Genomic DNA, 111872 nt, shown 5'->3' with positions numbered 1-111872 from the left:
GGAGGTCCGAAGCCGTTGATGACGACATTCGCGCCCTCGGCCGCGAAGGCTCGTGCGATGCCGAGCCCTATCCCGCTGGTGGAGCCTGTGACGACGATGGTTCTGGACATAGGCGAATCTCCCCAGGTGTTGCGTTCTTGTGCGCCGCAATCCAGTGCAGGTTATGCGCAAATCGCCGAGGCTGGCAATCGGGAAGCAAAGGCTGAGCTTTCCCGTTGACAGCCTCCCATGCCTCCTGCTCAAACCGTGACCCGAGGAAGACGAACGGCATAGGGGAGGGATGTGCATGGCGGGTTATGTTCTGGCGATCGATCAGGGGACGACCTCGACGCGGGCGATCGTCTTCGACAAGGACATGAAGGTCGCCGGTTCCGGTCAGAAGGAATTCACTCAGATATTCCCGAAATCCGGATGGGTGGAGCACGATCCGGAGGAGATCTGGGAGAGCGTCCTCACCACGGTCAGCCAGGCGCTGAAGAAGGCCAGCATCAAGGCTTCCGATCTGGCGGCGATCGGCATCACCAACCAACGCGAAACGGTCGTGGTCTGGGAGCGGGAAACCGGCAAGCCGATCCATAACGCCATCGTGTGGCAGGACCGGCGCACGGCGAGCTATTGCGAGAAGCTGAAGCGGCAGGGTCTCGAAAAGCTATTCATAAAGAAGACCGGCCTTTTGCTCGACCCCTATTTTTCGGGCACCAAGCTTTCCTGGATGCTGGCGAACGTCAAGGGCGCGCGGGTGAGGGCGGCCAAGGGCGAGCTCTGCTTTGGCACGGTCGATAGTTTCCTCATCTGGCGGCTCACGGGCGGCAAGAGCTTCGTCACCGATGCCACGAACGCCTCGCGCACGCTGATCTACAACATTGCTGAAAACCAGTGGGACGAGGAGCTTCTGGAGGTGCTGCGCGTTCCCGCCGCCATGCTGCCGGAGGTGAAGGATTGCGCCGACGATTTCGGGGTGACCGAGGAAAAGCTGTTCGGCGCGGCGATCCCGATCCTCGGGGTTGCGGGCGATCAGCAGGCGGCCACCATCGGCCAGGCCTGTTTCGAGCCGGGCATGCTGAAATCCACCTATGGCACAGGCTGCTTTGCGGTGCTCAACACCGGCAAGGACATGGTGCGCTCCAAGAACCGGCTGCTGACGACCATCGCCTATCGTCTGAACGGCAAGACGACCTATGCGCTGGAGGGCTCGATCTTCATCGCGGGCGCGGCGGTGCAATGGCTTCGCGACGGATTGAAGATCATCGAAAAGGCCAGTCATACCGGGGAGTTGGCGCAAAAAGCCGATCCTCAGCAGGAAGTCTATCTGGTGCCCGCCTTTACCGGCATGGGTGCGCCGCACTGGGATGCGGAGGCGCGAGGCGCGATCTACGGGCTGACCCGCGCCACGGGGCCTGCGGAACTCGCGCGCGCCGCGCTGGAAGCCGTCTGCTACCAGACGCGCGATCTGCTGGATGCCATGCACAAGGACTGGAAGAACGGAGAGAGCAGCACGGTTCTCCGCGTCGATGGCGGCATGGTCGCCTCCGACTGGACGATGCAGAGGCTTTCCGATCTGCTGGACGCGCCGGTGGACCGGCCGACAATATTGGAGACCACCGCGCTCGGCGCCGCCTGGCTCGCCGGCTCGAAGGCCGGTGTGTGGCCCGATCAGAAGGCCTTTGCGAAAAGCTGGGCGCGCGAGCGCCGCTTCGAGCCGCAGATGGACGAGAAGACCCGTTCGACGAAAATCCGCGGCTGGAAGGATGCGGTGAGAAGAACGCTTAGCGACGGGTGAGGGCAGAGGGGAAAACTCACTGCGGAATCTGCAAGCTCAACCTTACTCAATCACTTCCCGCGGATAGACGCCCCAGAGATTGTCCTGTTCGACAAAGCCGCTCATGCGTCGCGTCGTCAGCGAAACCTCGCACCAGTTGCCGTTGCAGTGCTCGAGATCGAGCAGCACGCGCGGGCTGAGCCGGGCGACGATCCTGGCTTTCGCGGAAGGAGCAGAGCGAAGCGCGACCGGCTGATCGAGCCAGGGGCCGACCACGGCGGTGCGCCGGCCGGAGAGAAGCGGCGCATACATCCAGCCGGTGACGCCGTCCTGATCGCGCACACGACGCCAGTTTCCGTATTCCTCGGTGATTTCCAGCGGCAGGCCGCGCACCGAATAGACCCAGGAGGTGGCATAATCCGTCGAGGGGCCGATACGCATGCGGGCTGTCTGGGCCTTCAGGGAAACGAAGCGGGGAACGGGAAAACCGGTCTCCCGGCCCTTTCTCCAGCTCTCGCTGCCGGTCGGCATGGCCTGCAGCGGCTGGCCGCCGGCAATAGGAAGAAGAAAGGCGAGCGCCGCAAGCGCCGTCGTGAAGGTCGTCTTGAATTTCATTCGGAACCGATGTCGTCGAAAGGATGAGGGCGCATCCAAAGTCCGGCGAGGTTACCGGAGGGTTAATTTCCTCCGGCAACCGCGACAAGCTTCCGTCACGAGCGTGTGATGTTCCGTCAGGCTCAGCCGTTCACCGGTGCGTTCATGGCCCATGAAACGCCGAAGGGATCGCGAAGCTGGCCGTAGCGATCACCCCAGAACATCACCTGCAGGTCGAGGGTGACTTCCATTCCGGCATCGACGGCGCGCTTCCACCAGGCATCGATATCGTCGCTGGCGAGCGGCAGAAGTACGGTGAAGGCCTGTGGCTTTTCGTGCGGATAGCCGTGATCGGGATAGGCGTCGCTCAGCATCAGCGAGCTGCCGTTGATATAAACGTGGGCATGCATGGTCCGGCCCTGCTCGTCCGGCGGATGGTAGCCCGCCATCTCGGCTCCGAAGGCCTTTTTATAGAACTCGGCGGCCTTCATGGCGCCGTCAACCTGCAGATAGGCGACGAGCCCGCCCTTGACGGGCTGAGGCGCAACGGTTTCGTTTTTCGGTTTTGCGGTTTCCATGGAAATTCCCTCCTTGATTGGCATGGTCGATCCGGCCGATGGCCGGACTTTCCAAGGACGTAGAAGGGAAGGGGATGCCGACAACGGCGGGAGAATTTTTAAGAGTGGATTGACTGGATCTCACACGTCCCACCCGACCCGTCGAAGATCGACCACGCCATCTACGACGCGGACGACACGAACCGCATCGCCGTCGGTCGCGTAGAGGACGAGCCATCGTTCCACGACGAGCATGCGGGCCGTCTCGGCGATATCCGGACGAGCAGGCCCCATTTCAGGATGGTCCGCGAGCCTTGAAATGCGGTTTTCGATCTGCTCGATAATCTTGTCTGCGGTGGAAAGGCCACTGTTCTTGGCTATCCAGTACCAGATATCCAACACGTCTTCGCGGGCGCGGCTCGAGTAGACGATCGCTTTCGTCATGAATCAGGACTTGCCGGCAAGCCTTTGGCGGCCTTCCTTTTTAACGGCACCAATATCCAGCGGACGATAATCGCCGCTTGCGACGCCGTCTTCCCAGGCCTTTTTCAGGCGCTGCAGATCGTCCCCTTCGTGGTCTTTCTCTTCGAGGAGCCGCAAGGCCTGCTGCACGACTTCGCTCGATGACCGGTAACGTCCCGATGCCACTTTGGATTTGACAAACTCGGCAAGATCATCCGTCAGCGAAACATTGATGTTCATCGGTAGSTCCTTCACGCTCATGATGGAGGCGGGGAAGAGGTTTTGCAAGGGTTCCGACGGTCAGAGCTGCTCGGCGAATTCCTTCACGAGCGCCTCATAGTCTTCGAAGGGCGGGAATTTTTCGTAAGAGTGGGCTGCCGGCGTCGTCGCCCAGGAAAGCTTTTCAGAAGTATAGGTTTCGATGAAGGGCGAGAACCAGCTTGCGTCGTCCAGCATGGTGGGCCTCAGGTTGACGAACCAGTCGATGCCCTCCGGTCTCGTGAAGAGCCAGCTCTTGCAGCGGGGGCAGTGGTAGTGGTGGAGGTCCTCACCGTGCAGGCCRCCGATCACAGGTTCGCCCTGGATGACCTCGAAACCATCGGAAGGAATGGCCGCGGAGCATGAGTAGGCGCTGGCGCTCATCTTCTGGCAGCCGTTGCAGTGACAGGCCATGGTGAGGATCGGCGGGGCGCTGATCCTCAGCCGGACCTGTCCGCAGCGGCATCCGCCTTCCATCGGGAGAGCAGGTTTAGGCATCTGAAATCCTCCATTCGGGGCGCTGCGTGGTTTGCTCAGGGACGAGCCGGTATTTCCAGGCCGCGCTGAACGGCCGGGCGGGCAAGGCCGCGCTCCAGCCATTCCGGCACGCGCTTCAGCTCATCATACTGGATGAGTTCGCCGGCGCCGTAAAAGCCGATCAGGTTGCGTACCCAGCCGAGCATGGAGATATCGGCGATGGTGTATTCGTCGCCCACGATCCAGTCGCGGCCTTCCAGCCGGCTCTCGATCACCCGGATGAGGCGCGCCGATTCCTTTGCGTAGCGGTCGCGCGGGCGCTTGTCCTCGATGTCTTTGCCGGCGAACTTGTGGAAGAAGCCGAGCTGGCCGAACATCGGGCCGATGCCGCCCATCTGGAACATTACCCACTGGATCGCCTCATAGCGCCTGGCCGCGTCGGCCGGCAGCAGCTTGCCGGTCTTCTCCGCGAGATAGATCAGGATCGCGCCGGATTCGAAGAGGCCGAGTGGTTTACCGCCGGGGCCATCGGGGTCGATGATCGCGGGGATCTTGCCGTTCGGGTTGAGGGAGAGGAATTCCGGCGTCCAGGTCTCGTCGGCGCCGATATTGATGGCGTGCGGCTCGTAAGGAAGGCCGATTTCCTCCAGCATGATGGAGACCTTCACGCCGTTCGGCGTCGGCAGYGAATAGAGCTGCAGGATATCCGGGTTCTTCGCGGGCCAGCGGGCGGTGATCGGGAAGGCGGAGAGATCGGCCATAAGGGAGGCTCCTTGGGTGGGGATACGCCCGGCGCAATATAGACAAGCCGATCCCGACCACCAGACCTTGAGTGTTGAGATTTTTTGATGCGCATTGTCGGCGGGCGGGATACTCCTTCGTCTTCAACAGGAGAAGGAGAGAAAGCATGCTTTACGCCATCCTTTGCTACGCCAACGAGGAAACCGTCTTTGCATGGTCCAAGGAGGAGGAAGAGGCGGTCATGGGAAAACTCTATGCCGTGCAGGAGCCGCTTGCGAAGGCCGGAAAGCTCGGTCCGACCGGCCGGCTGATGCCGACGACGGCCGCCACCACTGTGCGCAAGGGCAAGGACGAACCGCTGGTGCTCGACGGCCCCTTCGCAGAAACCAAGGAAGTGCTGCTCGGCTTCTACACGGTCGATGTCGAAAACCTCGACGAAGCCGTCGCCTTTTCCAAGGAACTTTCCAAGGTCAATCCGGGCTCGACTTCCTACGAGATCCGGCCCTTCTACGTCTTCCATCCCGGAGCAGTCAAAACATGACGGACATCGCCTGGATCGACCTCGCACTCACCGCCGCAAGACCGCAGGCACTCGGCGCGCTCCTGCGCTACTTCCGCGATCTCGACACCGCCGAGGAGGCCTTTCAGGAGGCTTGCCTCCGGGCGATCCGGACCTGGCCGGAAAAGGGACCGCCGCGCGATCCCGCCGCGTGGCTGATCTTCGTCGGGCGCAATAGCGGCATCGATGCGGTGAGGAAGCGGTCCAGGAACGATCCGCTGCCGGAGGAGGAGGTGCTTTCCGACCTCTCGGACGCGGAAGTGGACATGGCCGACCGGCTCGACAATTCCAATTACCGGGACGACATCCTGCGGCTGATGTTCATCTGTTGCCATCCGGACCTGCCGAACACCCAGCAGATCGCGCTGGCGCTCAGGATCGTCTCGGGCCTCAGCGTGCCGCAGATCGCCCGCGCCTTCCTCGTCAGCGAGGCGGCGATGGAGCAGCGCATCACCCGCGCCAAGGGCCGTGTCGCCAAGGCGGGCGTGCCGTTCGAAACGCCGAGCGCGGCAGAGCGGGCGACAAGGCTCTCGACCGTCGGCGCGATGATCTATCTCGTCTTCAACGAGGGCTATTCCGCGGGCATCACCAACCCAGACAACGCGGCTTTCTGCGAGGAGGCGATCAGGCTGGCGCGGCTGCTCTTGCGCATCTTCCCCGGCGAGCCGGAGATCATGGGACTGCTGGCGCTCATGCTGCTGCAGCACTCGCGAGCACCGGCGCGTTTCGACAGGCAGGGTCAGATCGTGCTTCTGGAGGATCAGGATCGAAACCTCTGGAACCGGAAACTCATCGACGAGGCGCTGGCGCTGCTCGACAAGGCGATCCGCCACCGCCAACCGGGACCCTACCAGATCCAGGCAGCGGTCTCCGCGCTGCATGCCCGCGCTGCAAGGGCGGAAGATACGGATTGGGAAGAGATAACCCTGCTTTACGGCATGCTGGAGCACATCCAGCCTTCGCCGGTCGTAACGCTCAACAAGGCCGTCGCGATCTCCAAGCTCAAGGGGCCGGAAGCGGCGCTGGAACTCATCGCGCCGCTCGCCGAAAAACTCGACGGCTATTTCTACTTTCACGGCGTCCGGGGAGGACTGCTGATGCAGCTCAGCCGCAACGCCCAGGCCCGCGAAGCCTTCGACCGGGCGATCGCGCTTGCCAATTCGCCGGCCGAATGCGCCCATATCCGCCAGCAGATCGACAAGCTAGGTGCCGCCGTCGCGCCGGCGTGAATGGAAGGGGCCGAAGCCCCTTCGCGCGTCAGCTCGTGCTCGAGAGTTTCATCAACAGGATACCGGACACGATGAGCCCGCCGGCCAGCAAGCGCATGGGCGTCGCCGCTTCGCCGAGAACGGCAATGCCGACCACGAAGGCGCCCACCGCGCCGATGCCGGTCCAGACCGTATAGGCGGTGCCGAGCGGCAAGCTCTTCATCGAGACGGACAGAAGAGCAAAGCTCGCGATCATCGCGATGATGGTGATGACGGTGGGGGTCAGGAGGGTGAAGCCCTCCGAACGTTTCATCGAGTAGGCCCAGCCGATTTCGAGCAGACCCGCGATGAAGAGATAAAGCCAAGCCATGACTGGCCTCCTTTGCTGGAGCGCCAGGCCGTCCTGGTCGTTTGTGTTCGGGAAAAGAGGCCGTCCTCTTTCCGTTCATATATAGAGATTTTGCGGAAGGGGTTCAAGGTTGCCTCAATGTCCGGGGTGGATGGCGTCGTTGAGGTACATGCAGGTCAGCATGGTGAAGATATAGGCCTGAACGACCGCCATCAGCGTTTCCAGCGCCGTTATCGCCACCGCCATGAGGAGCGGCAGCGCCGCGCCGAAGAGGCCGACCGCGCCGAGGCCGGACAGGCTGGCGACGAAGCCGGCGAAGACCTTGAGCGTGATGTGGCCTGCCAGCATGACCGCGAAAAGACGGATCGAGTGGCTGAAGGGGCGCGAGATATAGGACAGGATCTCGATCGGAACGATGATGGGCGCCAGAACCCATGGAACGCCGGAGGGCATGAAAAGGCGGAAGAAGCCGAAGCCGTGCCGAACCAGGCCATAGACTGTCACCGTAAGGAAGACGAGCATGGCGAGTGCGAAGGTGACGATGAGATGGCTCGTGACCGTGAAGGCATAGGGAAACAGGCCGATCAGGTTCGCGACGAGCACGAACATGAAGAGCGAGAACACCAGCGGGAAGAAGCGCATTCCCTGCTCGCCGGCATTGTCGCGCAAGGTCTTCGCGGTGAATTCGAAGAGGGTCTCGACCGCCGCCTGGAAGCGTCCCGGCACGAGCTGGCGGCGTGCGGTTCCGATCAGCAGGAAGGCGCTCGCGAGGCACACGGTCAAGGCCATATAGGCGGCGGAATTGGTGAAGGCGATTGCCTGGCCGCCGATCTCTCCAAAAGTGACGATCGGCTTGATTTCGAATTGTTCAATGGGACCCGCCATTCCGGCCCTCCTTAATGGGCCGGGCCGTCCCGGAAAAGTCATCGAAGGCGCGGGTCGTCCCGCGCGGGAAAAGCGCCTTAAAGCATCGAGGGTCCAAGTCAAGTCCGATGGGTTATGTCGGCTTCCTGGTGGATCGGAGTAATCGGAAAAAATTTCGAGCCAGTGTCGGATCGGGATATTGCCACACGTCCTAGGTTCAGCATCTGAGAGATGTTTTTGAGAAAAACGAGGAGAGGACAATGACCGCCAAGACCGCCGCCCATTCGCTGCAGCTCGTTCGCGAACTGAATGCGCCCGCCGACAAGCTCTACAAGGCCTGGACGACACCCGAGCACATGGGCGAATGGTTCTGCCCGAAGCCCTGGAAGGTGACGGAAGCGAAGCTCGATGTCCGTCCGGGCGGATCGAACTACATCCTGATGGAAGGGCCGAATGGGGAGAAGGCTCCCAATCACGGCATCTACCTGGAGATCGTCCCGAACAGGAAGATCGTCTTCACCGATGCGTTCACGAGCGCCTGGGTGCCTTCGGAAAAGCCGTTCATGACCGGCATCATCGAATTCGAGGATCTCGGCAACGGCCGCACGAAATATACCGCGACGGCCGTACACTGGACGGAGGAAGACAAAAAGGCTCACGAGGAAATGGGTTTTCACGAGGGCTGGGGCATCGTCGCCGACCAGCTGGAGGAAGTCGCAAAGACTTTCTGAAAGATCGAGTCATCGCAAAGGTTTGCGGGGACAGCCTACAAATCCGATTCAAGGCCCTGCCGCCGCCGGTGGCGGGGCTTTTTTCCGAGCCTAGGGTCTCCGCCCGATCCATCCCATCGAACATTTCGTTCGAAAGTTTCGCATTTGTGCATCACCCGCCCAATATCTATCTGAGCGGCATCAAAACGAAGGGATGCGCTTTCATGGAACTCGGCCTTTACACCTTTGCTGACGTCGATCCGAACCCGCCGGGCGGCAAGGGGGCGGCGGCGGCGCGGCGGCTTCAGAACCTGCTCGAGGAAATCGAGCTTGCCGATCAGGTGGGCCTCGACGTCTTCGGGCTGGGCGAGCATCACCGGCCCGACTATGCGGTCTCCTCGCCGTCGACCGTGCTGGCGGCTGCTGCGGTAAAGACGAAGAACATCCGGCTTACCAGCGCGGTCTCGGTGCTGAGCTCCGACGATCCGGTGCGCGTCTTCCAGCAGTTTTCGACCGTCGACCTGCTTTCCGGCGGGCGGGCGGAGATCATGGCGGGGCGGGGCTCCTTCATCGAATCCTTCCCGCTCTTCGGCTACGATCTCGGCGATTACGACCAGCTGTTCGCCGAAAAGCTCGACCTGCTCCTGGCGATCCGCGAGGACGAGCATGTGACCTGGGAGGGTGAGATTCGCCCGCCGATCCATGGCCGCGGCGTTTATCCCCGCCCGTTGCAGGAGCGGCTCCCGGTCTGGGTGGCGGTGGGCGGCACGCCGCAATCGGTGGCAAGGGCCGGCGCGCTCGGCCTGCCGGTGGCGCTGGCGATCATCGGCGGGGAATATCCGCGTTTCGCATCCCTCTTCCAGCTTTACCGCGAGGCGGCGCGGCGCGCCGGGCAGGACCTTTCGAAACTTAAGACGAGCATCAACGTGCACGGCTTCATCGCCGATACGACGCAGGAGGCGGCCGACCGGTTCTACGGGCCGCAGGCGGAGGTGATGAATCGCATCGGCCGCGAACGCGGCTGGGGGCCGACGAACCGGGCGCATTACGACCAGGCGCGCGGGCCGACCGGCAATCTCTTCGTCGGCGATCCGGAACTGGTGGCGGAAAAGATCGTGGCGGCCCACAGGGTGTTCGGCAACGACCGCTTCCTCCTGCAGATGGCGATCGGGCTTATGCCGCATGGGGAGATCATGCGCGGCATCGAGCTTTACGGCACCAAGGTTGCGCCTCTGGTCAGAAAGGAATTGACGGGATCGAGCGATGGCGCGAAACCGGCTGCCTGAAAGAGAACAGAAAAGACAGGTCGCATCACATGGTTATTTCCAGCGAAGACGAACTCGCGAAGCTCAAGGAGATCGGCCGCATCTGCGCGCGGACGATGGAACTGATGGCGAAGGCGCTGGAGCCCGGCATCACCACGCGCGAGCTGGACGATATCGGCCGCAAGGCGCTGGAGGATGCCGGAGCCCAGTCCGCGCCTGAAACCTGCTACAAGTTTCCCGCCGCCACCTGCATCAGCGTCAACGAGGAAGTGGCCCACGGCATCGCGGGGGATCGCGTCATCAAGCCGGGCGACCTCGTCAATATCGACGTCTCGGCGGTGAAGGACGGTTTCTTTTCCGATACCGGCGCATCCTATGCGGTGCCGCCGGTCAAGAAGGAGATCGAGAAGCTTTGCCGCGACGGGCGCCGGGCGCTGTGGACCGGCCTGCAGCAGGTGAAGGCCGGCAAGCCGCTTGCCGGCATCGGCAATTCCATCGGCGCTTTTGCGAAGAAGAACCGCTATACGCTGATCACCAATCTTTCGAGCCATGGCATCGGCCGCTCGCTTCACGAGGAGCCGAAGGAGGTCGCGACCTGGCACGATCCGGACGAGACGCGCGTGATGGAGGAGGGGCTGGTGTTCACCGTGGAGCCCTTCCTGTCGCTCGGAGCGGAATGGGCCGAGGACGGTAACAATGGCGATCCCTGGACGCTCTACAGCGATCCGCGGGCGCCGACCGTGCAATACGAGCATACGATCGTCGCGACGCGCAACGGGCCGCTCATCCTGACGCTTGCGAATTGACGCGGCTTGCCGCCGCTTGCTCGTCGGAGACAGCCGCAAGCCGGCGGTAGAAGGCTTCCGCGCGTTCGGCATGGAGGTGCTGGATGCGGTTGCGCGTCTGCACCCGCGCAGCGCTTTCCAGCAATTGCGCGAAGGCTGCATTGCCCACGTGATCGGCTTTCCGCAATTGCCCGATCAGCGGATCGACCAGCACTTCCGAAAGGGTTAGGTCACGGTTCATGGCTTTCGCCTCCTCGCCCTCATAGCGATTGGAATATCRTGAGCCTCATTCGTGACGGCAGCAAGACAATTCCCTCGTTGCAGTGCATCAAATCGTCGCGAATCCGGCCGGCCAAGGCGATGCACGGGTTTTGCCGCGGGTATTCGCCCGGACGCTCACGAACCGCTCACTCATCAGTGCTTTTCATCGCTGCAATGACAATTCCTGAATTGTAGACAAGGCGCGGGGCTGCGATAACGCGTGCATGCTCCAGACGAATATCGCCCATTCGGTCCGCCCGCTGTGGATCGGCCTTGCCGGCTCCATTGCCATGGCGGCGRCCATGGGTTTCGGCCGCTTCTTCTACACGCCGATCCTGCCGGGAATGATGGCCGGCCTGCCGCTTTCGGCAGCCGATGCGGGACTGATCGCCGCCGGCAATTTCGCGGGCTATCTCGCCGGAGCGATCCTGGCGGCGCAGGGCTGGGCGGCCGGGCGGGAGAGGGCGGTCGCACTCCTCAGCGTCATGGCGACGGCCATCCTGCTTGCGGCGATGGCGGCGACGGGCTCCGTCCTCGCCTTCATCGTCATCCGTTTCCTCGCAGGCATTGCGAGCGCCTTCGCCATGCTCTTCACCTCATCGATCGTGCTGCCCCATGCCGCCGGCCGAGATGCCGTGGGCGCCCTGCATTTCGGCGGGGTGGGTGTGGGCATGGCGCTCTCTTCGGCGCTCGTTCTCGTCGTCAATGCGCTCGCCGGCGACGGCGCGCATGGCTGGCAGGCGAACTGGATCGCCGGGGCTGTCATCGTCCTTGCGGCCTTTCCGTTCGTCTACAGCCTGCTCCCGAAGCCGGTGGACGGGGCGGCCTCGGGCGTCGAGCCGCCGCTCCAATGGCGAACGCCGTTCGTGCTGCTCACCGCATCCTACAGCCTCGTCGGCTTCGGCTACGTCATCACCGCGACCTTCCTCGTCACCATCGTTCGCATGGGGTCGGCCGGGCCGATCGTGGAATTCCTCGCCTGGTTCCTGACCGGCATCGCTGCCGCCGTATCGCTCGCGCTGTGGCGCCCGGCCGCCGATCGCTTCGGGCTTGGAAGCGCCTATGTCGCGGCGATCTGCGTTCAGGCGGTCGGCGTGCTGTGTTCGGTGATCCTGCCGCCGCTCGCCGGAGCGCTTACCGGCGGACTGCTGCTCGGCGTCACCTTCATGGTCATCACCGCCTATGGATTGCAGATCGCGCGGAAGCTTTCGCCGGAGAGCCCGCGCCGGGCGATCGCGCTGGTCACCGCCGGCTTCGGCACGGGGCAGATCCTTGGGCCGCTGGTGGCGGGCTGGGCGGCGGAGGCGAGCGGCAGCTTCACCCTGCCGACGGTGCTCGCGGCTGCCGCGCTCGTCGTGGCGGCGGCACTGGCGCTGCCGGTCATGCGGCAGGCCTGATCCCGAGGCTCCCAATTACAATCATGTAACAAAGGCTTGCGGCCATTGCCGCTATCTTGGAACTGCCGTAGTTTCGGGCGCATAAAGTGTTTCGACACAATTTCTGCCTCGAACTCAGGAAAGCCGAAGCTCCGTGTTCCACTCCTTCTTCCCGCGTCCAAAGCTGTTCTTCACATCCGCTGTGATATGGACTGCCATCTGTATCTTCGTCTGGTACACGGTCGGTCCGCGAATAGGCGCCGCGCTCGGCATGCCGCCGCTGGCGCCCGGCCAGACAGCGCCGCTTGGCCTCGCCTACTTCTTCAGCCCCGACAATCTCTGGTTCTATCTCTATTTCACGATCTTCGTGCTGATCTTCGGCTTAGCCTGGAAGGCGATCGACAGGAATCACCCATGGTCGAACTGGTCGATCTGGGGCTCGGCCTTCATCATCTTCATCGCCTATTTCGTGGTGCAGATTTCGGTGGCGTTGAACAACTGGCGCGGGCCGTTCTTCGATCTTTTTCAGCGAGCGCTGGAGAAACAGCCAGGAATTACCGCCTGGCAGTTCTACGAGCTGCAGCTTCGCTTTCTCGAAATCGGCATGACCGCCGTTGCGATGAACATCATCACGGCTTTCTTCACCAGCCACTACGTATTTCGCTGGCGAACGGCGATGAACGATTTCTATCTGTCCCATTGGGACAAGCTGCGGCATATCGAGGGCGCCTCCCAGCGTATCCAGGAAGATACGATGCGCTTCGCCACCATCATCGAGAGCCTCGGTGTGTACCTGGTCAATTCGGTCATGACATTGGTTGTGTTCCTGCCGATCCTGTTCCAGCTGTCGGGCTATGTCACGGAGCTGCCGATCCTCGGTGCCATACCGCATTCGCTGTTCTGGTTGGCGCTTCTCTGGTCGGTTTTCGGCACTGCGCTGCTGGCGTTGGTCGGCATCAAGCTGCCGGGCTTGCAATTCCGCAACCAGCGTGTCGAGGCGGCGTTTCGAAAGGAGCTCGTCTATGGCGAGGATCATGCCGATCGCGCACAGCCGCCAACCATGCGGGAGCTGTTCGCCAATGTGCGGCGCAACTATTTCCGCATGTATTGGCATTACACCTATTTCAACTTCGCCCGTTACACGTTCGGTCAGCTCGATGGGCAGATTTTGACCTTCATGCTTATCCCGACGATTGTGGCAGGCAAGATCACCATGGGTGCCTGGCAGCAGATCGCCACGGCTTTCGGGCAGGTCAGCGACAGCTTCCAGTATCTGGTCAGTTCCTGGTCGACGATCATCGAGCTGCTTTCCATCCGCAAGCGTCTCGTAGCTTTCGAGGCGGCGATCGATGACGAGCCGCTGCCGGAAATCGACCAGCGCTATCTCGCTCGCGAGGAAATGGATGGTGAGCTTGCGGCCAACCGGCCTTACTGAGCGGGCATTCAAGACAGCACTTTTGGCCGCGCCGGATTGTCAGTCCGGCGCGGTTTTTTTGAATACGCATCGTGCTTTCCGAAAATCGATTCCGATTTTCGGACCGAGGCTTGCGGGATGGGGCAGGCGGGGCATTTCGATGGTAGTTGGGTATTCAGGCTTTCCGCCTGCCCCGACCGTGTCCATGATTTCAGAGGGTTTCCGAGCCCTCATCCATCGCTTTCACGACCATCACCGGAAACCGAGCCCTTGAACCCAGAGGAGGATGCCGGCTCGCGAACCCGGTTCCCATCCGATGACGCAATCAGATTAGGCGAAACGGAGAGGGCGGGGACGAACGGGGAAGGTGCGGAGACCTAAGTGGCTGAATTCGGGAGAGGATATTTTTCGGAGCGGTGAAGTTCTTCCCCGGTTTCGAACCCCTCCCGGCCTGCCGGCCACCCTCCCCACAAGGGGGAGGGAGATATGCCGTGCTGGCATCATCTCACAGCCACCGCTGTTCCGTGAAGACCGGTCGTGAAATGGGCGGAGGGTAGGAGGCGGTTCCGCGTGTTTCCCTCCCCCTTGTGGGGAGGGTGGCCGGCAGGCCGGGAGGGGATCAAAGCCCCGATGCCTCACCCGTCCTCTTCCGCTCGCGGATCGCGTCGATGGCCTGCGAATAGGTCACGCAGGAAACGTCCTCCATGCCGCAGACTTCCTCCGCCAGCCGTTCCATGGCGCGCCAGTATGCGCCGCCGTTCATTTCCACGAAATGGAGGCCGATCTGCAGGGGAATGCGCTCGCCCTTGTATTGCTTGTCGAAAGCGGCGCGAAAGGCGGAATAGGCGCGGTCCTCGAATTCGGCCGAGCGGCTTAGGTCGTTGATGCCGCCCGAATGGCGGATGAAAAGATTGTAGTCCATGGCGATGATCGGGCGCTGTGACGGGCCCTCCGGGATCAGGGGCAGGCCGAAACGCATGACGCCGTTCTTTTCGCTCGGCATCAGCGGTCCCTTGGTGACCAGGCTTGCATCGTAGCGGAAGCCCGCCTTCGTCTCCGCCTCGGCGAGCGCCGGGCTCACGGAAAGATAGGGCGCGCGGAAGCCCTGAATGCTGCTGCGGATGAAATCCCGCCAGCCTTCCGGCTCCTCGTTCGCCGCGCCGACATCCTTCCAGGCGCCGGCAAGCGTGTTCGAGAAATTGGAAAACTCCTGCGCCCAGTCGGCGGCACTCCAATCCTTGCCGTCGAAATGGCCGCAGGTGTGGCTGGCAATGTCATGGCCTTCCAGATGCGCCTGCCAGACATGGCCGAGGCGCACGCGCGCCTCCTCGGCGTCCTTGGCAAAGCCGATATTGGAGCGGCCGGGCTTTTGGTGCGGCCCCTGATAGCTCTTCGCCCGCGTCCGCTCGATGACCAGCGAGCAGGAGAGGAAATAGGTGAAACGCGCGTTCGCGCGCTTGGCGAAATCGCGGCTGCGCTGCCACAGCGCATTGTCGCCCGCGCCATCGAAGGAGATCATGACGAGCTGCTTCGGCTTGTCGGAGGCTTCCGCTACTGAGGCCGGGAGAAGGGAAAGGGCGAGCGGAAGGGCGGCGAGGAAAGAACGCATAATCACCAGAATCGATTGTTCCAAAGCGGCACTTCATGGGGCCGGAATGCGGCGAAGCTTTGAAGAAGCTGCGCAAGGGCGGGATTTTCTGCTACCCGCCGTTGAACAAAATGTCAGAAGCGGATGGAGAGGGGGGACTTACATGTGCGGGAAAATAAGCTAGAAGGCGCTTTTCCCCGTGACGGGTGGGTTCTATAGGCCGAAGGGCCGGAGACAGGAATGGCGCACGACAACGACAGCTTTATCCGCGAGGTGAACGAGGAACTGCGTTCCGACCAGGTGAGAAACGCCTGGAAGCGCTATGGGACGATCGTGATCGGCATCGCGGCGCTCATCGTGCTCGGAACCGCGGGCATGCGCGGCTACGAATACTGGGAAACGCACAATTCCTCGCAATCCGGCGACCGCTTCATCGCCGCCCTCAGGCTCGCCTCGGAAGGCAAGAACGACGAGGCGCTTTCCGCCCTCGGATCGATCGCCGAGAACGGCACGGGCTCCTATCCGGTGCTGGCGAAGCTGCGCGCGGCTTCCGTGCAGGCAGACAAGGGCGATACGGCGGCGGCCGTCACGAGTTTCTCCGAAATCGGCAAGGACAGCAGCGCGCCCGCCGCGATCCGCGATCTCGCCCGCCTGCGCGCCGGCTGGCTGCTGATCGATACCGGCACCTATGACCAGGTTTCGGCCGAAGTCGAGGTGATGACCGGGGAAACCAACGCGCTGCGCAACTCCGCCCGCGAGGCGTTGGGGCTTGCCGCCTTCAAGGCCGGCGATTTCGCCCGCGCCAAGCAGTGGTTCGAGGCGATCGGCAACGACGCCACCGCGCCGCGCAATGTGGCGAGCCGCGCGCAGATCATGCTCGACAATATCGCCGCTTCCGGCAAGGCGCCCTAACTCTTTTCAAGAGTCAGGGCTTTAAGGAAAACAGGATGAGCTTCACCGTCGCCATCGTCGGACGCCCGAATGTCGGCAAGTCCACGCTCTTCAACCGGCTGGTCGGAAAGAAGCTGGCGCTGGTGGACGACACGCCGGGGGTTACCCGCGACCGCCGACCGGGCGATGCCAAGCTCATCGACCTGCGCTTCCGCATCGTCGATACGGCTGGTCTGGAAGAGGCGGGGCCGGACACGCTCGAAGGGCGCATGCGCGCTCAAACGGAAGCCGCGATCGAGGAGGCGGACCTCACCCTTTTCGTCGTCGACGCCAAGATGGGGCTGATGCCGCTCGACAAGACATTCGGCGAACTTCTGCGCCGCAGCGGCAAGCCGGTGGTGCTGGTCGCCAACAAGTCCGAGGCGCGGGGCTCGGATGCCGGCTTCTACGACGCCTTCACGCTGGGCCTGGGCGAGCCGGTGCCGATCTCGGCGGAGCACGGCGAGGGCATGATCGACCTGCGCGACGCGATCGTTGAGGCGATTGGCGAGGAAAAGGCGTTTCCGGAGCCCGAGGAAGAGGCCGAGACGAACGTGGACGTTCCGGCCTCTGCCGTCGGCGGCGAAGAAGAGGAAGAAGACGCCGAACCCGCCTATGACGAGACGAAGCCCCTGCGTGTGGCCATCGTCGGGCGTCCGAATGCGGGCAAATCGACCCTCATCAACCGCTTTCTCGGCGAAGACCGGCTGCTGACCGGGCCGGAGGCGGGGATTACCCGCGACAGCATTTCGGTGGAATGGGACTGGCGCGGCCGCACGATCAAGATGTTCGATACGGCCGGCATGCGCCGCAAGGCGCGCGTGGTCGAGAAACTCGAAAAGCTTTCGGTCGCCGATACGCTGCGCGCCATCCGTTTCGCCGAAACCGTGGTCATCATTTTCGACGCGACCATTCCCTTCGAGAAGCAGGACCTGCAGATCGTCGATCTGGTGCTGCGCGAGGGCCGCGCCGCCGTGCTCGCCTTCAACAAGTGGGATCTGGTGGAAAACCCGCAGGCGGTGCTGGCCGACCTGCGCGAGAAGACCGAGCGGCTTCTGCCGCAGGCGCGCGGCATCCGCGCCGTGCCGATTTCCGGCCAGACCGGCTATGGGCTCGACAAGCTGATGCAGAACATCATCGAGACCGACCGGGTGTGGAACAAGCGCATCTCGACCGCCAAGCTCAACCGCTGGCTGGAGGGAGTGCAGGTGCAGCATCCGCCGCCGGCGGTTTCCGGCCGCCGTCTGAGGCTGAAATACATGACCCAGGTGAAGGCGCGTCCGCCGGCCTTTATGATTTCCTGCACGCGCCCCGAGGCGCTGCCGGAATCCTATGTGCGCTACCTGACGAACGGCCTTCGCGCCGATTTCCAGATGCCGGGCGTGCCGATCCGCATCCATTTCAAGGCAAGCGAGAACCCGTTCGAGGGGCGGAAGAAGCGGCGGTAACCGCGGACTGCGCCTGTCCTGTGCGCCGCCGCGTTGCCACGGCACCAGCGGGAGCGGGAAGGGCGATCAAGTCGCCATGGCAGGTGGTGGTCGTCGTGGTGATCGTTACGCAGTGAGTCGCTTGCCACCAGGGCTTGCATTCCCGGAATTTTCATGATCGAGTGCGACAATAGTTCGCGGGTCGCAGGAGGGCGTCCCGCGTCTTGGTCCTTGGGAGGAATATTCATGATCACTGTCGGTCTTCTGACATCCGTCTGTCTTGCCGCTGGCGGTATTGCATTTTTCGCCTGGCGCGACAGCCGGAGCGGTTGAACCGCAGCGACTGATCCATTCGGTGGTTCTTCCCGTTCAGCCCTGACTTGGCCGGGGCTTCATGCCGCGGAGGGACGTGCGCCCGGAGCGGGCGGCGTCAGGGTGGGCCGGCGATCCCGCGCGGCCATGATATTGGCAAGGAATTGCCGTGAGGCGGCTTCCCAGGAGAACTTGTGGGCGAGCCTGCGGGCATCCTCCCGCGAGCAATCGAGCGCGGCAAGGCAGGCCTTGCCCAGGTCCTCGTGAAGGGCGCCGGCGCCGGAGTCTTCCTCGATGATGTCGATCGGCCCGGTGACGGGATAGGCGGCCACGGGCACACCGCTCGCCAGCGCTTCCAGGATGGTATTGCCGAACGTATCGGTCTTCGAAGGAAAGACGAAGACATCGGCCTGGGCATAGGCGCGCGCGAGATCCTCGCCGGTCTTCATGCCGGTGAAGAGCACGTCCGGGTAGCGGCTTTGAAGCTCGGCGCGGGCAGGGCCGTCGCCGACCACCACTTTCGAGCCGGGGAGATCGAGGCCGAGGAATGCAGGCAGGYTCTTCTCGACCGCGACGCGACCGACCGTCATGAAGACGGGGCGCGRCAGGCCGAAGGGCCGCTCCTCGCGCTCCATAGGGCGGAACTGCGTCTGATCTATGCCGCGGCTCCAGCGCAGCAGGTTCTTCAATCCCAATTTCGAAAGCTCGCGCTCGAGGCTCGCGGTCGCCACCATGCAGCCGTTGCCGGCATTGTGGAACCAGCGGACGAAGGCGTGCAGGAAACGGATCGGCACGGGAAAGCGCGCTGCGACATATTCGGGGAAGCGGGTGTGATAGCTGGTGGAAAAGGGCACCTGGTTCTTCAGACACCAGCGGCGGGCGAGCAGGCCGAGCGGGCCTTCCGTCGCGATGTGGACAGCGGTGGGCCGGGATGCCTCGATCGCATTCGCCACCTGGCGGAAGGTCGCGAGCGAAAGCCGGATTTCGGGATAGGTCGGGCAGGGGACGCTCGCGAATTTCTGCGGCGTCACCATGGCGACATCGACGCCCATGCGGGCGAGCTCGCGATTGGTGTTCTCGATGGAGCGCACCACGCCGTTCACCTGGGGGTACCAAGCATCCGTCACGATGGTGATCTTCGTCATGGAACGGCCAGCCCGTGATTTGCCGGCCACGACTCACTCGGTTCCGGCGGTTCTGGCGCCTCTATCGGAGAAGATTGTTACAGCCTGATGTCAGGCCCGGCGGCCTCGGATTGCGCGCCTCACCGAATGGTGGGATCATCGGGTGCCATGGGAGAGGAGGTGGAGATGATCTCGTCCACGGTCGAGCTTCGCAATGTCGCCGGTACCGAGGCGGCCCTGGGCTGGGCTGGAAGCCATACGCTGGTGGTCGACAGGCCCGAGGGGAAGGCGGGCGGCCAGGGCCTCGGCTTCAACGGAGCGCAATTGCTGGCGCTCGCGATCGGTGGCTGCTTCTGCAACGACCTGAGGTATGCCGGGCATGAAATGGGGATCGCGATCGACGAGATCGCCGTGCAGGTTACGCTGCAGCTCGACGGTTTCCCGCTGGTGGCAGTCGGCGCCGATCTTGCGGTGGTCTGCAAGGCCGCGGATGGAAGCGATACGGCAGCGCTGATCGAACGCGCCCGCAGCGTCTGCACCGTAGCGAATTCCGTGGCGAGGGGATTTCCGGTTACCTTCCGGATCGGGTAGACCGCGCGTCTTCTTCCGCTTTTTCCTTTTCCGCGATATCGCTTTCGATACCGAGGATGAGCTTTCGCAGCAGGCCCGCGAGCTGCTCGCGCTCCTTGGCATCGAGGGACCGAAGAAACCCGGCCTCGCTTGCCATGTCCGCGCGGAAAGCCTGCTCGGCGCGTGCCGCGCCGGCTTCCGTCAAAGCCACCAGCATGCTGCGTCCATCGCGCGGTGATTTCTCGCGCCGGATCAGGCCCGCCTTTTCCAGCCGGTCGAGCCGGTGAGTGAGGCCGCCGGAGGAGATCATCAGCGAGGAATATATCTCCGTCGGGGTGAGCCGGTAGGGCGGGCCGGAACGGCGGAGYGTCGCGATCACGTCGAATTCCCCGCGATCGAGCCCGAACCCGGCGAAGGTGGYCTCGATGCTCGGCCGCACCATGTTTCCCAGCCGAAAGGCGCGTCCCAGGATGGCCATCGGCTCGGTGTCGAGATCGGGCAATTCCCGCGCCCATTGCCGGCGCCGGCGATCGACATGATCCAGCTCGATCCCATCTTCTTTGTGCTCAGTACCGTCCGTCATGCTGCCTCGCGGAGATTCCCTAGGATTCCTTAGGGGAAACATACACGCTGATCTCTGGCGAGCCAATATATCTTGACGTGAAGATAAATATCTTGACGTGAAGATAATTCGGGAGCATATATCTTCTCGCGAAGATAAATTGCCGTTCGGGAGAAGGAGGCAAGCCGATGTTCAAAGTGTTACGTCATAAGGAACCGCAACCCGGCCAGAGCCGCACGGTTCGCTTCGAAGGGCATGATTTCGGCGCGCAGGTTTCGTTTTTCCTGGTCGATGCCGATCCGGGCCGAGGGTCGGCCTTGCATGTGCATCCCTATTCGGAGACTTGGATCGTCAGAAAAGGCGAGGCCGAATTCACCGTGGGAGACGACAGGACGCGGGGCTATCCCGGCGACATCGTCGTGGCTGCCGCCAATGTTCCCCATCGTTTCGAAAACGTCGGGACCGACCGGCTCGAACTCGTCTGCATTCACCCTCACGACAGGATCGTGCAGGAGCTCGTGTAATACCGGAACTTATCAGCGCAAGATATTGAGAGGAGAATCGAAATGCCGAAAATGATCTTTCTGAACCTGCCGGTGAAAGACATCGCCGCGTCCACCCGCTTCTACGAGGCGATCGGCTGCCGGAAGAACGAGGAGTTCAGCGACGCGAATTCAGCGTCGATGATATGGTCCGACACGATCACCTTCCAGCTGCTTGCGGTCGATTATTTCAAGACCTTCACGACCAAGCCGCTTGCAAATTCACGCGAGACTGTGGGGATGCTGATCGCGCTTTCGCGAGACAGCCGCGAGGAGGTCGATGCCATAGCCGAGGCCGCGGCATCCGCCGGCGGCGAGGCCGATCCCCGCGAGCCGCAGGACATGGGCTTCATGTATCTTCGCAGCTTCGAGGACCCGGACGGCCATGTCTTCGAGGCGGCATGGATGGATATGAGCGGGGCCGGGGCGAGCGAGTAGCCGCGGCCGCTCCGGATCAGCCCGGCAGCAATGCCGGGTTGATGAGAGCGCCGTGGTGGCCGACGACGACGGCCGCCACCGCCGCTCCGTAAGCCGCGGCATCCTCCGGGGAAGCGCCGCGCACCAGCCGCGACAGGAAGCCGCCGTTGAAGCTGTCGCCGGCGCTGGTGGTATCCACGACATTCGGAACGCCGACCGCCGGCACATGGCTCGTGCCACCTCCGCCGAAGCTCAGCGTCGCCCCTTCGGCGCCGTTCTTCACCACCACATTTTCCACGCCGAGCGCATGATAGCGGGCGATCGTTTCGGAGATGCTCGCGTCGCCGAAATGGGCGGTTTCGTCGTCGAAGCTTGGCAGGACGAGATTTGCGGCGCGGGCGCCGGCCTCGATCGTCCTCAGCATGTAATCCTTATTGGGCCAGAGGCGCGGGCGGATATTCGGGTCGAAGACGACACGCTTTCCAGCAGCGCGGGCGCGGCGCAGCTCGGCCAGCAGGGTTTCCACCGCTTGCGGCGCCAGGATGCCGAGCGTGATGCCCGAGAAATAGAGGATGTCGGCCGCTTCCAGCGAGCGGCGCAGGTGATCGGCATCGTCGGCGAGTTTCTTCGCGGCCGCCGTATCGCGCCAGTAGCTGAAGGTGCGCTCGCCGTTCTTGAGCGTGATGAGATAGAGGCCGGGCGTCCTGCCTTCGATCTTGCGGATCGCCTCGGTGCCGATGCCGCCCGCCTTCATGAAGGCCAGCATTTCCGAGGAGAGGGGGTCATCACCGAGCGCGGTGAAATAATCCACCGACCATTCGACGGGGAGGCAGGCGCGGGCATACCATGCGGTGTTGAAGGTATCGCCGGCAAAGCCCTTGCGCAGCAGGCCTTCACCCGCCTGCGACAGCTCCACCATGCATTCGCCGATCGATAGAAAACGCCCGCCCAAAGTCCTGTTCCTCCGCTCACGTCTTTCAGCCGCAATAGGCCGAAGTTCGACACAAGGCAAGGGAGGATGCGGGTTGCCGGCCTTGCATCATGCCTCTGCTTTTGAATTGTCTTTCGTTCGTGAAACACTAGGTTGGAACCTGACCCGATACCAGCAGGAGGTTTGACCACATGGCGACGGAAGCAGGCAGGCAAGTCGATGCGGATTGGTGGCGCGGCGCGGTCATCTATCAGGTCTATCCACGCTCCTTCCAGGATACGACCGGAGACGGCATCGGCGACATCAAGGGCATTACCGCCCGGCTGCCCCACATCGCCTCGCTCGGTGTCGATGCGATCTGGCTTTCGCCGTTCTTCACCTCGCCCATGGCGGATATGGGCTACGACGTTTCCGACTATTGCAATGTCGATCCGATGTTCGGGACGCTTGCCGATTTCGACGAGATGATGGCGGAAGCCCACCGGCACGGTCTCAAGGTCATCATCGACCAGGTGATCTCCCACACCTCCGATCGCCACCCCTGGTTCATCGAAAGCCGCTCGAGCCGCACCAATCCGAAGGCGGACTGGTATGTCTGGGCCGATCCGAAACCGGACGGGACGGTGCCGAACAACTGGCTTTCGATCTTCGGCGGGCCGGGCTGGGAATGGGACGGCGTGCGCAAGCAGTATTACATGCACAATTTCCTGATCTCGCAGCCCGACCTCAACTTCCACAATCCGGAAGTCCAGAACGCCATGCTGGACACGGTAAAATTCTGGCTGGATCGGGGCGTGGACGGATTCCGGCTCGATACCGTGAACTATTACTTCCACGACAAGCAGCTCAGGAACAACCCGCCGATGGTCTACGACGCGGCGACTGCGGGGCTGGAGAGCGACACCAATCCCTATTCGATGCAGAACCACCTTTATGACAAGAGCCAGCCGGAGAACATCGAGTTCCTGAAGAGGCTGCGGGCGCTGCTCGACAGTTATGGCGGGCGCACCACGGTGGGCGAGGTGGGCGACGGACCGCGTTCGCTGACGACGCTCGCCATCTACACCAGCGGCAACGACAAGCTGCACATGTGCTATACCTTCGACCTGCTGGGGCCGGCGTTTTCTGCCGCCTATATCCGGCGCGTCATGTCGACGGTGCATGACATCGTCACCAATGGCTGGGTGTGCTGGGCCTTCTCCAACCACGACGTGGTTCGCCACGTGACGCGGTTTGCGAAATCTCCGGAGGAGCGCGACCGCGTCGCCAAGCTTTCCATCACGCTGCTTTCGGTGCTGCGCGGCTCGATCTGCCTCTACCAGGGAGAGGAACTGGGGCTTGCCGAGGCCGAGCTCGCCTTCGAGGACTTGCGCGACCCCTATGGCATCCGCTTCTGGCCGGCGTTCAAGGGACGCGACGGATGCCGCACGCCCATGCCCTGGGAAAGCAACGAGCCGCATGCGGGCTTCACCCCCGGCTCGAAGACTTGGCTTCCGGTGCCGCAGGATCATGCCGCCCGCGCGGTGGACACCCAAGAGGYGCGGGACGAATCCGTTCTCCACCACTATCRCCGGGCGCTGGCCTTCCGGAAGGCGCATCCACCGCTGATCGACGGCGACATGACCTTCCTCGATACCCATGGCCAGGACCTACTGGCCTTCGTGCGCGAAAAGGGCGGCGAAAAGCTGCTCTTCGTCTTCAATCTGACCCGCGAGCGGCAGGAGTTCCGCCTGCCGGAACGGGTGGCGGATTGCCTGCCGGTGCCGCTGCCGGATTTCCTCTCATTGCTCGAAAAGGGCGTGGTGAAGCTCGACGCGCTCGACGTGTTCTGCGCGAGGGTGTGAGGGGCTAGGCGATTCGCAGGCTCGTGCCGTAAAGCCTAAGCCCGAGGCGGGCGGCGACGCGCTGCGAGGAGACGTTGTCGCGGTCCGTGCTGTAGAAAAGCGTGCGGGAACGAAGCGAAGGCAGCCGTGACCAGCCGGCGGTCGCCGCCGCGGCGTGGCCTTGCCCCCTGAATGCCTTGACCGTTACCAGGCCGAGTTCCGCGCCGACTTCCGATAACCGTGCGGCGAACGCGATGGATGCGATTTCACCGCCGACCATGGCGGCGCACCAGGGCTGCCAGAGATCATCCACTCCATGGAAGCCAAGCTCACGCAGGCCTTCGGGCATCCCGGTCGCGGACAGGGACCGGGCAAGCTCGCGGCCTTCCTCGCTGTCGCTGCCTAGCAGCCRGTCGCCGGTCTCGTAGGGCAATCCATTCGGCAGTTCGTAGATGAGACCGAAATTGTGGGTGATCGGGCCGTGGTCGCCCAATATGGACAGATAGCGTTCGAGGTGCTTCGGCTTTGCCGGATGGAGGAATGGCGGCTCCTCGGCGGCCAGACTCTCCAGTTCGGCGACGATATCGCTGGGTAAATCGGCATGTGAGCCGAAAATGTTGCCCTCCGGGCATCCGGAGAGCCAGAACCGTGGCCCAGGCGAATTGTCCGGATCGTTTTCGCRCTCGATGCGTCCGTTCGCCTTCAATCGGAAAAGCGTGCGATAGTCGGTCTTCAGCCATTCGATTCCAAGCATGGCTTCAGGGTTAAGCCTATTCCCGGCGAGTGTCGAGCGGTTCTGCCGCCTCAAATTTTTCTAATGGCTCCGGCGAGATATCATCGTTTGTGAGCATGGAAACGGCAACGTAGACGAGGCGCATGGGGCGGGACTTTCGCTTCGGCGATACCGAGGACAGACAAGGAAGAGCATAGGATGAAAAGAGAGACAAAATTCCAATCCGGGGCTGTGACGGCGGCCCTGTTGTCCTTCACCGTCGCGGCATTCGGCGGCTCCGGTCATGCCCTTGCGGCAAGCGAGGCGGACCGAATTGCCGCCATCGTGGACAAGGCCATCGAGCCGGCGATGAAGGAGCACGACGTTCCCGGCATGGCGGTCGCCGTCACGATCGATGGCCGGCGCTATTTCAGGAATTACGGGCTTGCCTCGAAAGAGGGGAACGTGCCGGTGACGGAAAACACCCTGTTCGAGCTGGGTTCGGTCAGCAAGACCTTTACCGCGACGCTCGGCGCCTATGCGCAGGTGACCGGAAAGCTGTCGCTGGAGGATCATCCGGGCAAATACATTCCGGAGCTTGCCGGAAGTGAGATCGACAAGGCGACGCTGCTTCACCTCGCCACCTATACGGCCGGCGGGTTGCCGCTGCAGTTCCCCGACGAGGTGGGAACCGACAGGCAGATGCTCGCCTATTTCAAGGGCTGGAAGCCGAAGGCGGGGCCGGGGAATGAGCGCCGCTATTCCAATCCGAGCATCGGCTTTTTTGGGCATATCACCGGCATCGCCATGGGACGCGATTTCCGGGAGGCGATGGAAGCGGAGCTCTTCCCTAAGCTCGGCCTCAGCCACAGCTATATCAAGGTTCCGAGCGCGGCGATGAAGGATTATGCCTGGGGTTACAACAAGGCGGGCAAGCCGGTGCGGGTCAATCCCGGCATGTTCGCCGCGGAGGCCTACGGCGTGAAATCCTCGACGTCTGACATGGTGCGCTTCGTGGAGGCGAATATCGATCCGGGCAAGCTCGACGGTGCCGTCGCCCGGGCCGTGGAAGGCACGCATCTCGGCTATTTCAAGGTCGGTGAAATGGTGCAGGGGCTCGGCTGGGAAAAATATCCCTACCCGGTGACATTGGAGCGCCTGCTTGCCGGCAATGCCCAGACCATGGCCATGGACGCCCATTCCGCAAAGGCCTTGACGCCGCCGCAGCAGCCGGTGCCCGCAACGCTCTACAACAAGACAGGTTCGACCGGCGGCTTCGGCGCTTACGTCGCCTTCGTGTCGGAAGAGAAGATCGGCATCGTCATGCTGGCTAACCGGAACCTTCCGATACCGGCGCGCATCAAGGCTGCGCATGCCATACTGGAAGGGCTTGCCGGGAAGACGGAGTAGCGGCGGCGGAACGATCGCCCTGCCTATCCGTTCCACGGGGCACGGGAGCGCCGGCAGGCGGCGCTCCTTTCGAAGCGGTGAGGAAGAGGCTGAACGGGAGGGCCATGATGACCGACGATTTCCACGTCTTCATTCAGAAACGCAAGGAAGCGGCGCGCGCCTATGTCAACGGCGATGCCGGGCCGCTGGAAGAGATCGCCGCCACGGATTTCCAAGCGAGTTTCTTTCATCCGCGCGGCCCCGTCGTCGAAGGCGCCGAGCAGGTGCTGGCGCGCTATGTCGAGGATGCGGCGAACTTCAGCACGGGCAGCGAAAGCGATCTGGAGATCATCCACATGGGCCATGACGGCAAGATCGGTTACTGGGTGGGCTACCAGAACGCCACGGCGCGGCTGAAAGGCCAGGCAGAGCCCGTGCCGATGCGGCTGCGCGTGACGGAGATCTTCCGCCGGGCCGACGGTCAGTGGCAGCTCGTCCACCGCCATGCCGACATGGCGGAGAAATCCTGATCTGCCCCTATCTGCCGTATTTACGGGCGCCGGCCACGCAGAGGATGACCGCCACGGTGACGGCGAGCATCATGGGCGTGACGGTCTCATTCAGCAGGGTCGCCGCCAGCGCCAACCCGAAGAAGGGTTGCAATAGCTGCAGCTGGCCGACCGTGGCGATGCCGCCCTGCGCCAACCCGCGATACCAGAACACGAAGCCGATCAGCATGCTGAAGAGCGAGACATAGGCAAGGCCAAGCAGGGCGGGCGCCTGGATGCCTGCAAAGCTTGCGGGCATGGTGAAGATGGTTATGAGGACCATCAGCGGCAGGGAGAGCACGAGCGCCCAGGAAATGACCTGCCATCCGCCGAGCGTGCGCGAAAGCTTGGCGCCTTCCGCATAGCCGAGGCCGCAGACGATGATCGCGGCCAGCATCAGCGCATCGCCCAGCGGCGCGGCGGTGAGGCCCTGCGCGAGTGYAAAACCGACGACCAATGCGCTTCCCAATATGGAAAACAACCAAAAGGCCGGCTTCGGCCGCTCGCCGCCGCGGATGACGCCGAAAATGGCGGTCGCAAGGGGAAGCAGGCCGACGAAGACGATGGAATGGGCCGTGGTCACATGCTGCAGCGCCAGTGCCGTCAGCAGGGGAAAGCCGACCACGACGCCCAGGGCGACGACGGCCAACGACAGGATATCGCGCGGGGAGGGGCGCTTTTCCCTGAAGACGAGCAGCAGCGCAAGCGCGAGAATGCCGGCGATCGCCGCCCGCGTGACCGTGAGGAAGACCGGATCGAACTGCATGACCGCCACGCGCGTGGCGGGAAGCGATCCGCTGAAGATCACCACGCCGATAAAACCGTTGAGCCATCCGGCTGCCGTTCTGTCCATATTGCACTCCGTTATTGCAGAGCCTTTATCCGCTAGAGGCCGTGGTCTTGCCAGCCACAGTCTGATACAGTTTTGACGAACTGTTATGGTGAAGGTGGCAATACAGATGAGCGAAGGCACGCGGGTCGAACTGGTGATGACGACGATCAGGCAGCGCATCGCGGGGCGCAGCCTGACGCCCGGCGCGAAGCTGCCGTCGCTGCGGCAGCTTGCCGGAACGCTGAAGGTTTCCACCTCCACCGCGGTCGAAGCGTATGAGCGTCTGGTCGCCGAGGGAGCGATCGTTTCCCGGCCTGGTTCCGGTTTCTACGTTGCGAACCAGGCGGCGCCGTTCTCGCTCTCCGAAGCGGGGCCAAAGCTCGACCGCGCCGTCGATCCGTTCTGGATATCCCGGCAATCTCTGGAAGCCGCCGACGGCGATCTCAAGCCGGGCTGCGGATGGCTGCCGCCCTCGTGGTTTCCGGAGGAAAGCATGCGCCGGGGGCTAAGAACCCTTTCCCGAACCGAGAGCGCTTCCCTTGCCGACTATGGCACGCCTCTGGGATTGCCGCCGCTTCGCAAACTCATTGCCCGGCGCATGGCGGAACGGGGGATGGAAGCGTCCCCCGATCAGATCCTGCTGACGGAATCCGGCACCCAGGCGATAGACCTGTTGTGCCGCCTGCTCCTCGAGCCCGGCGATACGGTGCTGGTGGACGATCCGTGCTATTTCAATTTCCAGGCCTTGCTGCGGGCGCACCGCGCCAATGTCGTCGGGGTTCCCTACACGCCTTCGGGGCCGGATATCGAGGCCTTCGCGCGGATTATTGGAGAGCACCGGCCCCGCATCTACATCACGAATTCGGCGATCCACAACCCGACTGGAGCGGTGCTTTCACCCGTCGTGGCGCACAGGCTTCTCAAGCTTGCGSACCAGTTCGATCTCACGATCATCGAAGACGATATATTCGCCGATTTCGAGCATACGCCGGCGCCCAGGCTGGCGGCCTTCGACGGGCTGGAGCGCGTCATCCATATCGGCAGCTTTTCCAAGACCTTGTCCGCCTCGGCACGATGCGGCTTCGTGGCGGCCAAGCCGGAATGGATCGAAGGCCTGACGGACCTCAAGATCGCGACGACCTTCGGCGGCGGGAGGCTCAACGCGGAACTCGTGTTCAACGTGTTGAGCGACGGCAGCTATCGCAAGCATGTCGAAATTCTCCGCAGCCGCCTTTCGCAGGCCATGTTCGAGGTTTCGGCAAGATTGAAGAACCTGGGGATCGTTCCCTGGCTGGAGCCGCAGGCGGGCATGTTCCTCTGGTGCCGGCTGCCGGATGAGGCCGATGCGGCGGACGTGGCGCGCACAGCCCTGGAAAGGCATGTCGTGCTGGCGCCGGGAAATGCCTTCAGCCTCTCTCAATCGGCAAAAAGCTTCATGCGCTTCAACGTTTCGCAGTCGCTCGATCCACGCGTCTTCGAGGTGCTTCGCTACTGCATCAACGGCCACGCCATGGTGTTCGAGCCGCTGGGATAATGGTGGCTTCTCTCTTCCCGAATATGGATCGAGCGCAGCCGCATGAGCGAGTGCCACTGGCAATCAAGCACAATCGCTTCCATTCCGAAAGCGATTGCGGCAGCACTGAGTGCCGGACGAGTATTGTAATCGATTGCAAATTCGCGAAGGAGTCTGCGTGTCCGACGCAAACTTTAACCTGCTCGGTAATGCCGTCGACCTCGGCGTCTACAAATATTATCTCCAGCAGGATGGCGACGATTGGAAGCTGGTCGGCACCGGCGCGGTCGATCCGGGTCCTGACCCCGTCGACCCGCCGAGAGATCTGTCCGAGAGCGCCAAGACCGTCATCGGCCTGCATGCGGCGGATGCCAATGTCTTCTCCGCCGAGACCGGCACGCTGCGCATCGGCTCGTTCGACTATGGCCTCGACAACGGCATGACCGCCCATGGCAATGCCTATGGCTCGGTACAGGGCCGCATCGGCGCCACGATCGGCATCAACCACAAGCTCGAGAACGGCGGCGTCTTCCAGCCCTATATGCGGTTCGCCGTGGCGCAGGAGTTCGTCGATTCGAACAAGCTGACGATCAACACCGTCGGCTTCGACAACGCCTTCGATGGGACGCGCGGCGAAGTGGGCGCGGGCTTTGCCTACCAGATCAGCGATGCCCTGCAGGTCCATGYCGATATCGACTTCTCAGCCGGCAAGGATATCGACCGCAACTGGGGCGGCAATCTCGGATTGAGCTACAGGTTCTGAGGCAAAGTGGGCCTGGCAAGTGCCGATCTGACTTGCCCCTCACCCTAGCCCTCTCCCCGTTTCGACGGGGAGAGGGGACTTGCCTCATGCGGCGTTCGCGGAATGAGGGAAACGGTGCGGCATATCCCTTCTCCCCGCATGCGGGGAGAAGGTGGCGGCAGCCGGATGAGGGGCATCCACGTCAGGAGAAGTGCAGCTCGCGCTCGCCCTGTTCGTCGCGGATGCAGGTCTGCAGGCCGATCTTGTTCAGGATGTTGAGGAAGGGCTTCGGCGGCAGTTCCTCGACATTCGCCATCTTCTTCACGTCCCATTCGCCGGTAGCGACGAGCATGGCGGCGGCGACCGGCGGAACGCCGGCCGTGTAGGAAATGCCCTGGGAGCCTACTTCGTTATAGGCTTCCTTGTGGTCGGCGACGTTATAGATGAAGACCTCGCGCTCCTTGCCGTCCTTGATGCCCTTCACGAAATCGCCGATGCAGGTCTTGCCCTCATATTCGGGGGCGAGAGAAGCGGGATCGGGCAGGCAGGCCTTGACGACCTTGAGCGGCACGACTTCCGAGCCGTCCGCCAGCTTGACCGGCTGCTCGGAGAGGAGGCCGATATTCTTCAGCACGGTGAAGACATTGATGTAGTGATCGCCGAAGCCCATCCAGAAGCGCACATCGGCGCCATCCATGTTCTTGGCCAGCGAATGCACTTCATCGTGACCGCAAAGATAGGCGCGCCGGGTGCCGACGACCGGCAGGTCGTAATCCTTGCCGATCTCGAACATCTTGTTGACGTTCCATTCGCCGTTCTGCCACGAATAGACGACGCCGGTGAACTCGCGGAAGTTGATTTCCGGATCGAAGTTGGTGGCGAAATACTTGCCGTGGCTGCCGGCATTGATGTCGACGATATCGACGTCCGTTACCTTGTCGAGATACTCGTCCTTGGCGAGGCGGGCATAGGCATTGACGACGCCCGGATCGAAGCCGGCGCCGAGGATGGCGGTGATGCCCTTTTCCTCGCATTCGGCGGCGCGCTTCCACTCATAGTTACCGTACCACGGCGGGGTCTCGCAGATCTTGTTCGGCTCTTCGTGGATCGCCGTGTCGATATAGGCGACGTCGGTATCCATGCAGGCGCGCAGCACGGACATGTTGAGGAAGGCCGTGCCGACATTGATGACGATCTCGCAGCCGGTCTTCTTGATGAGCGCCTTGGTGGCCTCGATGTCGAGCGCGTCGAGCGCATGGGCTTCGAGCACGCCGGGCTGCTTCATCGCCTTCTTTTCATGCACGCTTGCGATGATCGCATCGCACTTCGCCTTGGTGCGCGAGGCGATATGGATGTCGCCGAGGACATCGTTGTTCTGGGCGCATTTGTGCGCGACCACCTGGGCGACGCCGCCGGCGCCGATGATGAGCACGTTCTTCTTCATGATGGGGACCAACTCCTTATGTCCAATCGTCAGAAGCCTCTTTACGAGAGGCTTTGTTCGTAGTCCGCGTAATCGAATTCACGGACCGTTCTGAGGCTGCCATCCAGTTCCCGGATGGCGATTGCCGGCATTTTCACGCCGTTAAACCAGTTTTTCTTGACCATCGTGTAACCGGCCGCATCCTGTATGGAGATGCGGTCGCCGACCTTCAGTTCTTCCGGGAAATCGAATTCCCCGAAGATGTCCCCGGCAAGACAGGACTTGCCGCAGACCATGTAACGATGTGGTCCCTGGTTGGGGGAGACCTTTGCGTTTTCACGATAGATCAGAAGATCCAGCATGTGCGCTTCGATGGACGAATCCACCACGACAAGATCCTTGCCGTTGTAGAGCTTGTCGAGAACGGTGACTTCCAGCGTGGTCGACCTGGTGATCGAGGCCTCGCCGGGCTCGAGATAGACCTGCACGCCRTATTTTTCCGAAAAGGCTTTCAGYCGGTCGCAGAAGGCATCGAGTGGATAGCCTTCGCCGGTGAAATGGATGCCGCCGCCGAGGCTCACCCATTCAGCCCTCTTGAGAAGCGGCCCGAATTTCTCTTCGATCTGGCCGAGCATGCGGTCGAACAGCGCGAAATCGCTGTTCTCGCAGTTGTTGTGGATCATGAATCCGCTGATCCTGTCCATGACCTTCTCGACCTTGGCGAGATCCCATTCGCCGAGCCGGGAGAAGGGGCGGGCGGGGTCGGCAAGGTCGAAGCTCGAGGAGCTTACCTGCGGGTTGAGGCGCAGGCCCCGCACGATGCCGGAGGCCTTGACCGCAAAGCGCTCGAGCTGGGCGATCGAATTGAAGATGATCTTGTCGGCGTGGGAAATGACCTCGTCGATCTCGTAATCCGCATAGGCAACCGAGTAGGCGTGGGTTTCCTTGCCGAAGCGTTCGTGGCCGAGGCGCACCTCGTTCAGCGACGAGGACGTGGTACCGTCCATGTAGTCGCGCATGAAATCGAAGACCGACCAGGTGGCGAAGCATTTCAGCGCCAGCAGCGCCTTGGCGCCCGATCTCTCACGGACATAGGCGATCTTCTCCATGTTGCGGAGCAGCTTTGCTTTGTCGATCAGGTAGTAGGGCGTTTGCAGCATCTCGTCGGCCTTCACGTTTCACGCGTGGGTTTCGATAGGATGCGGGGGTATTGCCCCACCCGGCCGTCATCTTCAAGGCCCAAGGGGGAGGTTTCGGGAGATTGGGCGGGTTTGGCTGCTTGGAGGCGATGTGTTCAAGAGCTGAGGAGCTGCATTGAAACATCCTATGGGATATATTATTCTTATCGAAATGAAGCGCGTGGTGCTCGATACGAATGTTTTGGCTGCTGCGTTTCGCAGTCGAACCGGTGCGTCTTTCGTCATCTTGCAGCAGATAGCCCTGAAACGGATTGTTCCGTTGGCAACGACGGCACTGTTCTTGGAATACGAAGCAGTGCTGAAGAGGGCAGAGCAGGTCGCGGTTCATCGTCTTCCGATGTCGAGGATCGATGACGCGCTTGAAGATATAGCTGCGTTATCGGAGGCAGTCGATCTATATTATAGATGGAGGCCGCAGCTTTCCGATCCGGAGGACGAACTGGTACTGGAAGCGGCGGTYAATGGTCGAGCCGATGCTTTGGTGACGCACAATATCCGAGATTTCGAGCCGGCGGCAAAACGTCTGCACGTTTGCGTTCTAAGGCCTGGAGAGCTATTGGAGCATCTGAAGACATGAGCAAGAACACTTATCCCCTGAAGCTTCCAGCCTCCATCAAGGAGGCTGYGGCCCGATTGGCGAAGGAARACGGCGTGTCGCTCAACCAATGGATCGCCTCGGCTGTGGCTCAGAAGGTGGGCGTCGTCGAGACTGCCGCCGAATTTCTGAAGCGGCGAGCGAATGGAGCAACGGGCGACCGGCTTCTCGAAATACTCGAGCAGGTTCCCGACAATCCGCCCATGGAAGGCGATGAGCTACCCGAGGGCTGGATGAAGGCGAAGGGCTATCGGAAGTAGTCCGCTCAAATCAGTTCGAAGCGATCGACATCCACCATGCCCCTGTCGGAAATCTTGAGGTGCGGGATCACGGGGAGCGGCAGGAAGGCGACCTGGAGGAAGGGTTCTTCGAGAGTCGTTCCAAGGGCATAGGCCGCCTTTCTCAAGTGATGCAGCGTATCGCGCACCACCTCATGAGGTTCGAGGCTCATGAGGCCGGCGACGGGAAGCGCGATCTCGCCCGTCACTTTTCCATCTTCCACCACTACGAAGCCGCCCTTGATTTCGCCAAGCCGGTTTGCGGCGAGCGCCATATCGTCCTCGTTGACGCCGACAACGCAGATATTGTGGCTGTCATGGCCGACGGTGGAGGCGATCGCGCCCTTCTTCAGCCCGAAGCCTTGAACGAAGCCGTTGGCATGATTGCCGTTCTTCCCGTGCCGCTCGATGACGGCGACCTTGATGATGTCGCGGGAAAGATCGATGCCAGTCTGGTTGCCGGAGGAGGGTAGGCGGTAGCGGCGATGCTCGGTAATGATCTTGCCGGGCATGACGCCGATCACCGGCGTTTCGCCCTCCGTCGCAGGCACGCCGAAATGCATGGCCTGGACGGGCCGAGCCTTGACGCTGTCGAGCCCGACCGGGGCGACCGGCTTGCGGGTGGCGAAGAGTTCGTCCGTCACCTTGCGGCCGGCGGAGAAGACGATTTCCGCCCGGCAGTTTTTGAGAGTGTCCACGACGACGAGATCGGCCCGCCAACCGGGGGCGACGAGGCCGCGGTCGCGCAAACCGAAGGCGCGGGCCGCGGAAATGGAGGCGGCGCGGTAGACGGCGAGCGGTTCGACGCCGTTCGCGATCGCGGTACGGATCATGTAGTCGAGATGGCCCTGTTCGGCGATGTCGAGCGGATTGCGGTCGTCGGTGCAGAGTGCGATAAAGGGCGATAGCCGCTCGGTGATGATCGGCATCAGGGCGTGGAGATCCTTCGATACGGAGCCCTCGCGCACCAGGATATGCATGCCCTTGCGGATCTTTTCGAGCGCTTCTTCCGCCGTCGTGCATTCATGCTCGGTGCGGATGCCGGCGGCGAGATAGCCGTTCAGGTGGTTGCCGCTGAGAAGCGGGGCGTGGCCGTCGATATGGTCGCCATAGAAGGCGTCGAGCTTGGCGAGGCAGACCGGGTCCTTGTGGATGACGCCGGGGAAATTCATGAACTCGGCAAGGCCGATGACCTTCGGATGATCGCGGTAGGGCAGGAGCTTTTCGATGGGCAGATCGGCGCCCGCCGTCTCCAGATGCGTTGCCGGCACGCAGGAGGAAAGCTGGACGCGGATGTCCATGATGGTTTCGAGCGAGGAATCGAGGAAGAATTCGATGCCCTCCGTGCCGAGCACATTGGCGATCTCATGCGGATCGCAGATCACCGTCGTGACGCCATAGGGGAGCACGCAGCGGTCGAATTCATGCGGGGTGACGAGCGAGCTTTCGATATGCAGATGCGTGTCGATGAAGCCCGGCACGACGATCCTGCCGGATATGTCGATCTCGGTCTTGCCGGAATAGCTGCCGCAGGTGCCGACAATGCATTCGCCCGAGATGGCGATGTCGGAAGCGACGAGTTCGCCGGTGACGAGATCGAAGAACTTGCCACCCTTCAGGACGATATCCGCCGGTTTGCGGCCGGTGCCCTGGTCTATGAGGGTTTCAAGTCGGGTATTCATGGCGTCTTTCCTGTTTTCGATTCTCCGCAGTCTAGGAAGGAAAGGACCGGAGTTGAAGATCAGCGATCGCTGATTTCCGAAGCCGGCGGCAACGGGCTTCAAGAATAATCAGAAGTTGCATCGGCGCATCTTCTCCACACCGCAGGACTTCGCTATGGCTTTTGGAAATTGGGCGCAGGGGGAAACTTTTATGAAAAATCTGGCCGCACTTGCCTTGGCGGTGCTTGTCTTGACCGGCTGCAACACAAGAAAGGACGCTATGGTGGCGCTCCATACGGACGCTCATGGAAAATTGAGCCGTGTCGTTATGGTGAGATCGACGGGCGACAAGACGGCGGACGAGGTCGTAAAAAGAGCCGCGATAAAAAGATTCCGGCAGCAGGCTCCCGAACCGAAGAAGAATGCGACTTACCGAGTGCCCGCAAAGGTCCAGATGCCGCCCGAGCCGTATTGGCAATGAGTGTTACCTGATCGCATCCGGAAGGCAGAACGGGCGCCCGAAGGCGCCCGTCGATGCTTGAACTATTCGAGGGAGACGATCTTGCCATCTTCCCACTTGAAGAGCGAGAAGGCGGGTGAGGAAAGGTCGCCGGTTTCGGCATAGGTGAGATCGCCGATCGAGGTCTTGATCGGCTCACCCGACTTCAGAGCCGTTGCGACGGCTTCCGAGTCATCCGCCTTGCCGGCCTTCTCGATGCCTGCCTTCAGCACTTCGACGGCTGCATAGGCATTGAGCGTGAAGGCTTCCGCCGGGATGTTGCGGGCGGCGAGGGCATCGACGGCGCCCTTGGAGGCCGGGTTCTTGGTGGCATCCGAAGCATTGGTGAAGATGGTTCCGGCTGCCGCATTGGTGCCGATGTTCCAGAATTCGGTGTTGGAGAGACCTTCACCGCCGATGATCGTCGCCTTCACGCCGAGATCGGAGAGCTGGCGGGCAAGCAGGCCGCCTTCGGGATGATAGCCGCCGAAGTAGACGATCTCGATGTTTTCGGATTTCAGACGGGTGGTGAGTGCGGTGTAATCCTTGTCGCCAACCGTCACGGCATCGTTGACCACTTCGGTCACGCCGCCCTCATTGAGAACCTTCTTGAAGGCATCGGCTAGGCCTTTGCCATAGGCGCCCTTGTCGTTGATGATCGCGACGCGCTTGTCCTTGAGGTTGTCCAGAACGTATTTCGCGGCGACTTCCGCCTGCTGGTCGTCGCGGCCGCAGGTGCGCAGCACATTGGCGAGGCCGCGGGTGGTGAGCGCAGGGGTGGTCGCGGTCGGCGTCACCATCAGCACGCCGTTTTCGGCGAAGACGTCGGAAGCCGGCATGGCGACGCCCGAAGTGACCGGGCCGACGACGAAGCGAACGCCTTCACCGACGAGCTGGTTTGCGGCCGAAACGCCCTGCTTGGGTTCGCCCGCGTCATCGGCAATCTTCAGCACGACCTGCTCGCCCAGAATGCCGCCATTCTTGTTGATTTCCGCGACGGCGGTTTCGGCGCCGTTCTTCACCTGATCGCCATAGGCGGCAACCGGTCCAGTCAGCGGTGCAACAAGGCCGATGACGATTTCGGCATGGGCAAGCGGTGCGAAAGCCAGCGAGGCGAGGGTCGTGGCTGCGAGAAGCGTCTTGAGACTCATTTCTGTCCTCCTTGGATGGGGTCCTTGACCCACCGGGTGTCCCGCTTTGAAAGAAATTCAGGCGATGCACCCTAAGTTCTTGTTTTTATGCATGAGATTGCCGGGCAACGATTTCCGTTTCCGTAACATGCCTCCGTCCGGCCAAGTTTGACTTCGAGCGGAACGAAACATTCTTAGGAACTTAGCTGCGATTCCGCAAGAAGTTCACCGAATGAGGCCCGTTTCTGCTAAATTTTGCAAAGAACGGGCCCCGAAAATACGATTCAAATGCTGTTCGTAAGAATTTCGCGCAGTTTCCCGAAAATTTCGTCGATATGGTGCTTCTCGACGATCAGCGGAGGCGACATGGCGATGGTGTCGCCCGTCGTGCGGATCAGCAATCCATCCTCATAGGCCTTGAGGAAAGCGGAGAAGGCGCGCTTGGTCGGCTCGCCGGCGATCGGGTCCAGCTCGATCGCGCCAATGAGGCCGATATTGCGGATGTCGATGACGTTCGGCACGTCCTTCAGAGAATGCAGGCCTTCTTCCCAATAGGGGGCGATTTCCTTGGCGCGCTCGAACAGCCCTTCTTCCTTGTAGGTCTCGAGCGTCGCGAGCCCTGCGGCGGACGCGATCGGATTGCCGGAATAGGTATAGCCGTGGAAGAACTCGATGAGATGTTCCGGGCCGTTCATGAAGGCGTCATGGATTTCGGAGGTGACGAGCACCGCGCCCATGGGGATCACGCCATTGGTGAGGCCCTTTGCGGTGGTCATGATATCGGGCGTCACGCCGAAATACTGCGCGGCGAAGGGTTCGCCCAGCCGGCCGAAGCCGGTGATGACCTCATCGAAGATCAGCAGAATGCCGTGCTTGGTGCAGATATCGCGCAGTTTCTGGAGGTAGCCCTTCGGCGGGATCAGCACGCCGGTCGAACCGGCAACCGGCTCTACGATGACGGCGGCGACGGTCGAGGGGTCGTGCAGCGTGACGATCCGCTCCAGTTCGGAGGCGAGATCTGCGCCATGCTCCGGCTCGCCGCGGGTGAAGGCGTTCTGGCCGGGAAGATGCGTGTGGGGCAGATGGTCGACGCCGGTCAGCAGCGTGCCGAACATCTTGCGGTTTGCAACGATGCCGCCGACGGAAATGCCGCCGAAATTGACGCCGTGATAGCCGCGCTCGCGGCCGATCAGACGGAAGCGGGAGCCGTTGCCCTTGGCCCGATGGTAGGCAAGTGCAACTTTCAGAGCCGTATCCACCGATTCCGAGCCGGAATTGGTGTAGAGCACGTGGTTGAGCCCTTCCGGCGCGATATCGACCAGGCGATTGGCAAGCTCGAAGGCTTTCGGATGGCCGAGCTGGAAGGCGGGCGCATAGTCGAGCTCGCCGGCCTGTTCGCGGATCGCCTCGGTGATCTTGGGGCGGCAGTGCCCGGCATTCACGCACCAGAGGCCGGCCGTCGCATCGAGCACCTGGCGGCCGTCATGGGTCGTATAGTGCATGTCCCTGGCGCTCACGAAGAGGCGCGGTTCCTTCTTGAACTGGCGATTTGCCGTAAACGGCATCCAGAACGCCCTCAGATCATTGGGCGTGGTGTTGAGGCGGTTGGACATGCTGTTCTCCGTAGCCCTTTCGGGGAGGGCATTTTCCCCATCAGCCGCTGCGCGCGGTTTTGACTATACGGTCAAATTATCAGCGGCTCTGGAGCCGTCAACCGGACAAATCGCGAAGTTTTCACGCGAGAAAGCGTCATGACGCCGCCCGGCGAATGATGAAGCGGGAGGGCAAAAAGCAACGGCCTCCGGCAACGCGTGCTGGAGGCCGTTTCACAGGATGGGCGCTTGCCTTACCAGACGGCGATCACGCCGCCTCGGATTTCTTCTGCTCAGGCGCGCAATAAATCTCTTCGAGCGTCCGAAGTATCTTCAACACCGGTTCCGATGAGCTGGAATAGTAGATGGTCTGGGCGTCACGCCGGGTCTTCACCAGCTTCTGCGCACGCAGCTTGGAAAGGTGCTGCGACAAGGCGGACTGGCTGAGGCCAACCCGTGTGGCCAGCGCGCCGACTGCAACTTCGCCCTGTACCAGGCAGCAGAGAATCATCAGCCTTTTCGGATTCGCCATAGCAGACAACAGGCCAGCAGCGGCCGTCGAATGCTCGGATAGTGTCATGGTGTCCATATGTTTGTTCTTCCCCTAGAAGCGGGCACCCGCTTCAAAAATCGCCCCAGCCTGAACGGGCAAAAAGTTAACAGGAGGCGGCTTGGGTTGTACATCCCTAATTTTCGGGTAATGGTATTACTTTAGCGACATTTGAAATACAATCAAAGACAATTCCTGGTGAAGCCGCGGGGGTTGCGAACTCGTGCCTGAAGTGAACATCGCCCCCGACGAGATCGACGCCGGACCGGTCCACACCCGCGAAGCGCCAGGGCCTTCCCTTTTCCGCTCCCCACTGTTCGGCCGCCAGTGCCGCCGCCTCCGTCATGTCCTTCAAACGGTCCTGCAATTCCAGCCATTCCCGGCCGTTTCCCGGCTCCTCGATCAGCAGATCGGAGCCCGACAGCGCATAGGCGCGCCCGAAACCGCCGTTCAAGGAAGCGGTCTGCGGAGGCAGGCGAAAGAAGCGGAAATCCGGAAAGTCCACATAGAGGGAGGCTTTCGGGTGCCTGCCCAGGAAACGCTGGCGGATGCGGGCATGATCCTCCGTGTCGCGCTCGACGGTCTCGGCTCGGCATTGAAGGGTGATTCTCGGGTGTGCCAGGGGATCACCCTTGCCGGGTTCCCCGGCCATGAGCGAGCAGCGCGGATCGGCGGCGAGTGCCTTGGTATGGCCGGAAAGCGCGGAAACCAGAATTACCGGCACGCCGTCGAAATCCGTGCCCGTCAGGGCGCGGCTGACGGAGGGAAAGCCGGTTTCGGGATCGATGACGCCAAGCGCCATGAAGCGGGCGCCGCGCACCAGCAGGCGGGCCAGGCGGCGGGCCTCGTCGTCGGTTTCGCGCAGGACCTGCGGTTTGTCTGCCATCAGTCGCTCCCTGAATATCGATCCCTGAATTAGTAGGGGCCGATCGCTCGACGCCTCTCGAGGGCGATGGATAGCACCCGCCGGGGCAGGGGGAAAGCCGAACGTCTTCGATCTCAGCGGCGTCGATGGCGGGTGAGGCCGGCGATGATCTCCTCGGCGGAAATCGTGCCCACGACGGAACCGTTATCGACCACGCCGACGGCGCCCGGTTGGCGCGAGAGCGCATCGAGGATATCGACGAGCGGTGTATCGCGCCGCGCGGTCGCGGTGACGCCGGCAGAGCCGGAGGCATTGGTGACGCCGGCGCGCATGACGTCTCCGGCAGTCAGCATGCTGATCGGGTTCATGTGCTGCACGAAATCGGCGACATACTGGTCGGCAGGCGCCCGGACGATCTCCTGCGGCGTGCCGCACTGGATGATGCGTCCGCTCTCCATGATGGCGATGCGGTTTCCGATTCGGAAGGCTTCGTCGAGATCGTGGCTGACGAAGAGGATCGTTTTCTTCAGACGCCGCTGGAACTCCAGAAGTTCATCCTGAAGACGGGTGCGGATGAGAGGGTCGAGTGCGGAGAAAGGCTCGTCCATGAGCAGAATGGGCGCGCCGGTGGCAAACGCGCGAGCAAGACCGACGCGCTGCTGCATGCCGCCCGAAAGCTCGCCCACCTTGCGGCCGGACCATTGCGTCAGGTTGACCAGCTCGAGCTGCTCTCCGACGCGCGTCTTCCGTTCCGCGTCGGAGACGCCCGCCAACTCAAGGCCGAAGCCGACGTTTTCCGCAACCGTGCGCCAGGGCAGGAGGCCGAACTGCTGGAACACCATGGAGACGGTGTGCATGCGCAGGTGGCGCAGCACCTTGGCGCTTGCCTTGTAGGGATCGACCGGGCCGGAGGGCGTCGCGACACTGACGCTGCCGCGAACGACCGGGGCGAGTCCGTTGACGGCGCGCAGGAGCGTCGACTTGCCGGAGCCGGAAAGGCCCATCAGCACCAGGATTTCACCCTCGCGGATGGAAAGCGAGGCATTCGCAACGCCGAGCACGATGCCGGTGGCGGCGCTGATCTCGTCACGGGTCTTGCCCTGGTCCACCAGCGGCAGAGCCTGTTCCGGGTTGTTGCCGAAGACAATATCGACATTGCCGAAGGTCACCGCGTCGCTCATGCGCCTTCTCCCTTCGATGTGCGGAACATCCGGTCGAGGATGATCGCCAGGATGACGATGCAGAGCCCCGCCTCGAAGCCGCGGGCGATGTTCACGGTGTTGAGCGCGCGCACCACGGGCACGCCGAGGCCGTTGGCGCCGACGAGCGCGGCGATGACCACCATGGACAGCGAGAGCATGATGGTCTGCGTCAGGCCGGCCATGATCTGCGGCATGGCATAGGGCAGTTCCACCTTCCGCAGCACCTGGCTAGGCGTGGCGCCGAAAGCGACCGCCGCCTCCGTCAGGGCCTCTGGCGTCGAGACGATGCCGAGCCGGGTAAGGCGGATCGGCGCGGCGATGGCGAAGATCGCTGTTGCGATCAGGCCAGGCACCATGCCGAGGCCGAAGAGGATGAGGGCGGGGATCAGGTAGACGAAGGTCGGAATCGTCTGCATGAGATCAAGGATCGGCCGCATGATCCCGTAGATCCATTCACGGCGGGCGGCGGCGATGCCGAGCGGAACGCCGACCGCCATGCAGACGGCGGTCGAGGCGAGAACCAGCGCCAGCGTCTCCGTCGTCTCCTTCCAGTAGCCCTGGTTGATGATGACGAGCAGGCCGAAGAAGGTGAAGAGCGCGGCGCCGATGGAGCGGCGCAGCAGCCAGGAGAGGCCGGTCATCAGCACCACGACGATCAGCGGGTGCGGGAACTGCAGGACGAAGAGCAGGCCATTGATGACGGCGGAGAGGACCGACGACAGCCAGTCGAAGAACCAGCCGCCGTTCGCCGTCAGCCAATCAACGAAGGATTTGGCCCAAGGCCCGATGGGAATGCGGTATTCGGTCAGCCAATTCACTGAAGACACGTCCGCTCAAGAAAGGAAGAAAGGGCGAGGGTCCGGGGCGGCGGACCGCCCCGGCATTCGAACGGCTGTCAGAGGCCGAGCTTCGACTTGACGGCGGCAAGACCATCCTGGCCGTCGCGGGTGGTGACGCCGGCAAGCCAGGGCTCGACCGCCGAACCGTTGGCCTTCAGCCATTCGGTGGCGGCTGCTTCCGGTTCCTTGCCGTCGTTCAGAATGCCGCCCATAATTTCGTTTTCCATGGGAAGCGAGAATTTCAGGTTCTTGATGAAGGTGCCGACATTCGGACACTCTTCGGTGTAGCCGGCGCGGACATTGGTATAGACCTCGGCGCCGCCGAAGTTCGGTCCGAAGACCTCATCACCGCCGGAAAGATAGGTGAGCTTGAAGTTGGCGTTCATCGGATGGGGTTCCCAGCCGAGGAAGACCACCGGTTCACCGCTCTTGTCGGCACGCGCCACCTGAGCCAGCATGCCCTGCTCGGAGGATTCCACGACTTCGAAATCGCCGAGATCGAACGTGCCTTTCTCCACCATGTCGAGAATCAGCCGGTTGCCGTCATTGCCGGGCTCGATGCCGTAGATCTTGCCGCCGAGTTCATCCTTGTGGGCGGCGATGTCCTTGAAGTCCTTGATGCCGAGTTCGGCGCCCTTGGCATTGGTGGCGAGCGTATATTTCGCGCCGACCAGATTGGGGCCGTAGGACTCGACGGACTTGTCGTCGAGATAGGGGCGCACATCCGCTTCCTGCGTCGGCATCCAGTTGCCGAGGAAGACGTCGATATCCTTGTTTTTCAGGGAGCTGTAGGTGACGGGGACGGAGAGAACCTTCACGTCGGTCTCATAGCCGAGAGCCTTCAGAAGCACCGTCGCCGTGGCCGTCGTCGCCGTGATATCGGTCCAGCCGACATCCGAGAACCGGACGGAGCCGCAGGCTTCCGGTTCCGCCGCAGACACAGAGCCACCCAGGGCCAGGGCGGAGACGGCGGCTGCGAGCGTGATCTTCAACGTTTTCGTCATGCGCATGATGCGGCTCCCTTTTTTTGTTCCCTGGCCATTATCAATATATGCTGAAATCAGGCAAGCGCGCGCATTCGCGGCGTGCGATCACCGCAATTTGCGACATTTTCGATGATCAGCCTTTTGGGGGGTGAGGTCGAGCGGAAATCTGTGGTTATCGCCACAGGCTTCTTTTCTCCCGCGTTCGGCCGTTTCAGAAGACGGACATGGCCAAGCTCTATTTTCACTACGCGACGATGAATGCAGGCAAGTCCACCATGCTCCTGCAGGCATCCTATAATTATCAGGAGCGCGGCATGCGCACCGCGATCTTCATCGCGGCTCTGGACGACCGCGCAGGCGCCGGCCGTGTCGCCTCGCGGATCGGGCTTTCCTCCGATGCCACTCCCTTCACGGCGGCCGACAACCTGTTCGAGATCATCGCCGGGATGCACAATGAGGAGCCGATCGCCTGCGTGTTCGTGGACGAGGCGCAGTTCCTGTCACCCGAACAGGTCTGGCAGCTCGCGCGAATCACGGATCGAATCGGCATACCGGTGATGGCCTACGGGCTCAGGACGGATTTCCAGGGGAAACTCTTTCCGGGCTCGCTGGAGCTGCTCGCGATCGCCGACGAGCTGCGCGAGGTGCGCACCATCTGCTTCTGCGGCCGCAAGGCCACGATGGTGGTGCGGGTCGACGAAGCCGGCGAGGTGGTGCGCGAGGGCGCCCAGGTCGAGGTGGGCGGCAACGAGAAATACGTCTCGCTCTGCCGGCGTCACTGGGAAGAGAAGATGCGCTGCGACTGAGCGGTTGGATTCAGCCGAAACGTCGTGGCAAATTCCCGAGACGGCTTTATCTATTCGCCGAGGGTGAGGAAGAGGATGCATGGCGAGGCAGCTGGCGGGCGATGTTGAGATCCAGGCTATCGGTGAGCTTCTGGCCGCAATGCGCGAGGCCGTGGAGCAATCCGCCGCGGCGTTCGCCAAGGCCGCGGACAAGTTCCGCATGACGAACGAGGCGATGCTTGACGCCGAAGAGAGCCGTATTGCCGAAATGCTGAAACATGAACGGGAAGCCGAAGCGCGGCTTGCCCGCTTCGCCGCCCGGCTTTCCCATATTCTGGACCGAAGCCTCGCGGCCTACGAAAATCGCGACACGCCGAACCGCTACGAATGGTATCTCGCAATCCTTTCCCCATCCGCCGCGCATCGCGCTCGGGAGACGCGTTGGCGGCGGCTTTCGCTGGATCACGGGATCGAGACATGCCTTGCTGATCTGGACATGCTCCTTGGGTTGGCCGGGGAGCATCGGCAATTCCTCATCGAGCGCCGGAAGGCTTCCGAGGCGGAACTGAACCGCTTCATCGACCAGCGCGGCGAAGCGCTGGAAGAACTGCTGCAGGCGGAAGGGGGTGACGCCCGCTCGGGGCCGCAGGCAGCCGCCGTGTTCTTCCGGTTCGCCGGGCTGTTCCAGAATTTCATCGACGCCCTGAACGAAAGCGTGGGCGCGGTCAATGCGCTCATCAACAAGCTTGTGATCGAAACGGAGCGCGCGCTGGTGCTTCGGGATGCCCTGCGGCCGGCTGCGAATCAGACCATGCCGTCTTCGAAAGAGGCTGCCAATGCGTGGCCGCATATCGCGCCGCTCGTGGCGCTTTCGGAAAAAGGCATGCTGTCGATCGGCGAGATCGAGCGGCGGCGCAACCTGATCGACCAGACGTTTCACAGCCGTTTCGATGCCCACCACGACAAGCTTAACTCGACAAGGGCGCAAAGGCCCATTACCTGAAGGTGCAGGACCAACCGGGGGCAATCCATGCTGGATTCGATAAAGCAGTTTTTCGGACGGGTTTTGCAGGCGATCGGGCGAGGGTTCGGGCTGCTGTTCGCGTGGCTCGGCTGGCCTTTCATGGCCGCGCATGGATGGTACGCCCGCCGCCACTGGATGGTGAAGGGGCCGATCCTGGCGGCGCTCGTGCTGCTTATCGGCCTTTATGGTTATTTCTTCGTCCAGACCCAGGTGTGGACGGGCTTCAATCCGAACTTCGTCGAGAGCTACCGCTTCTCGGAACGCACGGTGCCCGCCGGGCAGGAACTGACGACACCGGCTCCGGCAAGCCCGGACGCGCCGGCCGCCGCAACGCCTGCGGCACGGCAATGCCAATCATCCGGAATTGTGGACGTAGTGGCGGACCTCACCGACGTCAACGTCAACCAGAATGCCTGGATTTCCTCGATGCTGCTCTACCGGCTGGGCCTGTTCGGGATCGACTGGGACAATACGCCCTTCCTCGACAACAAGGCCTCCTTCCAGCGCGGCGTAAACCAGGTGGTGCGCCGCACCTCCGTGGAGCTCGTCGACACGCTGGGCCGAGTACGAGGCACTTCCGGGGTCAACAAGGACCTGCAGGATGCGCGCGGCAATCTGCAGTTCGACGAATATTCCTGGTATTTCGGGCTAGATCCGTTCGGGCCGAAGACGCCGACGCCGAGCTACTACCGCAGCGCCATCGAGCAGCTTCGCAAGTTCAACCGCGACCTCGCCACCTGCAATGCGACCTTCGACAGCCGGGCCGACAACCTCATCCAGTTCATCGACCGGATCGCCAACGATCTCGGCGGAACTTCGGCCATCCTGYGAGAGCGCTCCGAGCACTACAATGCCGGCTGGTTCGACACCCGCGCCGACGACCGCTTCTGGTTCGCCTACGGCCAGCTTTACGGGTATTACGCGGTGCTTTCAGCGGCGGGCGCCGATTTCAGCCAGGTCATTCGCGAGCGTAATCTCGGCCCGCTTTGGACCGAGACGCTGGCGCAGTTCCAGGCGGCGCTGCGCATCCAGCCGGCGATTATCTCGAACGGCCGGGAAGACGGCTGGATCATGCCGACGCATCTGGCCACGATGGGCTTCTACATCCTGCGCGCGCGGTCGAACTTGGTGGAAGTGCGCTCCGTCCTGGATCGATAGACTGGCGGAGCCGGGTTCGAAGTGCGTGTCGCATCCGGACCCGGCGCCCGCTCAATCATCCACCGGCGCGTCATCCAGGAAAAAACTGACCCCCGGCCGCCGCTCGAAGAATTCGTAGGTGATGCCGACGACCTCTCCGGCCGTGCCGGGCTTTTCGCGGAACTTGCCGACCGTGCGGACGTACTTGTATCCGTCCGCATTGTTCCTGACCCGGTAGATGTTGTGGTAGGTCAGCCGCCCGGCGCTCGCACGCTCGAAGGTTTCCATCAGGAGCGGCATGTCGTCTGGATGGATGCGGGCGCCGACGGCCACGAGATTCATCGGGCCGTCATGCGGATCGAGACCGAAGATATGGCTGACGTCCTCGGAGCCGAAGAGGTGGCCGCTATCGATATCGAAGCGCCAGAAGCCGAACGGCCGGAAGGCCGTGGCAAGTTCCACAACCTCCGCATCGCTCAAACCTACGGCTTCATTCTGTCTGTTCTTTGTTCCCCGGGTGAATTCAAGCCATAACGGCAATCGATATCTCCCCACTGGATGGGGATATACTGTCCCCAATCCTTATACGATCAGTTTCAACCTGATCGCCTTTGCTACCAATTGCGTGCGATTCACGCAATCCATCTTCTTGATCGCATTGGTCATATAGGCATTTACCGTATGGTCGGAGAGCGACAGGATGCGGCCGATCTCCACGGAGGTCTTTCCTTGCGCAGTCCAGCGGACGACTTCGAGTTCGCGGCTGCTCAACAGGCCCGAAACATTCGCGCGGCTGCTGCGGCGAATCCGGTCGAAAACGTCGAAGGCCTGCAGGGAGAGCATGGTGAGCTCGTTGATTTCCACCTGCCTCGGGAGGTGGCGCGACCCGGCGAAATGAAGCGCGAAGCGCTCGCCGTCCACCGAGGTCAGCCCCATTGCGAGATGAGTGGGCATGTGGAAGCGGCGCTGCAGCTCGACTATCGGCTCGGGAACGGCGAGATCATCGTTCTTCTCGTCGATCGACCAGCAGAAGGGGACGCCGGATTCTGTGAGCCTGCGCACCGCCGGCGACCGGCGCAGCAGGCGCTGGCGGTCGAATTCCTTCAGATAATCTTCCGGCAGGTTCGTCTCGATGAGCAGCGGAGACAACAGCATCTCATCACGGCGCGGCGCCTTGAATACCGTTACGTGATCGAACGAGAATTCAAAAGCTATCCGCTTCAAAGCAGCAAGTATGCCGACCCGGGAGTCGGCAGCGGAAATCTCGCTGCTGAGGATCGTCTGCCGTTCGAGGGATATCATCTAGCCTAAAACTGATATGCATTTATGTTATCCTTAACAAATATATCATTTGCCCCCGATAGCCAGCGGAATTTACCTTGGAGCTGCAGGCTCCACGAGATTGTGATAAATAATCACCTTTGAGCGGCCGCGGACAGGTTGGGGATCGTCCAGGTCGTCTTCCGTTTCATTCACCTTCGGAGGAGGCAGGAAGGCAAAAGAAAGCCCGGCATGGCCGGGCTTTGCAGCTTTTTTAGAAAGAATGCGAAGCTAGATCTTGCCGGCGTCCTTGCTACCCTTCGTCTTCGCCATGATCTGTTCCAGCCAGCCGAGCATGACGGCGGAAACCACGAAGGCGAGATGAATGATGGTGTACCACATCAGCTTCGCATCGCTGTACTGGTTGGCATTGAGGAAGATCTGCAGCAGGTGGATCGAGGAGATAGCAACGATCGAGGAGGCAACCTTGATCTTGAGGCTGCCGGCATCGAGCTTGCCGAGGAAGGAAACGTCCGCTTCCGTTTCATCGAAACGGCTGACGAAGTTCTCGTATCCCGAGATCATCACCATCACGATGAGGCTGGCCACCAGCGCGGCATCGATGAGGCCGAGCATGGCCAGGATCATGTCGGCCTCGTCGGCCGTGAAGACATTTTGCGCCACCTTCACGAATTTCAGCGCGAAGGACAGCGCATAGACGGCCAGCGCCGCCACCAGGCCGAGATAGAAGGCGACAAGAATCCAGCGGCTTGAAAGAATGATCTTCTCGATCAGCAGTTCCAGCGATTTCATGGATTTTCCCTTGTTGACGTCATCCAACCCTCTTTTCGGGGCCGCAGCCTCTTAATCGCCGATCGTGACGGGGGCAAGACGCTGTCGGCAACGCAAAACGCCGCATCGGAGGAGATGCGGCGTTCGGCTTTGTACGAAGAGGATGCTTAGAACTTCTTTGTGATGGACACGCGGAAGGAGCGTCCGGCTTCGCTGTAGAAATCGCGGCTTGCAAGCGAGGTGCCGTCCGGCACGCTGACGGCGTCCCAATACTTCTTGTCGAAGATGTTGAAGACGCCGGCCTGGATCTTGAGGCCGGAGACGTCGATATCGCCGATCCGTTCGGGCGCCCACCAGATGGTGGCGTCGACGATGCCGTAGCCGGGAGCCTTGAAGCCCGTGCCGCTCACCTTGTTTCGGGCGCCCGCCATGGTCAGCGATACGTCGGTTCCCCAGGTCTCGGTGAAATAGCCTAGCCCGACGATGGCACGCAGCGGCGCCACGGAGTTCAGATATTCATCCGTATCCGTGTTCTTGCCATGGGTCCAGGCGAGCGAACCCCAGGTGCGCCAATTCTCCTGGAAACGCCACTCGCCGCTGAGTTCGATGCCATAGATCTGCACGCGATCGAGATTGTCGTAACCGGTCACGCCGCCGATCGGATATTCGCCGCCGGGAGGAGCGAGCATCACCGTGTCGATGAAGTTGCGGTAGTAGTTGTTGAAGACAGTGGCCGAGACGGCATAGTCGGTCGCCGCATAGCGCGCGCCGATTTCAAAGCCGTTGCTGGTCTCGGTCTCAAGCTCCGGATTGCCGACACGGGCGTAGGAACCCGGTGCGCCGTAGTTCTGGTAAAGTTCCAGCACGGTCGGTGCGCGGAAGCCCCGTGCGTATTGGGCGTAGAGCTCCAGTTCAGGGGTTGCCTTCCACGAGGCGCGAAGCTTGGGGGAGACGCCGAAATCGTCGGTCGACTGCAGGTAGGCGGTATCGAAGTTCGGGCTGTCCTCGTAGGCGGCCGTGGATTTCGGATCGTGCTTATACCAATCGAAGCGGACGCCGGGAGTGATCGTCAGGCGATCATCCATGAACTTGATGTCGTCTTCCACATAGAAGCCGAAGGCAACGCTATCGACATCCGGCATGTCGGATGCGTTCGAATGCAGCATGCGGCAGGCTTGCGGACCGAAAGGCATCGGAATGGTCGACCAGTCGACATCCGGGCAATTATCCTGCCCCCAGGAATATTGGTGGGTGTCCTGCCAGTAAAGCTCGCCGCCGAAGCGGAATTCGTGCGCAACGCCGCCAAGCTCGACTTCCTTGGAAGCGTTACCGGTGATGCCGTAGGAGGTTTGTTCCAGCATGTTGTCGCGTTTGTAAACGCCGGTGGGTAGCAGGTAGTAGAGGGCCGCCGCGCGTGGAATGCGCGCGTATGCCGGGTTGGCCAGGCGGAAACCGTCGGTCGTGTTGTTCAGGCGCTCCTTCTGCCAATAGGCGGTGATGCTTGCCTGATCGACCCAATCGGTGCCATCCGGCGAGATGAAGTCATAGGAGCCGGAAATGCGCTTGCGGTTGACGTCTTCGCCGCTTTTGAGAGAGCCGGCCCGATAGCTGCTCGTCGAGCCGCGCATGTTGTCGATGTCTTCATCGCGATCGTACATTTCGCCGGTAAGGCCGAAGCGGTGACCGCCTTCGAGGTATTGGTGGAATTTGACGAGCAGATTCTTCTGTACGAAATCGGCGGGGTTGGCTTCCGTTCGGGTCGCACCGTAACCGCCAATCTCGCCCTTGTTGTCCATCTCGTGGCCCTTCTTGTAGCCGCCCTGGACGAGGAGCCAGCTATCGTTGAAGTGACCGGCGACCGCAGCATTGCCGCCCACACTCTGGTCGGCGCTGTCATAGGTCGTCTTGGCCAGCGCGCCATAGGATTTGCCGTCTTCGATCAGGTCTTCCGGATTGAGCGTGCGCAATTCGACGACGCCGCCGAGCGCGCCGGAACCGAAGCGGCTGGAATCGGCGCCCTTGGTGATGTCCACCGCCGAGAGACTATCGAAATCGAACGAGTTTACGCCGCCTTGAGCGCTGCTACGCGGATCCGTCAGCCAAGGGAGACGGATTCCGTCGATGGTGGTCAGAACCCGGTTGTCCTGCAGGCCGCGGATGTTGATGCTGTTGGTGTTGTTGTTGAAGTTCACACCGGCATCGACGCGCCGGGCGAAATCCTTGAAGTCCGTGACCATGCGCTGCTCGAGCTTTGGGCGCTCGGTCGTCTGGGTCTGCGGCGCGGCCGCGACGCGGCCCTGCTTCGCTGCCTGGACAGTGATCGTTTCGAGAACAGTACCCTGAGCAGCGGGTGCCTCGTTCGTGGTTGCCTGTTGCGCGATGGCGGAACCCGAGACGGATAGCAGGACGACAACAGCCGTTCCGTTCAGCAGGCGCGCGCGCGGTGATAATCCCCAGCCCATTAGACCCTCAAATTCAATGGATAGTGCCAGCTTCGCAGGATGCCGCATGGCACGCAGTTTCGACTGTCTTTCCGCTGAAGCGGGAGACAGTTTCGGGAGTTAAATAATCTTGGGTGTTTCAGTCAAGTTTGAATCTGACAAATTTAGTCAAGTTAATGAACGTTGCGAAAGCGCAACACTTCAATGGAGTGAAGCTATTCACACTCTGGAACTCCTCCGATATTCAGAAGCAGTCAGCGGAGGGCGCAACATGGCGGAGGTCAAATCGGATATCGAGATCGCGCGGGCGGCGAAGGTCAAGCCGGTCGCGGAGATTGGCGCGAAGCTCGGCATCCCGGCGGACCAGCTCGCGCCATATGGGAACGACAAAGCGAAGGTGCGGGCCGAGTTCATCGCCTCGCTTTCCGACAAGCCGGACGGCAAGCTCATCCTCGTCACCGCCATCAACCCGACGCCGGCCGGCGAGGGAAAGACCACGACGACGGTGGGGCTCGTGGATGGTCTCAACCGGATCGGCAAGCGCGCGATCGTCTGCGTGCGCGAGCCTTCGCTCGGGCCCTGTTTCGGGGTGAAGGGCGGGGCGGCCGGTGGCGGCTATGCACAGGTCGTGCCGATGGAGGATATCAACCTCCACTTCACCGGCGATTTCCATGCGATCACTTCCGCCCACAATCTGCTGGCGGCGATGATCGACAATCATATCTACTGGGGCAATGCGCTCGATATCGACGTGCGCCGCATTCCCTGGCGCCGCGTCATGGACATGAACGACCGGGCGCTTCGCGAGGTGGTCGCCTCGCTCGGCGGTGTCGCCAACGGCTTTCCGCGCGAGGGCGGCTTCGACATCACGGTCGCCTCGGAGGTCATGGCGATCCTCTGTCTCGCCTCCGATCTTCGCGATCTCGAACGGCGGCTCGGCGACATCATCGTCGGCTACCGGCGGGACCGCAGTCCGGTCTTCGCGCGTGATCTGAAGGCGGACGGTGCTATGACCGTGCTGCTCAAGGACGCCATGCAGCCGAACCTCGTGCAGACGCTGGAGAACAATCCCGCCTTCGTGCATGGCGGCCCTTTCGCTAATATCGCACATGGCTGCAATTCGGTGATCGCCACGAAGACGGCGCTGAAACTCGGTGAATACGTGGTGACGGAGGCGGGCTTCGGGGCGGATCTCGGGGCGGAGAAATTCTTCGACATCAAGTGCCGCAAGGCCGGCCTCAAGCCGGACGCGGCGGTGATCGTCGCGACCGTCCGTGCGCTGAAGATGAACGGCGGAGTGGCGAAGGAGGACCTCGGTGCCGAGAACGTCGAGGCGCTGAAGCGCGGCTCATCCAATCTCGGCCGGCATATCGCCAACGTCCGCAAATTCGGCATCCCTGTGGTCGTCGCGATCAACCATTTCACGTCCGATACGCAGGCGGAGGTGGATGCGGTGATGGATTATGTCGCGCGACACGGCGCGGAGACGATCCTCTGCCGGCACTGGGCCGAAGGTTCGGCGGGCATCGAGGAGCTTGCCTGGAAGGTGGTGGAGCTTGCGGAAAGCGGCCAGGCGAAGTTCCAGCCGCTCTATCCGGACAATCTTTCGCTGATGGAGAAGATCGAGACGATCGCTACCAAGATCTACCATGCGGGCGAGGTGACGGCCGACAAGGCGGTGCGCGACCAGTTGAAGACGTGGGAGGAGCAGGGATACGGGCACCTGCCTGTCTGCATGGCCAAGACGCAGTATTCGTTTTCGACCGATCCCAACCTGCGCGGCGCGCCGGAGGGGCATATCGTGCCGGTGCGCGAGGTCAGGCTTTCGGCTGGCGCAGGCTTCGTGGTCGCGATCACCGGCGAGATCATGACCATGCCCGGCCTGCCGCGCGTTCCTTCCGCGGAGCGGATTTTCCTGAACGGCGAGGGGCATGTGGAAGGGCTGTTTTAAGGGGTGTCTCCAATCTGCCCTCATCTTCTTGAATAGGTTGCTTGAAGGCAGGCCGTTGCGGCATATTTCCTTCTCCCCGCGAGCGGGGAGAAGGTGCCGGCAGGCGGATGAGGGGCAAATGCGGGGAGCGAAGCCGAGTACGACGACGCGAGCTCGTTCCTTGCGGCAGTCGGACAATGACGCCGAGGCGAGACTCTGAGGTGAGCTTCGCGGGCGACGGTTGAATGGATTCAAGTTCATCCGGCAATTCCCGATCGGTCCATATTTCGCGGATTTCGCATGTCGAGAAATGCGGCTCGTAATCGAAGTCGATGGCAGTCAGCATGCCGACAATCACTACGATCGCAGGCGCGACCAGTTCATGAATTCGGAAGGTTGGTCGGTCGTGCGGTTCTGGAATGTCGATGTGCTGATGGAGATGACGCCGGTGCTGGATACCGTCGTCGCTATACTGACTGGGCGGTTGAATGAGCCGGTCGAGGCTCGTGATCTGAGGTTCAGTCCTGCCTGTATTCGCGGCTCTTGCCCCTCACCCTAACCCTCTCCCCGCACGCGGGGAGAGGGGACATGCCATGTCTGACGGTTCGAGAGGGTAGAAACGGTGCGGCATATTACCTTCTCGCCGTGAAAACGGGGAGAAGGTACTGGCACGCGGATGAGGTGCGATGCTCTACCGGCAATACCTGTACCCGTCCTTCCGCTCCAGCACGTCGAGATGCAGGTGATCCTGATGCGCCGCGTCGCTGCCGGGAGAAAGCACGGTCGTGAAGTGCAGGCAGGCGCCCGCCGTGGCGGTGCGCTGGAAGGCGCCTTCCATAGTAGAGTCCTCCGCGCGCGGTTTCATCTCCATCGTCTCGCCGTTGTCGAGCTTGAAGGCGGCGACATCGATGGCGTTGCCGCGCGCGTGTTCGGAAATCTTGCCTGTCGAGGCGCCGTTGCGCAGCCGGCAGTCATAGGTCGAGCCCGGCACGATGCCGGTGATCCTGCGGTCCGGCATGGCGATCTTCAAGGACGGCTGGACGGTATCCTTCAGCCAGTGGGCCATGGCGAGCGCCGTCTTGCAGCGCATGGCCGCTCCACCCAGCGAAATGCCGGGCAGCGCCTCGGATATTTCGACCGGCTGTTCGATGCCGCAGCCATTGCCGTCGTCGATCCGATTCAAGGGCTTGAACTTCGTGCCAAGCGATGTGAGTTCCGCGAGGCAGGCCCTCAGTTCCGCGGGGTCTTCCTTTTCCAGGGGAGGCGGCGGCGGAGGTGCTGGAGCTTCCGCCTGCTGCTTGTCATCCTTCTCCTTGCCGGGAAGAGGGCTGGCCTCGGTGCCGGAGTCTTCCTTGGGGGCGGGCTCCTCCTTCGGGGGTGCTTCCGGTTTCGGCTCGGGCGTTGGAACGGTCTCGGCGGCCGGTTGTTCGGACGGAGTGTCCGTCGGTCTGGCGGGCTCCGGCGCCTCGGTTCGCGCGCCGGGTTTTTCGGCTGGAAGGGGGCCCTTTGCGGGCAGGCTGGCACTCATCAGAAGGGGGATGCCGAACACAAGTGCCAACCAGGATCGCCGCATGCTCATTCCTTTTCGCTGTTGCCGGGAGAGGCAAACGCACAAAAGCCGGTTTGGTCGCATCCGGAGTGGCAAGAAATTCGCTTGCGCGTTTTAAAGACCCACGCTAACAATTCCGCCCATGACGATTTCGATGAACATCGGCAACTGGTGGTGGGCACGCTTCGCGCGGCCTTGACCAGTCATGTCCATCGACAAGACGACACAAAGCCGCCCGAGAACCGAGGCGGCTTTTTTGTTGGCCGCAAGGGGACCGGGCATTGCGGCAAACGAACAGGATCGGAGAGGCAGATATGGTAACGATCATTCGGGATGACGGTTCGGAGACCTACGAGACGCGGGGCGGGATTACCGTCAGCCGGCAGCGGCGCGCGGCCGATTATGCCACCGCCATCTCCTCCTATGTCGATAGGCTCGACGAGCGGCGCGGTGCGGTCTTCTCCTCGAACTACGAATATCCCGGCCGCTATACCCGCTGGGATACCGCGATCGTCGATCCGCCGCTGGGGTTTTCCTGCAATGGCCGCAAGGTCTGGATAGAAGCCTATAACGAACGCGGCGAAGTGCTGCTGGGCTTCGTCGCCGACAGGCTGCGGACCGTTGCGGAGATCACTCTTGGAAACCGAACCGCGCGCCGCCTGGATCTGACCGTCAACGAGCCTTCTCGCGTGTTCACCGAGGAAGAGCGCTCCAAGATGCCGACGGTGTTCTCCGTGCTGCGTGCCGTGGTTGATCTCTTCCATTCGGACGCGGATTCGGCGATCGGTCTGTTCGGCGCCTTCGGCTACGACCTCGCCTTCCAGTTCGATGCGATCAAGCTTTCGATGGCACGGCCTGAGGACCAGCGCGACATGGTACTCTATCTGCCGGACGAAATCCTCGTCGTCGATCACCATGCGGCCAAGGCCTGGATCGACCGCTACGACTTTTCCAAGGATGGCGCGACGACCGACGGCAAGGCGGGCGAGATCGCGCCCGATCCCTTCAAGCGCACCGACATCATCCCGCCGAAGGGCGACCACAAGCCCGGCGAATATGCCGAGCTCGTCACACGGGCGAAGGAAAGTTTTCGACGCGGCGACCTCTTCGAGGTGGTGCCTGGCCAGAAGTTCATGGAACGCTGCGACTCGAAGCCTTCCGAGATTTCCAACCGGCTGAAGGCGATCAACCCGTCGCCCTATTCCTTCTTCATCAATCTCGGCCATCAGGAATACCTGATCGGCGCCTCGCCGGAGATGTTCGTGCGCGTGTCGGGCCGGCGCATCGAGACCTGCCCGATTTCCGGCACGATCAAGCGCGGTGAGGATGCGATTTCCGACAGCGAGCAGATCCTGAAGCTCCTGAACTCGAAGAAGGACGAGTCCGAACTCACCATGTGCTCGGATGTCGACCGCAACGACAAGAGCCGCGTCTGCGAGCCGGGATCGGTAAAGGTGATCGGCCGGCGGCAGATCGAGATGTATTCGCGCCTCATTCACACGGTCGACCATATCGAAGGACGGCTTCGGGAAGATATGGATGCCTTCGACGGCTTCCTGTCGCATGCCTGGGCGGTGACCGTCACGGGTGCGCCGAAACTCTGGGCGATGCGCTTCATCGAGAACCACGAGAAGAGCCCGCGCGCCTGGTATGGCGGGGCGATCGGCATGGTCGGCTTCAACGGCGACATGAACACGGGGCTGACGCTGCGCACCATTCGCGTCAAGGACGGCATCGCCGAGGTCAGGGCAGGCGCGACGCTGCTCAACGACAGCGATCCGCATGAGGAAGAAGCAGAAACCGAACTGAAGGCATCCGCCATGATTGCTGCCATTCGCGACGCCCGCACGGGCAATGCCGCCAAGGCCGGCCGGGACGTGGCCCGTGTCGGGCAGGGCGTGAAGATCCTGCTCGTCGACCATGAGGACAGTTTCGTCCACACGCTTGCCAACTATTTCCGCCAGACGGGAGCGACGGTCTCGACCGTGCGCACGCCGGTGCCGGAAGAAGTGTTCGACCGTTTCGATCCCGATCTCGTCGTGCTTTCGCCCGGTCCCGGCAATCCGCAGGATTTCGACTGCAAGGCGACGATCAAAAAGGCAAGGGCAAGACACCTTCCGATCTTCGGTGTCTGCCTCGGCCTGCAGGCACTGGCGGAGGCCTATGGGGGGGAGCTGAGGCATCTCGCCATTCCCATGCACGGCAAGCCATCGCGTATCCGCGTGCTGGAGCCGGGCATCGTCTTCTCCGGTCTTGCAAAGGAAGTGACGGTCGGGCGCTATCACTCGATCTTCGCCGATCCGAAGACGCTCGATCCTGACTTCATGATCACCGCCGAAAGCGAGGACGGGACGATCATGGGCATCGAACACGTCAAGGAGCCGGTCGCGGCGGTGCAGTTCCACCCGGAATCGATCATGACGCTCGGCGGCGACGCGGGCATGCGGATGATCGAGAACGTCGTGGCGCATCTGGCGCGCAAGCGCGAGACGAAGGCGGCGTGAGGTGATGGTCGAAAACATCGCAATCGAGCCTATCCGCGAGGAACATATCGAGAGCTTTCACAGGGCTCTCGATATGGTCTCGCGGGAGCGGAGATACCTGACCTTTCTGGAAGCGCCGCCGCTCGAATCAACGCGCGCCTTCGTTCTCGACATGATCGAGAACGGGCATCCGCAATTCGTGGCGGTCGTGAACGGCGACGTGGTCGGCTGGTGCGATATCCGCCGCGAGGGCAGGCCGAGCCATGCGCATCGCGGCTCGCTCGGCATGGGCATCATTCCCGGCTATCGCGACAAGGGGCTGGGGAAGCGGTTGATCACGACGGCCCTCGATGCCGCCCGCGAACTTGGCCTGCACCGCGTCGAACTCCATGTGCATGCGGACAATCCGCGTGCGATCGCGCTCTACGAAAAAGTCGGCTTCGTGCGCGAAGGCCTGGCCCGCGACGCGGTGAAGATCGACGGCCGTTTCATCGACACGATCCAGATGGCGGTGATCTTCGGGTAAATCGCCGACCCTTTGACAAATAGCCCTACCTGATCCATATGCACGGCCATCCGAAACCGCCGGAGCGAGATGATCTCGCTCCGGCGGTTTCGGCGTTTTGGAGCCTGGCTCCTGCAAATCATTCGCATGCGCATAAGGATGAAAACCGTGGCAAGGGATACGAAAATCGTCGAACGGCTGGCCTTCTGGGGCATTCCGGTCTCGATCGGAGTGATGGGCCTGAAGATGCTCGCCTGGTGGGTGACCGGCTCGGTCGCGCTGCTTTCGGACGGGATGGAATCCCTCGTCAACGTAGTTGCGGCCCTCCTTGCCTATTTCATCATCCGCTATGCGCAGCGGCCCGCCGATCACGACCATCAGTTCGGGCACCACAAGGCGGAATACATTTCCGCCGTGGTCGAAGGCGTGCTGATCGTGGTCGCGGCGCTGATGATCATCCAGGAGGCCTGGGGCGCGCTTTTCGCCCCGAAGCTCCTGGATGCGCCGGTGCTCGGCCTGGGGATCAACGCCATAGCTGCCGTCATCAACGCGGTCTGGGCGACGACGCTGATCCGGGCCGGCAAGGCGCATCGATCGCCGGCGCTGACGGCCGACGGGCACCACATCATGTCGGACGTCGTGACCTCGGCGGGCGTCTTCGTCGGCCTCATCCTCGCCGTCTTCACCGGTTACGCGATCCTCGATCCGCTGCTGGCTATCCTCGTCGCGTTCAACATCCTGTGGCAGGGCTACAAGGTGATCTCCCATTCGCTCGGCGGGCTGATGGACAAGGCGCTGGAGCCGGACGAGGAGGCGGCGGTGCGCGAGACGATCACCGCCAATTCGCAGGGCGCGCTCGGCGTGCATGATCTGAAGAGTCGGCGGGYGGGGGCGGCGGCCTTCATCGATTTTCATCTGGTCGTGCCGGCGGACATGAGCGTCGGTGATGCGCACGACATCTGCGACCGCTTGGAAGACGCGATCAAAGCGGTTATTCCCGGCGCCACATTGGCGATCCATGTGGAGCCCGAAGGCGAGCGCGCCCATGGACAGAAGGTAAAAGTGGAAGGAACACCATCATGACGATGACGGACGTATCGAGCCTTTCGCAGCTCGGTTCGAAGGTTGAAACGCCGCAGAGCCCGGAGGCGGCGGTACTGGAAAAGGTGCCGAACGGCAACCAGGGCACGGATTACGTGGTGCGCTTCACCGCGCCGGAATTCACCTCGCTCTGCCCGATGACAGGGCAGCCGGATTTTGCGCATATCGTCATCGATTACATTCCGGACGGATTTCTGGTGGAATCGAAGTCGCTGAAGCTCTTCCTGCATTCCTTCCGCAACCACGGCGCGTTCCACGAGGATTGCTCGGTCTACATCGCCAAGCGGATCGTGGACCTGCTGCAGCCGAAGTGGCTGAGGATCGGCGCCTACTGGTATCCGCGCGGCGGCATCCCGATCGACGTGTTCTGGCAAACGGGCGAGGCGCCGGCCGGCGTGTGGCTGCCGGAGCAGGGCGTGCCGACGTATAGAGGGCGTGGGTGATATATTCCACTCTCTAACCGTCGTCACGGCAACCTCTTAGGCCCCCCTCATCCGGTCCTTCGGACCACCTTCTCCCCGAGGGGAGAAGGTAAGGCGCCGCGCCGTTGCTGTTCCTCCCCTCCTTCTCAATGGGAGGTAACGTCACACGTCCATCGTGTCGTCGCCGCCGAGATCGTCGTCGCCGAAGTCGGATTGGTCGTCGCTGTCGTCATCGGCCTGCTGCAAGCCGTCATCCGTGTTGCCGTCATCGGCCGCCTGCCGGACTGCGTCGTCGCCATAGTAGTTGTTGACGACGGTTTCTTCGGTCGGGCCGTTGCCGAAGGGATTGCCGCCGGCAAGAGGCGAGCCCCAGCCGAGCGAATTCATGTGGTTTGAGAATATGCCGGAAAGCGAATTGGCGAGCAGCATGCCGCCCGCCACGCCGGCAGCGGTGCCGAGCGCGCCGCGCAGGAAACTGCCCCCCGCCGAGGGCGCGCTGGGTTGCGGGTTCCACGGGCCGGTGGGCTGGGGCTGACGGTAGGCAGTCTCCTGTTCGCGGCTGGGGCGGAGGTCCTGGCGGGAGCCGCTGTCCCAGGGGCCCGGCTGGGGAACGGAATCGCGCGGCTGGCTGGAGCCGAAGATGGAGTTCAGGAAGCCGCCGCCCTGTTCGGCGTGGTGGTGTTCGCTATCCTGGGCCTCGATCTGACGGATGCGCTCCTCGAGTTCCTTGATATGGTTCGCCGCGGCCTCGAGCCCCTTTTCCTGGACGATGACGGCCTGTGCCAGATAGTAGGCGGCATAGGGCTGTTCGCGGGTCGCCTGATCGATCAGGCTTTCGGCCTGAGCGTCGCGGGGCGTGGCGGCGGCGGTGCGGATACGGTCAAAAAGCGCGGTGAGGAGCTGGCGTTCTTCCGGTGACATTGTTGCCTCCTTGAGGGTGTTGCCATGGTCAAGGAGGTAGGCGGCAATTCCGGCATTTCAAAGCTGGAATCCCTTACATTTTGGTAAGTTTGCGAAGCAAACGCCAGCGTGAGGACTTTCGGCCCGAAGCGGACACGCAGCATGGGTTCAAAACCAAAGATCGCGCACGCAACGTCCTTTGGAAGGAAGATCGTCAAAAGTGTCCAAGCCGTCGAAATGATCGATGGGGAGATACTGAACGAGGTCGGGCGGTGCGAGCCGCAAGTTGACAGCCATGCGCCGGCGCCCATCCGCCTGAAGTCGCAAGCCGCGCCAGCTCAATACACAGGCGCAGGATGGGCAGAACAATATTTCGAGAGACGACTTGTCCTTGCCGGCGCGGGTGTAGGAGGCGGTCTCACCTCTGATCGCGATACGCTCTCCTTCGTAATCATAGGCCCACAGAGCGCCGTATCGGCGGCAGAGCGTGCAGTTGCAAGCAGTGATGGAGCCCGGATCGCCCTTGAGCGTCCAGCCCGTTTTGCCGCAATGACATGAGCCCGTCAGCATGAGCGTAGGTTCGATCCTGCTCAATGTTCAACGACGGCATCCTGCCCCAATCACGGGATGACCGCAATTGCGCAAAGTCGATGTCATCGCCTATCGCTGCTGGCATTTGCCGCCGAATTCCGCATTGTGGCAGTGGGAGATTCGGGTGGCGCGGGTCCGGCCACCGCATCATTCACCTTACTCTTCGGAACGTGCGGGCTTGGCTATCGCGCTCCATTGTTTTACGGCTGAGAAGGCATTATGTCCCATACATGAATCCCATGCAGGAGACCGTGATGAACGACGAGAACGAAGACGACAAGACGAAGGAACTGCCGCTCGGCAAGGAAACGGAGGCGAACCTTTTCAAGTCGCGTTCGATCTTCATCTATGGCCCGATCACGCAGGAACTGGCGCAGAAGGTCAATACGCAACTGGTGGCGCTTGCCGCCGCCAGCGACGACGACATCCGAATCTATGTGAACTCGCCGGGCGGGCACGTGGAATCGGGCGACTCGGTCCACGACATGGTCAAGTTCATCAAGCCGAAGGTGTGGATGATCGGCACGGGCTGGGTCGCTTCCGCCGGCGCGTTGATCTATGTCGCAGCTCCGAAGGAGCGCCGCATCGCCCTGCCGAACACGCGCTTCCTGCTTCACCAACCCTCCGGCGGCACGCGCGGCATGGCTTCCGACATCGAGATCCAGGCTCGCGAGATCATCAAGATGAACGAGCGCCTGAACCGGATCTTCGCGGAGGCGACCGGCCAGCCGATCGAAAAGATCGCCAAGGACACCGACCGCGATTACTGGCTCTCGGCCGAAGAAGCCAAGGAATACGGCCTCGTTTCGCGGATCGTGAAATCGCAGTCCGAAATCTGAGCTTGTTCCAAGCTTCATGAGAAACGCCGCCGGCAAGCACCGGCGGCATTTTCGATTCTCGTCTTCTCCAAAAGCGATCAGGTTCCGGCGCCTCACCCGCTCGATCGCCGCTGCGATTGTTTCTTTGCGGTGACGGCGCATCGTTTTCGAACGTAAAGATTGGATTCAGCATTTCTTGGTAATTTCCCGTTAGCAATTCCTCACGGCGGTCCCCGGCGACTCGGGGTTCCATAACTCGGTTTGTCTTGCGTACGGGGTCTCATGCGTTCATCGGCTGTGCCAGCACTTCTTCTCGCCTGCCTGACCCTTTCGGGCTGCACTTCCAGTTCCGGCCCCGAAAGCCTGATGGCCGGTCTGCCGTCGCGGGAAGTGACCAATTCCACGACGCCCGTTGCGCCTATTCCGGTTGCGGACGTGGGGGAGAGAATGGCGATCGCAATGCCGCCCGCACCGGTGAGCCCGCCAGCGCAGGAAGTTGCAGCGCTTGCCGGACCGATTCCCAAGCCGCAGGCTTTCGCGCCGATGCCGACCATGGTCGGCATGCCGGTGCCGATCGAAAGGCCCGTCGCATTCCTGGCGCCTGAAAATCCGACGGCCGAGCGCGGACCGCGCGGCCGAGCGCAGGTCTACCGCCATCGTTTCCGTGACGCCAAGCCGATCAATTTCGGCCGCGTCACGCCGAAGGATTATGCCGTACACGGCGTCGACGTATCGCGTTGGCAGGGCGAGATCGACTGGGCGAAGCTGAGAACCCAGGGCGCCAACTTCGCCTATATCAAGGCGACCGATGGCGGCGACCATCTCGACCCGATGTTCAAGACGAACTGGCGGCGGGCCAAGGAGGCGGGCCTCAAGCGCGGCGCATATCACTTCTTCTACTGGTGCCGTGTGGCCAGCGAGCAGGCCGAATGGTTCATCCGTAACGTTCCGAGAGACCCGGACGCGTTGCCGCCGGTCATCGATGTGGAGTGGAACGGCGACTCGAGCTGCAAGAGGCGTCCGTCCCGCGAGCGGGTCCTGGAAAAGATGCAGGTCTTCATGGACATGCTGGAGAAGCATTACGGCAAGCGCCCGGTCATCTACACCGCCCCGGACTTCTACAAGGACAACCTGCAGGGCGCATTCACCAATTATCCGTTCTGGCTGCGCGCCGTCGCCCAGCATCCCTCGAAGGTCTATCCGGGCCGCAAGTGGCTGTTCTGGCAGTATTCCGGTTCCGGCCTTTCGCACGGCGTGGACGGCAAGATCGACCTCAACGTCTTCAACGGCAGCGAGGAGAACTGGCACCGGTGGCTGGGGCGGGTCACGAGCTGACGGAAGTCAATCGATAGGCGAGGCGAGGCCGTACGCTTTTCGCCCCGAGCAGGCTTGTGTTTGACGGCGGGCTGAGGCTCCATGCGGTTTTCTCATCGCCTCCCGAGTCCCGCCGCATGCTCAAAGATTTTTCCGTTCCGGCCCTGATGATGGGCCTTCTGACAGCTTTCGTCGGATTCGTCAGCTCGTTTGCCGTCGTGATCCAGGGCATACAGGCCATGGGAGCGACGCCGAGTGAAATCGCCTCGGCGCTGCTGGCGCTTTCGGTCGCCATGGGCGTTCTGGCGATCGGCTTCTCGCTCTGGCACCGCATGCCGATCAGCATTGCCTGGTCCACGCCCGGCGCTGCCCTGCTTTCGGGAATCGGGGCAATCCAGGGTGGGTTTCCGGCGGCTGTCGGCGCCTTCGTGCTTTGCGGCGCGCTTATCGTGCTTTCCGGCTTGTTCCGGCCGCTCGGGCGGGCGATCCAGCTCATTCCTGCGCCGCTCGCCAATGCCATGCTTGCTGGCATTCTGCTTGGCCTCTGCCTCGCACCGGTGAAGGCAGTGGCCTTCGACGCGGCGCTCGGTCTGCCGATCGTTTTGACCTGGATGGCCGTTTCCGCATGGAAGCGGCTATGGGCCGTACCTGCGGCACTCGGGGCTTTCGTGCTCGTGCTTCTCTTCGGCGTGGACCTGCCGGAAGATGCGCTGGCACAGGTAGGGGCGGCGATCCATCCGGAACTCATCGCGGTGACGCCGGCCTTCACCTGGCACGGCTTCGTTTCGGTCGCCGTGCCGCTCTTCATCGTCACCATGGCCTCGCAGAACATTCCGGGCATCGCGGTCCTGAAGGTGCATCACTACCAGCCGGCGCCCGGTCCGCTGTTTGCCGGAACGGGTATCTTTTCGATCTTCTGCGGCATTTTCGGCGGCGTGCCGGTCAACATGGCCGCGATCACGGCCGCGATGTGCGCAGGCGAGGATGCTCATCCCGATCCGGCGCGGCGCTACTGGGCGGCGGTGGTCGCCGGCTTCGGCTATATCGCGCTCGGGCTGATGGCGGGCGGGCTCATTGCCTTCGTCTCGCTGTCGCCTCCGATCCTTCTGCAGGCGGTCGCGGGGCTGGCGCTGATCGCCGCGTTTTCCAACTCTGCCTTCGCCGCCTATCGCGAGCCGGAAACGCGCGAGGCGGCGGCGATCACTTTCCTGGTTACCGCCTCGGGAGCCTCCTTCGCGGGCATTTCCGGTGCCTTCTGGGGGCTCGTCGCGGGCGGAGTGGTGATGGCGTTACAAAGAGTAGTGAAAAGGAGGTAGACCTCTCCAGGTTGTATTTTCTGGCTGCCGGGTTGTTCCATGAAATTCGAGTTCGATCCGGATAAGAGCGCTTCGAACAAGGACAAGCACGGCATCGATTTCATAGAAGCTCAGCTGCTCTGGCTGGATGAAAAGCACCAAATGGCGCCGGTTCCGACCGAGACGGAAATGCGCTATATTCTCACCGGGAAAATCGCTGACAAGCATTGGACGGCGATTTTCACATGGCGAGAGAGCCGCGTGCGTATTATCTCCGTCAGACGGGCTCGGCTCGTAGATAGGCAACGATATGAAGACGATAACGGCTGAAGAGCTAGACAAGAAATTCGACGACGGCGAAGATATCAGCGACTACGTTGACTGGTCGAAGGCTACTCGTCCCGGGTTGGCGCTCGTCCACGTTGATCTTGATTTGCCTGCCGGCGTTCTATCTGATCTGGACCGTGAAGCCATGAGACTGGGTTTGACACGTCAATCTCTCGTCACCCGGTGGCTTAGAGAGCGGCTCGAAGCAGGCCGTCAGGGTAAATAGCCCACTTGCCACCCTCGGAGTCTGCAGTTATACATCCCGCCATGACCATGACAGGCGCAATCATGTCCGACCGTCAGCCGACCTGCCGCACCGCGGCCGGGGCGCCGGTTCTTGCGCTTTCCTCGCTTCTTAGCCTCGACCTTACGCGCGGTTGCCGGGTCCGTTGAGGAGCGCCCGGCGGCCGAAAAGCCCTGCCGGCGTAAGTGCTCCTCTCACGAACATTCAAGACCGATAGAGAAAAGACCGCGTAAGGTCCGCATCGATCACGGCCAATCCCCTGGATGGCGCGGTGCGTAAAGAGAGACGAGACAATGGACGCCAAGACCTATTCCCCCAAGCGCGGCATGCCGCAGGCCGCGATGAAATACCGGCCCTATCCGCAGATCGATATTGCCGACCGCACCTGGCCTTCGAAGACCATTACAAAGGCGCCGATCTGGTGTTCGGTGGACCTGCGCGACGGCAACCAGTCGCTGGTCAACCCGATGGGGCACGACCGCAAGGCGCGCATGTTCAAGCTGCTGCTCGACATGGGCTTCAAGGAAATCGAGATCGGCTTCCCGTCCGCCTCGCAGACCGACTTCGACTTCGCCCGCTGGTGCGTGGAGGAGGGCGGCGTGCCCGAAGATGTCTCCATGCAGGTGCTGGTGCAGTGCCGGCCGGAGCTGATTACCCGTACCTTCGAGGCTCTCGAAGGTGCCAAGCACCCGATCATCCATTTCTATAATTCCACCTCCGAGCTGCAGCGCCGCGTGGTGTTCGCCAAGGATGTCAACGGCATCAAGCAGATCGCCGTGGATGCGGCCAAGATGATCACCGACATGGCGGCGAAGGCCGGTGGTGGCTACCGCTTCCAGTATTCGCCGGAAAGCTTCACCGGCACCGAGCTCGACGTGGCGCTGGAGATCTGCAATGCCGTGATCGAGGTGGTGAAGCCAACCGCCGACAACAAGCTCATCATCAACCTGCCGTCGACCGTCGAGATGGCGACGCCGAACGTCTATGCCGATCAGATCGAATGGATGTGCCGGCAGATCGACAGCCGCGAAAACATCATCATCTCGCTGCATCCGCACAACGACCGCGGTACCGGGATCGCCGCGACCGAACTCGGCCTGATGGCCGGCGCCGACCGCGTCGAAGGCACGCTCTTCGGCAATGGCGAGCGCACCGGCAATGTGGACGTCGTGACGCTGGCGCTCAACATGTACACCCAGGGCGTCGATCCCGAGTTGGATTGCTCCGACATCGAGCGCATCAAGGCGGTCTACGAATATTCCAACGAGATGGTGATTCCGGAGCGCCATCCTTACGTCGGCGAGCTGGTCTATACCGCTTTCTCGGGCTCGCACCAGGATGCGATCAACAAAGGCATGAAGGCGATCAAGGTCGCCAACCATCCGGTATGGGAAGTGCCTTACCTGCCGATCGACCCGCAGGATGTCGGGCGTTCCTACGAGGCGATCATCCGCATCAACTCGCAATCCGGCAAGGGCGGCATCGCCTACATCCTGCAGGCCGATTACGGCATCAACCTGCCGCGCAACCTGCAGGTGGAATTCCGCGAAGACATCCAGCGCATCACCGACGAAGAGGGCAAGGAGCTTCCCTCGAAGCGCATCCATGAGAGCTTCATGGAACGCTATGTGGAGCAGCCCGGCGCGCGGCTGAAATTCGTCGACCACCACACCTATCCGGCCGGTTCGGACCAGAAGGGCGTGCGCATCGTGGCGGCTGAGATCACCGACCGCGGCGAGGTAAAACGCATCGAAGGCAAGGGAACAGGGCCAATCGACGGCTTCATCAACGCGCTGTCGACCTATCTGGGCATCGACCTCTCGGTTGCCGACTACTCCGAGCACTCGTTGCAGCACGGCTCGAACGCCTCGGCCATCGCCTATGTGGAAATGGAGCATCCGGGCGGAAAGCTGTTCGGCGCCGGCATCAACACGAATATCGTGGCTGCGTCGCTGGAGGCGGTCGTCTCCGCGGCGAACAGGGTGCTGGAGGAGCGGAAAGGCTGATCGAAGCCAAGTTCAGGCCGCGGCCGCCTCCGCGGCGCGCGGCCTGACGATGCAATCGAGAAGCGCGTCGCTTTGCCCATGCGCTTCCGCATGGTGCTGGCCCCATTGGCAGAGTGCATAGAGAATGGGTTCCAGGCGGAGACCGAGTTCGGTTGCGCTGTATTCGACGCGCGCCGGCACCTCCGCGAAGACTTCGCGGCGGATGAGCCCATGCTCCTCCATTTCCCGTAATTGCTGAATCAGCACCTTCTGCGTGATGCCGGGTACCATGCGCTGAAGCTCGGAGAGACGCCTGGGTCCGGAAAAGGCATGATAGAGGATGACCGGTTTCCAGCGGCCGGAAATCACCTTCAATGCCCGCTCAATGGGCAGTTTCGGCAAGTTTTTTACAAGGGCTGCCATGGTCACCTCCTGGTGGGTATGGCGTAAAAGAGTGTGTATCCCGGCCGGCCCGCGCGCTGCTAAGGCGCCTCATCTTCTCATAGATGAGGTTTCCGATGAAGGTCGTCCAGTTCTCCCGTTTCGGTTCTCCCGAAGTTCTCGAAGTCATCGAGGTCCGGAAGCCGCAGCCGGCACGCGGCGAAGTGCTGATCCGGGTCATGGCGGCGGGCGTAAATTTCTTCGAGGTGCTGATGCGGGCCGATCGTTATGCGGTTACGCCCTCGCTGCCGATGGCGCCAGGGGTAGAGGTTGCCGGCTTGGTCGAGGCGGTGGGCGAGGGCTTGGACGATGCGCTCATCGGCGCGCGAGTCGCGGTGCCGCTCTTTGCGATCGGGCGAGGTTCGGGCGGCTACGCGGAATATATCATCGCCGATGCCGGCTCGCTTGCGCGACTGCCGGAAGGGCTTTCCTTCGAAAATGCAGTAGCGCTGATGGTGCAGGGGCTGACGGCACTGCATCTCGTCCGGCAGAATCCGCCTGCCGGCAAGACCGTGCTCGTCACGGCAGCGGGTGGAGGTGTCGGATCGCTGCTCGTCCAGCTCCTGAAGCAGGCCGGAGCGGAGAGCGTGATCGCTGCGGCGGGAAGCGGTGAGAAGCGAGCGCTCGCGCTTTCGCTCGGTGCGGATCGAGCCGTTGGGTATGATATGAGCGGTATCGAGGCCGATATCGTCTTCGACCTCATCGGCAATGAGCTGACACGGGGCCTTATCGATCCGCTGAGGCCGGGCGGTCGGCTGGTGCTGGCCGCGATGGGGCGCTTCGGTCTGGACCAGGTGGATATCGGGCGGATGCTGGAGGCGAACCAGTCGTTGCAGGGCTTTTCGCTGCTGCCGCTTCTCGGTGAGACGCTATGGGCCGATCTGGCCGAGCTTTTCGATCGGGCACATCGCGGCGAGATCAGGGTGATCTCAGGCGGGCGGTTTCCTCTTACCGAAGCGGCGGAGGCCCACCGGGCGATCGAAAGCCGCCTGACGACGGGAAAGGTCGTTCTGGTGCCCGACAGCTGAGCAGGGTCAAATCAGCCCTGCCGCCTTGGCGGCGATCTCGTCCAGCGAAGGATTGGAGGATGGGCCGACGATGGCGTAGGTGGCGAGCGGCGTCGACCAGGAGACCACGCCGATATCGTCGCGGATGGTTTCCGTGGCTGGATTGACGGTCGGCCGGGACTTGGTGAAGACGATGGCGATCACCTCGCCCTCAGCGCTTTTGTAGAACAATTGGCYCGCCGGAATTCCGGCTGCGGAGAACAGCCGCGCGCCCTGGAAAGCGAGCCCGCTTTCCCCGAGATCGGGAATGCGGAAGGCGACGCCGGTATTGGTCGTCAGCCAGTCCAGGATGTCGGCCGACTTATCGGCGGGAAGTTCCGCCAGGTGGGCACCCTGTCTGGAATAGAGCCGGTAATGGGCGGCGACATCCTCCAGCCAGTCGCGGTTTTCCGAAACGGATGCCAGCGCGTCGGGCGAGGGGGCGGCAAGCGGCGGCGCGCCGAGCATGTAGCCAAAGGCACCGCCGACCACGAAGAGGAGGAGGCCGCAGGCAAGCGCCTGCCTGCCGGTGGGTTTCATCGAAAAATTGGGGCGCGACGGCTGCGGGAGGCGCACCGCCCGGCGCGGCTGGGGCGCGGCCTTGATCGCGCGCACCAGATCGAGCGGCACGGGCTCCTTCAGCATTTCATCGAAGGCGTGGCGGCCGAAATCGCGGCCGCGTTTCAACGCGTCCTGGCTGGCGCGCGCCTGCGGATCGTTGACGAGCAGCGCCTCGATCTCATGCCGCTCTTCTTCGCCGATCTCTCCGTCGATGAAGGTGGACAGGCGGATATCGATTTCCTTGGGCGTATCGCTCATCAGGCTCTCCGCTCGGTGGCTTCGACGCCGATGGCTGCGAGCCGCAATCGGGCAGCGCAGAGGCGGGAGGTCAGGACACGCACCGGAATGCCGAGGATATCGGCAGCCTCGGAATAGGTGAAGCCCTCCACGTCCACGAGAAGGAAGCTGGCGGCGAGCCCTTCCGGCATGCCGACAAGGATTGCCGCGGGCTTGCCGAAGGCATCGTCGCCAGACCCGGCCGCAATATCTCTCATGCCCTTGCGCTTCCTGGCCTCATCGGTCCAAAGGCTGCGAACCATGCTGAAGAGCCAGCTTTCGAGCCGACCCTCGCCCTTCCAATGATGGCTTTTCTGGACGGCGCGGGCGCAGACCTCGCGCACGAGATCATCCGCCTCGGCCGCCGTACCGGCGAGCGCCAGCGCAAACCGGCGCATCTTCGGCAGGAGGGCGACGAGATCGCGTCTGATATCATTCGGGGCGGACGGCTGGTTCATAAAGTGCCGGCGAGCTTTCAGAAGGTTGATTGTAGGCGTTGCGGAGAGTCCTGTAAGCAGCCAGATATGAATCCAATGTGGCGATTCCGCAAGTTTCAACAAATATTCTTGGGTGGCTAAAGTATTTTTTCCGCTTCCACGATGGAAAGGGGCGAGAGATTCTCGCCGTAGAACACATGGCTGTTCTCGAGCGCGATGCCATCGCCCTGCGGGGTGAGGCCGTAGCGCTCGCAAACCAGGTTCCATGCGCCGGGCCGGCCCGACAGCGAAAACAGGTTGTAGGCCGCCGGCGGCTTATGGCCGCCAGGCCCCTGCGAGGCGGAGGCGATGCCCACGACCGGCACCGGGCCATGGTGGCTGTGCAGCCAATAGACCGTGTTGAGGTGGGTATGCCCATGCAGCACGAGTTCGGCGCCGCCGGTGGAGATGGCGGCGGCGAAGCGGCGGATGCCGAGCATGCGCTTGTGGGCGGATGTTGCGCCGCGGATCGGCGGGTGGTGGATCAGCACGACGCGAAACAGGCCTTCCTCGCCGGCCTTCCTCAGCAGGTTCACCGTTTCGCGCGCCTGCCTCTGCCCGAAATAGCCGGAGGCGGAAAAGGGAGGGGTGGCATTGGACGTGGAGCAGCCGATGATGGCGATCGGCCCGCGCCGGCGGAGCGTCGGGAAGACATGCTCCTCCTTCGGCCATGCGGCCGGGTCGTCGTCGCTTGCGATGAAGGGATACCAAGCCTTGACGGACTTGTCGTGGGCGCCCGGAACATAGGCGTCATGGTTGCCGGGAACGACGGTGGTATGGAGAGGATCGCCGATCGTGTTCAGCCATTCGGCCGAAAGGCGGATTTCGATATCCGTTGCGAGATTGACGAGATCGCCGGTGACGACCAGGTGGTCCGGCTCGCGGGTCTTGAGATCGCTGAGCAGCAGGTCCAGCGTGTTGACGAAAAGGTGCTTGCGCCGCTTTCGGTGCCAGTTCACAAAGCCGGTAATGCGCTTGGAACACAGCTCGCGAAGCGAGAGGCGCGGAAGAGGCCCGAGATGGATATCGGAAATATGGGCGAACTTGAACATGGCGCAGACATAACGCATCGGCGGAGAAATCGTTATCGATTTTGTGCCTTCTCGCGGAGTTATGAATGAAGGGTGAGGGTGTCCCGGAAATCCGCGGGTTCGGCACGCGTGTCGTCGTGTGGCTGCTGCATCGCTTTTTCATTCTCTCACGCGGCATGACGCTCGGCGTCAGGGCAGCCTGCTTCGACAGCGAAGGGCGCATCTTTCTTGTGCGCCATTCCTATGTGCCTGGCTGGTACATGCCGGGCGGCGGCGTCGAACGCAACGAGACGGCGCTGGGCGCGCTGGTCAAGGAATTGCGCGAGGAGGGCAACCTGGTGATGATCGGCGAGCCGCGGCTTTTCCACGTCTACCATAACCGCAACGCAAGCCGGCGCGACCACGTGCTGTTCTACCGGGTGGAGGTGGAGCAGACCGCGCCGAAGCAGCCCGACAGGGAGATCGCGGAAAGCGGTTTCTTCGCGCTCGACGACCTGCCGGCGGAGACGACCACCGCGACGCTGCGACGGCTGAAGGAGTTGAGCGGGGAGGTGAAGCGCTCGGATTATTGGTGAGGTACCTTCTACCCGTCGGGGGAGAAGGGACCGCGCCGCTCCCATGCAGTCTCTCAATGCCGTCTCTGGGCATGTCCCCTCTCCCCGCAGGCGGGGAGAGGGTTAGGGTGAGGGGCAGACCCTAAGTCGCCCTCCCGATCCTCTCCCGCCCATGCGGCGCGTCGAGATCGATCACCGGCCCCGCCGGCACGATACCGGTCGGGTTGATGTTCCGGTGGCTCTGGTAATAGTGGTTCCTGATATGATGCAGGTTGCAGGTCTCGGCGACGTCGGGATGCTGGTAAAGGTCGCGCAGGTAACCTGGCAGATTGGGATAATCCGCGATGCGGCGGATATTGCACTTGAAATGCCCGACATAGACCGGATCGAAGCGCAGCAGCGTGGTGAAGAGCCGCCAGTCCGCTTCCGTCAGCCGGCTGCCGAAGAGATAGCGGTTTTTTGACAGGCGTTCTTCCAGCATGTCGAGGGTTTCGAAGAGGCGGGTGACGGCCTCGTCATAGGCTTCCTGCGTAGTGGCAAAGCCCGCCTTGTAGACGCCGTTGTTGACCGTATCGTAGACGAGCGCATTGAGTTCGTCGATCTCGGCACGGAGGTCGGCGGGATAGTAATCCGCCGTCGAGCCTGTCAGGCCGTCGAAGGCGCTGTTGAACATGCGGATGATCTCGGCGCTCTCGTTCGAAACGATGGTTTCCTGCTGCCGGTCCCACAGGACGGGAACGGTAACGCGGCCGGTATAGGCCGGATCAGCCTTCAGGTAGATCTGGTAGAGGTAATCCGAGTGGTAGAGATCGTCGCCGGTGGCGCCCTCCCGCTGCCGGAACTCCCAGCCGTTCTCCAGCATGAGGTAATCCACCACGGAGAAGGAGACGAGGTCTTCGAGCTTCTTCAGCTTGCGGAAGATCAGCGTGCGGTGAGCCCAGGGGCAGGCATAGGAAACGTAGAGGTGATAGCGCCCGGCCTCGGCTTTGAAACCGCCCTTGCCCGATGGGCCGGGCGAACCATCCGCCGTCAGCCAGTTGCGGAACTGCGATTCGGAGCGTTTGAAATGCCCTCTGGTTTCCTTGGTGTCGTACCAGACGTCCTGCCATTTTCCATTCACGAGCCTGCCCATGATGATCTCCCGGTTGCGGTCGTCCGAGATACATACGGCAGCGGTGCGGGATTGGGAGCCGCGATTTGATGAACGCTGCGTTTTTGCATTGGACGCGGGCGGAATTTCCTGCTAGGTGCCTTTTCGCAAATTTTGGGAACATCTCCTCCATGACCGAAGTACGGGCACTGCGACGACGCTGATCTTGCGAACACGACGCTCACGGAAGCGTCGCCGAGATCATTCGTCATGCCCTCTACTTTCTCAAGGCTTCGGTCCCTCCATGCAGATGCTCAAGCACGATCTTGTCTACCTCACCGAGGACGCGTCCCATGATGCCGTCATCGAACTCATCAACGCGGAAGCTTTCGGCCCCGGCCGGTTCGCCAAGGCAGCGGCGCGCATTCGCGAGCAGGGGCCGCATGATCGTTCGCTCTCCTTCGTCTGCGCCGACGATGGCGAGACCATCGCCTCGGTGCGGATGACGCCGGTTCACGCGGGCGAGGTGAAGGGGCATCTGCTGGGGCCGCTCGCGGTCCGGCCCTCACACAAGAACCGGGGCATCGGTCGCGAACTGGTGCGGATCGCCGTGGAGGCGGCGAGAAGACATGGGTCGGAAGCGGTGATCCTTGTCGGCGATCCGCCGTATTACATGCCGCTCGGCTTCGAAAGGGTTTCCTACGATGCACTGAAGTTCCCAGGCCCGGTCGATCCGGGCAGGGTGCTGGTCGTGCCGATGGCGGAAGGCGTTCATCCGCGGCTCAAGGGAACAATCGGCTGGCGCGGATAGGGCAATTCCGTTAATCACCCAAAGGCGGCGCTTATGCGGGCTTCATCGCCCGTCGGCTCAGGGGAGTGGGTGGAATGGCGGCAATCACGATGGACGAGGCGCTCGATCGCGCCGGAACAGGGCCCTATCAGCGGCGGCTGATGGGCATATTCGGGCTGGTCTGGGCTGCTGACGCAATGCAGGTTCTGGCAGTCGGCTTTACGGCAGCCTCGATCGCGGCGACTTTCGGTCTTACCGTGCCGCAGGCGCTGCAGACTGGAACACTCTTCTTCCTCGGCATGCTCATTGGCGCGATGGGCTTTGGAAGGCTGGCCGACAAGGTCGGCCGCCGCCGCGTGCTGATCGTCACGGTTGCCTGTGACGCACTTTTCGGCCTGCTTTCAGTCTTCGCGCCAAATTTTACCACGCTGCTGATACTGCGCTTCCTGACCGGGGCTGCCGTCGGCGGCACGCTGCCGGTCGACTATGCGATGATGGCGGAATTCCTGCCCGCGAAGAACCGGGGCCGCTGGCTGGTGATCCTCGAAGGTTTCTGGGCGGTAGGCACGCTGGTCGTGGCGCTCGCCGCCTGGGCGGCCAGCGTCTACGGGGTAGCGGATGCGTGGCGCTATATCTTCGCGGTCACCGCCGTGCCGGCGCTGATCGGGATCGGCTTGCGTTTCCTGGTGCCGGAATCGCCGCTTTACCTGATGCGATCGGGGCGGGAGCCGGAAGCCAAGGCGATCGTGGGCAGGATGCTGGCGGTCAACGGCGGGGAGCCGCTCTCCGCCGAGACCAGGCTTGCCATGCAACCGCAGCCGCGCGACACGGCGATCTTTTCCGGCGAGCTTCGCCGCCGCAGCCTGATGATCCTGGCGATCTGGTTCCTCGTATCGGTTTCCTATTACGGCGTCTTCACCTGGATGCCGCCGCAGCTTGCGAGCGGCGGGTTCGGCTTCGTGCGCGGCTACGGCTTCCTCGTGCTGGTGGCGCTCGCGCAGCTTCCGGGCTATGCGCTGGCGGCCTATGGCGTGGAGGCATGGGGGAGGCGTCCGACGCTGATCGGTTTCTGCCTGCTTTCGGCCCTCGGCTGCCTGCTCTTCGTCGTGGCCGGCAATGGCTTCATGGTGGGAGCGGCGCTGCTCATCATGAGCTTCGCGCTGCTCGGCACCTGGGGCGCGCTCTATGCTTATACGCCGGAACTTTATCCGACGGCATCCCGCGCCACCGGAATGGGCGCGGCAGGCGCGATGGCGCGCCTCGGCGGGCTGCTCGCGCCTTCGCTGGTGGGGCTGGTCGTCGCGCAAGGAATCGGCATCGCGATCGGTCTTTTCGCGGCCCTTCTCGTGGTCGCGGCCGTCGCGGCAACGATGATCGATGCGGAGACGAAGCAGGCTTCGCTGGCGTGATCCGGTCAGCAGAATTGTCGGGCACCGTCGCGGATGACGGTGCCTGAGCGCTTGTCAGAAGGTCGCGGTATAAAGCAGCGGCACCCACTGATAGTTGGTTTGATCCCTGCGGACATGTCCGATGCCGGGGAAAGCGTGGTGCGCGCCGGCGACGAGATATTTCTGATCCGCGGCTTCGGCAAAGGCGACGGCACGCGTCGCAGCGGCCTGCCTCTGATCGACATCGAACTCTATGGTGACTTCCGGCCGGTCGAACTGCAGGACATCGCCATGCGCGATATCCCCCCAGAACATGATTTTCTCGCTCTTGCTCTCGACCACGATGGCGCTGTGGCCCGGAGTATGGCCCGCCCGCAGGACTGAGCCGAAGCCGGGGAGAGGCGCGGCATTGTCCTCGAAGGTTTCGAACATACCGGCATCGACATAGGGGCCGACGCATTGCTCGGCCTGGATGATCTGCGGCCCCAGCACGGGATCGGCCTTGGCGGCGGCATCGGCCTTCAGCCAGAACTCGGCTTCTCGCCGGTTCACGCGCACCACCGCATTTTCGAACACGCGCTTTCCGTTCACGGTAAGCCCGCCGGAGTGATCCGCATGGATATGGGTCAGGATGACATCATCGATCTCCGCCGTCTTGTAGCCCGATGCCTCGATGCTGTCGACGAGCTTGCCGAGAACCGGACCCATCAGGGTTCCGGTGCCGGCATCGATGAGAACCAGCCTGTCGCCGGTATTGACCAGATAGGCATTCACCGAAGTCTGCGACGGGTTCGGCTGGAAATAGCCGGCAAGAATGGCTTCGGCCTCTGCTTCCCCGATATTCTTGTAGAGCTTGGGCAAGGGCAGCGGCACCGTGCCGTCCGAAAGCGCCGTGATCTCGTAATCGCCGAGCTTCAGCCGGTAATAGCCGGCGGCCTGGCGGCCGACGATCGGCGCCTTGGCAAGCGCTGCGGCGGRCAGGCTGGCAATGGCGCCAGCGGCAAGGGCCATGCCGGCGGTATTCTTCAGAAGGGAGCGTCGGGTCTGCATGAAGGAACTCCAGGTGCTGGTTGGCTAAGCGGTCTTGGAAACGACCTGGAGCGCACGTATGTATCGGTGTATCAGCAAACAAATCGATGCGGCTCATGACAACTATCGATCATTTCAATCTGCGTTCGTTCGATCTCAATCTCCTGGTCGCATTCGACGCGCTGATGAGCGAGGGAAGCGTGACCAAGGCGGCGCGGCGCCTCAAAATCCAGCAGCCGGCGATGAGTCATTCGCTCTCGACGCTGAGAATTCTCCTTCAGGACGAATTGTTCATCCGTGTCGGCCAGACCATGCAGCCGACCGCTCGGGCGCGCAGCCTTGCCGTGCCCGTGCGTCAGGCATTGAGGCAGGCGCAACTCGCGCTGACAGGCGGCGATATCTTCGATCCCGCAACAGAGGAACGGACCTTCCGCATTGCGATGTCGCCGGAAATCGAACTCCTGCTGGTGCCGGACCTGACCGCCCGGCTGCAGCGGCTCGCGCCCGGTATCAAGATACTGGCGCGGGTCTTTCCCGATGACGCGGCGGAACCGTCGCTGGAGGATGGTGGCGCGGACCTCGCCGTCGGATGCACCTATTCCAGGACAAGCAGGCGCTCATTCGAGACGCTCTACGAGGTCGAGCTTGCATGCTGCTACAATCCGGCGCTGCTTCCATTGCAGAATCCGCTGAACCTCGAGAGCTTTCTTGCGATCGAGCATGCGGTGATCTCTCAGAACGAGAGCTTGCATGGCTGCATCAAGGAGGCGCTGGAAATCGCGGGTCTTGAGCTGAACGTAGTCGCCGCGGCTCCGGGTTTCATGTCGGTTCTTGCCGCAGCCAAGGCGAGCCCGGTCGTCGCGACCGTATCCAGACGCATTGCTGACCGTTATGGCCCGCTGCTCGGGCTCGAGGTCAGTCCGGTGCCGGTTTCGCTGACCTTTCCGCCGGTGAAGATGGCCTGGGCGAGCCACACGGACAACGATGCCGCAAACGTCTGGCTGCGTCAGCAGATACGCGAGAGTTTTGCCGGCAGCGCCGCGGGTGAAAGCGAGGCCTGCGCGCCGCAGGCGGCCGCAGTCGCGATGGCCTAGGCGAGCTACCGGAAGCGTTTAGACAGCCTAGTACACGGCAAAGAGGCAGGGAAGTTCCAGTTACCGCCCTTCGCGCCACCACATAGCCGCGACGGCGAAGAGCAGAGCCGAGAGACCGGCAAAGCCCGCAAACAGCGGCAGCGTGTTGATGCCCTTGAGCACGGTCTCGTCTGTGAGGCGGATCACCATGCGGTCGGAATCGCTGATGCGGACTTCGCCGCGCACCGGCAAGATATCCGGCAGCGTCACGCCGTTTCCTTCCGCCACACGCGCGACGAGGCCGCGGGTCTTCTGAGCATAGGGCGCAAGCGTCTCGGTGGTGGAAATCATCGCCTTGAACTCAGGCGCGTTGACCGTGCCGACATGAACGAGCGTGGAGAGGTCTCCATTGGTGATTTCGAAGAGGCCGGTTTCCTCCATGCGCCGTTCCAGCCGATACTGGCCGGGGGTGGCTTCCGTCATCGGCATGGTCTCGGTGCGGCCGGAGGGATATTTGATGGTGGCCGGACCCGGATCGTCGCCGATCGTCTGGCGCGTCACTTCCAGCGTGCGGCCGACGGCGCGGGCAGTCAGCGCCTCTTCCTCGAGTTCCGGTTCCTTCATCAGCCAGTGGGCGATGCGGCGATAGAGTGCGGCATGCGGTCCGCCGCCCTCGAAGCCGCGCGCCCAAAGCCAGCCATGATCGGAAAGCAGCATAGCCACGCGGCCCTCGCCCTCGCGGTTCAGCACGAGGAGCGGCCGGTCGCCATCGCCCTGCATGACCGTCTGCCCCTCAGGCGTGCCGACATCGATGGTGCGGAACCAACGCCCCCACGCGGGCGGGTTCTGGTTCGAACCGTCGAGTCCGCGCGTGACGGGATGCTTCTGCCCTTCTGCGGAAAGATGCGGATAGAAGCCGGCATTATGCACGTCCCCGGTCGGGGAGGCGGGCAGGACCTGTTCGAGCGGCGTGCTGGCGATCGAATCTTCGCCCGCGTGTTCCGGGCCCGCGGCGATCAGCAGCGCTCCGCCGTTCTGCACATACTGGGCGATATAATCGTAATAGAGGATCGGCAGCACATTGCGATGCGTGTAGCGATCGAAGATGATGAGGTCGAAATCCTGGATCTTCTCGATAAAGAGCTCGCGATGCGGGAAGGCGATCAGAGACAGCTCGTTGATCGGCGTGCCGTCCTGCTTGTCCGGCGGGCGCAGGATGGTGAAGTGTACCAGATCCACCGACGCATCGGATTTAAGGAGATTGCGCCAGGCGCGTTCGCCGGCATGCGGCTCGCCGGACACGAGGAGGACGCGAAGGTTCTGGCGGATGCCGTCGATGACGTGGATGGCGCGGTTGTTGGCGGCCGTCACTTCGCCCGGCAGTTCGGCGACGGAGAATTCCATCACATTGTTGCCGCCGCGCGGTACGGTGAAGGTGAAGGGCGTTTCAGCACCGGGCGCGGCCTGAAGGGTGGCGATCTGCTGGCCGTTCATCCGGATGTCGACCTCGGCTGTGCCGCCGCCGCCGCGCCCGTCGTCGAAGACGCGGAAGGTCAGCTCCTGCTCTTCGCCGACGATGCCGAAGCGCGGCGCACGGACCACTTCGATGCGCCGGTCGAACTCTTCCTGATGGCCGGTGATGAGGCCATGAACCGGCGCATTGAAGCCGAGGTTCTGGTTGATGCCGGGAAGGTCGTGAATCTGGCCGTCCGTCAGGAAGACCGCGCCGCCGATGCGGGCCGGGGGCACGTCGGAAATCGCGGAGGAGAGGGCGGTGAATAGCCGCGTGGAAGGCGTGTCGGAATCCGCGTCGTCGGCCACTTCGACGATGCGTGTCTCGATACGCGGGAAGCGGGAGAAACGCTCCTGCAGGCGGGCGAGTGCCGCGTCTGTCTGGGGTCTGCGCTCCGCCGTCTCCTGGCTCTGGGAACGGTCGACGATGATCGGCACGATGGTCGAGAGCTGTTCGCGGTCCTCCTGCGCAAGGAAGGGATTGGCGAGTGCCAGAAGCAGGAAGGCGAGCGCCAGCGCGCGCAGCGTCGCGCCGCGCACGCCGCGCCAGAAAGCGAGCGCGGCGAGGACCACGGCCAGCACGGCGAGGCCGGCGAGGATAGACCAGGAGAAGAAGGGGGCGAATTCGAGGGTCATGTTCGCTTCTCCCTTACTGGCCCAGCCGTTCGAGCAGCGCCGGTACGTGCACCTGATCTGCCTTGTAGTTGCCGGTCAGCATGTACATCATGATGTTGAYGCCGGCGCGATAGGCGTATTCGCGCTGCATCTCATCCGGCGGCACGGTCGGCAGCACGGCTATGCCCTGGCTATCGAGGGCCCAGGCGCCGGCAAGATCGTTTCCGGTGATGAGCAGCGGCGTCACCCCGTCTCCGGAGGAGGAAAGCTGCGAGCCGGTATTTCGGGCATCCTGCCGCGCCTCGACCCAGAGCGGGCTGCCGGTATAGCGGCCAGGGAAACTGGTGAGCAGATAGAAGGACCGCGTCAGGACATGATCCTCGGGGGTCGGTTCCAGAGGCGGGATGTCGATATTGGCAAGGATCGCCTGAAGCCGCTCTCCGTTCGGGGTGGTTCCGCCTCCGTCGAGCGCCGAATACTGGTCCCTCGTATCGAAGAGCACGGTCCCGCCGTTGCGCATATAGGCGTCGATGCGCGAGATCGCGGCCTGCGAGGGCATGGGGGCGGAGGCCGAGATCGGCCAATAGATGATCGGATAGAAGGAAAGCTCGTCCTTGGCGATGTCGAGGCCGACCGGAGCGCCGGGTTCGAGGGTCGTGCGATAGGTGAGGAACTGGTTCAGACCCTCCAGCCCCTGTTCGGAAATGCGGTCCACGTCCGCCTCGCCAGTGACGACATAGGCGAGATGGGTGGTATCGAGACGTTCGAGTATCTGTTCGTCGCCGGGCTTGGCATCCTGCGCATGGGTCTCGCCCGGCTGGAAGGCCAGGAGGGCAGCCGCGATCGCGGCGATCGTCGCCGCCGTACGGCCGGCGCGCGGGATGCGGGGCAGCCGCGTGAAGACGCCATTCATGAAGAGCACGACGATGCTGTCGAGCACGAGCAGGGCGAAGGCCAGCGCGAAGAGGGCAGGGCGAAGGGACAGCGCCTCTCCGCCGACCAGGCCTTCGCGAACGACCGGGATGCCGCCCGATGCCGGATCGAACGGTGAAAGGACCGTGCCCGGAGCAAGCAGGTTGACCGCCGAGAAGCCGTCTTCCGTGCCGTAGAGGCCGGGCGGATGATCGAAGCTCGCGACAGGGGTCTGGCCGGTGGAAATGGCGATCGGCCTGGCCGTGCCCGTTTCGGTGGTCAGGACGCCATCCGCATTGAGCAGGCGATAGGGCGGCAAGGTCGCGGCAGCGTCCGCCGTTCCGCCGGTGGTCGACGCGCCGCCAGCACGCGCGATCTGAACGACACGGCGCAGCATCTCGACGAAGTTGCCGGAGAGCGGCAGGTTCGACCAGGTCGCCTCGGCGCTGGTGTGGAAGAGCACGATGCGGCCGGCCTCCACATCGCGGGTGGTAACGAGCGGAGTGCCGTCGGCAAGGCTTGCCCAGGTTCGTTCCGCTAGGTCCGGTGTCGGCTCGGCAAGGACCTGCCGGGTGACCGTGATGTCGGCTGCGCGCTGCATGCCGGCAAACGGGCCGAACGACGGGAAATCCGCGAGCGGCTGCGGTTCGGACCAGGACATGGCGCCGCCGAGCGCGCGCTCGCCCTGGCGCAGGATGACGGGAACGAGCGGATCATCTGCCGGGGCAGCGGCCAGCCGTGGTCCTGCGAAGCGGATCAGCGTGCCGCCGCGCGAAATCCATTGCTGCAGCGGCTCGTAGGTCTCGGCGGGCAGACGGCCGACATCGGCCATGATGATGGCTGACGGATTGCCCTCAAGGACCTGCGGGATGGAGACGGACAAATCGGCGGTGTTGGGCTGGATGACGTCCGCATAGGGCGAGAGTGCCCGGCTGACATAGTAGAGTGGCTGCAGGAGCGGCTGGAAGTCGCTGCCGCTTTCGCCGGCGAGCAACGCCACGCGACGGCGCTTGAAGCCGTCGTCCAGAAGATGTGCCGAACCGGCGGTCGACAGCCCCTCGATGCCAAGGCGGGCAAAATCGTTACGCAGCTCGAAGGGGGCGTCGATTTCCGCCGTGGCAGCTGCCGAGCCTGCCGCAAATTGGAGCGTGCCGGAAGCAAGCGAGCGGCCCTGCGTATCGAGCGCGTTGACCGTGAGGCTCCGCGAGGCTGCCGTGGAGAGCCGGGTTCCCGTGACGGTCATCGCGCCGGCGTTGTTGACGGCGCCGGTTAGGGCGACGGCGCCTTGCCCATCGCCCTCTATGACACGCATTTCGGCGGGCGCCATACCGGCCAGGGCAGATATTGCCTGTTCGTCTCCCGCTACGGCTACGCCATCGGAAAGCAGGACGAGCGTGCCGGGGCGGGCACCATTCATGGCTTCGCTTATAGCCTCCGCGGCGCGCGCCCTGTCCGGCACGAGCGGCTGCGGCCTTGCCGCGCCGAGCTTGTCGCGCGCGGTGATGGCGCTGCCGGGAGTGGCGTCATGGCTGGTATCGGCGGTGAAGGTGATCGAGACGGGCAGATCGGCGCTTTCGGCATCGTCGATCAGAGTGCTTGCGGTTTGGACGCGGCGCTCCCAGTCCGGCGCGGCTGCCCAGCCGTTGTCCATGACCAGCACGAGCGGGCCCGAGCCGTTGAGCGAGCCGGCGCGCGGGTTCAGGACAGGATCGGCGATCGCCAGGATGACGGCGGTGGCGAGCAGCATGCGCAGCAGCGTCAGCCACCAAGGACTCTTCGATGGCGTCTCCTCGCGCTTCAGCACAGTCGCCAGGATATTCAGCGGCGGAAAAACCTCCGTCTTGGGGCGCGGCGGGGTGAGCCGCAGCAGCCACCAGATGACCGGCAGCGAAAGAAGGCCCAGCAGAATGGCCGGATAGGCAAAGGCGAGAGCGCCCATCATCGTCCTCCGATCGGCTTTTGCGCCGGCATGCCGGAGAGATAGCTATGCACGGCCACCAAGGCTTCGGATGCAAGGTGATCCGTCCGATGGAACACGAAACTCCAACCAAGGTTGCGAAGCAACAGGCCCAAATTTTCACGCCGGGCGAGATAGGCACGCCGATATTCATCCCGGATCGTCTCGGCGCGGCCTGAAACAAGCTTCTCGCCGGTTTCCGGGTCGGTGAATTCCGTGCGGCCGTTATAGGGGAAAATCTCTTCGGCCGGATCGGCGATCTCGACCAGATGGCCGCGCAGCCCCCGGCGTCCGAGCGGTGCGATCCGTTCCATCACCCGGTCGGCATCATCAAGGAAATCGCCGATCAGGACGATATCGCTGTGGCCGCGGATCATGCTGGTTTCGGGAAGCCCGGTCGTCAGCGGCGCGTGGATGATGGCGGTCGCCAGTCGTTCGGCGGCATTGCGCGCCGAAATCGGCTCCATGATGCCAGGGCAACCGATCCGCTCGCCGGAACGGGCGAGGATTTCGGCGAGCGCCAGCATCAGCACCAGCGCCCGGCTTTCCTTGGAAACCGTGCCGAAGGTGGACTTGTACATCATGGAGGGCGACATGTCGGCCCAGAGCCAGATCGTGTGGGCGGCTTCCCATTCCCGGTCGCGGACATAGGTATGGTCGTCGCGGGCGGAGCGGCGCCAATCGATGCGCGACAGGCTCTCGCCTTCGGCATAGGGCCGGAACTGCCAGAAATTCTCGCCGATGCCGCGTTTGCGGCGGCCATGCCAGCCGGCGATCACCGTATTGGCGATGCGCTTTGCCTCGACCATGCAATCGGGCACGAGCATTGCCCGCGCCTGGGCACGGGAAAGGACTTCGCTGCTGGGTGTCTGCTCGACGATCTGGCCGATAGATGCCACGCGCTGTCCTTTCTAAGCCCGCATGAGGGCGTCAGCCCCGGGCTTCCCTGACCAGATTGGCGATGACGTCGCGCACCGACATGCCTTCGGCGCGCGCGGCGAAATTGAGCGCCATCCGGTGTTCGAGCACGGGTTCGGCAAGCGCATAGACATCGTCGAGCGAAGGGGCGAGACGGCCTTGGTAGAGCGCGCGGGCGCGGGCCGTCAGCATCAGCGACTGGCCGGCGCGGGGACCGGGTCCCCAGGCGACGTGCTTGTCCGTCGCGGCATTGCCGTGGCCGGGGCGGGCGGAGCGGACGAGATTGAGGATCGCGTCGACCACCTTGTCGCTCACCGGCATCTGGCGGATCAGGGTCTGGATTTCCTGGAGCCGCGCCGCATCGATGATGCCGCGGGGTTTGGTTTCCGAAAGACCTGTGGTTTCGAGCAGGATCTGCCGTTCGGCGTCAAGTTCCGGATAGAGCACGTCCACCTGCAGCAGGAAGCGGTCGAGCTGGGCTTCCGGAAGCGGGTAGGTGCCTTCCTGCTCCAGCGGGTTCTGGGTGGCGAGCACATGGAAGGGGGCGGGCAGATCATAGCGCTGGCCGGCCACCGTGATGTGGTATTCCTGCATGGATTGCAAGAGCGCCGACTGGGTGCGCGGCGAGGCACGGTTGATCTCGTCGGCCATCAGGAGCTGGGCGAAGACCGGCCCCTTGACGAAACGGAAGGAGCGCCGGCCGCTCTCGTCCTGGTCCATGACTTCGGAGCCCAGGATATCCGAGGGCATCAGGTCGGGCGTGAACTGGATGCGGTTGGCGTCGAGGCCGAGAACGGCGCCGAGGGTGGTGACGAGCTTGGTCTTGGCCAGGCCCGGAACGCCGACGAGAAGTGCATGGCCGCCCGAAAGCACCGCCAGCAGGGTGTTCTCCACCACGTTCTCCTGGCCGAAGATGACCTTGGCCACCTCTGTGCGGATGGCCGCGATATCCGAAAGGGCATTTTCCGCAGCGGCGATGATGGCCTTCTCGTCGAGAACGGCTTCGGTGGAATTCATCATGCCCATGTCGTTCTCCTCAGGCCTTCTCCGCAGCATTATGCGCGGGTTCGACGAATCGCTGCGGTGCAGCACACGCTTCATCCAAACAAACTTATTACCCGAAATGTGGCTGACAAGCGCGTTTCGAATGACTATCTCGTGAGGAACATTTGCTTACGCCGGAACCGAGACTGAAAGATGGCGAGGGAAACGATCAGTTCCGCATCGGATGCCGCAGGCCTCGCGGCGATGATCTCGCGCGCCGCCGAGCAGGTTGGGGGGCAGGCCGGAAACGGAAAGCGCGGGCTTCCTCCTGTCGAGAAATGGAACCCGCCTTTCTGCGGCGATCTCGACATGGAAATCCGTCCGGATGGTACTTGGTTCTACATGGGAACGCCGATCGGCCGGGCGCCGCTGGTGCGGCTTTTCTCCACGGTGCTTCGCAAGGACGAGGATGGGAAGACCTACCTCGTAACGCCTGTCGAAAAGGTGGGTATCCGCGTCGCGGACRCACCCTTCCTGGCCGTCGAGATGAGCGTTACCGAGCGTGAGGGAGGCCAAGTGCTTACCTTCCGCACCAATGTGGGCGACGTGGTGGAGGCGGGCGAGGAGCACCCGCTGCGCTTCGTCATGCATGGCGAGAACCGGGAGCTCAAACCCTATCTTCTGGTGCGCGGACGGCTGGAGGCGCTGGTTTCCAGAGCCGTGATGTACGACCTTGTCGAGCTCGGTGAGACCATCGAAATCGACGGCGTTTCCATGTTCGCCATACGCTCCGGAAATCAGGTCTTCCCGGTGATGCGCGAAGCCGAACTCGATGCGCTTTCCCGATGAGTGAATTCCCCCTTTATTCCGCCGATGAATTCCGCCACCGCGCCCTTCACCAGAACGGCGGTCCGATCGATCACGCATGGCGGGACCACGGCGACCATCTGCTCAATCCCGATATCGTGACGCAGGTGGAAGGCCTGAAACTGCGCGATGCGGCGGTGCTCGTGCCGGTGATCGACGACGGCGAAGAGGCGAAGGTCATTCTCACGCAACGGACGGCAAGCCTAAGGAAGCATTCGGGGCAGATCGCCTTTCCGGGAGGTGCGATCGATCCCACCGACATTTCGCCGGAACAGGCGGCGCTGAGGGAAACGGAGGAGGAGATCGGTCTCGACCGCTCCTTCGTGGAGCCGCTGGCGCGGCTGCCCACCTATTTCGCTGCGACCGGGTTCCGCATCACCCCCGTGCTTTCGGTCGTCCGGCGTGGTTTCGAGTTGAGACCGAATCCGAAGGAAGTGGACGAAATATTTGAAGTTCCGCTATCTTTTCTGATGACCGAAGCGAACCATCAGCGCGGCAGCCGCGTCTGGAACGGGGTCGAGCGGCATTTCTATCTGATGCCCTATGGGGAGCGGAACATCTGGGGTATCACGGCCGGCATCCTGCGCACGCTCTATGAAAGGCTCTACGCATGACGAGCATTGCCGACGAAGACTGGTTCCGCGCTCCGGCCTTGCAGCGGGTTCTTTCCCTGCTCAACGCCGATGGCGGAGAAGCGCGCGTGGTCGGCGGCGCGGTGCGCAATACGCTGATGGGGCTGCCCGTCGGCGACATCGACATCGCGACCACCTTGCTGCCGGAAATCGTCGCTGAGCGGGCCAAGGCGGAAGGCGTCAAGGCTGTGCCGACGGGGATCGATCACGGCACGGTGACGCTTGTGGCGGACGGGCATGGCTATGAGGTGACGACATTGCGCCGCGATGTCGAAACCGACGGCCGCCATGCGCAGGTTGCTTTCGGCACTGACTGGCAGGCGGATGCGGAGCGCCGCGACCTGACGATCAATGCGCTTTATGCGGACGACAGGGGCGAGGTGGTGGACCTCGTCGGCGGACTTGCGGATATCGAAAGCCGCACGGTGCGCTTCATTGGCGATGCGGCAACGCGCATTGCCGAGGACCATCTGCGCATCCTGCGCTTCTTCCGGTTCTTCGCCCACTACGGTTCGGGCCGGCCCGATGCCGATGGCCTTAGAGCCTGTGCGCGGGCCAAGGACAGGCTCTCGACGCTTTCGGCCGAACGGGTATGGGCCGAGACGAAGAAGTTGCTTTCGGCTCGCGACCCGTCGCGCGCGCTTCTCTGGATGCGTCAGACCGGTGTGCTGACGGAAATTCTGCCGGAAACCGAGAAATGGGGCATAGACGGCATTCACGGACTTGTCGCCGCGGAACAGACCTTGGGCTGGGCGCCAGATCCGATGCTGCGGCTGGCCGCCATCGTGCCGCCCGACGCGGAGCGTATCGAGGCTCTTTCGAAGCGGTTGAGAATGTCGAATGTCGAGGCAGCGAAACTTGCCGCCTGGGCGGCCGCGCCGAACCTGCCGGACGAGGTGACGGATATCGGTTTCGACCGTTTGCTCTACCGGCACGGCAAGGAAGGCATTCTCATGCGCCTCAGGCTGGCGCTTGCGGCAGCGCGTTCCGGCGCGGAGAGCGATCCGGTGGCGATGCGAAAATCCGCGCGGCTTTCCGTGCTGCTCGATAGGGCAGGGAACTATAATAAGCCCGTCTTCCCCTTAAGCGGCGCGGACGTGCTGGCGGCGGGCGTGCCGGCAGGAAAGAGGGTGGGCGAGATCCTCGCCGCGCTGGAGAAATTCTGGATGGAGCGCAATTTCCTGCCCGACCGGACGGCACTTGCCGCCCGGCTCGAGGAAATGCTGCGGGACCGGCCATAATCGGCGGATCAGGCGGCGTCCGGTTTTGCCTCGTCGCGTATGCGGGCCTTGATATTCTCGATCATGTTCTCGCGGATGATGTCCTCGCCGTGGTCGGTGCGCAGATGCTCCACGGCCCGGCGCACGACTTCGGCATCCTGATCGGCTCGGGTATGCCATTGGCAGCCCGGCACGAGCGTGCCGCATTCGAACAGTCTCATCCCTTTTCCTCCTGTCATCAAGCGAATACCGGCCGCGGCGCACCCCTTGCGCGCCACGGTGTCGGGATAACTCGTCAGTTACGAACCCGTTCCAGACCGAGCCTTCATTCGGATAGTGCCCAGGCGCGGAAGACCGCGGCTGTCCTGTCGTCGTCCCCGGCTGCCGGCGGCCTTGAATCATTGGCTGCCGGCGCTCCGGCCATCCTGACGGAAAGCTGGCGTTTCACCTGTTCGACGCAGAAGGAATAGGGCAGTTCGCTGCCGCTGCGGGCCCGCATTTCCGTCGCGAGACGATCGATGGTCTCGGGATTGGCGAGAGCAGGGATGCCGGTCCGGCTCTCGGAGAGATTAGGCACTGGCTTGTTCGCTGTCATGGCGATCCTCCTCCGGTGCTACCAGCGCAAAGGCTAACACCGACAGGCGGTTTTGGGTATCAAATTCGTTAACGAAAAGGTGTTGGCGCGTCGCATTGCCCGCTATGCGGAGCGCTCAAGGCCAGCGCACCACCGGAGGCAGCGAAGACAGGATGGATTCGACGTTTCCACCCGTTTTCAGGCCGAAAATCGTGCCGCGGTCATAGAGGAGATTGAACTCCACGTAACGGCCGCGGCGGACGAGCTGCTCGTCGCGATCATTTTCCGTCCAGGGCTGGTTGAAGTTGGAGCGGACGATCTTGGGATAGACGAGGCTGAAGGCGCGGCCGACATCCTGCACGAAGGCGAAATCCGCCCCCCAGCCGCCTTTTTCCTCTTCCGAATGCAGCCAGTCGAAAAAGATGCCGCCGATGCCGCGCGGCTCGTTGCGGTGCTTCAGGAAGAAGTATTCGTCGCACCACTGCTTGTAGCGGCCGTAATCCGCGACGGTAGCATGGCGGCCGCAGGTGATTTCCATGGCGCGATGGAAAAGCAGGCTGTCGGGGTCGGTCTGGGTACGGCGGCGATCGAGGACCGGGGTCAGGTCGGCGCCGCCGCCGAACCACTGGCTGGTCGTCACCACCATGCGGGTGTTCATATGAACGGCCGGTACATTGGGATTGACGGGATGGGCGATCAGCGAAATCCCCGACGCCCAGAAACGCGGGTCTTCCTCGGCACCGGGGATCTGGCTGCGGAAATCGGCGGAAAACTCGCCGTAGACTGTGGAGGTGTGGACGCCGACCTTCTCGAAGACGCGGCCTTCCATCATCGACATTCTGCCGCCGCCGCCCGCGCCGTCATCTCGGAGCCAATCCTTGCCTACGAAGCGGCCGGGCTGCTGGTCGGAGAGRGGGCCGGCCAGCTCATCCTCCAGGGTTTCGAAAGATGCGCAGATCGTATCGCGCAAGCTCTCGAACCAGGCCTTGGCGGTGGCCTTCTTCTCTTCGATATCCGCGGGCAGCCCCTTCGGCAGTACCGGCCGTTCCATTGTCTCAACCCCGTGGTGCGATTCGTCTTTATGAAAGCGTCATTAGCAGCAATGGCTTTCCCGAACCATTCGCCAGACTGACGCGCCGTCTTATGCCTGAAAAATGGGACTCGCAAAGCATCCGCCGGCGCATTATCTTGCCCTCATAGAGGTGAAGTGCATGGCGAAACAGACAACGCCGCCACTTGACGGCCTGAAGCGCAGGATCGACCGGCATCGGCAGGAAAAAGCCGGCAAGCCGTCGGGAATGTTCGTCCGCGAAACCTTCCTGCTTTCACGCGAGGAAGCCCGCGAGAAAGCGCGCGAATGGTTCGACGCCTTTCCGAAAGCCGCATACTGGACAGAGGTGGAAAGCTGGCGCCAGCTCGAGGGCGACCGGATCGAATTCACCATGCGGCGGCTGCCTTCGGCCGACTAGGCCGGGTTTCTCCATATATTACGAACGCGGTTCGGCCTGTCTCAGGCGGCTTTCGACGAGTACGCCGCTATCGTCCAGGATCGGATGGGCGACGGAGACGATGTGCGCGTTGATGCGCTTCAAGTCCCGCAGCAGGTCGAGGTGCAGCGAACTGGTCTGCAGGCTCTCCAGCTTTCCGTCGCGCAGGCGCTCGAGATGCCGTTCGGCAGACTGCTTCTCCATGTGGCGCACATTGACCTTGATCTCCATGAGCTGGCGGGCAAGATCGAAATCGCCGGTGACGAAGATGGTCTGGGCGACGCGCAGGTTATCGACCGTGAGATTGAACAGGCTTTCCAGCTCCCGATAGCCATCCTCGGAGAATTTGAGGCCGTTATCGATCTTCTTCCTGACCTCGCCGCATAGGCCTTTCTCGACGATGTCGCCGATATGCTCCAGGTTGATGACGTAATCGATGATGGCGATCGAGCGCCTCGCATTCTCGTCGTCAAGTCCCCCGCGCCCAAGCTTCGAAAGATAGAGCTTCACTTCCTGCTGGATGAGATCGACCCGCTTTTCGAGCGTCTCGATTTCCTTCAACGGCGCGAGATCATTGTGCTTGAAGGCGTTTTCGGTGCGGATCAGCATGCGCTCGATGAGATCGCCGACAGCGAGCACCTCCCGCGTCGCATTGGCAAGCGCGACGACCGGCGTTTCGAGAGCATCGGGATCGAGGAAGCGCGGTCCGGTTTCGGCACTCTCCTCGGAGGGGACGAGCCGGGTCATCAGCTCGGAGAGTAGGCCGGAGAAGGGCCAGGCAAGCGCGGCAAGCAGGACGTTGAAGATCAGATGGGCATCGACCGGAAGCTTCTGCGGCGAAAGCGGCAGCGTTGCCAGGAGTTCGGCGCCGTAGCCGGCAAGCGGCAGGGCTATAAGGCAGCCCACCGCGCGGACGATCAGATTGCCGAGCGTGATGCGGCGCGCAGCAGCCGGGCCGGAAAGGGTGGCGATGACGGGCGGCACGGCTCCACCCAGATTGGCACCGAGGATCAGCACGATGATGAGGCCGGTCGAGAGGATGCCGGTAGAGGCGAGCGACAGGATCAGCACCACCATCGCAAGGCTGGAAGACGATACGAAGGCCAGGCCTGCGGAAAGAAGCAGCGCTACGGGCCAGGCATCATCGAGAAGGCCGATGAAGGCGGCAAGCGCCGGGGATTCCCGCATCGGTTCGGTCGCCGCCGACAGAAGATGYAGCGAGAGCAGCATGAGACCGACGCCGATAAGTGCGGTGCCGCCGCCCTGGCGCGCGCTCGATCCGCTGCGATGGAGGATCAGGCCGGCCAGGATGAGGAGGGGCGAGAGCCATTCGATGCCGGTCGCAACGATCCAGGCGGTAACGGCGGTACCCACATTGGCGCCAAGCAGCACGATCTGGGCCATCCGCGGGCGGATAAGGTCGCGTTCCACGAAAGAGGCGACCGTCAACGCGGTGGCGGTGGAGCTCTGTAGCGCTACCGTGGCCACGAAGCCGGAGAGAAAGGAACGCGGGCCGTTGCGGGTTCCCGTCGCGAGACCGGTGCGGAGTTTCGGGCCAAAGGCGCGAGAGACCCCATCCTTCACCTGCGCGAGGCCGAACAGCAGAAGAGCGACGGCGCCAAGCAGGTTCACGATGACGATGGTGGATTCCATGCGGTTCCCCAGATGGGCGGCTCCCCAGACGGCCGAACCGGAAATGCCGGAATCCGGTTTGCCGGCTAAGGATGATAACGCCGGCCGGCCAATCCTTACAATGCTTTCGGCGGCCGTTTCCGAAAAGAATTCGGCGGGTTTCGGCTGGCAGTCATCCTTGCAAAAATGTTCAACCGGCGGAATGTTCCGCCAAATCCTCCAGAGGAAGAAGTCGCGGACCTGCGCCTTGTTCCGAAAGAACGTCGTCGGGGTTGCGCAGCGGGCACTCGTGCATCGAGAGGCAGCCGCAACCGATACAGTCGGTGAGATGGTTTCGAAGGGCGGTGAGGTTCTCGATGCGTGCATCGAGCTGCCGCTTCCAGGTTTCGGACAGCAGGCGCCAGTCCTGCGCCGTCACCGGCCGATCATGGGGAAGCACCGAAAGCGCCTCGGCGATTTCGGCGAGCGGAATGCCGGTCCTTTGAGCCACCTTGATGATCGCGACCCGACGCAGGATCGAGCGTGGATAGCGGCGCTGATTGCCGCGATTGCGATTACTGCGGATCAGTCCCTTGGTTTCGTAGAAATGCAGCGTCGAGACGGCTATGCCGCTTCGCCGGGCGACCTCACCGACGGAAAGTTCGAGTGGAACGCGTTCACCTGTTTTTTTCTTCATTCGACCTATTGACCTAAACTTTAGTTGAGGTTTTATAGCAGACGCTCCCATGAACCGAAAGCCCGGGAGCAATCTCCAATGAAGACAAAAATGACCGTCGCACTGATCTATGGCAGCGCGAGGCCTGGCCGTTTCTGCGACGTGGTCGCCGATTGGGTACTGACGCACCTGCCCGAGATGATGGCTGCGGACATCCTGATCGTCGATCCCGCCGACCTAGCCGCCGAGACGCGCGATGCGAGGGCGGACATGCAGGCCAGGATTGCCCGCGATCTCACCCGTGCCGATGCGTTCCTGGTCGTCACGCCGGAGTACAATCACGGTTACACGGCAGCGTTGAAGGAACTTGTCGACATGTTCTACGAGCCCTGGTGGGGCAAGCCTGTCGGCTTCGTATCCTATGGCGGTGTATCGGGAGGCCTGCGCGCGGTCGAGCAATTGCGGCAGGTCTTCGCCGAGCTCGGCACGGTCGCGATCCGCGAAAGCGTCAGCTTCGCCCATGCCCATGAGAAATTCGATGACGCCGGAAACCTGCATGAACCGCAGCGGGCAGCGCGGCAGCTCGAAAAGCTGGCGAGGCAGCTCACATGGTGGGCTTCGACCCTGAGGGCCGGCCGCGAGGCGCTCGTCGTGGAGGAGGCCGTCTGATGCTGAACCGGTCCACGACTCTGGAAGGCACTCCCGTAAGATTGGTGCCGGAGAGCTACCGCAATGCCACGATGCTTTCGTTAAGCACGCTGACGATCATGTCCGGAGCGACCATCTCCGCGGCGCTTCCCGGCATTGAGACGCGATTTGCGGACGTGCCGAACGTGGCGCTGTTGAGCCGTCTCGTGCTGACGCTGCCGGCGATCTTCATCGCCGCCTTCTCGCCGGTAGCCGGCCTGGTGATAGATCGTTTTGGGCGCAAGCCGCTGCTGGTCGCGGCGCTTTCGCTCTTTGCGGTCGCCGGCTGCTCCGGCCTCTTTGCCGAAACGCTCACCGGATTGCTGATCGGCCGGGCCGTGCTCGGCCTTGCCGTCGGCGGCATCATGACCGTCAGCACGGCGCTGGTCGGCGATTTCTTCACGGGTCCCGCGCGCGACCGCTATATGGGCCTGCAACAGGCTTTCGTCGGCGTCGGCGGGACGATCTTCCTGACGGGCGGCGGTTTCCTGGCCGAGATGCATTGGCGCGCGCCTTTCCTCATCTATGCGCTCGCCTTCCTTGTTCTGCCCGCTGTGCTGCTGTTCATAAGCGAGCCGGTGCGGGTGGCGACCGCCACTGCGAAGGGACAGGCGGGCAAGCTCGGAGCAAGGGGCATCGTCCTCCTGGCGGTGCTGCTTGCGGGCGCCGTCTTCAACATGATCGTCTTCTACATGATCCCCACGCAGCTTCCCTTCTTCCTGAAGGATATCGGGGTTACGGCGCCGAGCCTGATGGGCGTGGCGATCGGCGTCGGTCAGGCTGTCGGGGTCGTCAGCTCGCTGTTCTTCGCCCGCTTCCGGCGCATACTGGGCATCATGGGCGTCTTCGCGCTTGCCTTCGGCTCGATGGGCTCAGCCTTCCTGATATTTTCCGTTTCGGAACACTACGCGGGCGTGCTGGCCGGCATGGCGATCTCGGGGATCGGTATGGGGACGATCATGCCGAACTTCGCCGCAGCCGCCATGATGCTTGCGCCGCCACAATCTCGCGGCCGGATTTCCGGCTTGCTGGTATCGGGCATCTTCCTCGGCCAGTTCCTCTCGCCGCTGGTTTCTCAGCCGGTGATCGCGACAAATGGCTATGCCGCGTCCTTCGGACTGGCTGGACTGGCTGCGGTGACCATTGCCTTCGGTTCGCTTGCGGCGCGGCTGACTGCCGGGACGATGGCCATAACAAGGGAAGGGGGAGGGTGATGCCTGCTGCCTCCTCAGCCGAAACCCGTTTGCCGGAGTGCTTCTCCGGCGATCATCGCTGCGGACATCGCGACATTGATGGAACGCTGGCCCTCGACCATGGGGATGAGGACCCGCGCCTCCGCCTTTTCATGCACGTGGTCGGGGACGCCGGCGCTTTCCCGGCCGAAAAGCAGAATGTCGTCGGAGCGGTAGGTGAGCCGGGTATAGGGCAGGGCCGCCTTGGTAGAGGCAAGCACGAGGCGGCGGCCACTTGCCGCCCGCCAGTCCTCGAATGCCTGCCAGTTCACATGCCGCGTCAGGGTGACGCTTGCGAGATAATCCATGCCGGCCCGTTTCAGGTTGCGATCGGAAAGGTCGAAGCCGGCGGGTTCGATCACCTCGACGCCAAGGCCGAGGCAGGCGGCAAGCCGCAGGATCGTGCCTGTATTGCCGGGAATATCGGGCTGATAGAGAGCGATGCGCAATTGGGTCATGGAAGCCGCATAGTGGAAATCATGGCCGATGCTCAAGAGAATTCCGCTACACGGCCTGGCTGTGACGTTCGCGCAACAGACAAGACTTTGTCACCTATAATTGCCGATTTGCTCTTCCCATTTGACGGCCAAACGGGTAAAAGCGCACCGTTCTCAACGCCAACTCAAGGAGGCCCACATGGATATGACCGTGCTCTCGCGCCTCCGCCCACAGATCGTTGCGATTCTGATTCTGGCGTAGGTCGTTCGCGGTTTCCCGCAAGCATCCTCTTCCCTAATTCGTTACGCGGCCATTGTACGGCCTCGATATTCTGACTTTCGCCGTTTGTCCCACGGCCGCGTTTTGCGGTCGAGCAACGGCGATTCGATTGATGGAGCAGTCAATGTTCTCCTGGTTTGAACGGCGTTTGAACCCTTATCCCGTCGATGCGCCGACCTTGCCGCCCAAAGGCCTCCTGGCCTTCTGCTGGCATTATACGAAGCCGGCGGCACCCTGGCTGGTGCTGATGTCCATTCTCACGACGCTGATCGCCGTGGGGGAAGTGGCGCTTTTCCAGTTCCTCGGCGATATCGTTGACTGGCTATCCCATGCCGATCGCGAGACATTCCTTCAGACGGAATGGCCGCGGCTGCTGGTGATGGCATTTGTCGTGCTGATCGGCCTGCCGGTCGTCGCAGGGCTCAATGCGCTCATCATGCACCAGATCCTGATGGGCAATTTCCCGATGATCGCCCGCTGGCAGATGCACCGCTTCCTGCTCCGGCACTCGATGACCTTCTTTGCCAACGAGTTTGCCGGCCGGGTATCGACGAAGGTGATGCAGACCTCGCTTGCGATCCGCGAGACGGTGATGAAGGTGCTCGACGTCTTCGTCTATGTCGCGGTCTACTTCATCTCGATGATCGCGGTCGTTGCCGCCGCGGATTGGCGTCTGGTCATTCCGCTGGTGGTGTGGATGATCCTCTATACGGCGATCGTCACCTATTACGTGCCTCGGCTGAAGAAGATATCGGCCGATCAGGCGGATGCGCGCTCGTTGATGACCGGCCGCGTGGTCGACAGCTATACCAACATCGCCACGGTGAAGCTGTTCTCCCATGCCGGCCGCGAAGAGGCCTACGCCAAGGATGCGATGAACATTTTCCTGGAAACCGTGCACCGGCAGATGCGCAAGGTGACCAATTTCCAGGTTCTGGTCTATCTCATCAACTGTGTGGTGCTCTTCGTCGTCGCAGCCATGTCCATCTGGTTCTGGCTGGAAAGCGCGATCTCGATCGGCGCTATCGCGATCGCCATCGGTCTTGCCATGCGCATCAACGGCATGTCGCAGTGGATCATGTGGGAAGTCTCGGCTCTCTTCGAGAACATCGGCACGGTTTATGACGGCATGGAGATGATGACCAAGCCGCATGATGTGGTGGACAAGCCGGCCRCAACCGTGCTCGCTGCAAGGAAGGGGCATATCCGCTACGAGAACGTCCGCTTCCACTACGGCAAGGCGAAAGGCATCATCGAAGGCCTCAACCTGGACATCCAGGCTGGCGAAAAGGTTGGCCTGGTCGGGCGTTCCGGCGCCGGCAAGACGACCCTGATGAACCTGCTCCTGAGGTTCTACGACCTCGAAGGCGGCCGCATCACCATCGATGGGCAGGATATCTCGGCGGTCTCGCAGGATAGCCTCCGTTCGCTGATCGGCGTCGTCACGCAGGATACCTCGCTCCTGCACCGGTCCATTCGCGACAACATCGCCTACGGCCGGCCGGACGCGACCGACGAGGAGATCATCCAGGCAGCCAAGCGCGCCAATGCCTGGGACTTCATCGAAGGGCTTTCCGACATGCAGGGCCGAAAGGGTCTCGACGCGCATGTTGGCGAGCGCGGCGTGAAGCTCTCCGGCGGCCAGCGCCAGCGTATCGCGATCGCCCGCGTCTTTTTGAAGGACGCGCCGATTCTGGTGCTGGACGAGGCGACCTCGGCGCTCGACAGCGAAGTCGAGGCGGCGATCCAGGAAAACCTCTTCGCCCTCATGCAGGGCAAGACGGTGATCGCGATCGCCCACCGCCTCTCGACGCTAACCGAGATGGACCGGCTGATCATGCTCGACAAGGGCCGTATGATCGAAACCGGCACCCATCAGGAACTGGTGGCTTCCGGCGGCATCTATGCCGACCTGTGGACCCGCCAGTCTGGCGGCTTCCTTGCCGACCACGAAGCCGAAGAGGTCGCGGCGGAATGAAAACCGGATGCTCCCCGTTCGCGGGGAGCATCTCTTATGGCGCATACCGGTCCAAACCTCTCACACAAAATGTAAGTCTGGCGCCGATGGCTTTCCCTTTGCCGCCAGCGGGAATCCGCCTATATCGGGCGGCATGGCCAATTTTCTGTTCCGCACCTTCGAAAACTGGATCAAACCTTTCGCAAGGCGGGACGACCTGAAGCCGCCGGAAGGGCTGCTCGGCTTCGTCTGGTTCTATGTGCGGCAGGCGAAGTTTCCCTTCATTGCCATGCTGGTGCTCGGTGGGCTTGCTGCCGGCGTCGAGGCGGCGATGTTCTGGTATGTCGGCCGGCTGGTCGATATCCTGGAGACCGCGCAACCTTCGGCGGGCTGGTCCGGCCTTCTTGCCGATCACGGCGCCGAACTCGTCACCATGGCGCTTGTCGTCGGGGTAGGGCGCTTCCTGATCGGGCTTTTCACGGCGCTGGTCGACCAGCAGATCATCACGCCCGGCTTCTACAACCTGGTGCGCTGGCAGTCCTATATCCACGTGTCGCGCCAGTCGCTGAGCTTCTTCCAGAACGATTTTTCCGGCCGGATCGTCACCAAGGTCTGGTCGGCGGGACAGGCGACGGGYGACGTCCTGACGGCATTCATGGAAAGCATCTGGTTCGTCGCGATCTATTCCGTCTCCACGGTCGCGCTGGTGGCGCAGCTCGACTGGCGGCTGGCCGCGGTGGTGCTCGCCTGGCTTGCTATCTTCGCGGTCCTTGCCCGGTACTACGTTCCCCGCATCCGCGAGCATTCCAAGCTTTCGGCCGAAGCCGGATCGATGATCAGCGGCCGCATGGTGGATGCCTATTCGAACATCCAGACGCTGCGCCTGTTCGGCCGCGACGAGGCGAACGACGGCTATATGCGCCAGGGATTCGAGAGGTTCCAGGCGACCATTCTGGGCTTCACCCGTCTACTCACCGGCGTCCGCGCATCGATGGCTTTCCTCTCGGGCGTCATGATCGTGACGATGGCGGCGCTCAGCGTGCATCTGTGGCTCGGCGGAAAGATCAGCTCGGGTGCGGTCGCCTTCACGCTGGCGCTGATGCTGAGGCTCAATTTCCTCCTCGGAAGGCTGATGACGCAGCTGAACGGCATCATGCGCAATATCGGCACGATCCAGAATTCCGCCGAGCTGATCTCCCAGCCGATCGGGCTGGTGGATGCGCCGGATGCAACCGATCTCGTGGTCCGCAAGCCGGAAATCCGCTTCGAGAACGTGAGCTTCCGTTACGGCGGCGAAAAGGGCGTGATCGACGCACTTTCGCTTACCGTCCAGGCGGGTGAAAGGATCGGCATCGTCGGAAGGTCGGGCGCGGGCAAATCGACGCTCGTCAATCTGCTCTTGCGTTTCTACGATCTGGAAGACGGCCGCATCCTGATCGACGGGCAGGACATAGCCAAGGTGCGCCAAGAATCGCTGCGCGCGCAGATCGGCATGGTGACGCAGGACACATCGCTGCTGCACCGCTCGATCCGCGACAATGTTCTCTTCGGACGCCCGGACGCGACCGACGAGCAGCTTCTGGCATCGGCGCGGCGGGCGGAGGCGGACCGGTTCATCGCCACGCTCGAGGACCAGCGGGGCCGCAAGGGTTTCAACGCCCATGTGGGTGAGCGGGGCGTGAAACTGTCGGGCGGTCAGCGCCAGCGGATCGCCATCGCCCGCGTGATGCTCAAGGATGCGCCGATCCTCGTTTTGGACGAGGCGACCTCGGCTCTGGATTCGGAAGTGGAGGCCGCGATCCAGTCCAATCTCGAGCGGCTGATGCAGGGCAAGACCGTTCTGGCGATCGCCCACCGACTTTCCACCATCGCGGCGCTCGACCGCCTGATCGTCATGGACAAGGGGCGGATCATCGAGGAGGGGACGCACACGCAATTGATCGCTGGCGGCGGGCTTTACGCGGAGCTTTGGGCTCGCCAGTCCGGCGGGTTCCTGGCGGCCGACGCCGCACAATAGCTAATTTCCGGTGATGACGATCTCGGCGACCAGGCCGAAATGGTTCGACCCCAAAGGGTCCGGCAGCCGCGTGAGCGATTTGATCTTCAACGGTGGGCGGACATAGACGTGATCGATCGGTAGCCCGAGCGAGCCCAGCCGCACCGGCCACGTCGCGGGCTCATGTTCCGCCGTCGTCAATCCTGTCCAGCGCAGGAACATGCGCATGTCCGGCGCGATGCTCGCGGCGTTGAAGTCGCCCGAGAGCACAAGAGGACCTTCGGTGTCGGTGATGGCGAGTGCGGCGCGCACAAGCTCCATCGTGTGAAATTCGTCGAAATAGGGTTTGGTGGTGTGGATGGCGCCGACATGGATTGTCCTGCCGGCAAGCGTGACCTCCGCCATCATGAAGCGCTCCGCGAAAAGATCGCTGAGGCTGCGGATCACTGTTGAGCGCAAAGGCTGCCTGGAGAGGATCATCAAGTCGCAGCCTTCGGTTTCAGCGCCGCAGCCGAGCCGATACGGATAAACCTTTGAAAGCTCCTCAAGGTGGCCGCGAAGCGGCTGGGCTTCCATGATGTTCACGACCTCGGCTCCGGAGTTCAGGATGAGCTGGGTGATCACGTCGCCGTTGGCATAGTTTTCCCGAAGGATGTTGAAGGACAGGAGCCTGAAGCTCGGCGCGTCACTGTCTGCTTCCGTCGGGGCGGCCGCGAACTGGCGGCTCATGACAAGAGCGTGGCCGGCGAGCAGCAACGAGACGCAAAGAAGGCCGACGGAAACAAGGCCGCGTTTCAGCACCAGCGCGAAGAGGAGGGCGGCCGCACAGGCAAGCGCGAGATGCAGTTGCAGGTTATGAAACGCCGCGAAAAGCCAGATGTCGGTGACGTAGCGCGTGCCGATCATGAAAAGGATGAGCGACACGATGACGCAGATGGCAACCGATAGTGTCTCTCTCATCTGGATTCGCCCGAGCGGCCGCCTTGGATGCGCCGGTTCGGGTAACATGGGAGCTGGAATGTTGCAATGCGAGAGCCCTAAAGGCGGTTAACGGCAACTTCGGGGGAAATTGAAGTTCAGCCTGTAGAACTCTGAATTGATTAGCAAAAGTAACCGTCTTTCGGTGGCCGAAGCCCGCGGAACAGTGGCCGGCAAAAGGGTTGGGGATCGGCGTGACATTATGGCGACATTCTGGCGGATCGGCACTTGCCAAGACTGGACATATTTTGCGATCAAGCATAGAACGCGCCAAATTGCCGGGGAATCTATGCACCAATTGTGCCCGTTAGAGATTGTCCGGTATTGGGGGAAATGGGATTTTTCGCGAGAATTTGCGTGAGAAGGATGGTTGAGCCGTGAGCGAACACGAGACCCATAGCGGAACAGCGGGCGAGCCCACTCGCCGTGATTTCCTTTATCTGACCACCGGCATGGCCGGTGCAGTCGGCGCCGCCGCTGTGGCCTGGCCGTTTATCGACCAGATGCGGCCGGACGCCTCGACGCTCGCCCTTGCCTCGATCGAGGTGGATGTGTCGGCGCTCGAGCCGGGCATGTCGCTGACCGTGAAATGGCGCGGCAAGCCGGTCTTTATCCGCAACCGCACCCCGCAGGAACTCGAGGAGGCCAATGCCGTTGCGCTCGCCGACCTCAAGGATCCGGTCGCCCGCAATGCCAACCTTCCGGCGGATGCGCAGGCGACGGATATCGATCGCTCGGCCGGCGAGGGTAAGGAGAACTGGATCGTGATGATCGGTTCGTGCACCCATCTCGGCTGCGTGCCTCTCGGCCAGGCCGGCGATTTCAATGGGTGGTTCTGTCCCTGCCATGGCTCGCACTACGATACGGCGGGCCGCATTCGCAAAGGCCCGGCGCCGCAGAACCTCGCTATTCCGACGTTCTCATTCGCAAGCGATACAGTGATCAGGATCGGGTAAGGGGCACATAATGAGCGGTCACTCCACATACCAGCCATCGACCGGCATCGAGAAATGGGTCGATTCACGGCTTCCTCTGCCGCGGATGATCTATGACAGCTTCGTCGCCTATCCCGTACCCCGCAACCTGAACTATGCCTACACCTTCGGCGCCATGCTGTCGGTCATGCTCATCGTTCAGATCCTGACCGGCGTCGTGCTCGCCATGCATTATGCTGCTTCCACCGGCGTCGCCTTCGACTCGGTCGAGAAGATCATGCGCGACGTGAACCACGGCTGGCTCCTGCGCTACATGCATGCGAACGGTGCGTCCTTCTTCTTTATCGCGGTCTATCTGCACATCGCCCGCGGCCTCTACTACGGCTCGTACAAGGCGCCGCGCGAAATCCTCTGGATTCTCGGCGTGGTCATCTATCTCCTGATGATGGCGACCGGCTTCATGGGCTATGTGCTGCCCTGGGGTCAGATGTCCTTCTGGGGCGCGACCGTCATCACCGGCTTCTTCTCGGCCTTCCCGCTCGTCGGTGAATGGATACAGCAGTTCCTGCTCGGCGGCTTTGCTGTCGACCAACCGACGCTGAACCGTTTCTTCTCGCTGCACTACCTGCTGCCGTTCATGATCGCGGGCGTCGTCGTCCTGCACATCTGGGCGCTGCATGTGACCGGCCAAACGAACCCGACCGGCGTTGAAGTGAAGACCAAGACGGATACCGTTGCCTTCACGCCCTATGCGACGCTCAAGGATGCGCTCGGCGTATCGGTCTTCCTGATCGCCTATGCCTGGTTTGTCTTCTACATGCCGAACTATCTCGGCCACCCGGACAACTACATCCCGGCCGACCCGCTAAAGACCCCGGCGCATATCGTTCCCGAATGGTACTATTTGCCGTTCTACGCCATGCTGCGCGCGATCACCTTCAACATCGGCCCGATCGACTCCAAGCTCGGCGGCGTGCTCGTGATGTTCGGCTCGATCATCATCCTGTTCTTCCTGCCCTGGCTCGATACCTCGAAGGTTCGCTCTGCGGTCTACCGTCCGTGGTACAAGCTGTTCTTCTGGCTGTTCGTGGCCAATGCCATCATGCTCGGCTGGCTCGGCGCCATGCCCGCGGAAGGCATCTACGTCATCCTGTCGCAGCTCGGCRCGCTCTACTATTTCGGCTTCTTCCTGGTGATCATGCCGCTGCTCGGCCTGTTCGAAACGCCACGGCGCATTCCGAACTCGATCACGGAAGCGGTTCTCGAAAAGAAGAACAAGTCCGACATGGAAAAGCTCAAGCCTGGCGAAGCCAGCGCCTGATCGCCTGCGACCGAGAGGGAATAAGACTATGAAAAAGCTTGTTGCAAGCATCCTGTCGCTGGCCTTCGTGGCAGGCATGGGCGTCGCTTCCGCGGTAGCGCAGGACGATCACGGCGCGGCCGCCGGCGGAGAGGCCCATGCGGAAGGTGGGACGCCGCATTATCCGATCCAGCATCCGAAGCATGTGGACTGGAGCTTTGCCGGCCCCTTCGGCCACTATGACAAGGGACAGCTTCAGCGCGGCCTGAAGGTCTACACGGAAGTCTGTTCGGCCTGTCACTCCATGCGGCTCGTCTCGTTCCGCACGCTGGAGGGCCTCGGCTATTCGGAAGCACAGGTGAAGGCCTTTGCGGCCAACTACGAGGTGCAGGACGGCCCGAACGACGACGGCGAGATGTTCACTCGTCCGGCCGTTCCGTCGGATTACTTCCCGTCGCCCTATGCGAACACGCAGGCCGCCGCCGCATCCAATAACGGCGCGGCTCCGCCGGACATGTCGCTGCTCGCCAAGGCGCGTGGCGTCACCCGCGGCTTCCCGCAGTTCATCTTCGATATCTTCACCCAGTATCAGGAAGGCGGTCCGGACTATATCTACTCGCTGCTCACCGGCTATCAGGATGCGCCGGCTGGCGTCGAGGTTCCGACGGGCACGCATTACAACCCGTATTTCACCGCCGCCGCTTCGCTCGCCATGGCGCCGCCGATCAGCAACGACCAGGTGACCTACGACGACGGCGCTCCGCAGACGGTGGATCAGTATGCCAAGGACGTTTCCGCCTTCCTGATGTGGGCTGCAGAGCCGCATCTGGAAGACCGCAAGCGCACCGGCTTCATGGTCATGGTGTTCCTGGTGATCTTCACCGGCCTTCTCTACCTCACGAAGAAGTCGGTCTACGCCAGCAAGGAACATTGAGGCGAAAAGCCCGAACCAATAAAAAAGGCGGCCCGGTGCCGCCTTTTTTATTGGGAGGAAGGGTTCTGCCTTGGTAGAAGTCCCTGTCATCATTCTCTGACCAGCCCGGGAAATCATGTCCACGATCGATCTCGCCTCCACCGTCCGCTCCATTCAGGACTACCCGAAACCCGGCATCATCTTCCGCGACATCACCACGCTGCTCGGCGATCCGGTTGCGTTCCGCCAAGCTGTCGATGAACTCGTGCGGCCTTATACGGGGTTTGGCGTCGACAAGATCGCGGGCATCGAGGCGCGCGGCTTCATTTTGGGCGGTGCGCTGGCGCACCAGCTTTCCGCCGGTTTCGTGCCGATCCGCAAGAAGGGGAAGCTGCCGCATGAGACGGTGCGCATCGCCTACAGCCTGGAATACGGCGTGGACGAGATGGAGATGCACAAGGACGCGGTGAAGCCGGGTGAGAAGGTGATTCTCACCGACGACCTAATCGCGACGGGCGGAACGGCGGAAGGCGCCGTGAAGCTGCTCAGACAGCTCGGGGCCGAGATCGTTTCAGCCTGCTTCGTCATCGACCTGCCGGATATCGGCGGACGCAAGAAGCTCGAGGCGCTCGGCGTCGAAGTGCGGACACTGATGGAGTTTTCCGGTCACTGAGCCGAAGAAGGTCTCACTCGAATTCGAGCACGGTGCCTTCGTAGCGCATTACCGCTTCGCCGTGCTGGTTCACCCCGTCATTGAGCGTGGTGTTGATCCAGGTGCCGGGGCGTGAGGCGAGGGGGCGGCTTTCCAGCAACGTGGTGGAATAGGTGATGGTGTCGCCCGCATAAACGGGTTTCAGCCATTGCAGCTTGCGGAAGCCGGCAGAAGGGCCGAGCTTGGGCGGCTCGATACCCTCCTGCTTCAGCCGGGCATATTCCCTCATCCAATATGCCATGAACACCTTCATCCAGCCCGCGCAGGTATGCCAGCCGGAGGCGCAGAGATCGCCGAAGACGTAGTTCCTGGCTGCATCCGCATCGACATGGAACGGCTGGGGATCAAACTTGCGGGCGAAGCGGGTGATATCCTCCGCCGTGAAGGTGAGTGTACCGGTGATGACCTTCTTGCCGGGTGGCGAGAGTTCGATGAGCTTCATTCGGCAGCCTCCGGCGCGGGTCTCATCCGGATCATGATCGGGTTTTCCCCGCGCATGACGACCTCGCCGCGCTGATTTTCCACTTCATGCAGGAACTTGACGATGCCGATGCCCGGCCGGGAGCGAAGGGTCCTGGATTCCAGCACCGTCGACCGGCCGGAAAGCGTATCTCCGGCGAGCACCGGCTTCTTCCATTCCATGGCGTCGACGCCGGGCGAACCTTCGGAGGAGGATTGCGACAGCCAGCCGTCGAACATCATGCGCATGAACATGCTCGCGGTATGCCAGCCGGAAGCCGAAAGCCCGCCGAGAATGCTGGCCTTGCCAGCCGCCTCGTCGAGATGCATGGGCTGGGGATCGAATTCCTGCGCGAACTCGATGATCTCTTCCGCCGTCACCTGTTTGGGCGTCAGCGGGAAAACCCCTCCGGGCACGAAGTCCTCGAAGAAATAACTTGCTTCCATGCTGCGGCCTCCCAACGCGGCGCGATGCGCCGCGCCTTCAAGTTCTCGTTTGCGTGCTCTCGAGCGGCTCAGGTGTTGAAGCGGAAGTGGATCACATCCCCGTCCTGCACCACATATTCCTTGCCTTCGTCGCGCCCTTTGCCCGCTTCCTTGGCACCGACTTCACCCTTGAAGGCGATGTAATCGTCATAAGAGATGGTGAAGGCACGGATGAAGCCGCGCTCGAAATCGGTGTGGATGACGCCGGCTGCCTGCGGTGCCTTGGTTCCGCGCACGATCGTCCAGGCGCGGGTTTCCTTCGGACCGACGGTGAAATAGGTAATCAGGTCGAGCAGGTGATAGCCCGCGCGGATCAGTCGGTCGAGGCCGGCTTCCTCCAGGCCCAGTGCCGAGAGGAATTCCTTGGCCTCGTCTTCCGGCAGCTGCGCGACTTCGGCTTCGATGGCGGCCGAAATGATCACGCATTCCGCTCCCTGCGCCTTCGCCATTTCGGCGACCGCCCTGGTGTGCTGGTTGCCATCGACGGCGTCGCCCTCGGCCACGTTGCACACATAGAGGACCGGATGCGAGGTTAGGAGGTTGAGGCCCTTGAGGATGGCAATCTCGTCGGCGCCGAGCGTCTGAAGCAGCAGGCGCGCCGGCTTGCCGTCCTGCAGCAGCTTGATCACGGCTTCCATGACCGGAAGCTGCGCAAGCGAATCCTTGTCCTTGCCGGTGGCCCGCTTGCGGGTCTGTTCGACGCGCCGTTCCAGGCTTTCGAGGTCGGCGAGCATCAGCTCGGTTTCGATCGTCTCGGCGTCGCCGACAGGATTGATGCGGCCTTCGACATGGGTGATGTCATCGTCTTCGAAACAGCGTAGCACGTGCACGACGGCATCGACTTCGCGGATGTTTGCGAGGAACTTGTTGCCGAGCCCTTCACCCTTAGACGCGCCGCGCACCAGGCCGGCGATGTCGACAAAGGAGATGCGCGTCGGAATGATTTCCTTTGAACCGGCGATCGCGGCCAGCTGCTGCATGCGCGGGTCCGGCACCGCGACTTCGCCGGTATTCGGCTCGATCGTGCAGAACGGATAATTCGCGGCTTGCGCCGCCGCCGTCTTGGTGAGCGCATTGAAGAGAGTGGACTTGCCGACATTCGGCAGTCCGACGATACCGCATTTGAAGCCCATCGGTGAAGGAACCCGTATCTTAAAAAACTGTTGCTGTGGCTATGAGGGAACCGGCCCGCCGGGTCAAGTGCCGGACCGCTTTGGCAATGACATGGCGGCAATCAACATCCGGAGCCTCGCTTGAATTGTGATCCATTGCGCTGCAATATAGCGGTAAGCCCCGTGTCGAACTCCAGGCCGGGAGGCGAGACGCCATGAGCCAACAGACAATCCTCAAGCCGAAAACCACGACCAAGCCGAAGCTCGATCGGCCGAAGCTCTACAAGGTCATTTTGGTCAATGACGACTACACGCCGCGCGAATTCGTCGTAATGGTGCTGAAGGCGGTCTTCCGCATGAGTGAGGAGGCCGGCTACCGGGTGATGCTGACCGCGCACCGGATGGGGACATCCGTCGTGGTCGTCTGCGCCAAGGACATCGCAGAAACCAAGGCCAAGGAAGCGACCGATCTCGCCAAGGAAGCGGGTTTCCCGCTGATGTTCACCACCGAACCGGAAGAATAGCGGCCAGGCGGGACAGGTAGGGCGCCGGAGTGTTCAGTCTCCCTTGCCGCCGAACATCTTCTTCAACATATCCGCCATGGGGCCTGTTGCCGGGAGATTTGGCTTGCCGTTGCGAGCCTGGTGGATGTGCGATTGGCCGGTCGCCTTGGCCGGTGTTTTGGGCTGCTTCGGTTTTTCCTCATCCGGCTTTCCGCCGACGGCCAGCGCCAGCTTGTTCAGGAATTGCGAATCCTCGTTGCGCGCCAGCATCTCGGCATTGTCCGCGATGGCATCGATGAGCGGATCGAGCCATGCGTGGTCGGCCTTGGCGAAATCGCCGAGCACATGATTGTGCACGAGTTCCTTGGCGCCGGGATGGCCAATGCCGAGCCGCAGCCGGCGATATTCCTTGCCGCAATGGGCATCCAGCGATTTCACGCCGTTATGGCCGCCATGCCCGCCGCCGGTCTTGATGCGCGACTTGCTGGGCGGCAGGTCGAGCTCGTCATAGATGGCGAGGACGTTCTGCGGCGAGAGCTTGAAGAAGCGCATGGCCTCGCCGACCGCTTCGCCGGAAAGATTCATAAAGGTCTGCGGCTTCATCAGCAGAACCTTTTCCCCGGCGAGCTCGCCTTCGGAGACTTCGGCCCTGAACTTCTTCGACCAGGGCGAGAAACCAGGGCGCCGCTGGATCGCATCCACCGCCATGAAACCGATATTGTGGCGGTTGCCGGCATATTTGGAGCCGGGATTGCCGAGCCCCGCAATGATGAGCATGACTGTCTTCCGTCGTTGCGCTGTCTTTGCTTCACCAACGCGAAACGCCGACAAAGTCAACCGGTTTCAGGATGAACCGGCTTTCACGCTAGCTTGCCATCTCCTCGCGCACCGCATGTCCGCCCGGGAGATCGGCCAGAAGATCGTTGATCTCTCGAGGCTTCGAAAAGAGATATCCCTGGGCGTAATCGACGCCAATTTCCCGGAGAGCCAGGCGCTGCTCTTCGGTCTCGACGCCTTCCGCGATGACCCTGCACTTCATCTTATGGGATATGGCGCTGATGCCTTCCACCAGCATCTTGTTCTTCCGGCCGATATCGTCCGCCGGCTCGGTGATCGAGCGGATGAACGACTGATCTATCTTCACGATATCGACCGGGAACCGGCTCATATAGCTGAGCGACGAATAGCCGGTGCCGAAATCGTCAAGCGCGATCAGGCATCCGAATCCATGGATTTCGTCGAGTATGGTGCGGATTTCGGGATCGTCGTGCATCAGAACCGCTTCGGTGATTTCCACCACGAGACGGTTTGATCGAAGATTATAGCGGCTAAGCAGACCGGCGAGACGGGCAGGGAGGCCCGGCTCGAATTGGAGGGGCGAGAAATTGACGGCGACATAGGTGTCGGCCATGCCGGGCAGGCGGGAGATGCGGGCGAGATTGCTGACTGCGTCTTCCAGAATGAAGTTGCCTATCCGGCTGATCGATCCATTCTCTTCGGCAATCTCGATGATCCCCGACGGCGGGATCAGGCCCTTGCGAGGATGGCGCATGCGCATCAGCGCCTCGAAGCCGGCAATCTCGCCGGAATCGATCCTGACGATCGGCTGAAGATGCGCCTCGAACCAGTTTGCGGCAATGCCGATCTCCATGTCGCGTTCGAGTTCGGCGCGTTCGCGGGCCCTGTCGAGAATGGTGGGATCATAGACCTGCGCGCCGTTCTTGCCGTCGCGTTTGCGGGCGTACATCGCCATGTCGGACTTCTGGAGCAATTCGGCCGCATTCGCCGCATGGTTCGGATAGAGAGCGAAACCTATACTGGCGCTGAGGCGTACGCCGGTATTCGCCACGGGGAAGGGCACATCGAACATCTCGACGATCTTCCGGCACAAATCCGAGGCGCGCTGCTCGGCATCGTCGCCGCCGACGATGATTGCGAATTCGTCTCCTCCCAGACGGGAGGCGGTGTCGCTCTGGCGCAGCAGCGGCCGCAGGCGCTCGACGAACTGGCAGAGCACGGCATCGCCGGCCGCATGTCCGAGATTGTCGTTGATCGATTTGAAACGGTCGAGATCCACGAAGAGGCAAGCCACAGGTGTCCGGCTGCGATCGGCTTCGCCTATCTCGCGATCGAGGACGGCTTCGAAGCCCTGGCGGTTCAACAGTCCCGTCAAATGGTCCGATATCGCCTGCTTGCGGTTGCGCAGTTCCGATTGCTTAAGTTCGGTGACGTCCGTCATTACACTCAGCGAGCCCTGCCGGTCGACAGCCGCGGCATTAAGCGCGGTCTCCGCAATCAGCACATCCATGACGCGGCCATCGCCGCAGAGGAACCGTACCGTGACCTCGGTTGCCAGGCCTGCCGTTTTGACTCCCGACTTGCGCTGCGAATAAAGCTCCCTGTCCGAGGGCGCGATGAGATCGGCGAAGGGCCTGCCGATCACGTCTTCGCGGCGATAGCCGGTCGCGAGCAGCCAATAGTCGCTGACGGCGGCGACGAGATCGTCCGGGGTCAGCGAGAAGAGCATCGCAGGTGTCAGATTGTAGATCTCGGTCGTCTGCCGGTGCGCGCGCTTCAACTCGCGCTCCTCGCGCTCGAGCAGGTTCTGCATTTCGTTGAAGGAGCGCGCCAGTCCGCCCATCTCGTCATTGGAGCGCCAGTCGACATGGTGACGGGAGCCGAGACGGCGCGTCGCCTCGATTGCGGCCGCCAAACGCATCAGCGGTTTGATGACCATCAGACGATTGCCGAGAATCGCCGCGCCGAAAACCGTCAGTATGGCGACGATGAAGATCGAGATCAGCGCCAATTCCATCTGATTGATCGCCGAGAGCCAGCCCATTTTCTGGACATAGACCGTGACGGCGCCGACCTCGACGGCACCGCTCGGCGATCGATGGTAGATCTGCCGGGAAAAGGATTCGAGGCCGCGGAAATCCGCGGGATTTTCGGCATCGACCTTGGAAATGCTGAGTTTTCCGCTGCTATCGGAAATCTGGACGGCCTCGATAGCCGTATCGGCCACCAGCGTCGCCGCGATCTGATGAACGGTATCGTGGTCGAGCTCACGGAGCGGCTTGCCGAGCGCCTGGGAATTCGTTGTCAGCAGCATGTCGACATATTCGCTCAATCCCCTGGCGACCTGCTGCGAGGAAAGAGCAAGAAAGAGGGTGAAGAGCGGCGCGACGACGATCAGGAGCGCGCCAGAAATGATGGCGATGAAGCGACTTTCGACGGAATGTCTCATCGCCTTTTTCCATGGCTCTTCATGATGCCGGCCCCCAGCCGAATGCGATACATGCTTAAGTAGCGCGCATATTTCCCTGCAATTCATTAAACTTCATTGAAGCCGATATGCAAGCTTCGGGTATCGCGAAGAATAAGGGCAATAACGGCGTGTGGAAAGCAGCATAAATGAGGGCTAGGCAACAAAAAACCCGCCTCGCGGGAGGCGGGTTCATGAGGCAAGTTATTGCCTTTGTTTATTATTCTTCCGAAGCAGGTGCTTCTTCATCTTCCTGTACGCCGCCAGCCGGAGCGACGATCGTGGCGATGGTGAAGTCGCGATCGGCGATGACCGGCTTTACGCCAGCGGGAAGCTTCACAGCCGAAATGTGAATGCTGTCGCCGATCTTGGCGCCGCTGAGGTCAACGGTGATGAATTCCGGGATGGCATCGGCCGGGCAGTTGAACTCGACCGTATGGCGGACGATGTTCAGAACGCCGCCGATCTTGATGCCGGACTTCTCTTCGTTGACGAAGTGAACCGGTACTTCGACGGTGACCTGCGTGTTGCCGGAGACGCGAAGGAAATCCACGTGCATCGTGAAGTCGCGGACCGGATCCAGCTGGTAATCCTTCGGGAGAACCTGGATCTTCTTGCCATCGACGTCGATGGTGGCGATCGTGGTCATGAAACCGCCGGCATGAATGCGCTTCGTCACTTCGTTGGTCGAGAGTGCGATAGCGAGCGGGGCCTGCTTGTCACCATAGATGACAGCGGGAATGAAACCGTTGCGGCGAAGTTCACGGGCGGACCCCTTACCTACCCGTTCGCGCGCCTCGGCCTTGAGCTCATAAGTATCCTGGCTCATGGCATGTCCTTTCGAGGTTGTTTGGAGAGTTCTTCAAAGCGCAGAGCGCTTCGTCGAACCGGAGGACATCATCCGATGCGCTCCATCCGCGTTGCCTCCAAGGGTGTCTGCGCGGACCCGCGCGCTATAATATAATGAGGTCTCGATAGCAAGCTCTATGGCCAAGCCTTCATCCGCAGGCTCTTGGACCCGTTTACCATGCTTGCGAACACTTCCCAAAGTCTTTCGGTCTAAATGTGAATTCTATTGTCAGTTTTACTTGCCGAGAGCCCATGTACCGCATTCTTTCCTGCATAGCCTTCGAACATGATCTCCGATATGTCGGCGGCGCCGTCATGATCTGCGCCCTAGGTTCCATCCTCGGTGTGCGTCTCTTTTCCAGGGCGCGCAGGGCCGAGGGGATCGAAAAGGCCATATGGCTCTTCCTGGGCGGGTTCATCGGCGGCTCGGCGATCTGGACCACGCATTTCCTTGCCATGCTCGGCTACCTGCCTGGCGAGCCGGCTGGATACGAGCCCTCGCTGACGATGCTGTCCTTCGTGATCGCGATCGCGACGACGACGATCGGCCTGACGATCGCGGCCTATGCCGGCAGGAGCCTTCTCGTCGAGGCCGGCGGCATCATACTCGGGCTCGGCATCGCCGCCATGCACTATACGGGCATGGCGGCCTACGAGATCCAGGGCAGGGTGATCTGGGATCAGAACTATGTCGTCGCCTCGCTTCTCCTTGCCGGCTTGTTCGGCGCGCTGGTGACGAACAGGACGGTTCGCCCGTTTTCGCGCTATTGCGTGCATAGCGGCATTGTCGCTCTCATCCTGGGGATCGCGTCGACGCATTTCACCGCCATGGCCGCGGTCACGGCTGTTCTCGATCCAGGCGAGATCATGCCGCTCGAGCTATTCTCGCCTGCGATCATGGGGTTCGGAGTGCTCGGCGTGATGCTCGTGCTTCTGACGCTCGCCGCGGCGACCTACCTGCTCGACGAGCGGAACACGCAGGCGGCCGTGGAGCGCTACAGGCATCTCTCGCTCCATGATCCGCTGACGGGATTGCCGAACCGGGCCGCTTTCAACGAGGAGCTCGACATCATCGCGAAGCGGCCGGAAATCGACGGCCGGGTGGCGATCCTTTCCTTCGATCTCGACCGTTTCAAGGAAATCAACGACGTGCATGGACACGCGGCCGGCGATGCGGTGCTGCGCGCCATCGGATCGAGGCTGGGAGCGGTCATCGGGGAAGGCGAGTTCCTTGCCCGCGTCGGCGGCGACGAGTTCATCGCGCTGACCCGCAACTATTACAAGCGAGCCGATGCCTCGGCCCTTGCCGCGCGCATGCTCGAAGAAATCTGCAAGCCGATCGAATGGAACGGCAATACCCTTTCGGTCGGGGCGAGTATCGGTGTTTCCATCTATCCCGGCGATGCCCGGACGGTGGATGACCTCGTAGCGCAGGCGGATGTCGCGATGTATCGTTCGAAGCTTTCCGGCACGAACATGGTCTGCTTCTACGACTCCTCGATGGATCAGGCGGCGCGCGAACGCAATGCCCTGGCGATGGACATGCGGGTCGGCCTGCGGCGGCGGGAGTTTCAGCTCTTTTATCAAAGGCAGAACGATACGCTTACCGGCGAGGTGATAGGGTTCGAGGTCCTGCTGCGCTGGAACCATCCGGTGCGGGGACTTGTTGCTCCATCGGAGTTCATCCCGATCGCCGAGCGCACCGGCTTCATCGTGGAGCTTGGCGAATGGGTTCTGCGCAAGGCTTGCGAGGAGGCCGCGACCTGGAAGAACCCGCTCGGCATCGCCGTCAACGTCGCCGCCCAGCAGCTTGCCGATCCGATGTTGCCGCGGCGGGTGCTGGACATCCTCCAGGAAACGGGCCTTGCCGCCGAACGGCTGGAACTGGAAATCACCGAAACCGGCATCATCACGGACCAGCAGCATGCCTTGCAGATCATCGGGCAATTGAAGGGCTTGGGCGTGAAGATAGCCATGGACGATTACGGAACCGGTTATTCCTCGCTTTCGACGTTGATGTCCTTTCCGTTCGACAAGATCAAGATCGACCGGGCCTTCATCGAAGGCGTCGCGAGCAACCCGCAATCAGCTGCCATTGTGCGCTCCACTCTCATTCTTGCCGGCAGCCTGAACATTCCGGTTCTGGCGGAGGGCGTCGAAACCGACGAGCACATACGTTTCCTCCGGAGCGAGGGATGCGGTCAGGTGCAGGGTTACCTGTTCGGCAGGCCCGGACCCCGGGAAGGTATAGAGGCTATCGTCAACGGCAAGGCGGAGACGAAGATCGAAGCCGAGAGCGCCATGGGCCCGCTGGTGCGGGTGGCCTAAGAGAAAACTGGGTTCAAAAAGCAAGGCGCCGGAGAGATGATCTCCGGCGCCTTGCTTTTTTGTGTCTTCTGTGCGGGATGCAGGCGCCCCGTCAGGCAGCGTAGCGCCGGCCTGACTGGACCGGAGCTTCCACGGCTTCGCCGACAGAGAAGTGGCTGATCTGCTGGCTCAGAAGCTCTGCTTCGCGAGACAGCGAATGGGCGGAAGCGGAGGTTTCCTCCACCATGGCGGCATTCTGCTGCGTGACCTGATCGAGCCCGCTGACCGCGGAATTGATCTCGGCCAGGCGGGAAGACTGTTCCCGCGAGGAGGCGACGATCGCGCCGATATGCTCGTTGATGGACTGGATATTGCCCTGGATGAGCTCCAGGCTTTCGCCGGTCTTCAGGACGAGGGTTACGCCATTTTCGACGTCGGTGGCCGAGGCATTGATGAGCTGGCCGATATCGCGGGCGGCGACCGCCGACTTCTGGGCGAGTTCACGAACCTCCTGGGCGACGACCGCAAAACCCTTGCCGGCTTCGCCCGCGCGGGCCGCCTCGACGCCCGCATTGAGCGCCAGCAGGTTGGTCTGGAAGGCGATCTGGTCGATGACGTCGATGATCTGGCGGATCTTCGACGACGAGCTTTCGATACGCTCCATGGCCTGGATGGCGCTGCGAACGACATCCGTGGAGGTATGCGCGCCTTTAAGCGTTTCGGCGGCGACGTCCACCGCCGTTTCGCAGCGGTTGAGCGCGCCGTTGACCGCGCCGGTCATTTCGCTCAGCGCGGCGGCTGCTTCCTCAAGGGTTGCCGCCTGCCTCTCGGTGCGGCGGGAAAGATCGTCGGAGGCGCTGCGCAGTTCGCCGGAACCGGAGCTGATCGTGTTGACGCTGCCGCCGATCGCCGCGATCGTGCTTTCGAGGCCGGCCACCGAATTGTTGAAGTCATGCCGCAGGTGATCGAGCGCCGGGGCGAAGGTCTTGGTGATGCGCTGGTCGAGATGGCCGCGGGCAAGCGCGGCGAGAGCCGTGCCGAGGGCGGAGACCGCTTCCTCGATCTCACGGGCACTTGCCGCCTTCTCCAATTCCCGGCTCTGGCGTTCTTCTTCCAGTTCGTCGCTGCGGCGAGCCGCTTCCTCCTCGATGCGTTCCTTTTCAAGGGCACCCTGGCGGAAGGATTCGAGCGCGCGGGCCATGGTGCCGACCTCGTCGCCGCGTGCGACGGCATCGATGACGATAGCCTTGTCGCCTTCGTTCAGACGGTTCATCAGCTGTGCGAGGTGAGTGAGCGGCTTGGTCAGGCGCGCGGCGATGAAGATACCGGCGACACCCATGACGGCGAGGACGGCGAGCGTGGCGAGGATCGCATAGTAGGCGAGCTGGTTGGCGGAGGCCACGACCTTAGATTCGGCCTGGCCGACGGCCAGCATATGCTTCTGGCCGAAGAGGGTCACCGGCATATGAGCGAAGAAGAGGCGTTCGTCGCCGGATTTCGCGAATGTGGAGCCGGCGACATCGCTTGCCGCGGCACTTGCGATCTCGGCCGGAACCGTCTGCGCACCGCCGGAGGCAAAGGCTCCGGTCCTGAGCGCGCCCTTCGCGTCCACCAGCATGGTTTCGTCCACAGACCTGCCGAGATCATCCGGCGTGACCGCACTCGCCAGAGCATCGGCAGAAACACGGACCACGACGGCGCCCTTGTTGACGACCTTGCCCCAGGAGGCGACGGCGAGTTGCCGGCCGATCATCGCGGAAGCCTTTCCACCATCTGCTTCATAGGGCGCAAAGTCGGTAACCTGGATTTCGGTCTCGTTGCCGGCGGCGATGCGGGCGGCGATATCCTTGAGCTGCGGATTGTCCGCGACGTTTGTCAGGAATTCGGCGCCCTTGGTCACGGTGTAGACGACCACGCCGTCGTTATTGACGATATAGATTTCGCTGACCTTGGCATTCTTCCAGGCATTGGCAATGATCCCGTGGATGCCGGCATGGTGGATCGCGTAGAGCAGTTTGAGGTTCGCGCCATCGAAGCCGACGCGATCGGCCGTGCTCATCTCGGGCTTCTGATATTCCGCCTTGATGGTGGCCATTTCGGAGGGGATGATATTGGTCATCGTCTCGACCGCCTGGCCGATCGCCGTGTTCTGGGCGAGATCGGCAAGCGATTGGTCAATCCGCTGCTGATAGTCGTCCAGTTCCTTGGACTGATTGCCGGCGATCGCCTCGAGGCGCAGCTTGCTGGCCTCGATCAGGCCGCTCTTGCCGACCTGATAGCTCAGAAGCCCCACCGAAAGGCATGAAACGAGCGTTGCGCCGACGACGAGGCCGGCGAACTTGGCCTTGATGGACAAGGATTTCGGTCCGCGCGCGGACACGGATTTGGCCATGACAGTATTTCCCCCAGAAAAGTGACAGT

The 111872-nt window shown here is 62.3% G+C and carries 111 protein-coding genes and 1 pseudogene (1 of these 112 running past the window's edge); 55 read left to right on the top strand and 57 right to left on the bottom strand.

The window, feature by feature from the left end; all coding sequences use genetic code 11:
- Positions 1-110, bottom strand: partial view of a 3-hydroxybutyrate dehydrogenase gene (locus LCM4573_RS01720; RefSeq protein WP_071004105.1) — the start only. It extends 679 nt beyond the left edge of the window; 110 of the gene's 789 nt are visible here — the first part of the coding sequence; the start codon lies at positions 108-110; its stop codon lies off the left edge, out of view.
- A gap of 176 nt (positions 111-286) precedes the next feature.
- Between LCM4573_RS01720 and glpK the strand changes: the two genes are divergently transcribed.
- Positions 287-1780: a glycerol kinase GlpK gene (gene glpK, locus LCM4573_RS01715; RefSeq protein WP_071004104.1), complete on the top strand. Its 1494-nt coding sequence runs from the start codon at positions 287-289 to the stop codon at positions 1778-1780.
- A 42-nt stretch (positions 1781-1822) separates the two neighbouring features.
- Here the strand turns inward: glpK and LCM4573_RS01710 are convergent, their stop codons facing one another.
- The 6 genes from LCM4573_RS01710 to LCM4573_RS01685 all read right to left on the bottom strand — a co-directional run bounded on the left by LCM4573_RS01710 (position 1823) and on the right by LCM4573_RS01685 (position 4868).
- Positions 1823-2374, bottom strand: coding sequence for an SH3 domain-containing protein (locus LCM4573_RS01710; RefSeq protein WP_071004103.1), 552 nt, complete (start codon positions 2372-2374; stop codon positions 1823-1825).
- Positions 2375-2496: 122 nt separating this feature from the next.
- Complete coding sequence (locus LCM4573_RS01705; protein WP_071005128.1) at positions 2497-2931, bottom strand: glyoxalase/bleomycin resistance/extradiol dioxygenase family protein; 435 nt, start codon at positions 2929-2931, stop codon at positions 2497-2499.
- Positions 2932-3051: 120 nt separating this feature from the next.
- Positions 3052-3354, bottom strand: a complete 303-nt coding sequence (locus LCM4573_RS01700; RefSeq protein WP_071004102.1) for a type II toxin-antitoxin system RelE/ParE family toxin — start codon at positions 3352-3354, stop codon at positions 3052-3054.
- 3 nt (positions 3355-3357) lie between these two features.
- Complete coding sequence (locus LCM4573_RS01695; protein WP_071004101.1) at positions 3358-3612, bottom strand: type II toxin-antitoxin system ParD family antitoxin; 255 nt, start codon at positions 3610-3612, stop codon at positions 3358-3360.
- 60 nt (positions 3613-3672) lie between these two features.
- On the bottom strand, positions 3673-4128 hold the full coding sequence (locus LCM4573_RS01690; RefSeq protein ID WP_071004100.1) for a GFA family protein: 456 nt from the start codon (positions 4126-4128) through the stop codon (positions 3673-3675).
- Positions 4129-4163: 35 nt separating this feature from the next.
- Positions 4164-4868, bottom strand: a complete 705-nt coding sequence (locus tag LCM4573_RS01685; protein WP_071004099.1) for a glutathione S-transferase N-terminal domain-containing protein — start codon at positions 4866-4868, stop codon at positions 4164-4166.
- A 146-nt stretch (positions 4869-5014) separates the two neighbouring features.
- Here LCM4573_RS01685 and LCM4573_RS01680 point away from each other — a divergent pair, with 146 nt between their 5' ends.
- Both LCM4573_RS01680 and LCM4573_RS01675 read left to right on the top strand, forming a co-directional pair.
- Positions 5015-5389 carry a YciI family protein gene (locus LCM4573_RS01680; protein ID WP_046794408.1) on the top strand — a complete coding sequence of 125 codons (375 nt, stop codon included), beginning with the start codon at positions 5015-5017 and terminating at the stop codon, positions 5387-5389.
- Positions 5386-6636, top strand: a complete 1251-nt coding sequence (locus LCM4573_RS01675) for an RNA polymerase sigma factor (protein ID WP_071004098.1) — start codon at positions 5386-5388, stop codon at positions 6634-6636. Before LCM4573_RS01680 ends, LCM4573_RS01675 begins: the two co-directional genes overlap by 4 nt.
- 28 nt (positions 6637-6664) lie before the next feature.
- Here LCM4573_RS01675 and sugE read toward each other — a convergent pair whose 3' ends face one another.
- Positions 6665-6985, bottom strand: coding sequence for a quaternary ammonium compound efflux SMR transporter SugE (gene sugE / locus LCM4573_RS01670; protein ID WP_071004097.1), 321 nt, complete (start codon positions 6983-6985; stop codon positions 6665-6667).
- A 114-nt stretch (positions 6986-7099) separates the two neighbouring features.
- Entirely contained in the window at positions 7100-7849 is a 750-nt protein-coding gene (locus LCM4573_RS01665) for a F0F1 ATP synthase subunit A (protein ID WP_071004096.1), read from the bottom strand.
- Between the two features lie 239 nt (positions 7850-8088).
- Here LCM4573_RS01665 and LCM4573_RS01660 point away from each other — a divergent pair, with 239 nt between their 5' ends.
- The 3 genes from LCM4573_RS01660 to map all read left to right on the top strand — a co-directional run bounded on the left by LCM4573_RS01660 (position 8089) and on the right by map (position 10609).
- On the top strand, positions 8089-8559 hold the full coding sequence (locus LCM4573_RS01660; protein WP_071004095.1) for an SRPBCC family protein: 471 nt from the start codon (positions 8089-8091) through the stop codon (positions 8557-8559).
- Between the two features lie 203 nt (positions 8560-8762).
- Positions 8763-9824, top strand: a complete 1062-nt coding sequence (locus LCM4573_RS01655; protein ID WP_071005127.1) for an LLM class flavin-dependent oxidoreductase — start codon at positions 8763-8765, stop codon at positions 9822-9824.
- A gap of 29 nt (positions 9825-9853) precedes the next feature.
- The gene (gene map, locus LCM4573_RS01650) at positions 9854-10609 is read left to right on the top strand and encodes a type I methionyl aminopeptidase (protein WP_071004094.1); all 756 of its coding nucleotides are present in this window, start codon (positions 9854-9856) and stop codon (positions 10607-10609) included.
- Here map and LCM4573_RS01645 read toward each other — a convergent pair.
- On the bottom strand, positions 10587-10829 hold the full coding sequence (locus LCM4573_RS01645; protein ID WP_071004093.1) for a hypothetical protein: 243 nt from the start codon (positions 10827-10829) through the stop codon (positions 10587-10589). The two genes, map and LCM4573_RS01645, sit on opposite strands and share 23 nt — an antisense overlap.
- Before the next feature lie 244 nt (positions 10830-11073).
- Here LCM4573_RS01645 and LCM4573_RS01640 point away from each other — a divergent pair, with 244 nt between their 5' ends.
- Both LCM4573_RS01640 and sbmA read left to right on the top strand, forming a co-directional pair.
- Complete coding sequence (locus LCM4573_RS01640) at positions 11074-12246, top strand: YbfB/YjiJ family MFS transporter (RefSeq protein WP_071004092.1); 1173 nt, start codon at positions 11074-11076, stop codon at positions 12244-12246.
- Positions 12247-12379: 133 nt separating this feature from the next.
- Complete coding sequence (gene sbmA / locus LCM4573_RS01635) at positions 12380-13660, top strand: peptide antibiotic transporter SbmA (protein WP_071004091.1); 1281 nt, start codon at positions 12380-12382, stop codon at positions 13658-13660.
- Between the two features lie 598 nt (positions 13661-14258).
- Here the strand turns inward: sbmA and LCM4573_RS01630 are convergent.
- On the bottom strand, positions 14259-15248 hold the full coding sequence (locus LCM4573_RS01630) for a polysaccharide deacetylase (protein WP_071005126.1): 990 nt from the start codon (positions 15246-15248) through the stop codon (positions 14259-14261).
- Between the two features lie 219 nt (positions 15249-15467).
- Here LCM4573_RS01630 and LCM4573_RS01625 point away from each other — a divergent pair, with 219 nt between their 5' ends.
- Together LCM4573_RS01625 and der are read left to right on the top strand one after the other, a co-directional pair.
- The gene (locus LCM4573_RS01625; RefSeq protein ID WP_071004090.1) at positions 15468-16139 is read left to right on the top strand and encodes a tetratricopeptide repeat protein; all 672 of its coding nucleotides are present in this window, start codon (positions 15468-15470) and stop codon (positions 16137-16139) included.
- Between the two features lie 35 nt (positions 16140-16174).
- Positions 16175-17605 (top strand): ribosome biogenesis GTPase Der, encoded by a 1431-nt coding sequence (gene der, locus LCM4573_RS01620; protein WP_071004089.1) that lies wholly within the window; start codon positions 16175-16177, stop codon positions 17603-17605.
- A gap of 371 nt (positions 17606-17976) precedes the next feature.
- On the opposite strand, the gene LCM4573_RS01615 is transcribed toward der, so the two are convergent.
- A complete protein-coding gene (locus LCM4573_RS01615) occupies positions 17977-19041 on the bottom strand; it encodes a glycosyltransferase family 1 protein (protein ID WP_083347275.1) in 1065 nt (354 codons plus the stop codon).
- A gap of 165 nt (positions 19042-19206) precedes the next feature.
- On the opposite strand from LCM4573_RS01615, the gene LCM4573_RS01610 reads away from it, so the two are divergent.
- Entirely contained in the window at positions 19207-19611 is a 405-nt protein-coding gene (locus tag LCM4573_RS01610) for an OsmC family protein (RefSeq protein ID WP_071004087.1), read from the top strand.
- On the opposite strand, the gene LCM4573_RS01605 is transcribed toward LCM4573_RS01610, so the two are convergent.
- Positions 19592-20173: a MarR family winged helix-turn-helix transcriptional regulator gene (locus LCM4573_RS01605; protein ID WP_071004086.1), complete on the bottom strand. Its 582-nt coding sequence runs from the start codon at positions 20171-20173 to the stop codon at positions 19592-19594. The genes LCM4573_RS01610 and LCM4573_RS01605 overlap by 20 nt on opposite strands.
- Before the next feature lie 167 nt (positions 20174-20340).
- Between LCM4573_RS01605 and LCM4573_RS01600 the strand changes: the two genes are divergently transcribed.
- Together LCM4573_RS01600 and LCM4573_RS01595 are read left to right on the top strand one after the other, a co-directional pair.
- Positions 20341-20676, top strand: a complete 336-nt coding sequence (locus LCM4573_RS01600) for a cupin domain-containing protein (protein WP_071004085.1) — start codon at positions 20341-20343, stop codon at positions 20674-20676.
- A 42-nt stretch (positions 20677-20718) separates the two neighbouring features.
- The gene (locus tag LCM4573_RS01595) at positions 20719-21132 is read left to right on the top strand and encodes a VOC family protein (protein ID WP_071004084.1); all 414 of its coding nucleotides are present in this window, start codon (positions 20719-20721) and stop codon (positions 21130-21132) included.
- A gap of 16 nt (positions 21133-21148) precedes the next feature.
- Here LCM4573_RS01595 and LCM4573_RS01590 read toward each other — a convergent pair whose 3' ends face one another.
- Positions 21149-22063, bottom strand: coding sequence for a sugar kinase (locus tag LCM4573_RS01590; protein ID WP_071004083.1), 915 nt, complete (start codon positions 22061-22063; stop codon positions 21149-21151).
- A 170-nt stretch (positions 22064-22233) separates the two neighbouring features.
- On the opposite strand from LCM4573_RS01590, the gene LCM4573_RS01585 reads away from it, so the two are divergent.
- Positions 22234-23886: an alpha-glucosidase family protein gene (locus tag LCM4573_RS01585; protein WP_071004082.1), complete on the top strand. Its 1653-nt coding sequence runs from the start codon at positions 22234-22236 to the stop codon at positions 23884-23886.
- A 4-nt stretch (positions 23887-23890) separates the two neighbouring features.
- On the opposite strand, the gene LCM4573_RS01580 is transcribed toward LCM4573_RS01585, so the two are convergent.
- Positions 23891-24619: a GNAT family N-acetyltransferase gene (locus LCM4573_RS01580; protein ID WP_071004081.1), complete on the bottom strand. Its 729-nt coding sequence runs from the start codon at positions 24617-24619 to the stop codon at positions 23891-23893.
- Between the two features lie 177 nt (positions 24620-24796).
- Here LCM4573_RS01580 and ampC point away from each other — a divergent pair, with 177 nt between their 5' ends.
- Together ampC and LCM4573_RS01570 are read left to right on the top strand one after the other, a co-directional pair.
- A complete protein-coding gene (ampC, locus tag LCM4573_RS01575) occupies positions 24797-25987 on the top strand; it encodes a class C beta-lactamase (protein WP_071004080.1) in 1191 nt (396 codons plus the stop codon).
- A 104-nt stretch (positions 25988-26091) separates the two neighbouring features.
- The gene (locus tag LCM4573_RS01570) at positions 26092-26496 is read left to right on the top strand and encodes a DUF4440 domain-containing protein (RefSeq protein WP_198539672.1); all 405 of its coding nucleotides are present in this window, start codon (positions 26092-26094) and stop codon (positions 26494-26496) included.
- 7 nt (positions 26497-26503) lie between these two features.
- Here the strand turns inward: LCM4573_RS01570 and LCM4573_RS01565 are convergent, their stop codons facing one another.
- The gene (locus tag LCM4573_RS01565) at positions 26504-27367 is read right to left on the bottom strand and encodes a DMT family transporter (RefSeq protein ID WP_071004079.1); all 864 of its coding nucleotides are present in this window, start codon (positions 27365-27367) and stop codon (positions 26504-26506) included.
- 85 nt (positions 27368-27452) lie between these two features.
- On the opposite strand from LCM4573_RS01565, the gene LCM4573_RS01560 reads away from it, so the two are divergent.
- On the top strand, positions 27453-28880 hold the full coding sequence (locus LCM4573_RS01560; RefSeq protein WP_071004078.1) for a PLP-dependent aminotransferase family protein: 1428 nt from the start codon (positions 27453-27455) through the stop codon (positions 28878-28880).
- A 157-nt stretch (positions 28881-29037) separates the two neighbouring features.
- Positions 29038-29622: an autotransporter outer membrane beta-barrel domain-containing protein gene (locus tag LCM4573_RS01555; protein ID WP_071004077.1), complete on the top strand. Its 585-nt coding sequence runs from the start codon at positions 29038-29040 to the stop codon at positions 29620-29622.
- Between the two features lie 181 nt (positions 29623-29803).
- Here the strand turns inward: LCM4573_RS01555 and LCM4573_RS01550 are convergent, their stop codons facing one another.
- Both LCM4573_RS01550 and nspC read right to left on the bottom strand, forming a co-directional pair.
- On the bottom strand, positions 29804-31045 hold the full coding sequence (locus tag LCM4573_RS01550) for a saccharopine dehydrogenase family protein (protein WP_071004076.1): 1242 nt from the start codon (positions 31043-31045) through the stop codon (positions 29804-29806).
- Positions 31046-31086: 41 nt separating this feature from the next.
- A complete protein-coding gene (gene nspC / locus LCM4573_RS01545) occupies positions 31087-32184 on the bottom strand; it encodes a carboxynorspermidine decarboxylase (protein ID WP_071005123.1) in 1098 nt (365 codons plus the stop codon).
- Positions 32185-32338: 154 nt separating this feature from the next.
- On the opposite strand from nspC, the gene LCM4573_RS01540 reads away from it, so the two are divergent.
- Together LCM4573_RS01540 and LCM4573_RS01535 are read left to right on the top strand one after the other, a co-directional pair.
- Positions 32339-32800 carry a putative toxin-antitoxin system toxin component, PIN family gene (locus tag LCM4573_RS01540; RefSeq protein WP_244505204.1) on the top strand — a complete coding sequence of 154 codons (462 nt, stop codon included), beginning with the start codon at positions 32339-32341 and terminating at the stop codon, positions 32798-32800.
- Positions 32797-33078: a pilus assembly protein HicB gene (locus LCM4573_RS01535; protein WP_071004075.1), complete on the top strand. Its 282-nt coding sequence runs from the start codon at positions 32797-32799 to the stop codon at positions 33076-33078. Before LCM4573_RS01540 ends, LCM4573_RS01535 begins: the two co-directional genes overlap by 4 nt.
- Positions 33079-33083: 5 nt before the next feature.
- On the opposite strand, the gene ade is transcribed toward LCM4573_RS01535, so the two are convergent.
- Positions 33084-34778: an adenine deaminase gene (gene ade, locus LCM4573_RS01530; protein WP_071005120.1), complete on the bottom strand. Its 1695-nt coding sequence runs from the start codon at positions 34776-34778 to the stop codon at positions 33084-33086.
- Between the two features lie 190 nt (positions 34779-34968).
- Between ade and LCM4573_RS01525 the strand changes: the two genes are divergently transcribed.
- On the top strand, positions 34969-35238 hold the full coding sequence (locus LCM4573_RS01525) for an energy transducer TonB (RefSeq protein WP_071004074.1): 270 nt from the start codon (positions 34969-34971) through the stop codon (positions 35236-35238).
- 62 nt (positions 35239-35300) lie between these two features.
- Here LCM4573_RS01525 and LCM4573_RS01520 read toward each other — a convergent pair whose 3' ends face one another.
- The 7 genes from LCM4573_RS01520 to LCM4573_RS01490 form a co-directional block, all read right to left on the bottom strand.
- On the bottom strand, positions 35301-36407 hold the full coding sequence (locus LCM4573_RS01520) for an ABC transporter substrate-binding protein (RefSeq protein WP_071004073.1): 1107 nt from the start codon (positions 36405-36407) through the stop codon (positions 35301-35303).
- Between the two features lie 263 nt (positions 36408-36670).
- Entirely contained in the window at positions 36671-37999 is a 1329-nt protein-coding gene (locus LCM4573_RS01515; protein WP_071004072.1) for an aspartate aminotransferase family protein, read from the bottom strand.
- Between the two features lie 247 nt (positions 38000-38246).
- Positions 38247-38567 carry a helix-turn-helix transcriptional regulator gene (locus LCM4573_RS01510; RefSeq protein WP_046794376.1) on the bottom strand — a complete coding sequence of 107 codons (321 nt, stop codon included), beginning with the start codon at positions 38565-38567 and terminating at the stop codon, positions 38247-38249.
- Positions 38568-38664: 97 nt separating this feature from the next.
- Positions 38665-39414 carry a HugZ family protein gene (locus LCM4573_RS01505; RefSeq protein ID WP_071004071.1) on the bottom strand — a complete coding sequence of 250 codons (750 nt, stop codon included), beginning with the start codon at positions 39412-39414 and terminating at the stop codon, positions 38665-38667.
- Positions 39415-39527: 113 nt separating this feature from the next.
- Positions 39528-40574 carry a choline ABC transporter ATP-binding protein gene (choV, locus tag LCM4573_RS01500; RefSeq protein WP_071004070.1) on the bottom strand — a complete coding sequence of 349 codons (1047 nt, stop codon included), beginning with the start codon at positions 40572-40574 and terminating at the stop codon, positions 39528-39530.
- The gene (choW, locus tag LCM4573_RS01495) at positions 40571-41413 is read right to left on the bottom strand and encodes a choline ABC transporter permease subunit (RefSeq protein WP_071004069.1); all 843 of its coding nucleotides are present in this window, start codon (positions 41411-41413) and stop codon (positions 40571-40573) included. Before choW ends, choV begins: the two co-directional genes overlap by 4 nt.
- A 77-nt stretch (positions 41414-41490) precedes the next feature.
- Complete coding sequence (locus LCM4573_RS01490) at positions 41491-42444, bottom strand: choline ABC transporter substrate-binding protein (protein ID WP_071004068.1); 954 nt, start codon at positions 42442-42444, stop codon at positions 41491-41493.
- Between the two features lie 200 nt (positions 42445-42644).
- Here LCM4573_RS01490 and LCM4573_RS01485 point away from each other — a divergent pair, with 200 nt between their 5' ends.
- The 3 genes from LCM4573_RS01485 (at position 42645) to LCM4573_RS01475 (ending at position 45387) form a co-directional block, all read left to right on the top strand.
- Positions 42645-43226 carry a thymidine kinase gene (locus LCM4573_RS01485; protein WP_071004067.1) on the top strand — a complete coding sequence of 194 codons (582 nt, stop codon included), beginning with the start codon at positions 42645-42647 and terminating at the stop codon, positions 43224-43226.
- A 79-nt stretch (positions 43227-43305) separates the two neighbouring features.
- The gene (locus LCM4573_RS01480) at positions 43306-44208 is read left to right on the top strand and encodes a hypothetical protein (protein ID WP_071004066.1); all 903 of its coding nucleotides are present in this window, start codon (positions 43306-43308) and stop codon (positions 44206-44208) included.
- Positions 44209-44235: 27 nt separating this feature from the next.
- Positions 44236-45387 carry a DUF2333 family protein gene (locus tag LCM4573_RS01475; RefSeq protein WP_071004065.1) on the top strand — a complete coding sequence of 384 codons (1152 nt, stop codon included), beginning with the start codon at positions 44236-44238 and terminating at the stop codon, positions 45385-45387.
- Between the two features lie 51 nt (positions 45388-45438).
- Here the strand turns inward: LCM4573_RS01475 and LCM4573_RS01470 are convergent, their stop codons facing one another.
- From LCM4573_RS01470 to LCM4573_RS01455, 4 genes are all read right to left on the bottom strand, one after another.
- Positions 45439-45828, bottom strand: a complete 390-nt coding sequence (locus LCM4573_RS01470) for a PAS domain-containing protein (protein WP_244505203.1) — start codon at positions 45826-45828, stop codon at positions 45439-45441.
- 120 nt (positions 45829-45948) lie between these two features.
- Positions 45949-46668 (bottom strand): LuxR family transcriptional regulator, encoded by a 720-nt coding sequence (locus LCM4573_RS01465; protein ID WP_071004063.1) that lies wholly within the window; start codon positions 46666-46668, stop codon positions 45949-45951.
- A 249-nt stretch (positions 46669-46917) separates the two neighbouring features.
- Positions 46918-47439, bottom strand: a complete 522-nt coding sequence (locus LCM4573_RS01460) for a TIGR00645 family protein (protein ID WP_083347314.1) — start codon at positions 47437-47439, stop codon at positions 46918-46920.
- A 146-nt stretch (positions 47440-47585) separates the two neighbouring features.
- Positions 47586-49880, bottom strand: a complete 2295-nt coding sequence (locus LCM4573_RS01455) for a TonB-dependent hemoglobin/transferrin/lactoferrin family receptor (RefSeq protein ID WP_071004062.1) — start codon at positions 49878-49880, stop codon at positions 47586-47588.
- Positions 49881-50130: 250 nt separating this feature from the next.
- On the opposite strand from LCM4573_RS01455, the gene LCM4573_RS01450 reads away from it, so the two are divergent.
- Positions 50131-51810, top strand: a complete 1680-nt coding sequence (locus tag LCM4573_RS01450) for a formate--tetrahydrofolate ligase (protein WP_071004061.1) — start codon at positions 50131-50133, stop codon at positions 51808-51810.
- Between the two features lie 118 nt (positions 51811-51928).
- Positions 51929-52348 (top strand): annotated as a pseudogene (locus LCM4573_RS01445) (endonuclease domain-containing protein).
- 132 nt (positions 52349-52480) lie between these two features.
- On the opposite strand, the gene LCM4573_RS01440 reads toward LCM4573_RS01445, so the two are convergent.
- Entirely contained in the window at positions 52481-53362 is an 882-nt protein-coding gene (locus tag LCM4573_RS01440; protein ID WP_071005116.1) for an extensin family protein, read from the bottom strand.
- A gap of 290 nt (positions 53363-53652) precedes the next feature.
- Between LCM4573_RS01440 and LCM4573_RS01435 the strand changes: the two genes are divergently transcribed.
- From LCM4573_RS01435 to queF, 4 genes are all read left to right on the top strand, one after another.
- A complete protein-coding gene (locus LCM4573_RS01435) occupies positions 53653-55842 on the top strand; it encodes an anthranilate synthase (RefSeq protein WP_071004060.1) in 2190 nt (729 codons plus the stop codon).
- A 4-nt stretch (positions 55843-55846) separates the two neighbouring features.
- A complete protein-coding gene (locus LCM4573_RS01430) occupies positions 55847-56347 on the top strand; it encodes a GNAT family N-acetyltransferase (RefSeq protein ID WP_071004059.1) in 501 nt (166 codons plus the stop codon).
- Between the two features lie 138 nt (positions 56348-56485).
- A complete protein-coding gene (locus LCM4573_RS01425) occupies positions 56486-57409 on the top strand; it encodes a cation diffusion facilitator family transporter (protein ID WP_071005114.1) in 924 nt (307 codons plus the stop codon).
- A complete protein-coding gene (gene queF / locus LCM4573_RS01420; RefSeq protein ID WP_071004058.1) occupies positions 57406-57870 on the top strand; it encodes a preQ(1) synthase in 465 nt (154 codons plus the stop codon). Before LCM4573_RS01425 ends, queF begins: the two co-directional genes overlap by 4 nt.
- Before the next feature lie 141 nt (positions 57871-58011).
- Here queF and LCM4573_RS01415 read toward each other — a convergent pair whose 3' ends face one another.
- Together LCM4573_RS01415 and LCM4573_RS27065 are read right to left on the bottom strand one after the other, a co-directional pair.
- Positions 58012-58770 carry a DUF2076 domain-containing protein gene (locus tag LCM4573_RS01415; RefSeq protein WP_071004057.1) on the bottom strand — a complete coding sequence of 253 codons (759 nt, stop codon included), beginning with the start codon at positions 58768-58770 and terminating at the stop codon, positions 58012-58014.
- Positions 58771-58917: 147 nt separating this feature from the next.
- Positions 58918-59319 (bottom strand): GFA family protein, encoded by a 402-nt coding sequence (locus LCM4573_RS27065; protein WP_083347273.1) that lies wholly within the window; start codon positions 59317-59319, stop codon positions 58918-58920.
- Between the two features lie 167 nt (positions 59320-59486).
- Here LCM4573_RS27065 and LCM4573_RS01405 point away from each other — a divergent pair, with 167 nt between their 5' ends.
- From LCM4573_RS01405 to leuA, 6 genes are all read left to right on the top strand, one after another.
- Positions 59487-60179 (top strand): ATP-dependent Clp protease proteolytic subunit, encoded by a 693-nt coding sequence (locus tag LCM4573_RS01405; protein ID WP_407071710.1) that lies wholly within the window; start codon positions 59487-59489, stop codon positions 60177-60179.
- Between the two features lie 261 nt (positions 60180-60440).
- On the top strand, positions 60441-61493 hold the full coding sequence (locus LCM4573_RS01400; RefSeq protein ID WP_071004055.1) for a GH25 family lysozyme: 1053 nt from the start codon (positions 60441-60443) through the stop codon (positions 61491-61493).
- Between the two features lie 116 nt (positions 61494-61609).
- Positions 61610-62788 carry a benzoate/H(+) symporter BenE family transporter gene (locus tag LCM4573_RS01395; RefSeq protein ID WP_071005109.1) on the top strand — a complete coding sequence of 393 codons (1179 nt, stop codon included), beginning with the start codon at positions 61610-61612 and terminating at the stop codon, positions 62786-62788.
- Positions 62789-62827: 39 nt separating this feature from the next.
- Complete coding sequence (locus tag LCM4573_RS01390; RefSeq protein WP_071004054.1) at positions 62828-63097, top strand: BrnT family toxin; 270 nt, start codon at positions 62828-62830, stop codon at positions 63095-63097.
- Positions 63078-63320: a type II toxin-antitoxin system BrnA family antitoxin gene (gene brnA / locus LCM4573_RS01385; protein WP_083347272.1), complete on the top strand. Its 243-nt coding sequence runs from the start codon at positions 63078-63080 to the stop codon at positions 63318-63320. The genes LCM4573_RS01390 and brnA overlap by 20 nt, the downstream gene beginning before the upstream one ends.
- A 311-nt stretch (positions 63321-63631) precedes the next feature.
- Positions 63632-65344 (top strand): 2-isopropylmalate synthase, encoded by a 1713-nt coding sequence (gene leuA / locus LCM4573_RS01380; protein WP_071004053.1) that lies wholly within the window; start codon positions 63632-63634, stop codon positions 65342-65344.
- Positions 65345-65356: 12 nt separating this feature from the next.
- Here leuA and LCM4573_RS01375 read toward each other — a convergent pair whose 3' ends face one another.
- Positions 65357-65746 (bottom strand): helix-turn-helix domain-containing protein, encoded by a 390-nt coding sequence (locus LCM4573_RS01375; RefSeq protein ID WP_071004052.1) that lies wholly within the window; start codon positions 65744-65746, stop codon positions 65357-65359.
- A 95-nt stretch (positions 65747-65841) separates the two neighbouring features.
- On the opposite strand from LCM4573_RS01375, the gene LCM4573_RS01370 reads away from it, so the two are divergent.
- Positions 65842-66792, top strand: a complete 951-nt coding sequence (locus tag LCM4573_RS01370; protein WP_071004051.1) for a zinc-binding dehydrogenase — start codon at positions 65842-65844, stop codon at positions 66790-66792.
- A 6-nt stretch (positions 66793-66798) separates the two neighbouring features.
- Here LCM4573_RS01370 and LCM4573_RS01365 read toward each other — a convergent pair whose 3' ends face one another.
- The 3 genes from LCM4573_RS01365 to LCM4573_RS01355 form a co-directional block, all read right to left on the bottom strand.
- Positions 66799-67629, bottom strand: a complete 831-nt coding sequence (locus tag LCM4573_RS01365) for an anti-sigma factor (protein ID WP_071004050.1) — start codon at positions 67627-67629, stop codon at positions 66799-66801.
- Positions 67629-68105, bottom strand: coding sequence for an RNA polymerase sigma factor (locus tag LCM4573_RS01360; protein WP_071004049.1), 477 nt, complete (start codon positions 68103-68105; stop codon positions 67629-67631). The genes LCM4573_RS01365 and LCM4573_RS01360 overlap by 1 nt, the downstream gene beginning before the upstream one ends.
- Positions 68106-68221: 116 nt before the next feature.
- Complete coding sequence (locus LCM4573_RS01355) at positions 68222-69175, bottom strand: metallophosphoesterase (RefSeq protein ID WP_071005105.1); 954 nt, start codon at positions 69173-69175, stop codon at positions 68222-68224.
- 65 nt (positions 69176-69240) lie between these two features.
- Between LCM4573_RS01355 and LCM4573_RS01350 the strand changes: the two genes are divergently transcribed.
- Positions 69241-69729 (top strand): NUDIX domain-containing protein, encoded by a 489-nt coding sequence (locus LCM4573_RS01350; RefSeq protein WP_071004048.1) that lies wholly within the window; start codon positions 69241-69243, stop codon positions 69727-69729.
- 121 nt (positions 69730-69850) lie between these two features.
- Here the strand turns inward: LCM4573_RS01350 and LCM4573_RS01345 are convergent, their stop codons facing one another.
- On the bottom strand, positions 69851-70840 hold the full coding sequence (locus LCM4573_RS01345) for a glutathione S-transferase family protein (RefSeq protein ID WP_071004047.1): 990 nt from the start codon (positions 70838-70840) through the stop codon (positions 69851-69853).
- A 268-nt stretch (positions 70841-71108) separates the two neighbouring features.
- Here LCM4573_RS01345 and LCM4573_RS01340 point away from each other — a divergent pair, with 268 nt between their 5' ends.
- Entirely contained in the window at positions 71109-71609 is a 501-nt protein-coding gene (locus LCM4573_RS01340; protein WP_071005103.1) for a GNAT family N-acetyltransferase, read from the top strand.
- Between the two features lie 74 nt (positions 71610-71683).
- Positions 71684-72997 (top strand): MFS transporter, encoded by a 1314-nt coding sequence (locus tag LCM4573_RS01335; RefSeq protein WP_071004046.1) that lies wholly within the window; start codon positions 71684-71686, stop codon positions 72995-72997.
- A gap of 54 nt (positions 72998-73051) precedes the next feature.
- Here the strand turns inward: LCM4573_RS01335 and LCM4573_RS01330 are convergent, their stop codons facing one another.
- Positions 73052-74026: an MBL fold metallo-hydrolase gene (locus LCM4573_RS01330; RefSeq protein WP_071004045.1), complete on the bottom strand. Its 975-nt coding sequence runs from the start codon at positions 74024-74026 to the stop codon at positions 73052-73054.
- 95 nt (positions 74027-74121) lie between these two features.
- Between LCM4573_RS01330 and LCM4573_RS01325 the strand changes: the two genes are divergently transcribed.
- Positions 74122-75099, top strand: a complete 978-nt coding sequence (locus LCM4573_RS01325; RefSeq protein WP_071005101.1) for a LysR substrate-binding domain-containing protein — start codon at positions 74122-74124, stop codon at positions 75097-75099.
- Positions 75100-75159: 60 nt separating this feature from the next.
- On the opposite strand, the gene LCM4573_RS01320 is transcribed toward LCM4573_RS01325, so the two are convergent.
- From LCM4573_RS01320 to LCM4573_RS01305, 4 genes are read right to left on the bottom strand one after another with little or no spacing between them, the layout of a single operon-like run.
- Positions 75160-77226, bottom strand: coding sequence for a hypothetical protein (locus tag LCM4573_RS01320; protein ID WP_071004044.1), 2067 nt, complete (start codon positions 77224-77226; stop codon positions 75160-75162).
- Between the two features lie 13 nt (positions 77227-77239).
- Positions 77240-80056: a DUF4159 domain-containing protein gene (locus LCM4573_RS01315; protein ID WP_071004043.1), complete on the bottom strand. Its 2817-nt coding sequence runs from the start codon at positions 80054-80056 to the stop codon at positions 77240-77242.
- Entirely contained in the window at positions 80056-80973 is a 918-nt protein-coding gene (locus LCM4573_RS01310; RefSeq protein ID WP_071004042.1) for a DUF58 domain-containing protein, read from the bottom strand. The genes LCM4573_RS01315 and LCM4573_RS01310 overlap by 1 nt, the downstream gene beginning before the upstream one ends.
- A gap of 31 nt (positions 80974-81004) precedes the next feature.
- Positions 81005-82018, bottom strand: coding sequence for a MoxR family ATPase (locus tag LCM4573_RS01305; RefSeq protein ID WP_071004041.1), 1014 nt, complete (start codon positions 82016-82018; stop codon positions 81005-81007).
- 171 nt (positions 82019-82189) lie between these two features.
- Between LCM4573_RS01305 and LCM4573_RS01300 the strand changes: the two genes are divergently transcribed.
- From LCM4573_RS01300 to LCM4573_RS01290, 3 genes are read left to right on the top strand one after another with little or no spacing between them, the layout of a single operon-like run.
- Entirely contained in the window at positions 82190-82825 is a 636-nt protein-coding gene (locus tag LCM4573_RS01300) for a DUF1285 domain-containing protein (RefSeq protein ID WP_071004040.1), read from the top strand.
- Complete coding sequence (locus tag LCM4573_RS01295) at positions 82822-83457, top strand: CoA pyrophosphatase (RefSeq protein ID WP_071004039.1); 636 nt, start codon at positions 82822-82824, stop codon at positions 83455-83457. Before LCM4573_RS01300 ends, LCM4573_RS01295 begins: the two co-directional genes overlap by 4 nt.
- Positions 83454-84716 (top strand): CCA tRNA nucleotidyltransferase, encoded by a 1263-nt coding sequence (locus LCM4573_RS01290; RefSeq protein ID WP_071004038.1) that lies wholly within the window; start codon positions 83454-83456, stop codon positions 84714-84716. The genes LCM4573_RS01295 and LCM4573_RS01290 overlap by 4 nt, the downstream gene beginning before the upstream one ends.
- Positions 84717-84724: 8 nt before the next feature.
- Here the strand turns inward: LCM4573_RS01290 and LCM4573_RS01285 are convergent, their stop codons facing one another.
- The 3 genes from LCM4573_RS01285 to hemF form a co-directional block, all read right to left on the bottom strand.
- Positions 84725-84916 (bottom strand): DUF1059 domain-containing protein, encoded by a 192-nt coding sequence (locus tag LCM4573_RS01285; protein WP_071004037.1) that lies wholly within the window; start codon positions 84914-84916, stop codon positions 84725-84727.
- A 104-nt stretch (positions 84917-85020) separates the two neighbouring features.
- On the bottom strand, positions 85021-85290 hold the full coding sequence (locus LCM4573_RS01280) for a hypothetical protein (protein ID WP_071004036.1): 270 nt from the start codon (positions 85288-85290) through the stop codon (positions 85021-85023).
- Positions 85291-85405: 115 nt separating this feature from the next.
- Positions 85406-86320, bottom strand: coding sequence for an oxygen-dependent coproporphyrinogen oxidase (gene hemF / locus LCM4573_RS01275; RefSeq protein WP_071004035.1), 915 nt, complete (start codon positions 86318-86320; stop codon positions 85406-85408).
- 160 nt (positions 86321-86480) lie between these two features.
- Between hemF and LCM4573_RS01270 the strand changes: the two genes are divergently transcribed.
- Positions 86481-86738, top strand: a complete 258-nt coding sequence (locus LCM4573_RS01270) for a hypothetical protein (RefSeq protein ID WP_071005099.1) — start codon at positions 86481-86483, stop codon at positions 86736-86738.
- Positions 86739-86756: 18 nt separating this feature from the next.
- Here LCM4573_RS01270 and LCM4573_RS01265 read toward each other — a convergent pair whose 3' ends face one another.
- Entirely contained in the window at positions 86757-88409 is a 1653-nt protein-coding gene (locus LCM4573_RS01265; protein WP_071004034.1) for a Na/Pi cotransporter family protein, read from the bottom strand.
- 169 nt (positions 88410-88578) lie between these two features.
- Positions 88579-89064, bottom strand: a complete 486-nt coding sequence (gene soxR / locus LCM4573_RS01260) for a redox-sensitive transcriptional activator SoxR (RefSeq protein WP_071004033.1) — start codon at positions 89062-89064, stop codon at positions 88579-88581.
- 78 nt (positions 89065-89142) lie between these two features.
- Between soxR and LCM4573_RS01255 the strand changes: the two genes are divergently transcribed.
- Both LCM4573_RS01255 and LCM4573_RS01250 read left to right on the top strand, forming a co-directional pair.
- Positions 89143-89712 carry an NADPH-dependent FMN reductase gene (locus tag LCM4573_RS01255; RefSeq protein WP_071004032.1) on the top strand — a complete coding sequence of 190 codons (570 nt, stop codon included), beginning with the start codon at positions 89143-89145 and terminating at the stop codon, positions 89710-89712.
- Positions 89712-90944, top strand: a complete 1233-nt coding sequence (locus LCM4573_RS01250) for an MFS transporter (RefSeq protein WP_071004031.1) — start codon at positions 89712-89714, stop codon at positions 90942-90944. The genes LCM4573_RS01255 and LCM4573_RS01250 overlap by 1 nt, the downstream gene beginning before the upstream one ends.
- Positions 90945-90958: 14 nt before the next feature.
- Here the strand turns inward: LCM4573_RS01250 and LCM4573_RS01245 are convergent, their stop codons facing one another.
- On the bottom strand, positions 90959-91420 hold the full coding sequence (locus LCM4573_RS01245; RefSeq protein WP_071005098.1) for a tRNA (cytidine(34)-2'-O)-methyltransferase: 462 nt from the start codon (positions 91418-91420) through the stop codon (positions 90959-90961).
- Positions 91421-91803: 383 nt separating this feature from the next.
- Here LCM4573_RS01245 and LCM4573_RS01240 point away from each other — a divergent pair, with 383 nt between their 5' ends.
- Both LCM4573_RS01240 and LCM4573_RS01235 read left to right on the top strand, forming a co-directional pair.
- Positions 91804-93657 carry an ABC transporter ATP-binding protein gene (locus LCM4573_RS01240; protein WP_071004030.1) on the top strand — a complete coding sequence of 618 codons (1854 nt, stop codon included), beginning with the start codon at positions 91804-91806 and terminating at the stop codon, positions 93655-93657.
- A 133-nt stretch (positions 93658-93790) separates the two neighbouring features.
- A complete protein-coding gene (locus LCM4573_RS01235) occupies positions 93791-95653 on the top strand; it encodes an ABC transporter ATP-binding protein (RefSeq protein ID WP_071004029.1) in 1863 nt (620 codons plus the stop codon).
- Here the strand turns inward: LCM4573_RS01235 and LCM4573_RS01230 are convergent, their stop codons facing one another.
- Entirely contained in the window at positions 95654-96592 is a 939-nt protein-coding gene (locus tag LCM4573_RS01230; RefSeq protein WP_071004028.1) for an endonuclease/exonuclease/phosphatase family protein, read from the bottom strand. It lies immediately after the preceding gene.
- 395 nt (positions 96593-96987) lie between these two features.
- On the opposite strand from LCM4573_RS01230, the gene petA reads away from it, so the two are divergent.
- The 4 genes from petA (at position 96988) to LCM4573_RS01210 (ending at position 100431) form a co-directional block, all read left to right on the top strand.
- Positions 96988-97566, top strand: a complete 579-nt coding sequence (petA, locus tag LCM4573_RS01225; RefSeq protein ID WP_071004027.1) for a ubiquinol-cytochrome c reductase iron-sulfur subunit — start codon at positions 96988-96990, stop codon at positions 97564-97566.
- A 7-nt stretch (positions 97567-97573) separates the two neighbouring features.
- The gene (locus LCM4573_RS01220; protein WP_116285270.1) at positions 97574-98866 is read left to right on the top strand and encodes a cytochrome b N-terminal domain-containing protein; all 1293 of its coding nucleotides are present in this window, start codon (positions 97574-97576) and stop codon (positions 98864-98866) included.
- Between the two features lie 28 nt (positions 98867-98894).
- Complete coding sequence (locus tag LCM4573_RS01215; protein ID WP_071004025.1) at positions 98895-99779, top strand: cytochrome c1; 885 nt, start codon at positions 98895-98897, stop codon at positions 99777-99779.
- Positions 99780-99894: 115 nt separating this feature from the next.
- Positions 99895-100431 (top strand): adenine phosphoribosyltransferase, encoded by a 537-nt coding sequence (locus LCM4573_RS01210; protein ID WP_071004024.1) that lies wholly within the window; start codon positions 99895-99897, stop codon positions 100429-100431.
- A 13-nt stretch (positions 100432-100444) separates the two neighbouring features.
- Here the strand turns inward: LCM4573_RS01210 and LCM4573_RS01205 are convergent, their stop codons facing one another.
- From LCM4573_RS01205 to ychF, 3 genes are all read right to left on the bottom strand, one after another.
- On the bottom strand, positions 100445-100912 hold the full coding sequence (locus LCM4573_RS01205) for a MaoC family dehydratase (RefSeq protein ID WP_071004023.1): 468 nt from the start codon (positions 100910-100912) through the stop codon (positions 100445-100447).
- Positions 100909-101376: a MaoC family dehydratase gene (locus LCM4573_RS01200; protein WP_071004022.1), complete on the bottom strand. Its 468-nt coding sequence runs from the start codon at positions 101374-101376 to the stop codon at positions 100909-100911. Before LCM4573_RS01200 ends, LCM4573_RS01205 begins: the two co-directional genes overlap by 4 nt.
- A gap of 68 nt (positions 101377-101444) precedes the next feature.
- Positions 101445-102548, bottom strand: a complete 1104-nt coding sequence (ychF, locus tag LCM4573_RS01195; protein WP_071004021.1) for a redox-regulated ATPase YchF — start codon at positions 102546-102548, stop codon at positions 101445-101447.
- Between the two features lie 194 nt (positions 102549-102742).
- On the opposite strand from ychF, the gene clpS reads away from it, so the two are divergent.
- Positions 102743-103051: an ATP-dependent Clp protease adapter ClpS gene (clpS, locus tag LCM4573_RS01190; RefSeq protein WP_071004020.1), complete on the top strand. Its 309-nt coding sequence runs from the start codon at positions 102743-102745 to the stop codon at positions 103049-103051.
- 33 nt (positions 103052-103084) lie between these two features.
- Here the strand turns inward: clpS and pth are convergent, their stop codons facing one another.
- From pth to LCM4573_RS01175, 3 genes are all read right to left on the bottom strand, one after another.
- Positions 103085-103807, bottom strand: a complete 723-nt coding sequence (gene pth, locus LCM4573_RS01185) for an aminoacyl-tRNA hydrolase (protein WP_071004019.1) — start codon at positions 103805-103807, stop codon at positions 103085-103087.
- 88 nt (positions 103808-103895) lie between these two features.
- Positions 103896-106277 (bottom strand): EAL domain-containing protein, encoded by a 2382-nt coding sequence (locus LCM4573_RS01180; protein ID WP_071004018.1) that lies wholly within the window; start codon positions 106275-106277, stop codon positions 103896-103898.
- Between the two features lie 238 nt (positions 106278-106515).
- Positions 106516-107124, bottom strand: coding sequence for a 50S ribosomal protein L25/general stress protein Ctc (locus tag LCM4573_RS01175; RefSeq protein ID WP_071004017.1), 609 nt, complete (start codon positions 107122-107124; stop codon positions 106516-106518).
- A gap of 272 nt (positions 107125-107396) precedes the next feature.
- Here LCM4573_RS01175 and LCM4573_RS01170 point away from each other — a divergent pair, with 272 nt between their 5' ends.
- Positions 107397-109472, top strand: a complete 2076-nt coding sequence (locus LCM4573_RS01170; RefSeq protein ID WP_071004016.1) for a bifunctional diguanylate cyclase/phosphodiesterase — start codon at positions 107397-107399, stop codon at positions 109470-109472.
- A gap of 91 nt (positions 109473-109563) precedes the next feature.
- Here LCM4573_RS01170 and LCM4573_RS01165 read toward each other — a convergent pair whose 3' ends face one another.
- Entirely contained in the window at positions 109564-111843 is a 2280-nt protein-coding gene (locus tag LCM4573_RS01165; RefSeq protein WP_071004015.1) for a methyl-accepting chemotaxis protein, read from the bottom strand.
- Positions 111844-111872: the final 29 nt, after the last annotated feature.

The sequence above is a fragment of the Rhizobium sp. LCM 4573 genome (assembly GCF_001854865.1).
Classification (GTDB): Bacteria; Pseudomonadota; Alphaproteobacteria; order Rhizobiales; family Rhizobiaceae; genus Neorhizobium.
This window is presented reverse-complemented; position numbering and strand designations above follow the sequence as displayed.

What these genes read in the sequence shown, in the direction of transcription:
- glpK (WP_071004104.1), top strand. Translation starts at nt 287, where the DNA reads ATGGCGGGTTATGTTCTGGCGATCGATCAGGGGACGACCTCGACGCGG.
- LCM4573_RS01710 (WP_071004103.1), bottom strand. Translation starts at nt 2,374, where the DNA reads ATGAAATTCAAGACGACCTTCACGACGGCGCTTGCGGCGCTCGCCTTT.
- LCM4573_RS01705 (WP_071005128.1), bottom strand. Translation starts at nt 2,931, where the DNA reads ATGGAAACCGCAAAACCGAAAAACGAAACCGTTGCGCCTCAGCCCGTC.
- LCM4573_RS01700 (WP_071004102.1), bottom strand. Translation starts at nt 3,354, where the DNA reads ATGACGAAAGCGATCGTCTACTCGAGCCGCGCCCGCGAAGACGTGTTG.
- LCM4573_RS01695 (WP_071004101.1), bottom strand. Translation starts at nt 3,612, where the DNA reads ATGAACATCAATGTTTCGCTGACGGATGATCTTGCCGAGTTTGTCAAA.
- LCM4573_RS01680 (WP_046794408.1), top strand. Translation starts at nt 5,015, where the DNA reads ATGCTTTACGCCATCCTTTGCTACGCCAACGAGGAAACCGTCTTTGCA.
- LCM4573_RS01675 (WP_071004098.1), top strand. Translation starts at nt 5,386, where the DNA reads ATGACGGACATCGCCTGGATCGACCTCGCACTCACCGCCGCAAGACCG.
- sugE (WP_071004097.1), bottom strand. Translation starts at nt 6,985, where the DNA reads ATGGCTTGGCTTTATCTCTTCATCGCGGGTCTGCTCGAAATCGGCTGG.
- LCM4573_RS01665 (WP_071004096.1), bottom strand. Translation starts at nt 7,849, where the DNA reads ATGGCGGGTCCCATTGAACAATTCGAAATCAAGCCGATCGTCACTTTT.
- LCM4573_RS01660 (WP_071004095.1), top strand. Translation starts at nt 8,089, where the DNA reads ATGACCGCCAAGACCGCCGCCCATTCGCTGCAGCTCGTTCGCGAACTG.
- LCM4573_RS01655 (WP_071005127.1), top strand. Translation starts at nt 8,763, where the DNA reads ATGGAACTCGGCCTTTACACCTTTGCTGACGTCGATCCGAACCCGCCG.
- map (WP_071004094.1), top strand. Translation starts at nt 9,854, where the DNA reads ATGGTTATTTCCAGCGAAGACGAACTCGCGAAGCTCAAGGAGATCGGC.
- LCM4573_RS01645 (WP_071004093.1), bottom strand. Translation starts at nt 10,829, where the DNA reads ATGAACCGTGACCTAACCCTTTCGGAAGTGCTGGTCGATCCGCTGATC.
- LCM4573_RS01630 (WP_071005126.1), bottom strand. Translation starts at nt 15,248, where the DNA reads ATGCGTTCTTTCCTCGCCGCCCTTCCGCTCGCCCTTTCCCTTCTCCCG.
- LCM4573_RS01625 (WP_071004090.1), top strand. Translation starts at nt 15,468, where the DNA reads ATGGCGCACGACAACGACAGCTTTATCCGCGAGGTGAACGAGGAACTG.
- der (WP_071004089.1), top strand. Translation starts at nt 16,175, where the DNA reads ATGAGCTTCACCGTCGCCATCGTCGGACGCCCGAATGTCGGCAAGTCC.
- LCM4573_RS01610 (WP_071004087.1), top strand. Translation starts at nt 19,207, where the DNA reads ATGATCTCGTCCACGGTCGAGCTTCGCAATGTCGCCGGTACCGAGGCG.
- LCM4573_RS01600 (WP_071004085.1), top strand. Translation starts at nt 20,341, where the DNA reads ATGTTCAAAGTGTTACGTCATAAGGAACCGCAACCCGGCCAGAGCCGC.
- LCM4573_RS01595 (WP_071004084.1), top strand. Translation starts at nt 20,719, where the DNA reads ATGCCGAAAATGATCTTTCTGAACCTGCCGGTGAAAGACATCGCCGCG.
- ampC (WP_071004080.1), top strand. Translation starts at nt 24,797, where the DNA reads ATGAAAAGAGAGACAAAATTCCAATCCGGGGCTGTGACGGCGGCCCTG.
- LCM4573_RS01570 (WP_198539672.1), top strand. Translation starts at nt 26,092, where the DNA reads ATGATGACCGACGATTTCCACGTCTTCATTCAGAAACGCAAGGAAGCG.
- LCM4573_RS01550 (WP_071004076.1), bottom strand. Translation starts at nt 31,045, where the DNA reads ATGAAGAAGAACGTGCTCATCATCGGCGCCGGCGGCGTCGCCCAGGTG.
- ade (WP_071005120.1), bottom strand. Translation starts at nt 34,778, where the DNA reads ATGAATACCCGACTTGAAACCCTCATAGACCAGGGCACCGGCCGCAAA.
- LCM4573_RS01525 (WP_071004074.1), top strand. Translation starts at nt 34,969, where the DNA reads ATGAAAAATCTGGCCGCACTTGCCTTGGCGGTGCTTGTCTTGACCGGC.
- LCM4573_RS01520 (WP_071004073.1), bottom strand. Translation starts at nt 36,407, where the DNA reads ATGAGTCTCAAGACGCTTCTCGCAGCCACGACCCTCGCCTCGCTGGCT.
- LCM4573_RS01515 (WP_071004072.1), bottom strand. Translation starts at nt 37,999, where the DNA reads ATGTCCAACCGCCTCAACACCACGCCCAATGATCTGAGGGCGTTCTGG.
- LCM4573_RS01510 (WP_046794376.1), bottom strand. Translation starts at nt 38,567, where the DNA reads ATGGACACCATGACACTATCCGAGCATTCGACGGCCGCTGCTGGCCTG.
- LCM4573_RS01505 (WP_071004071.1), bottom strand. Translation starts at nt 39,414, where the DNA reads ATGGCAGACAAACCGCAGGTCCTGCGCGAAACCGACGACGAGGCCCGC.
- choV (WP_071004070.1), bottom strand. Translation starts at nt 40,574, where the DNA reads ATGAGCGACGCGGTGACCTTCGGCAATGTCGATATTGTCTTCGGCAAC.
- LCM4573_RS01490 (WP_071004068.1), bottom strand. Translation starts at nt 42,444, where the DNA reads ATGCGCATGACGAAAACGTTGAAGATCACGCTCGCAGCCGCCGTCTCC.
- LCM4573_RS01485 (WP_071004067.1), top strand. Translation starts at nt 42,645, where the DNA reads ATGGCCAAGCTCTATTTTCACTACGCGACGATGAATGCAGGCAAGTCC.
- LCM4573_RS01480 (WP_071004066.1), top strand. Translation starts at nt 43,306, where the DNA reads ATGGCGAGGCAGCTGGCGGGCGATGTTGAGATCCAGGCTATCGGTGAG.
- LCM4573_RS01465 (WP_071004063.1), bottom strand. Translation starts at nt 46,668, where the DNA reads ATGATATCCCTCGAACGGCAGACGATCCTCAGCAGCGAGATTTCCGCT.
- LCM4573_RS01460 (WP_083347314.1), bottom strand. Translation starts at nt 47,439, where the DNA reads ATGAAATCGCTGGAACTGCTGATCGAGAAGATCATTCTTTCAAGCCGC.
- LCM4573_RS01455 (WP_071004062.1), bottom strand. Translation starts at nt 49,880, where the DNA reads ATGGGCTGGGGATTATCACCGCGCGCGCGCCTGCTGAACGGAACGGCT.
- LCM4573_RS01450 (WP_071004061.1), top strand. Translation starts at nt 50,131, where the DNA reads ATGGCGGAGGTCAAATCGGATATCGAGATCGCGCGGGCGGCGAAGGTC.
- LCM4573_RS01440 (WP_071005116.1), bottom strand. Translation starts at nt 53,362, where the DNA reads ATGCGGCGATCCTGGTTGGCACTTGTGTTCGGCATCCCCCTTCTGATG.
- LCM4573_RS01435 (WP_071004060.1), top strand. Translation starts at nt 53,653, where the DNA reads ATGGTAACGATCATTCGGGATGACGGTTCGGAGACCTACGAGACGCGG.
- LCM4573_RS01430 (WP_071004059.1), top strand. Translation starts at nt 55,847, where the DNA reads ATGGTCGAAAACATCGCAATCGAGCCTATCCGCGAGGAACATATCGAG.
- queF (WP_071004058.1), top strand. Translation starts at nt 57,406, where the DNA reads ATGACGATGACGGACGTATCGAGCCTTTCGCAGCTCGGTTCGAAGGTT.
- LCM4573_RS01415 (WP_071004057.1), bottom strand. Translation starts at nt 58,770, where the DNA reads ATGTCACCGGAAGAACGCCAGCTCCTCACCGCGCTTTTTGACCGTATC.
- LCM4573_RS27065 (WP_083347273.1), bottom strand. Translation starts at nt 59,319, where the DNA reads ATGCTGACGGGCTCATGTCATTGCGGCAAAACGGGCTGGACGCTCAAG.
- LCM4573_RS01400 (WP_071004055.1), top strand. Translation starts at nt 60,441, where the DNA reads ATGCGTTCATCGGCTGTGCCAGCACTTCTTCTCGCCTGCCTGACCCTT.
- LCM4573_RS01395 (WP_071005109.1), top strand. Translation starts at nt 61,610, where the DNA reads ATGCTCAAAGATTTTTCCGTTCCGGCCCTGATGATGGGCCTTCTGACA.
- LCM4573_RS01390 (WP_071004054.1), top strand. Translation starts at nt 62,828, where the DNA reads ATGAAATTCGAGTTCGATCCGGATAAGAGCGCTTCGAACAAGGACAAG.
- brnA (WP_083347272.1), top strand. Translation starts at nt 63,078, where the DNA reads ATGAAGACGATAACGGCTGAAGAGCTAGACAAGAAATTCGACGACGGC.
- leuA (WP_071004053.1), top strand. Translation starts at nt 63,632, where the DNA reads ATGGACGCCAAGACCTATTCCCCCAAGCGCGGCATGCCGCAGGCCGCG.
- LCM4573_RS01375 (WP_071004052.1), bottom strand. Translation starts at nt 65,746, where the DNA reads ATGGCAGCCCTTGTAAAAAACTTGCCGAAACTGCCCATTGAGCGGGCA.
- LCM4573_RS01370 (WP_071004051.1), top strand. Translation starts at nt 65,842, where the DNA reads ATGAAGGTCGTCCAGTTCTCCCGTTTCGGTTCTCCCGAAGTTCTCGAA.
- LCM4573_RS01360 (WP_071004049.1), bottom strand. Translation starts at nt 68,105, where the DNA reads ATGAACCAGCCGTCCGCCCCGAATGATATCAGACGCGATCTCGTCGCC.
- LCM4573_RS01355 (WP_071005105.1), bottom strand. Translation starts at nt 69,175, where the DNA reads ATGTTCAAGTTCGCCCATATTTCCGATATCCATCTCGGGCCTCTTCCG.
- LCM4573_RS01350 (WP_071004048.1), top strand. Translation starts at nt 69,241, where the DNA reads ATGAAGGGTGAGGGTGTCCCGGAAATCCGCGGGTTCGGCACGCGTGTC.
- LCM4573_RS01345 (WP_071004047.1), bottom strand. Translation starts at nt 70,840, where the DNA reads ATGGGCAGGCTCGTGAATGGAAAATGGCAGGACGTCTGGTACGACACC.
- LCM4573_RS01340 (WP_071005103.1), top strand. Translation starts at nt 71,109, where the DNA reads ATGCTCAAGCACGATCTTGTCTACCTCACCGAGGACGCGTCCCATGAT.
- LCM4573_RS01335 (WP_071004046.1), top strand. Translation starts at nt 71,684, where the DNA reads ATGGCGGCAATCACGATGGACGAGGCGCTCGATCGCGCCGGAACAGGG.
- LCM4573_RS01325 (WP_071005101.1), top strand. Translation starts at nt 74,122, where the DNA reads ATGACAACTATCGATCATTTCAATCTGCGTTCGTTCGATCTCAATCTC.
- LCM4573_RS01320 (WP_071004044.1), bottom strand. Translation starts at nt 77,226, where the DNA reads ATGACCCTCGAATTCGCCCCCTTCTTCTCCTGGTCTATCCTCGCCGGC.
- LCM4573_RS01305 (WP_071004041.1), bottom strand. Translation starts at nt 82,018, where the DNA reads ATGGGCATGATGAATTCCACCGAAGCCGTTCTCGACGAGAAGGCCATC.
- LCM4573_RS01295 (WP_071004039.1), top strand. Translation starts at nt 82,822, where the DNA reads ATGAGTGAATTCCCCCTTTATTCCGCCGATGAATTCCGCCACCGCGCC.
- LCM4573_RS01290 (WP_071004038.1), top strand. Translation starts at nt 83,454, where the DNA reads ATGACGAGCATTGCCGACGAAGACTGGTTCCGCGCTCCGGCCTTGCAG.
- LCM4573_RS01285 (WP_071004037.1), bottom strand. Translation starts at nt 84,916, where the DNA reads ATGAGACTGTTCGAATGCGGCACGCTCGTGCCGGGCTGCCAATGGCAT.
- LCM4573_RS01280 (WP_071004036.1), bottom strand. Translation starts at nt 85,290, where the DNA reads ATGACAGCGAACAAGCCAGTGCCTAATCTCTCCGAGAGCCGGACCGGC.
- LCM4573_RS01270 (WP_071005099.1), top strand. Translation starts at nt 86,481, where the DNA reads ATGGCGAAACAGACAACGCCGCCACTTGACGGCCTGAAGCGCAGGATC.
- soxR (WP_071004033.1), bottom strand. Translation starts at nt 89,064, where the DNA reads ATGAAGAAAAAAACAGGTGAACGCGTTCCACTCGAACTTTCCGTCGGT.
- LCM4573_RS01255 (WP_071004032.1), top strand. Translation starts at nt 89,143, where the DNA reads ATGAAGACAAAAATGACCGTCGCACTGATCTATGGCAGCGCGAGGCCT.
- LCM4573_RS01250 (WP_071004031.1), top strand. Translation starts at nt 89,712, where the DNA reads ATGCTGAACCGGTCCACGACTCTGGAAGGCACTCCCGTAAGATTGGTG.
- LCM4573_RS01245 (WP_071005098.1), bottom strand. Translation starts at nt 91,420, where the DNA reads ATGACCCAATTGCGCATCGCTCTCTATCAGCCCGATATTCCCGGCAAT.
- LCM4573_RS01230 (WP_071004028.1), bottom strand. Translation starts at nt 96,592, where the DNA reads ATGAGAGAGACACTATCGGTTGCCATCTGCGTCATCGTGTCGCTCATC.
- LCM4573_RS01215 (WP_071004025.1), top strand. Translation starts at nt 98,895, where the DNA reads ATGAAAAAGCTTGTTGCAAGCATCCTGTCGCTGGCCTTCGTGGCAGGC.
- LCM4573_RS01210 (WP_071004024.1), top strand. Translation starts at nt 99,895, where the DNA reads ATGTCCACGATCGATCTCGCCTCCACCGTCCGCTCCATTCAGGACTAC.
- LCM4573_RS01205 (WP_071004023.1), bottom strand. Translation starts at nt 100,912, where the DNA reads ATGAAGCTCATCGAACTCTCGCCACCCGGCAAGAAGGTCATCACCGGT.
- LCM4573_RS01200 (WP_071004022.1), bottom strand. Translation starts at nt 101,376, where the DNA reads ATGGAAGCAAGTTATTTCTTCGAGGACTTCGTGCCCGGAGGGGTTTTC.
- ychF (WP_071004021.1), bottom strand. Translation starts at nt 102,548, where the DNA reads ATGGGCTTCAAATGCGGTATCGTCGGACTGCCGAATGTCGGCAAGTCC.
- clpS (WP_071004020.1), top strand. Translation starts at nt 102,743, where the DNA reads ATGAGCCAACAGACAATCCTCAAGCCGAAAACCACGACCAAGCCGAAG.
- pth (WP_071004019.1), bottom strand. Translation starts at nt 103,807, where the DNA reads ATGCTCATCATTGCGGGGCTCGGCAATCCCGGCTCCAAATATGCCGGC.
- LCM4573_RS01180 (WP_071004018.1), bottom strand. Translation starts at nt 106,277, where the DNA reads ATGAGACATTCCGTCGAAAGTCGCTTCATCGCCATCATTTCTGGCGCG.
- LCM4573_RS01175 (WP_071004017.1), bottom strand. Translation starts at nt 107,124, where the DNA reads ATGAGCCAGGATACTTATGAGCTCAAGGCCGAGGCGCGCGAACGGGTA.
- LCM4573_RS01170 (WP_071004016.1), top strand. Translation starts at nt 107,397, where the DNA reads ATGTACCGCATTCTTTCCTGCATAGCCTTCGAACATGATCTCCGATAT.
- LCM4573_RS01165 (WP_071004015.1), bottom strand. Translation starts at nt 111,843, where the DNA reads ATGGCCAAATCCGTGTCCGCGCGCGGACCGAAATCCTTGTCCATCAAG.